Raw genomic sequence first — 115,343 nt, forward strand, 5'->3', positions numbered from 1 at the left:
CATTTTCACTCACTCCTATGTTCAATATTTTCAATTCGAATGCATACAGTTTAACGGCTGTTTTCATAATTCAATAAAAGCTCCCAGATTGCGGTAGATATTTTTAAATATTATTTTGTTTTTTTGACTTGATTATAATAAAAGATGGACTTCGCGATTCGTTTATTAAATCTGGCATTTTCTCTATCCCTGCCAAAGTTGATTGTGGTTCGATTATTTTATCCAGCGAAAACCCGTGTTCAATTAAAGTATTTATTAATGTGGCAACTGTTCGATGATAAATAACCACACTATCGTCAACAAACCAGTTGTGTACTCTGATTCCTTCTTCTTGATAATTATCTAATGCCCAGTGTGATTTATTACCATCCTCAGTTTTTATCCAATGGTTGCTCCCTTTGCGAGCTGTTGCTATTGGGTGTTCGGTTGAAAAGATAAATTCACCACTGCTTTTTAATAGTTCATTAATCTTTTGAATCATTGCCGAGTAATCTTCAATGTAATGTATAGAGAGGGAACTTATAATCAGATCAAACTTTTGATTGGTTAGTCCCATATCCTCCATAGGAAGACACATAAATTCTATGTTATCATCCTGATTTAACTTTTTAGCACGTTCAATCATATTTTTGGATATGTCTACACCTACTACGTTTTTTGCACCATTTTCTATGCAATACTTTGAAAAATGACCATCACCGCAACCCAAGTCTAATACCGATTTTTCTTTCAAACACAGAATTAATGATTTGATTGCTGGCTGTTCTATGAAGTCATTAGCGTTTATTCCACTTTCACGCAACGCTGTGTAGTTTTTGAAGAAATTCGGATTATCGTAAACATTTTGTTTCACTTACATCACTCCTCTGATAAGTTTTTCATAGATTAAGCTGACTTCTGTTTCCAAATTATCATACTAACCATAAAAATTTTGTCATCCTTTTATTATAAGTAATGTTTTTTAGGAAGATATCTCGAACTCAATACTTTCACAATCCTGCCCGTTTGCTGAATAAACTGCTGTAGATACTATACTGTATTAAGAAAATTAACCTTTATTTTAATTTTTTAAAAAATCTTACATGAAATTAAACTTATATAATGTTAGCTTGATGGGCATAGAGCACCGCCCACATTTTAATTATTTTATGGGCCAAGCAATTCTCAAAAAAGAATAGCATGATTTTAATTATGATTTTAATTATGATTTTAATTATGATTTTGATTTAAACAATGCGTTCTGAGACACTACTCTCCTTCTAAAATAGCGTAATAATATTCATCCCACCATTCATTTCCATGGGGTATACACTTCCTGAAATATCCTTCTCTTCTCATTCCAATTTTCTCCATCAATCGATATGACGGGGTATTTTGGGGCTGACATGTAGCTATAATTCTATGTAATTTCATTTCCTTAAACCCATATTTTAATGTAGCTTGTGCTGCTTCAGAAGCATATCCTTTATTGAAATATTTAGGATTGAATACCCACCCAATCTCATAAGTATGGTCACCAAAATATTTATGAAAAACAATATGACCAATCAGAATATTTTCATCTACCAGTATCACAGGAAAGTTCTCTGCATTTTCACCCATATTTCTATTTACAAAGTTTCTTGTATCTTCTTCAGTAAAAACCCCTTCAGGTATGTATTTCATAACATTGCTATCTGATGTATACTCATGGACATCTTGCCAATCTTTGAACTCAAAATTTCGTATTAATAATCTTTCTGTTCTTATAAACATTTACTTTTCTCCTCTCAAAAAATCGTTTCTTTATTTCAAATCCACATCCAACCCTTAAACTATCTTACAGATTCATCATAGAAACTACATGAATAATAATTTGATAAATATATCATATAACAAATATTAGCATTCATACATTTCGAAAATCATGTTAATTAAGGACAAAAATAGCTTTTTCTTAACTATTCTAAATTTCGTTTACTACTAACTTCATTTTACTTAAATAAAATGCTGGATCTGATTTTTTTTGCAACTTCTTGTGAATGAGTAACAACAATTACGCATTTTGTTGAGTTTAAATTAAAGTCTACTTCTCCCTGATGTTTCCCCTTTTTATTAAGTATTTCAAATCTAACATGTTGTGTATATAATGCATAAAGATTATTGGATTTTGAATCAACATATACGCCCCTTTTATTTAAAAATAAGAAAACCCCATATTCAATAAAAAATACAGGGTTTTTATAAATCAGTTTGTTTTGTTTAAAGTTATACTTAGTCGAGAGAAGTTCGTGAATGAAATATTACTTATCTAACTAAGAAGAATTTAGATTCCAGCCCAAACATCTTTTCCATATCGTCCTTCATCTTGCACACGTTCCAACCAATCCCTTGCTTCTTGTTCACTGACTTCATGAATTTCTTGATATGCTTGACAAAGGGTGTCTTCTACGTCAGGAGCCATTTTACTTCCATCACCACATATATAAAGATGAGCCCCATTATCTAATAACGAAATTAAATTGATTCTATCTTGTTTTATTAAATGCTGTACATATGTTTTAGGATATCCTTCTAGGCGAGAAAAAGCTGTGTGTAAAGAGATTAATCCATCTCTTTCATCATTTTCTAGTTCTGTACGATAGAGATAATCTTTTTCAGGATGACGACAACCAAAATATAGATGTGCTTCTCCTAAGTTCATACCTTTTTGCTTTTGAACACGACGCGCTTGCAAGAATCCACGGAATGGTGCAATTCCAGTACCTGGTCCAACCATGATAATTGGTGTTTCTGGATTTTCAGGTAATTGAAAGTTTGATTGTGGCGTTCGAATGAAACAAATAATCTCATCTTTATTATGGCGCTGAGCTAAATAATTAGAAGCGACTCCTTCATATGTCCCTACCCCACTCCATGCAGGTGCATGAACAACACCAACCGTAATGCTCAGACAATCCTGCGCAACGAGTGGAGAGCTTGAAATAGAATAGTAACGCGGTTTGAGCGCAGGAAGAAGTTCTAAAAAACGTTCAAATCGGATTTCACAAGCCTCATACTTTTCAAGAAGATCCAACATTGACATACGTTTCTTTAATATTTGTTCATGATAAACTCCCTCTTCCAATAATGATTCCAATTCCTTTTTATGAGGAGGGCATGCTGTGAATGTCACCATTTCTCGTATTTGTGCTCGAGTGGCTGCTTCTTGCACTTCTACACTATAACTAAGAAGGTCATATAAACGAACAGGACTGTCTAAAGGTATGTGATTTACACTGCGCCCACTTGCGCTCAATATGACTTGATCCTTTCCGTTTAATCCAAAGCGTTTTAAAATTCGGTTGACATTTTTCTCACTATTAATTGGCAGCACCCCAAGGTGGTCTCCTTCTTTATACGTAGCGCCTTCTGGCAAGGATATCTCAATATGTCGCGTGCTTCTTTCGCTGCTAGATGATTGAAGCTCACGATTTTCTAGTATAGATGCATAAACCGCTTCATATGTTCGCGCAAGAGGAGATCCTCCAAGACGACTAACAAATTGTAAACTTAATGTACTGCGTTCTTTCTCCATGTTTTTGTTAAGTTCCAACCCAAATGCCTTCATCGCATCAGACCACATACTTTGTTTCCATTGCTCGAGCTGTTCCTCGAAATCACCACTTGCATCCGCTTCTCCACGTGTAGAAAATCTTGTTGCTCCTTTTTGAGCCATTTGCTCATCAATGTATCTTGGAATTCGTTGATAGGTACTCGCCCAATTATGATCTCCACAACCAAAAACTGCGTATTGAACACCTTTTAGCTCATCTGGTTTTAATTGCTCCAACCACTGCACAAACCGTCCTGCATTACTTGGCGGCTTTCCATTATAAGAAGAAGTTACAATAAGAACCGCTCCTTCTTTCGGTAGACTTCCAATTCGATCGTTAAGAGCTACCACTTCCGTTTGAACACCTTCTAAACTAGCTGTATCTGCTAGTTCTCTTGCAATACCTTCTGCTACCCCTGTATCCGAGCCATACAGAACAAGCAGCGAAAGATTATCGGCTCCAATAATAGAAGAAGTCTTCTGAACTTGCTGCTTGGTTTCATGGTTTTTCAGTTTCTCCTCTATAGGCGCAAGAACAGTAGTATGGCTAATAGTCTGATTTCGGGGTAGAATCCTAATTTTAAAATCACCAGGCTTTAACGTTAATGTTTGTTTTACGTCCAGCTGATAGTCTTGATAATCAATGAATTCAAAATGTTGAAGAAGCATGCCCATTACAAGTGTGGCTTCATGAAGTGCAAACTGCATACCGATACATGCCCGTTGACCATTTCCAAATGGCTTATAAGCATGATGAGGAACCTTATCCAGATCTTCAAATCGTTCAGGTTGGAATTCTTCCACGTTTTCTCCCCACGCGTCTTTATCCCTATGTAACTGTGGAATAAGAACAGAAATACGATTTTCTCCTTTCTTAATTGGATATTTCCCACCAATCACTGTATCTTCTTTTGCATAGAGACTGAATGCTGGAGCAGTAGGCCATAGACGTAGCGATTCATTTAAAATCATCCGGATATACTTAAGTTTCATAACTTGTTGGTATGTTGGAGTAGGATCTGTCAAAACCCTATCTACTTCTTCATAGGCTTTTTTCAATTTATCTGGATTCTTTAATAAAAAATAGATTGCAAAAGATAATAATCCACTTGTTGTTTCATGCCCAGCTATTAAAAAAGTGATAATTTGGAAACGAATATTTTCATCATCTAATTTTTCACCAGTTTCCGGATCCTGCACATTTAACATACGGGAAAGTAAATCATTCTCTTCCTGATTTCCACTATTTTTACGTTCAGCAATAATATTATCTACTAAAGAAAACATAGATTGAATATCATGCTGAAATTGACGTTTCGTTCTCCACATGAGTTTGTCTTCTATATCCAGCCGCTGTAATTGGTGCATCGCCTCATCTAGAGCACGGCTCATGCTAGTAATAAAAGGATGAGGGGTCTCACGATAAAAGCTATTAAATCGATAGTTAAAACCACATAGACCAATTGTATCCAATGTAAGGCGAGTCATATCCTCCGGTACATCTACGCTTTCATTCGGATTAAGCCGTGCCCATTTTTGAACGAGTTGTACGGCAAGATCGACCATCATAGCATGATAATCTTTCATTGCCCGTTGGCTGAATGTAGGCATCAAAATATTATGAGCTTTTTTCCAGTTAGGCTCATGAGTCTCACTTGTAAATAATCCGTCTCCAGCAAAGGCGCGAACTTTTGCTAAAGCACCCTCTATACTTTTATCAAATCGTGTTTCGTCACAGACTTCTGCTACCAGTTCATGTCCAGAAACGACAATGATGGTATCACTTAAAGTTTGAATTTGAAAAATGGGACCATACTCTTCCGCTATCTTGATAAAGGATAGGGTCGGTTTATCTTTATCGATTAACGGGAGATTCCCCAGCAATCCATATGTTTTCGGTTGAGGAATGGCAGATACTTTTTTATCCATTAAGAACACCCTTTCAAAAAAACATGAAATAAAATATCCCATTCAATAAACAATGAATCGCCTGGGATAAAGATATGTAATTGATTACCTTATTTTATCTTTTCCCTAACTATTCACGATTATGATATTGCTTATAAGGTTGGTAATCTAAGTTGTTTGTTGCTATTACATGTATAACTTACAGAAAAAATACTAAATGAAAATGAAGTATATTATTATAATGTTTATAAGAAATTGAGAGCTAAAGATTGTAGTATTAGGAAAACCAGTAGCTTCTCATATCAATTCAAACAAATACGATAAATAAGTATACTGTGTTGCTAATGAAAAAGGATCTGATATGAATATCAGATCCTTTTTACTATATATAATTATTTCGCTGATTCTTTTCCAGATTTAAATACCAGCGCCTTAGCAGCAGAAATTTGCATTTCTTCATAGTCTAACTAAGCAGTAAAAACTTATATGAATCATGACCTAAAGTTTTATTTTGCTCTACCGATTTAACCTCTCGACAGCTTCCGCACTTGTATCTACACGTTTAACAAAAAAAACTAATAGTAGTGCAACAACATTCATGCCAAGCGCTACATAGAATGAATATTGAATTCCGGATAATAAAGCCTTCTGAGTTAACATTGCCTTCGTAGCTTCGGTGAAGGTTGTTGGATCTACATCCGCCATTAGACTTTCAGCTTTTGTTTTTGTTACAGAATTCATAATCGTAACAAGAATAGCAGTACCAATCGAACCGGACACTTGTTGAGCTGTATTATTAACAGCTGTACCATGCGGATTTAAACGAGTTGGTAATTGATTAAGTCCGTTTGTCATAAGTGGCATCATCACCATAGCCATCCCAAACATCCGCAGTGTGTAAATAAGAATAATATGTGTGTGACTAGAGTCGAGTTGCAGGTTGGCCAGCATATAAGTTGAAACAGCTGTAATAGAAAGTCCTACTATACCAAGAATACGCGGGCCATATTTATCAAATAGTTTACCTGTAATTGGTGACATAATCCCCATTATTACCGCACCTGGAAGCATCATCAGCCCAGAGCTCAGCGGCGAAATACCGCGGACGTTTTGTACATAAGCTGGTGTTAAAATCATACCCGAAAACATGGCCACTGCGTTAACAATCGCAATTACAGACGCAAGTGCAAACATTGGGTACTTGTAAACACGTAAATCCAATAACGGTTCATTCATTTTTAATTGGCGGACAATGAAAGCAATTAGGGCAATAGCGCCTATGGTTAAGGTTGTTAAAACAACTTTATTCGTCCAACCGTCGGAGCTTGCAGAACTGAATCCATATAACAAACCGCCAAAACCGATAGAAGATAATAGTAATGAGAGATAATCAAGTTTTGCATTTTTGTTTTGTTTCATGACATTCTCCGATTTCCAAATCCCTAACAGTAAGCTAATGATCGCTAACGGTAAAATCATTTCAAAAAGCAAACGCCAGTCATAATACTCTACAATATAACCCGATAGTGTCGGTCCAATTGCTGGAGCGGTAATCATAACTAGCCCAAAAATCCCCATTGCTGTTCCCCTTTTTTCTCTTGGAAAGCTTACTAGCATAATATTCATTAACAAAGGCCCCATGACTGAAGAACCTGCTGCTTGAACCATCCGGCCAGTAAGTAATAAACTAAAGTTCGGTGCTAAAGCTGCTAAGGCCGTACCAAAAATAAAAATCACCATAGATGTAATAAATAAGCTCCTATTGGAGAATCGGGTTATTAAAAATGCTGATGCCGGAATTAATATACCACTTACAAGCATATACCCTGTTGAAAGCCACTGGATCGTCGAATAATCTTTAATGTCTAAATCCTTCATTATTGATGGTAAGGCTACATTTAAAAGCGAGTTATTTAGAAATGAAACAAATGCCCCAATAAAAAGGATTACAAGCATTAAATATGGTGGTTTTCTTTTATGTAATGTTTCACTCATATATTCATTTGCCCCTTCATTATAAATTCCATTGATCAGTTTAAATCGTTTGTATATCTGCATAAGGATACATTGTCCTTGCAGTATTTTGCCAAACTCTTCGAATGGATATTCTCTTTTTAGTAATTCTACTTGCTCAACATAACATTTTAATTTTTTTTGTTGATTAAACCTTGATAAACACGTTTGTTATCCAAAATTAAATTATGCTGAAATAAACAAAAGGAGCAACTGAAAATCCCCTTCTAAAATAAAGTGACACTTTAATCAGTCGGACTTTTACAAGCATCCTCCCCATCTAACTTCTTTGCTTTCGCTGAATTTTGAGGTAGAAGTGTTTTGTTGTCCACAAATAGCCGGATAAATCAACAAGAACATACACCTATTCCTGTAAATACAGGCTTGTAAATCTAGTTATGTAACCATCCATAAAAAGGAATATTACATAGGCTAAGTCTAACATTACATTTTTAAAGTGAGGGGAATACGCTTATGTACCAATATTGGTATTTGAATTCAAATGGAAACGGGGAGCAATATAATAACCAAATTGCAATGTCATCATTATATTTACAGCAACAAATAGCGAAAACTGAGGGAATGAATGATTTGAAAGTTCCTGAAAATTGGAGTTGTCGAGTCTATCCATTTGGTTGGGAATCACCAGCCAATTATACGGGTTTCAATCCCGTGCCCCCTCCCTTCCCTTTAGGTCAGCCAATCCATTATGCAGGGATGATACCCCAAGGACATGCTGCTAATTGGGCTCCATTACAAGGCCATGCAGGTTTTAATTTTCAAAAACCTGCATGGCCCCAACCATTCAATCATACAGGGATGTTCGCACAAGGTCATATCGCCGCTTTATTATCACCGCCAGTCAAGCCTTTTCATTTTAATACCAATAATAACTGGGGTATTTTTGGAAACCATCCAGGCTGGGGCGGACAGGTAAGTCCCATGGGATGGGGGAATAACGGAATGCTTGGAAACTTACTGACAGCAGGAAAAGGTACCATGAATGGAATCGGAATGCTTAGTAGTCTAATCGGTATGGGAAAGTTCTTCTTTTAGTTAATTAGAACAGGAGGATAGATCCATAGCCAAGACTTAAAAACCATTTCCTTTTAATCTCCTCAAACATACTTCCTCCAAGTTCGGTTCCTCGTTTTCCAAATTATAAAAACATCAAGAAAAGACATTCCAATTATGGAACGTCTTCTTTCACTTTATAAAACGAGTCAACAATCTGAAATATTCTAACCAACATACTCACTCATTTAACTAAAAAATCGGTTAGTTGCATAAAGCTCTTCTAACTTTCCTTGCGAAGCTTAGCGGATCATCAACGTCTTCGATATTAACGTAAATTAAATTCGGCTCATCACATAACCACTCATTGTGTATAGACGAAACGATTATTCCTTGTTTAATAATTGTAGCAACAAACCCATTGACTTCTCTTTGCAATAGCGCTATCCGGCCTAAACATAATGCTCGTCCTGTTTTATTATCTCGTGATTCGAATGAAAAGGAAGTTGTTACTCTAAAACGTTTTCCTAAGATAGTTGCTTGTATTTCATCCCGATTTATTGTAGCCACGCATTTTCCACCGGCGAACCCTTCTTGGCCACCGATAATCCTTGCAAACTGTTGACAAATTAATTCATCATTACACGCCATACCTTTAATCATCCCCCCTTTTACTGTTAGGTTATGAATGAATACTTAGGTCTGAAACGGTAATGAATCTATTCTATTACAAAAAATATTATCGAAATCTAACGAAGTCTATTATATGGTAAGGCATTTTTAGAGAGCACAAAAAAAAACACCCTAAGGTGCCATCCTCCGACTTGAGAATCATATCTATGTATGGAGAAATTTAGAAATGACAAATACTAAAGATAAGGTTCTAACTATAATTTATAGAGCTCTTATGCCATTAATTACATTATTCACCATAAGAGGACTCCCATTATATTACTTTCTGATCAGTCTCGTTAAAGCCATCCCAATAAATCCAGCCCCCATCCCTACTAGCCATCCAGCATGAGTATCGCCTAATATAGATCCCACTCCTCCGCCAAGAAACATGCAACCAACGAATACTAATCCTCCAATTCCCCAATTCGGCTTTTCCATAATTCAATCACATCCTTTCAATAAAACATATGCTTTTAGCTATCTAAACTTTCTTGCATAGGATAGTTAATTATTTTGCTTATGTTTAGCACTTCAGGGAATTCAAAAGATGCAAAGATTGAGCCATTTGAATGAATTACAGAAGGAGAATTTCATTTTTTCATATTATAATAACTTAAGAGTTGTGGAACAAATTCTTCTTTAATTAACCAGTTAATAGCAGTATGGATATTTGTCACTATTGAGGACTTATCCCATCGTTATCAAGCTAAGAAATGCACCTACCCCCAAAAAAGAAAATTATATGCATCATTGACTACTGTTAATAGGACGTTATGTCATACAATGGAGTTACTATTAGAAAACTGTGAGGATGATTACGTTGATAAAATTTGGAATTAGTTATGCTGCAAGTCTGTTTGCTTTTATTTTTGGATGGTTCTTGATTTCATATATTTCTCATCCTAGCTTTATTCACCCGAACGTTGTATTAGGATTTATTAAAACGATCGTCACTTATGGTAGTATACCGGCTCTTGTAGCTTGTCTAATTGGAGAAGTGCTATACAGGAAAATCCAGCGATGTAGAGAATTTCAATTTGGAATTCCTATATTTATAGGACAAGCAGTTATCTATACACTTATACCATTTCTTTTTCTTTTTCCATTTAATGTTTCCCATTTCTTTGATTTCGTTGTACCTGTAATTATGGGGTCCTTAGCTTTTTATTTCGTACGTCGAAAAATATAATTAACTTCAAGATTGTGGTAGAAAGAAGCCGGAGCGAATAAAACCACACTGTATAACCATACAGTGCTCAAAAAACGCATCAATTCTTGCGGAATAAACAAGAAAAAGAATAAAGAGCTTGAAGAAAAAATAAGTGATTGCGTGAAAAAGAAAATGTAAAGCTTACTGATTACTTCATGAGGCTATAAAATTAGGACCGTACATAATAGACATATCTAAAATGTACGGTCCTTTTGTTTACTAGTGGTTCACTTATCTAACCTAAAGATAAGTATGTGGTCCTTTTACCATTTGAATTTCTTTTTAAACTTCTTATATTTTCTATACGAACGTCTAACAATGTTTAACATCCAATATGGTATTTTAATAGGAAAAGGAAATTTATAAATGAAAGGCAAATAAAATATAAAATATGCCTTTTCTAGGTCTCTCCACTTACTATCTTCTTTTGTTTTTAAGAAATCAGATACATCGACTACATATCCTCTTCCGTTTTCCATCATCACATTTTTCCCGTGAACATCACAAGGGGTTAATCCTTGTTCCCTTGCATACTCTAAAGCTTCATTGATATCAAGGATTACCTGCTTAGGAATTTTAATCCCCTTATGAATAGCATCGTATAAAGTAATTTCTTTTAAACGTTTCAATACTATGAAATTTTCTCCTTTATATATAAGCTTCGAATAAGAAGGATGGTCTCCGATTCTTCGGTATACTTCCGACTCTTTTTCAATTCCTTCTCCTTCTCGTGCGTAAACTTTCACTACCCAATCTTTGTACTCTTTGTGCATAAATACTGCAGCATAATTACCTATCCCTAAACACTTCCAAAGTCTAGGAATATCTTTAACTACTACAGGCTCGAATTCATCCTCACTTCTTATGCTTACCTCTTTTAATAAGTCTTCTTTTATCAATCCCACAAAACTGTTTATACTCATCATTTCCACTCCGGTTTTGCTAAAAGGGGGGCCACCCACATTTTAACGAAAATATACACTAAATGAATTTTAGCATAAAACGAGTCATCTTTTTTCACCTCCATTGATTTTTCATTTCTAAATGTCCACATAGGAAAAAGCAGTTTTCTATGTACTTTACTTTTTTAATACTAAAATTCCATCCTAGTTTAGTTCTTTTATAGATTCTATACATACTTTTAATACCCACACTAATACAAGTAATATATTTCATCCTAAATGTAAAAAAAACTTTACTTTAGGTCAAAAATATATTACCTTTCTAAATATAAGAGGTGAGCTGAGATGCCGTTAAGTAACGAAAGAAAGATTCGTAATAGGATTGTTGTATTAAGAGCTGAACGGGGATTATCACAAAGAGAGATTGCTGATAAGCTCGGTGTAAGCCGCCAAACAATTATTTCACTTGAAAAAAACAGATATAATCCATCTTTAAAATTAGCTTATGACATAGCACTCATGTTCAATGTGGATTTACATGAAGTTTTTCAATATGAAATAGAGGAGGAGAAATAAATATGGAAATTTTTCTAGCTATTCTACGTATTAGTTATGTAATTATTTTCTTTATTGCAGTCTTTATTTCACTGAAATTCGAAATGGGCGAAGAGAATAAGGATGAGCGCGGGAAGAGCATTTCAAATAAATCCTATGGTATTGTATTTCCTTTAATGCCTTTAGGATGGTTTTTGATCGAATTGTATGACCAATTCATTAGTCACCTGGATTATGCTACATATAAATTAGTTATTTGGTTTTTAATCTCAGGTTTAATGATCCTTCATACAACCATCATAACGGTACTAAGAAGAAAATATTAAGTCACTTCTATATATCGTAAGAAAGGGGTCGGCAGTATGAATATTTGGGCTTGGATTGGGATATTAGGAATTTTAATTACCGCACCTTTGCCTTTACTAAAAAAAGAGAACAGGACAAAAGAGAAAATTAGAAAAGTTATTGTGACATTAGTTATTGTGCTAACAATTATCATTGCGGTTTTATTTTTCAATGTAAATTATTTACTTGCAGTTGTGGTCGGTTTTATTGCAATGATTGTATTCGATAAAAAAACATATACAAAGAAGAGATTACTAGTTTATGGTTCGATTATTCTTATGTTAGGAATTGCAGCCTACTCTGTATTCCGAGACAATCCTGATTACGTTTTGAACCATTTGAAAGACAATCCGCAAACAACATCTTTTTACTTGGCGGAAAATGGTGTTGAATTAATTACTTATCAATCAGATGTCGTTCGACCATTAGCAAGCACCGTGAAGATGCTAATAGCTGTAGAATATGCGATGCAGGTTGATGCAGGCTTGTTAGATAAAGATAGCACTGTGTCACTTGATGAGTTAACCCGTTATTATTTAAAAGGTACGGATGGTAATGCACATGAAGAGTGGCTGAAATCGATAGCTAGTGAAAAAAGGCTTAAAAATAATGCAGTAAGCCTACATGACGTTGCAAAAGGAATGATAAGCTATAGCTCTAATGCCAATACAGATTATCTTATTGATGTGCTTGGCGTAGCAGCTATCAATGAACGGGCAAAATCTCTTGGACTTACGCAACATGAGGAAGTCTATCCGATTGTAAGTGCCCTCTTAATTTCAGAGCACTTGAAAAGTGGATCAACGGAGAACAAACAATTAGTAAAAAAGCTTGAAGCGATGCCGATTGAGAAATACCGGAACTTAGCGAAAGATTTAAGTGAGCAAATGAAAAAAGGAACGATCAAAAGTGAAGACTATTCATTTGATTTGTCCTTAGATTTACAAAAAGTATGGTCCGATCGTCTAATTGGTGCATCAGCCAATGATTATGGGAAGTTATTAGCTGTTATATCAAATGATCAACTTCCAGTGAAAGCTGCTGAAACAGCAAGGGATTTACTTGAGTGGCCAATGCAGATGAACGAAGGCAACCATGAGCGTTTTGTTCATCTTGGTGCAAAAGGTGGATCAACTGCATTTATAGCAAACGACGCATTATACTCAGAAAATCATAATAGCGATAAGATTGAAATGGTTATCTTAACAGATAAACTGAACTTATGGCAGGGAATGCTCATTCGAAACAATTTGAATTCGTTCGAATCAAAATTACTTGGTAATAAAGACTATCGTCTGAAAGTCCAGAAAGAACTCTCCGAATTGTAATTCATTAAGAAAAGCGATTATTGATTTGAATAACTACCCTTTTTCATTTTATTTCTTCTAGATCATAAAACTTTACTTTCAAATGAAAAACACCTCCATTGAGTTTACATACTTAGTATGCGAATTCAATGGAGGTGTCTTTTTATATACCACTATTCGGATTCATTTCATTATTATATATTTAGCTCTTTTTGCTTTTTGTTTTGTCTATGTCTATGCAGCAATTTTCGACTTATGAGAGAAATCAGTAATAAAATCAGTATTAGTACGAAAATCTGCATAAATGACAAATCAAAATATTTAGCACCTGTAACGATTAAAAGTGTAGAAATTGTACCTTTTACAATGAAAAAAATAATAATCCATAATCCGCCTTTTTTCCAGTTCATTTTTATATTACCCTTTCCTACTTTTAAATTCTTAAATGGGATATCTTATTAGAAATCTATTATATTAGTAAACTTTTTCATAAAAATTATATAAAATTACATGCGACGATTCCATCATAAATGAAAATGATATTCAATGTCAATTTTATTGACTTTTTGAATACCTGTTACTTCACCTCAATCCCTTTCTACTTTATTTCTTATAAGCAATGAACTCTTGTCTTCAAACAAAAAACACCTCCATTAAATTTACATACTTCGTATGCGAATTCAAGAGGTGTCTTTTCATGTACCATCAAGTAAAATGTCCTGCTTTATGTATTTCTTAATACGTAGCTATTTTCTAGTACACGATAACTGGATCATTCGTGTTCAAACTATCATATACAGTTTTTGCAACATTAGGAAGAAGGTTTACACACCCACCTGATCCCCCTGTTACATAAGCATTATTTCCCCAGTCTTTTCGCCAACCGGCATCATGGAATCCTTGACCGCTATTTGTGAATGGGACCCAGTAATCTACTTTCACTGCATAATCAGCTTTCCCTACTGCGCTGCCTCTCAGCGTGTATGGAGTTCGTTTATATAAAACGTACCACACACCTGGTGATGTATCTTCACCCGTGCTATGTTTACCCGTTACGACATTTGTTGTAACGACTAATTTTCCATTTTTATAAATCCAAATTTGTTGATCTGCAATGGAAACTTCCGCATATGTATCTCCGATGCCATTATTCGATGTTGTTTCATAGCCGATACCTTCCTTCTCCCAACCATTTCCGTGAATATTAGAAGCAGAAAGCGATTTTTCACCTTTCTCAAAGGCTTGTTGAACTTGTTTTGTTTCTTTTTCCACATCTAGTGCCCAGCCGTATCCTTGTCCTTTTACTGATATGACCGAACCAGAATGTGTTTTAAAAGCGAAGTCTTTATGTAGTGTAGATTTTTCCTTATTAATTTCAGTAATCTTATTCTTAATATCACTCGCATCGATTGTCACTTTCATATCCTTTGACATAGACGCATTTTGAATGAGATCTTTCGCTTTTAATGAGTACACTTCATTCTGCACTTTATAATCAACAGACTGCCCAAGAAGATTCTGTAATGCTTTCTCTTCTTTTTTGATAATTGGATCGTCTTCTTTAATAGGTTGTATGTATGCAGACTTTAAATGAATTTCGCTTTTATGCTTCTGCTTGTCGTAATCTTTTAGTAGATTCGTAACGTCATACTGCTTTCCATCAACGCTCTTCGAAATTACAACTTTTCCTTGTTCGAGCTTCGCCATAGCATCTTGAGGCGCTTTTAAATTTTCATTCATAGAAACAAGCTTTTCTTCTACAAGTTTTTTCATCGTTTCACTACGATACTGATCCGCTTCTTTCGGTAACAATGAATAATCTTTTTCCTTTGTAGAAGGGAAAAATGTCCACTGGCTTTTTAATAGTTTCTTAACTTGTGGCAAGTCTTTTTCCGTTAGCTCCGTTTTTGTATCTTGTTCATCTAAAATTTGTTGTTGATCAATATAGACTTTGTTTGCTAGTCCAGATGTTTTTAATTCCTGCATTGCCTGATCAGCGCTCAAACCACCGACTTTTGTATCATTAATCGTAACATTTGAATTGAAGTGAGTTGCCTGGTAATAACTCAATCCCCCAATAAGAATTGCAACTACACCGCCACCCGCTGCGATAAGTTTCCAATTTGTAAAACGCTTTTTTGTTCTTACCCGTTTTTTCTCAACTTCTTCAACAGATTCATTTACTGAATTATTGTTCATCAATCTTTCCCCCGTATACATAAACGTCAATTGATTTTAAACCAAAACCATTGAATAGTGTACCTTATTTTCCCTAAAATTTCATTGTTTTTAACCAGAATTTATCTCATTTAATCGATTAAAGTTAGATTTTTTAATAGTAAGATATATAAAAATGATAGATAAAGTGAAAAGGATCACAACAATCGAGCTATTACGTGCCCCTCGCATTCGCCAAATTTTGAAGAACGATACTACTTAACTTGATAAAATACTTTTCAGATCGTTCAAATCAGAGGGAAGCACCATAGGGTGTTTATTATTTATGAAAAATATCCACAAAAAAAGGACTACATGTAGACTCTTTTTTGTGACTATTTTAATGTCGCATATTATATACATTTAAATGCAAATCATGCTCCCTGCTTTCCGCCATGTTTCACAACATTTACTATCGGCCTAACTAATTGCACCTTATAATCTTTATCATCAACAATTTCAAGATTCTTTAAACTATTATATATGTTTGTACCACGCTTTATTGATACGTTTAATCTTTACAGGTGTTGAAGTTTTAGACTCATCCTTTGTTATAATCCTATTATTAGAACATCCTGCAATGGTGAGGCAGCATGTAGCCAATAAAACTAATAATATTAACTTCTTCAAATAGCCACTCCTATATAAGGGAAATATTATATTAAGAAAATTAAACATAACATCGAATCTTTGTAAAAACAATATATTTCCTAATTTTATTATTCATTGGCAGATTACCGCACACGTTAAGGTGCATGAATCTGCTTATAAGCGTAGAAACCTATGCTCATCAAGTCAATGTCCAATTTCCATTTTATCCGATTCTCAATATTTATTCCAATATCAAAAGATAACTATTTTTATTGAAAACTAAGTATCTCTCAAAATGCAAAATACGAACTGGATTCCTATAATTCTATATACGTTTATTCAGCTAACTTCTCCCCTGTAACGATTTGAAACAACGTGGTTGCATGTTTCCCTTCTAATTGAGCGTACTGATTATCCCCCTCTTTAATTCCCACTTTATCCTTATTCTTGCTTACCCAAATTTGATACAACACAGCTTTCGCCTCTATGTTCGGATTTTTAAATTGAAAAATAAAGTGATAATCAGCTGGACGAGACATTTCCACTTTTTTATTTTCAAAAGTAGTATCATGTAATATTTTCTTTACTTGCAACACTTCATTATTATCTGTCACTACCTTAAGATCTTCATATTCATTATCACCAATACGTTTTTGCACTTCGATTCTTTGATCTTCATTTTCTATTACATTTGAACAGCCGGTTATTATGAATATGCAGATACTAATAATAACTAAAGACCAATTTCTAAATTTCATATTAATCCCCTCTTTTCAATACAAAATATTTTAATTTGTAAAATAAAGGTAATTAATTTAAACTTAAAGATATAAATAATAAAGAGAAAGGAGTATCGTTCCATGCAGTTACAAACATACACTTGGAAAAGTTATACGTTTCTCATTGTAAGTATATTCGTTACTATGAATCTCTTTCTCTTCACACCTATTTTAGACCGAGTTGGAGTAGATTATGTCGTGCCTTTCGCCTACTTCATATTAGCTTCCGCTGTTATAGCAATCCTATTAGCAGTTGTCTCTTTTTGTAGCCGAGCTGAGAAGAAAATGTTAGCCATTATCGGTTTATGTTTTACGCTATGTAACACAGCGATCATTTTATTTTTCCTTTGGTTTGGTTACTATTTTACTTAAGTGAAATACAAATAAATCCCATAAGCCACAAATGAAATGAGTAAAATAGAAATGCCGAGTACCGTGTATATAATCCATTGTAAGTTTGAACTCATATACGCCCTCCTCTCACCTTCTAACAATTCCATTATATAACAAAAAAGCATTGGATACCCAATGCTTTTTTACACTTACGCGAATAAAGACGTATTCGCATATAAAGCTGGTGAGCCACCTGAATGTACGAATAAAATGTTGTCTTCTTTATTAAATGTACCTTTTTTAATTAAGTCGATTAGTCCCGCTACCGCTTTACCTGTATACACTGGATCCAGTAAAATACCTTCTGTTTTCGCAAGTAATTGAACTGCTTCCACCATTTCTGGCGTTGGTAACGCGTAACCTGGTCCTACATACTCATCAAAGCATGTCACAGCTTCGCGCGAGATAAAGTTCGGAATACCAACATGAGCTGAAGTTTCCTCTACAAGTTTTGCTACTTTCTCTTCTTGTTCTGCTTTTCCTCTACTTACGTTAATTCCGATTACAGGAATGTTACTTTGTGTTCCAGCAAAACCAGTAATTAAACCAGCGTGCATACCAGCGCTACCGCTTACGCAAACGACTGAACTGAAATCAATTCCTTGATCGAATGATTGCGCCATAATTTCTTGCGCACAAGCAACGTATCCCATTGCACCAGTAGGATTTGATCCACCAACTGGTATTACATATGGTGTACTACCTTTCTCACTTACTTCTTTCGCGACTTTATGCATCTCTTCCATAAGATCTGCTCCGTTTGGTACAACAATTACATTTTCAGCACCTAGTAAATGATATAAGAAATAGTTTCCGTTAAAGTCTCGCTTCTCTTCTGGCTCAAGCCCTTCTTCTAATACAAGAATACATTTCATTTTTTCTTTTACCGCAGCTGCAAGAGTTAGACGGCAATGGTTTGACTGAATACCACCAGCTGTAATTAATGTATCTGTACCTTTTGCCTGTGCATCTGCAACTAGAAACTCTAACTTTCTCGTCTTATTACCACCTGCTGTTAAACCAAGTAAATCATCTCGTTTAAAATAAATAGTCGGCCCGCCAAGTGCCTCAGAAAAATTGTTTAATTTTTCAATTGGTGTATATGATTCTGTATATTTTTTTCTCGGGAATTTAGCTAAATTCATTAATAACGCTCCTTTTGTACTTCTTTCACAATGTATGTAACGATACTATTATTGCATGTAAAAATGATGAAGTCACCTTTCTGGAGGAAAAATGTATTGGAATTTGGTTTTGGTGCATGAAATTGCATTAAGGATATAAAATTCATTACGGTACATGAAATTTATATCGGCGATTTTTCAAATATATCGACTTACCAACAAAAAGTGACAAAACAAAAAGAGCCCACTCATTCAAAAGTAGGCTCTTACCAATCACTTATTTGCCGAAAATCGAAGTAGCTGCGTTAATCCTGGTTCTAAATTCATTTCTCCTTTATGTCGTACGTATACAATCTTGTTCCCATCAAATTTTGGAGGATTTCCTTGATTATACGTCAGCCACTCGTTCGTTCCTTCTACAGAGTACTCCATATACTCCGTTGCACCGACGATTATATTTTTACTATCATCAGCGGTGACATTTGGTGCCATTTGTGCGACCTTCGCATCACTAATTAATAGCTTCTTTATATCCTTATCACGTTTATAGTCGTAAGCTGTTACAATTACGTCGTTACCATATGCTTTCACTTGTAGCCCTTGTTTAAATGAATAACCATCAGGAGCAGTCTTCTCTCCACCATTTGGTCCGGCTGACATCCAGCCCGTTTCAATTCCGCCTGTATTTACTACAGTAAATCCTTTTTTATCTCCGCCTGCAATTTTCTTTTTACCAGCCCAATCTGGTAAGTTTAAATCCCAATGCGTGTGACTCGTGAAGAAAACAACTTGCGGATAGTCTTTTAATATATCGTACAACTTATCGACGTTTAAATAATCTTGTAAGTACGGTGATTGCCTCGATCCAGATACTGTATCAGGTAAAACGTGATGAGAGAAAATGAAGATTGGCTTATTTTTATCTTTTTGACTGTAGTCTTCTAAATTTTGTTTTAACCAACCTAGTTGATCATCACTCATAAATACTTCATCCCACATTTTTGAATCGTGGTATTTCATATATTTTTCAGTTCCTAAAAATAAAAGCGGATAACCGTCTAATTCTTTTTTATGATATACCTTTTCTTGCCCGCTAAATTGTAAGTAGCGGTTGAATAACGTTTCTTCCGTTACACCATTTGGCCATGTACTTTGAGAGAGCTTCCCATCAGCTGTCCATTTACCAGCATAAAACTCATGATTCCCCACAGTTGACCATACATTCTCTGGATGCTTATTTTTGTTTAGCACACGCTTCACATCATCATATTGTGACTGTTGTCCAGTTGACGTTATATCCCCATTCATAATAAGTGCTCTAGAAAGTGGCATCACTTTGTTCATATCTTTTAATACGTGGTCAAAATCCCCTAAGTCCCCTTGAATATCACTAATAACATTAAAAGTTGTAGCTGATTTTCGAACTTGCTCTTTCCCTTCCGCATGTGCTGAAAACGTCGGCAATAATGCCGCCATAACTGCTAACGAAGCAACTGTCTTTTTCATACAAATTCTCCCCTTAATAATAGAATGTACAAACTGACATGTTCTGCTTTCTCTTAGGTGCTTGTCCAATTCACATTATAAGGAGGGATTGTAAAGATAGATGGAGTTAAAAGTTAAGTGTTTTTTAAGAGATTTTGTCGTTTTTTGCAAACCACAATTAGCGATTCACGCCAATCTAGCTTTCTACCCTTTTACATTACATACATGTAAATTTTGATGTTAAATCTTTTATTTTCATACGTTGTTTTTTATTACTTCTAATTTTCGGGAAAAATCCACTAATTAATAATGTTATAATCCATACCATTATTAGAATAAAATTTATTGTATTACCGGAATTCAAGCTGAAAACTCTCCACAAGTAGGCAGCACAAAAAACGAGGATAGCAGTAATACTAAGTAAAAATACCCTAACTACTAATCTTATGTAAGGTTTCTTCTCTTGCTTAAAAATGAAAGTTCTTCTACCTTTGTACAATCTAATTACAAATAGCAGCAAATATAAACCAAGTGTGGCTCCAATAACAATTGATGTAATAGAGTTGTTTTTTCTCTGCTCAGCTAGAGAGAAGTAACTTTCAGGTAATTTTCCCGTTTCATATTCAATCCATGCGTGGTAAATATCCTGTCGTAGGTCTATACCACCTTCACTATTCGTAAGGATTACCAATCCATCCTTTGTATTAGGAATGAAACCATAAAAAGAATGCCACCCTCGATTGTCACCAGAGTGATAAATTAATTTCCATTGATTAGATAGTTTTTTTTCAAATATACCTAAACCATTCTCCCCTAATACCGGCTTTTGCATTTCCGTAACACGTTCACTTTTGATGACACCATTCCCTTTATTATTTGCATCCATGCTTGCAAGTATCAATGTCATCATATCGGTAACATTTGTCTTAAGACCTGCAGCAGCCTGTTCGGTAAATTGGTAACTAGGGAGCTCCTCTCCAAAATATCCATAAGCTTTCGACAGGTTATAGTTTTCAGGACGTTGTAAGAATGAACTAGATTTCATTCCTAAAGGTTTCATAATTTGTTCTTCCATATAACGATCAAACGGTATTCCGGTAACCTCTTCCATTACAAGTTGTAAAATTGTATATCCACCACCAGAGTAAATTGTTTCTGAACCTGGTTTATTGGTAACCTCCACTGGTTCATTAAGCCATCCTTTTCCAGATAGAGACTCCTCAATAGAGTCAAGATGTTTCCCTGGTGCAACCCCGAGGTATCCTTTATGTGCAGACAGCCCTGCTGTATGGCTTAACAATCTTCTTATTGTGACTTCATTATTATTAAACTCTGAATTAGGTAATTTCCATTTGGTCAGATATTTTCCAACGGGATCATCTAGTGATAAACGACCTTCATCTACAAGATGTAGGATTCCCCACGCTGTAAGGTTTTTAGATATGGAACCAGCTTGAAACAATGTATCATCACTCACCGCTTTTTTTGTCTTTTTGTCTACATAACCGTAATTAAGTGTATAAGCAATACGCCCCTCATGTACAATCCCTATTGCAACCCCTGGTACCTCATAATTCTCCTGCCATTTTGGTACCTGTTCATCCAGCTTTTTTTTGAAATCCTCTATACTTCTATCAGTTAATGTGCCCGATTCTGCCCTCACCACATTTGTAAACCATGCTTCATTCGTAATGAATATACAAATCATTAAACATAAAATACTTTTGCATATTATCGATGCTTTTTGCCTATTCTTCATTTGCTCTACCCCTTTTTCAGAATATTCTACCCATCAATCAGAGTATCCCATTCTATCGATTTTTATTACTTAACCTTACAAAATTGTAATAAAAATCAAAGTTCTACTATTGTCCTTTATCCGAGGGCAATGAAATTCATTAACAAGATTGATATGAAGTTATATTTATTGTTTCAGTTAAGGCCCCTAAAATACTAGTTAGGTTAATCAAATAGATATATTCCAAACTACAAAAATTTATAATAGAAAAGGTGGATTTTAGTTTTAATTAGAATTTGAACAAAGTATTGCTGCAAATATTTATTCTATAAAAAGAAGAACCCCACACATTTTGATTAAAATGTGTGGGGTTCTTCTGGCTTCCTTAAGTTTTTATAAAAAAGATTGATTATTTTATGTAGCCTACTAAAAAAACATTTTGTTTAATCAACTAACAGAACAAGATTAAACACTTAACTCGTATTAGTAATTTTTACTGTTTCTGTTGATAAATATAAAAATACTGCCTAACACACTTAATGAAAGTGCAAAATATAACAACAAATCAGGTAGAAATTTCAAAGGAATAATATCAATTAATTGTAAAACAATAATGGCAAGGATACCTAAATATAGAATATTGTACAAAGCATTATTTGTTTTATATAGAATTTCTCTTCCTCTTTCGTCGTTTGCTTCATCACTTGATTGAAATTTTATTACATACATCTTACTTATCACTATTAAACCAAATAACAAAATTTTTAACAACAACATATGTATCACTCCTCTAGATAATCAAATACGTCGGTTAACGGCTTTTCAAATACATTTGCGATTTTAAAGGCAAGAATTAGAGAAGGGTTATATTTATTCTTTTCAAGAGTAGCGATAGTTTGACGACTAACTCCCACTCTTGTTGCCAGTTCTTCTTGGGTCCAACCTTTTTCTGCTCGACAAACTACAATTTTATTATGCAACAATAGCAACACCTCTTTAGATAATTGTAATTTATTTTTTACAAATTGTAAATTATTTCTTACAATATATTTTTAAAATTAAAAATCCTCATAAAAAAAGACATAAAGATTTCTCCCCATGCCTACTAATCTTCTACTTCTTTACTGTATATACATAATGCGCTGTTTCAAAAACTTAATAAAAAAGAGAACTACTCTTCAAGCACTTCTCTCTTTCATCCAAACGATACATATAAAATAAATTATTAAAAATATACTATATAAACTCCATTTTACTATTCTATCGAGATTGAAATATGATACATCCAACTGAGGTAGTAAATTCAAATAAAAAAACTACTACTTTTGCAGAAGAAATCTTCATTAAATTCAGATGTAATCATATTTGAATAGTAAAAAAACACTATTTTTTTACTAAGAATCGCGTTTTTTTACGCTCGATTGTAATTAATATTTTTCAATTAATAGATGTGTAGCGATATACCTATCGCTAATCTTTGTATTAACAGTTATGCGTAACTTCTAGCTCATTATTAGCATAAATTGTTCCGTAAGTAGCACAAAGTAACATTCCACCACAAACCTCACTACTCACTTGAAAGTTTATGTTATCTTCAAATGTATCTATACTATTAGGTCTAATTGTATCTACAAATTTTTTGAAATCAAGAACCGGTAAATATTTCGTTAGGATTTCATAGCTTAATAAATTATCTTCATTATTAAATGCATTATATTTCTGAATTTCTCTATAAATCGGACTTGGACTATACGGATCATGTTGCAATTGTCCATTTTCATCTTCGAATTTTTTTATTTCTTCTTTTACTATATAATCTGGATAACCTTCACTACTTTCTTCTTTATCACCGAATTCCCAAAATGGATATTCTATATCACATAAATGCGTTATAATCCACATTAGAAATTGCTCATTTATAAATCCAACATTTGTTTCTAACTCTTTGAATCTATTACCATAATATTTTGTAGCTTTTTCTACCCTTTCTTCTTGAGTCATATTATCCGTCGCCCCTGTTATATCGCATCCATCTAAATCTATAAAAATGCTATTGAATTTACCTAAAATGCCTAAATCAACAGTTTTACTCCAGTAGCCTTCACCATCTTTATCGATTAGTATCATAGTATCCTCCATTCTGCTTTGTTTGTTGCATAAGAAAAAGTGACTCTTTCTAAATAAGAATCACTTCCATTATTATATAACTTGTCCCTCATTAATCCTCAATTTCTATTCCAGCTTGTTTTAATGGTTCTAATACTTTCGGGTAACACAGTGAAATATATTCCACTGTTTTTAGATTTTTTAAATTTTGAAATCCTTCAACAGATATTACATCAAATAAACTGTCTTCACCATCCCAATCAGGTTTTAAAATATGATAAATTTCATTCCCTCCATCAAAGCAAAGGGATTCAATCTTTTCCAAATCACTTGTTTCCAAAATTAACTCTTCTAAAAAAGCTCTAATTTCAACAATCGGACCAGCTCCTGCATACCATTCAAAATGATTCGTATACTTATCTATTAAGTCTTTTAATTCTTTTAAAAATAGTGGCTCTTTATCTAATAAAGCTTCAATTACTACTAATTTAAAATTAAAATCTTGAAACATTTCACTCTTTCCCATTTTAAATTCCTCCAATGTTATAACATCCTTATCCAAATTATTATAAGTAAAACATATCCAATTGCAGCTTCTTTATTTCTTTCAATATCACATTAAAAAGGGATATGCTTAATTGCATGTCCACAATCGAGAAAAGATACATTATACATATTTTCTTACTACTTATATTCTTTATATACTTAGCCTCGCTTCTCTTGCATCCTGTTTCTTAATTAAGTCTAAGTAAAAATGCGAGACAGTTGTGTTGTAATAAGGGGAAATGAATATGAATGATAGATTAAATGTAAACATGCCTATAAATGAAGTTAATAAAAACCAACCAATAAAAGATAACCAAAGAACAAATAACTTGAACTTATGTCCTTTCATTATTCTTTTACTCTCCCTTAATGCTTCACTTGCTGTATAATCCGGATTCTCTATTAAAATGTAATATGCCATTGAATAAGAAAAATATTTAATAATACCTGGAACAATTAATAACAGACTCCATAAAAATAGAAAAATAGCCTGCAATACTCCTAATTTCATTGATCTAAACAAATTGTTCTTCCTAAACCCTACAAATACATCGTCCACCTTAGCATCTTCATTTTTACCTAAGCGTAAGGTGAAAACAGAATACCCATAATTAAAGATACCTTGTATGACACTGTAAATAAAAAAACAAATCAGTCCTATAAAAAAATAACTTAGAATAAGTAAAACTAGTGCTGTTGGATCTACTTGCGGCTGCCCACCAATTGAATAAATAAAGAAAACATCCAAACCAATTACCCCAATAAACAAGCCAAATATTAAATATATAAAACTAGCGATTGCTGATGCACTTAAAGTTGGTACAAAATAGTATAACGCCGATCCCCCTATACTTACTCCCCATTTCCCATCTAACGAATTAAGTGCTGCTTTCTTTAAATTTCTTATCAAACTTACACCCTCCCTTTTTCCATATTTTATCCAATATAAATTTTACAAATAAAAGAACTTGTAGCAAGCCCCACTACAAGTTCTTTTAGCTAAACATCTTAGCTTATCCAAACAAAATATAATTTCTACACAATCGGGGTTAATTTCTAAAATATGGTTTATTAAAATCATTATATAACATAATTGTTTATTTTTGTTGAATATTCTGTTTTTTTATATAAATACACCCCACATTCTTCCTGATATTCATTTAGATGTAGTAACTCATGTAGCAATATACCTATCATTATCTTTTTCAATAAATCCCATCCTCTTGTTTTCCACAAAAAAAGACACAGAGATTCCTCCCCATGCCTACTAATTCCTTACTTCTTCACCGCATGCACATAATGTACCGTCTCAAAAGCTTCTAAATAATCATTTCGTCCTTCAAAATATATTGTTTGGATATCCTTTGGTGATAAGTGCTCATAAATGAGTAAGCCCGCCTTCTCTAATAGTGCTTCCATTTCGGTATAAGAAAAACACGATTTCATCGGTTCTCCGCCTACTGTAGCCATTTTCACCATATTTTCAACTCGATTGGACAATCCTTTTTCCGTAAATAAGTTTTCATCCGGATAATCGAATACGATAGAACTTCCTTCTGGAACCATCTCGAATAAATATTCTATTAATCTAGAAAGCTCCTCTTTCGTTAAATAGTACGTAACACCTAATAGGCTAAAGAAAGTCTTTTTATTTTCAAATCCTTCATTTACTAATGTTTGCTTCGAGAAATCTTTAGTGAAATCCATCGAAACAAAATGAAGATTGTTTGGCATTTCATACTCTGCTTCTTTCACTCTTTGTATTTTAAACGCTTGCGTAGAAGGATGATCCACTTCAAATATTTCTATTTGATTTTCTAATTCTCGATGTCTAAAACTAAATGTATCTAAGCCTGCACCGAGTATGACGTATTATGTTGCGCCTAATATAATTTCATGTAGTAATACTCTTTCACAATATGCCGCGCGTGCCAAAGGTGTTGGTGATAATTGAACTTGTGTAATCCATTTTAATATTTCTTGTGGATTGTCTTGAAACTTCTCTGCAATGTCTGTATTAAAAAAATGTATTCCTTGAACCATGTTCATTTCAATATCGTTATGTTCCTTTTGTGGAATGAAATCTTTAGCTACATAATCATCAAAGATTTTAGGACGATCAAATTCACTATGATACGCCCTTCCGAAAGCTGATACTAGCGACGTTACACTTGCTTCACCTTTTTTCACGCACATACACTCCTTCATTTTCACAACAAAAATAGGGTTCCCCTGGCCAGGAGAACCCTATTATACACTTTATTTTTATATTGGTAAATTATAGCATAAATAAGTTTTTTTGTCAAGTTTTTCAGCCTGCTATCACTCCAACAATTTGTATATTCTCTAGCAGGAAAATTGTCGATCCACACAGAATGTTCCAAATTATAACAATACATATGGAGGCCAATATGAAACGATTAGTGATCATTACCGTAGGAAAAACACACAGCGGAAAAACTACATTTGCTCAAGAACTAGAAAAAGAGTTACCCCACTCTTTCGTTATGGATCAAGATAACCAAGCAGAATTTATTAACTCGCATTATGAAAAATTACAGCCGGCTGAAGGCGCCAACACCTTTAAACACGGTCTTTCGAAATTCATTGTTGATTATGCAAAAGAACATACAAATTTACACCTTATTATTTGCAACTCAAATAGAAGCCGAAATGGCCGGATGTATTTACTAAATGAATTGTTTCCAAAAGAAGACTATGTACGCATACTCGTTCATTTTGATATTCCAGATGATGTACTTTACGAAAGAGTAGCTCGAAGCCCGCGAAGTACGAATATTTTTAGAGGCAGTTATTCTAGTTTCAAAGAAGTACTCGATCGACAACAGTCTGAATCACTACAAGAAGATGTAGTAGATCCTATAGAAAACGAGGCTGATTATTTGTTTGTTATTCGCAATAGCAAGGATATAAACTTTACTATAGAAGAAATTGTGCATCTTGTTAAAGATTTGTCACCTACTCCAAAATAGGAGACTATGAGAATTACATAATGATAGATTATTATGCAAATACTTCCTCTAGACATCGTACATGGTATATAATGATGTAATAATCTATTATTATATGCTCAATTTTACACAATAGAGTGCATTCATAGGAAAGAGGTACAAAAATATGAAAACAAAACAAACAATCGCTGCGTCTACACTAGCTTTAGCAATGATTGCTGGCGCAAACTCTGCTCATGCGGAAGTAACTGATGCTACTCCTCAGCAAAGTACGGGAGATCGATTAGCTGAAATTAAGCAACATAGACAAGAGTTAGATGCGAAATTGCAGCAGCACAAAGAAAACGTGGATCAAACATTGAATGAACTTAACCAAGTTAAGGAAAATGTTGATACGAAGGTTAATGAACTACATGAGCGTAAACAAATTGCTGATGAAAAAATCAATGAGATTAAACAACGTAAAGAAGAGTTAGATGCAAAACTTCAGCAAGACAAGCAAATCGCCGAAGATAAGATCGCTGAAATTAAAGAGCATAAAAAACAAGTAGAAGACAAAGTTGCTGAAGTTAAAGAGCATAAGCAAAATATCGATAACAAAGTGAATGAGATTAAAGAGCATAAACAAACTGTCGATGAAAAAGTGAATGAAATTAAGCAACATAAAGAGAACATCGATCAAAAGGTTAATGAACTTAAGGAAGTTAAAAAACAGGTAGATGAAAAATTAGCTGAGTTAAAGAAAGCAAAACAAACTGCTGAGGACAAACTTGCTGAGCTAAAAGAAAATAAGCCGAATACTGGTAACACGTTAGAGGAACTTAAGAAAATTAAAGGCAATTTAGATAGTCTTTCCGCTAACTTAGAACTAGCTAAACAAGATATAAAAAACAAACTTGCTGAATTACAAAAAGCTAGAGAAGAATTACTAAATAAAATTAACGAGATAAAACAAGCGAAACAAACTGTTTCAGATGATTTAACAAAGAAAAAACAAGACTTAGATATTAAAATCAACGACTTTAAACATACTGAGAAAAAAATTGAAGACAAATTAGCTGAGGTACATACAACGAAGCAAAATGTAGATAACAAAATTAATGAAGTATCTCAATCAAAACAAACTGAAACAAAGACTGGTACTACAAACACAAACAATAATGCTAAAAAACTTCCTAACGCTGGTAGTGAGCAATCAAACAATATGGCTTTAGGTATGTTATCTGTATTAGGCGGCGTTTTATTACTTACGCGTAATAAAATTAAAGCGTTATTCTCAAAATAAAGCACTTATACAAAAGACAACCGCACACTTGTGCGATTGTCTTTTTTCTTTATATTAACTTCCCATCTCGAAGTGTCAATATACGATCACATACATCAAGCATTCTTTCATCATGTGTAATCATAATTGCTGCTTTTTGGCTCTCTTTCACTTCACGTTTCATCATTTCTACGACTTCACGTGCGCGTTTTGAGTCTAAGCTTGCCGTTGGTTCATCCGCTAATATTAAGTCTGGGTTGTTCATGAACGCACGAGCGATTGCTACCCTTTGTTTTTCCCCACCAGATAGTTGATTTGGATAATGATTTTTTCTTTCGCCTAATCCAAATGCCGCTAATAAATGATCCGCACGCTTTTCTGATTCTTGTTTATTGTCTTTTTTAAGCTTTGCAATGTAAAGTAATTGTTCTTTTACATTTAAATATGGAACAAGATTTGCGAACTGGAAAATGAAGCCGATTTTTTTCAAACGAATGTCTGTCATTTCCTTTTCTGATAACTTCGTAATATTTTTCTCACGAATGTAAATATCCCCTTTTGAAGGTGATAATAATGCACCCGCGATTGATAATAACGTACTTTTTCCTGATCCAGAAGGACCGACGATTCCGATAAACTCTCCAGCTTTCACATCAAGCGACATCGGATGAAGGGCTGTTACTTCCGTATTCCCTTCTCCGTACACTTTACTTACTTTGTCTAATTTCAATAATGAAGTCATTACATCCCGCCTCCAATTGCTTCTAATGCATCAACTTTTAATACTTGGTATAACGAAATAAGTGTTCCTAAAATACTAATGACGATAAAGATTGCTGCGTATTGTGCAATCATCGGTGTTGTTAATAAGAACGGCATACCCGCTGGTAAAATTTGTTCTAATCCTTGTACAAGAACAATACTGATTACCATTGCAACAACTGATAAGAATAACGCCTGCACGACTAAACTATTTGCTAAATAAGAGTTCTTTGTACCGATTGCTTTTAATACACCTAATTGCTGTGTTTTTTGCAGTGTAATGACGTAGAAGAATACACCGATTAGTAACGCAGCGATAACAAGTAAGAATGCAATGATCATCGTTAATGTTCCTTGCTCTTCTTTAAATCCTGGAATACTTTGCAGTACTTCTTTTTTGTCGATAACATGTGCATTTTTGATTTCTTTATCTGTATTCAGCGCAATTGCACTATAATCTTTTTGATTTGGTTGTGAAATAGAGCTCCATACATCTTCATTTACATAAACGACTGGTGTATGGCTAAACATTTGATCTTTCGTAAATCCAACGATTGTAAATTCTTTCTTTGAAACAGGATCAATAATTGTATCCCCGATATCGATTCCTTTTTCTTTAATTGATTCATCAGCAACCATTTCGTTGTTTGCTGTACCTAATTTCTCACCTTTTACAATTTTCGGTTCTAAAAATGAATCACGTTCACTTGAGAAAATAGCAACATCTACTTTTTTCGAACTATCTTTCTTTTCATACGTTGAAACTTTCACACGAAACGGAACGGCCTCTTTCTCGCCTACTTGATTTACTACGTTATCTACATCGTCTTTCTTAATTTGTGAACGAAGTAATTTATTTTCCGCATCATCTGCTAAAACGAACTTATTTGCCTCCATATTTTGAATCGATGAAGCATTATCATATGATAGTCCATTTGCTAATCCTGAAATTACAAGGACTAAAAATGATAATAACACCATAATCAATCCGATTAATCCGTATCTTAATTTTGATTGTTTCAATTCACGCAGAGCTAAAAACATTTCGCTCGCTCCTTCCTCTTTCTTTCTATGCACTTATCATAAAAAAGAAATATGAACGGAATATGAACAGAAGATTACAGAGGGGAAGATTTAATTTTCAGAAAGTATTGAAAATAATTAAAATCCTTGATACAATTCAGTCAAATAATCTTGACCGAGTAATTTCATTTAAGGAGTTGATCACTTTGAAGCCCATGTTAACACTTACTACTTATAGCCAACTAAAAGCAATAAGCGATCCACTACGTGTCGAAATGATGATGCGTCTATGCGAGCGTCCTTATACAGGACAACTACTATCTGAGAAATTCGGCATTCCAAGGGCGAAAATTCATTATCATCTAAAAGAATTAGAAAAGAATGGTTTTATAGAAATTGTTTATACAGAAGAAAAGAATGGTATCATTCAAAAGTTTTATCAATCTGTCGCTAGAAGCTTCACCCCTGCCGCAGACCTATTACCTCATTTAGAAATGTTAAGCGAATCAGGTCGCCAAATCTTTTTACAAATGACAGAAAGAACGAAAAGCCATATTCTCGCTGCACCAGAAGAAGCTTTTACATTACGAAAAGTAAGCGAAGATCCAGCTGAGTGGAATTACGTTTCATCCTGCTGGGAGTTTGATGCTACGCCAGAACAATTTCAGGTGTGGGTGAAAAAATTTCATGAATTGATGGCTGAATTAAATGATATCGCAAAAGACGCAGATAAAGATCCCAATAGTAAATCTTACTACATTTCTACTACTGCACTTCAAATCGACGAACGAGCGATGCAGCGATTTGTGAAAAAAGAAGAAAAATCGTAATACGATTTTTTTTACACTAACGGTCAAAATTATTTTACCGAATAATTTTTTTATAAAGGAGTAGATTAAATGGACTTATTAAAAAATCGGAATTTCCTCTTATTGTTTTTAGGAAGAATTTTTACAAACATAGGAGATAGTTTGTATTATGTAGCCGCGATGTGGCTCGTATATAAGCTGAGTGGTAATCCTTTTTATTCTGGATTGGCTGGTTTCCTTACATTATTACCTTCTGCATTACAATTCCTTACCGGCCCATTCGTTGATAGATGGGCAATCAAAAACACCCTCATCATTACACAAGTTCTGCAATGCATTCTCATTTTAATCATTCCTATTACACACTACTTCGATCTATTAACAGTTCAACTACTACTTATCATCATGCCCATCGTAGCCTTTATCGAACAATTCGCCTATCCCGCACAATCAAAAGCTTTACCACTTCTACTGCATAAAACACAATTATTAAAAGGAAATTCACTCTTTTCGTTTGCGTATCAAGGCATTGATTTAATTTGCACGACGCTTTCTGGCATATTAGTAGCACTATTTGGCGCAATTACTTTATATGTGATCGACTCTTTTACATTCGCCATTACTGCCCTTTTGTTCTTTTTACTAAAAATGCCAAAGCAAGCAGAAACCAATACATCACTTTCAACTAAACAATATTTCTCTGATTTAAAAGAAGGTTTTTCAATCGTCTTCCGTTCATTAATGGGCGTATTCTTAATCGGTTCAGTAGTCGCTAATTTTTCCATTGGTATGACGATGGCAATACTCCCTTCTTACGCTGACTCTTTAGGAGGCGTGAAATCATACGGCTTCTTCTTAGCTGCTATATCAGCAGGTAGTCTCATCGGTGCATTATTCAGTTCATGGGTTGGCAAACGTAATGTTGGCCGTGTCTCCATTATTAGCTTTGCGACTGGCGCTATCTTTTGGTTTCTCTCTACCATTGTACCGTTTCAATGGCTTTCTATTTTCTTATTCGGCCTAGCTTGGATTCCAATTGGTGCAACCAACATATTATTTGCGACAATTAGTCAAATTGTAATTCCAAACCAATATATTGGACGCATTAACTCAGTCATGCGAAGTATGGGCACAGTTGCTATGCCATTCGGCTCTTTAATTGGTGGATATGCTGCGAATGTATTTAGTAGCCAACTCATTTTCGCACTGGCTAGCATAGGGATTTTCTTCATTTCTCTCGTATGGCTACTTCATCCGAAATTACGAGCATTGCCGAAAGCTGATGAAATTACAGCGGATACTTTTGGGGTTCGGTTTAAAGTAGAGCGCGGGAAAGGTGCGGCTTTATAGTAGAAACAAACATAACCCCGTTCTAAATATAGGACGGGGTTATGTTTGTAGTTATTTAATTTTGAATGTACAGTACTTCACTAAAAATATAACAATAGCACCAACTATAACGTTCAATTAACGATTTGATGGCCAAGACCCCTGCATTTTCCTTAATTGAATAATTTGGCCTGTATGATAAGCATCATGAAGCATGATGTCTAATAATTTCCCCTCAAGTGAATTTTGTTCAAGCTCTTTTTCGGAAATTGCGCTTAATACCTGTCTTAAATTACGCTGAGCATTTTCAGAACGTTCAACGACTTCCTTCCATTCCGTGTCATTATTAGATTGCTTAGTAAGATAAAAAGTGTCATTACCGTCAAGATAATGTGTCCATTCATGGCCTTCCAAGTTTGCAGCAAGCCTCTCTTTGTAATAAATGAGATGATTAACGCTCTCCCAAATGGTATTCGTTGCCTCACCAGATGGTTTCCACATAGCCTGTTCGGCTGTAAGTCCTTCTATAGCATGTTTAAACGGTGCATACCAACTCTCTTTATCGAATGTTGAATCTAGTACGTTTAATAACAAGTCAGTTCGTTTCAAAGTAATTTCCCCCCTACACGGTTCAAGTTTTAATACAATCCTTCTAACTCTGTAGAGATTCTACATTTTTAAATAAACTTCCTCCTGTTCCCAATCCACAAACTCGTCCGATTATGTAATGAAAATGACTCCCATTTTTTCACTTTACACGTAGACTAACGAACAAAAAAAGAGACCATTCCAAATGATCTCTTCCCTGCATCTATTTCGGAAGCTCCACCTGAACAGTAGTCCCTTCCCCTTTCATGCTATACGCTGAAACGTTCCCCTGATGCAGTTCCACAATCTTCTGTACAATCGATAACCCTAAACCGCTGCCTTCTACGTTTCTTGCCCTAGCTGTATCTACTTTGTAAAAACGATCAAATATACGGTCCATTTCTTCTCTTTCCATACCAATTCCGTTGTCTGATATAGAGATCATCACACTTGATTCTAATTCTTCTACAACAAATTCAATCGTTCCGCCGTCGTTTGAAAACTTAATGCTATTCGTAAAAATATTACTCCATACTTGATGAAGTAAGTTTTCATCACCTTGTATTGTAATGTCCGGCACATCAAATTCAACGGCGATATCTTTTTCACGCCATTTCCATTCGAGCATAAAAATGACGTCTTTAATTTGCTTCTGCAAATTGAATTCTTTTATTTGTAGAACTTTTTCTTCTTTATCTAGTGAAGCAAGCGTAAGTAACTGTTTACATAAACTAGACATTCGCTTACTTTCGCCCTCAATAATTTGTAAGTAATGGTTTCTTTCTTCCGCACTCATCTCTTCTGACTGTAACGTTTTTGAGAACCCTTGAATGGAAGAAAGCGGCGATTGGAATTCGTGAGAAACGTTAGAAACAAATTCTTGTCTCATCTCATCTAATTCTTTAATACTTTTCGTCATCTTTTGAAAATTAGTTGCTAATGTACCTATTTCATCTTTTCGATTTTCATCTAATTCGATATCATATTCACCATTTGCAATCTTTTGCGTCGCTTTCGTAAATGTGCGAATCGGACGAACAATATAACCTGCTGCAATCGCTATAAAAATGATACTTAATACAACGATGAAACCGAGTAATACCGCTAGAAAAATTCGCATCTCGCCAAATTGGTTCTGAATGTCAGGACGAATAAATAAAGCGTACTGTTTATCACTGTGTTGCACTGGTACACCGACACTATTAATTAATTCATTATCGAAAAACCCTGTAATAAAGAGGCGCGTTGGATATGTGGAAACGCCGTTAAACGTTTCCCCTTGCAATACTTTATGAACGGTATCATCACTAATAGATGTTTTACGAAACGCATTACCGATACGCTTTCCATTCTTTTTGTCATCTACAATGTAAATTTCATATCCTAATTTCGCAATAGACTGTAAGTACGCCTCTTTATTTTCTTCACTTTGTTTTTCATATAACGCTTTAACTTCTTCCGCGTACATTAAAATCTTTTCACTGTTATACGGTTTTAACTTCACTTGATAGTACACATTTGTTAATAAAAAACCGATAATACTACTAAGTAGCATGATTCCAACCGTCATAAAAACAAATCTAGAGTATAATGATTTCATTTTATTTCAACTCCAACTTATAACCGAGTCCGCGTACTGTCGTAATTTGAAAATCATCCGTTCGTTTTGAGAAACGATCTCGTAGTCGTTTCACATGAACGTCAACTGTTCGTTCATCTCCTTCAAAATCCATTCCCCATACTAATTCAATTAATTCTTCTCTTGAAAATGTTCTTCCAGGATAACTAGCCAGTTGCGATAACAATTCAAATTCTTTTAATGGAAGCAGAATTGTTTGACCGTTACACTTCACTTCAAAGCCTTTTCGATCAATTGTCGTACCGTGCAGTGTAATAATATCAGCACTCAGCATTTGATAACGACGTAGTAATGCTTTCATACGGAAAATAACTTCAGCTGGCTCAAACGGTTTTACAATATAATCGTCCGTACCAGAAATGAACCCTTTTTCTTTATCAACTAACTGATCTTTCGCAGTTAATAAAATAACCGGTATATCATGATACTTCCGGATTTCCTCACATAACGTATAGCCATCAACAAACGGCATCATAATGTCCACTATCGCAAGGTGAATATTCTCTTTCTCTAATACGCCTTGCGCTACCTTTCCATCTTCCGCTTCAAAAACTTTAAACCCCTCTTTTTGTAAATGGTAATGTAACAACTCTCTAATATGCTTATCATCATCAGCTAATAAAATATGTATCATCTTCATTAAATCCTCTCTTGTTCATCCTTCTACATCCTTACCTTAAGAAACAATTGGATTTTTTGCAAGAAAAAGAAAAACAAACCCACATTTTAAGATAAATAAAAAGAATCTATTTTGAAAAAAGATTATTCAAAATAGATTCTTACGTTTTAGTATTAAGATTATTTTAATGAAAAATAAGTTCTAAGCTTTAGAAATATCAACGAAGCCTTCTCCAAATACGTCACGAACATCGTGTATAGCGATAAACGCAGCTGGATCTGTAGTTTGAACAATCCGTTTTAGCTTCACTACTTCTTGCTTATTAATAACAACATAAAGAATTTCCTTCGGCGTTTTCGTGTAATAGCCATGACCTGAGTACACAGTAACCCCTCTGCCCATTAAGGTAGTGACCTTCCCGGCAATTTCGTTCGGGTTATCAGAAATAATCGTAATGGCTTTCTTCGGATTTAAACCTTCAATTACAAACTCCATCACTTTCGTTGCTACATATAGCATAATAATTGTTATCATCAGTTTTTCTGCACCAATGATGAAATAAGATGAAAACGCAACGATTAAATCGAAGAACAGTAGACCGTAGCTAATGCTCCATCCTAAATATTTATGCGTCATCCTTGCTAAGATGGTAGTACCTGCTGTTGTTCCGCCAACGCGAATAATAAGACCAATCCCGCACCCAATAAATATTCCTCCGAAAATGGCATTTACGAGCATTTCATCCGAAGCAATCGTCCAGCCTTCTGTCAAATGAAGGAATAGTGAGTTCGTAACTACAGCGATAATCGTATAAATTGTTGTGATCTTATTTAAAAATTTATAACCAGCTATTAACAAAATCGCATTTAAAATTAAGTTAACTAAACCCGGTGACCATTCAAATAAATAGTACGTAATAATCGTGATACCTGTTACCCCGCCCTCACCAAACTCATTCGGGATAACAAACAAATTGACACCTAACGCAAAAAGAAATGCACCGATAATAATAAAAATAATGTCTGTCGTTCTTTTTTTCATACAGTACCTCACTTCTTATGTAAATATTTATTCTGTCATAAACTCTCACCATTATATCGTGGAATATTCAAATCGAACAGTGGTTTATTTTTATTTTAATATAGGATAATAAATTAACTTCATCCTATATCCACATGTAATTAAAAAAGGAAAACAACTGTATTTATTATGTACTACAAATAAAGTTTTGATTTCACAAGCCATTCAGCCTAAAAAATGAATATAAGCACTCTCACTCGCACAAAATTTGAATACAAAGCAAATAGGCGAAGCTATAGAATAAACTTCGCATCCAGCGTGTGATCATAGAGATTTTATATTTATACACTCCAGAAATAAATTTACTTATCTTTCTCCATATATTCTTTAATCTTTCGTTCTTCCCACTCTTTTCCGAATATCCCAACTGGAAAAGTTGTCAAACCATGTATAACGATACCGATCCCCCAACCTGCAAGTGGATATAAAAACCATAATTTACTTGAATCAGAGATTATATTTATAATAAAAAGCATTACGTTCACTAGTATATAAACCGTTAAATGAATGTAAAAAGCTTTTAAATTCTCCACCCTTTTTTTGGCGCGTAAATAAACCTCATCTCGCTCCACCCTTAAACACCTCTTTCCATATTGGATTTTTTTACCTTCTCTCCAATATTAACATCATATTCTAATCGGAAATCCGTTATTCTCAAAAAACACAAAACAAAAAGTACCCATCGAATTGTCATACATATGATCATTCGATGGGTACTGCATGATACATGTTTACAAGAATCTAATTAAGACCAAATCCAAACATCATCATTATTTTCGCCGTTGCTCTTTACCTCATACACTTTTTCAATATGATCCGTTGTGTTCCAGTTAATAGAACTTCCGCCCCAGCCTACATACTTCATATCAATTTTTACTTTCTCACCCGAATTAAACACTTGCCCCTTCGTTAAGAAAACATCAATAATTACTTTCTTCCCGTTTAGTGATGGATACTCAACTACGACATATTTAGTAGAACTTTCTCCTTCATCTTCCCTCGTTCCTACTTTTGATACTTCCCCAATTACATAATCAGGAGAGCCGTCTTCTTTCATGTGCATACCTAATTTATTTGACGTATTTTCAACTGTATTTGCAATCATATATTCCGTGAAATTACGCATCATAGATCCAGTAGCTTTAACCTCATCCCCTACTTTCACATTTGAAAATGAATCCATGTATATACTAACAGGTTCTTCATATTGCTTAGATTTTACAACAATCACACCTTTATCTACTTCTATTACTCGTCCTTCTAGCGTCGAGAAATTCGATTCAATAGAAGCCGCACTCGCTTTTGACAGTTCTAATCCTGGTAAATTCGTTCCTGATAATGCTGCGATCCCTAAAGCACCTGCTAAAATTAATTTTTTCATACCCATATGTAACCTCTCCATTCATGATGATTATATTTTTTGATTGGATACGACCAACCTGTAACTATTATAGTTACAGGTTGTAGAAAATAGCAACCATCTTTCTTATGCAATGTTGCATACTGTAACTTTTAAATATATTTAACACGAATGCTAAATTCTTGAATACCAGCAGGTAAACGAATTGATGATGAAGAAAACAATGTGATGCATCATATTTTTTCAAAGCTACATGTATAGTCGTAGTCCATTACATTATGCAGGAGAGGAGTTAAAATGTTGATTAAACCAAACAGATTACAGCCAGGTGATATCGTAGCAACAGTCAGCCCTTCATGGGGAGGCGCAGGTGATTCTGAGATACGATGGCGATATGATCAAGGAGTAAAAAGATTAGAAGAAGTTTTTGGTCTTACGGTTGTTCCAATGCCGAATAGTTTAAAAGGTAGCGAATTCATTTATAACAATCCACAGGCTCGTGCTGAAGATTTAATGACAGCTTTTAAGGATACACGCGTGAAAGCAATTATTGCGAATATTGGCGGTGAAGATAGCATCCGCTTACTTCCTTATATAGATTTTAATGTAATACGTGAAAACCCGAAAATTTTTATGGGGTACTCTGACGTTACCGTTTCACACTTGTTTTGTCATAAAGCAGGAATTTCCTCTTTTTACGGTCCAGCCATTTTAACTGATTTTGCCGAAAATATAGAGATGGATCCATATACAATTGAAATGGTAAACCGAACTCTCTTTTCAAATGAAACGATTGGCGAAATTCAACCAGCTCATGAATGGACGAGTGAGCGTTTAGAATGGATAGAGATAAATAAGGATACAAGGCGTACGATGCAACAAAACAAAGGATATGAGCTACTACAAGGCTCCACCACTGTACAAGGGCGTTTAATTGGTGGTTGTATAGAAGTATTGGAATTTGCAAAAGGAACGGAGCTTTGGCCTGAGAAAAAACATTGGGAGAATAGCATCCTTTTCTTTGAAACTTCTGAAGACCATCCAGAACCAAGTTATATAAAGTATTGCTTACGAAATTACGCAGCGCAAGGCATCCTCCCAAAAGCAAAAGGCATCATTTTTGGTAAACCAAAAGACGAAATGTATTATGAAGAATATAAACATGAAATACTGCAAGTTATGAAAGAACATAACTTAGAAGATTTGCCGATTCTTTATAATTTAAATTTTGGCCATACTGAACCGAAGTTTATTTTACCTTACGGCGCGATGGCAGAAATTGATTGTGAAAATGGGGCTTTCTCTATTTTAGAGAGTGGCGTGGAATGAATAAAAACACTCTCATGAGATATGACTGTACATGAATACTTTTTAAAAGTTTATAATTGAAGGGAGATTACGTGTATGGAAGTAACATTTACAGTATGTAAATGGGATGAAAAACCTATCGATGATACTAAAAAAGATTTCCCTATTAATATTGCACATGTCGAATATGATATTGATGGTGAATTAAAAGGAAAAGCTTTTGTTGAATACTTATTATATTATTTAGACTCCAATATAAATGATGGTCACTTAGCTACTGCTAAAATTTCTGGATTTTTACACTTTGAAGGGGTTTATAAGGGGCAACAAGGGACATTTACAGCTATAGAGCAAGGAATATTTGATAAAGGAAATTTAGATTCCCCAGGAACAATTATTAAAGCTACCGGTAACTTAGAAAAACTAAGAGGGTCCTATCATTATCAGTTTACAGGTCAAACTAGTAAACTAATTTTAGAGTTTAAATGTTAGCTAAATACCTTATAATATTTAGTGGAAAGGACATTTCTTGTAATACTAGGAATGTCCTTTTTGTTGACGAGCTTATTCAAAATAAGAAATAACAGAGTATATTATCAGTATGCAGCAGTGCATATCATTTTCGTTATAGTGGAATTAAAAACCTAATCCCAAGTGACATGGCCCCCACCTATTCATTACTTTTCCTATCAATTAAAGAATAATCCCCGAAAAACTCCCCTTCATAACTTCCTTTTCAAGTTGGTTCCTACATATAAACATCGCAATAATTTTTGTGCGATTTTTTTCATCGGGCTCAAATTGTTCAATGGTTACGTCACAACGAATTGTATCACCGCTAAAAACAGGACGTAAAAATTCAAAATCCATCTTGCGAGCTAGTACGTTATAATTACCGCCAATTTTTGTAGGCAATGTTGATGTTAACAGTCCTTGTACAACAAATCTCCCCCGCTCATCTGGTGTAACATGATGAACACCTTCATCTTTCGATACTTCCGTAAATAGCGCAACATCTTCTTTTGTAAACGTTCGTTCAAAAGTGATTTTTTCACCTACTTGCAACTTCATCCCATGCCCCTCCTCAAAAACTCTTTTAACATAAGAAAAACCGAAACTATAATCATTTCGGTTTTTCAATCTAAAGAAGTCTATTTATTTTAATGAATGTACAAACAACCCGCTGCGCAGTTTCGGTTCAAACCACGTTGATTTTGGTGGCATAACTTCTCCAGCGTCTGCGATTGCTAATAAAGCTTCCATTGATGTCGGATATAATGAGAACGCTGCTTTATATTCACCGCTATTTACAAGACGTTCTAATTCTTCTAATCCGCGGATTCCTCCGACAAAATCAACGCGTGAATCAGATCGCGGATCATGTATTTCAAGTACTTGGCTTAATAAATGATCTTGCAGAATAGATACATCTAAACCTTTAACAAGATCATTCGCATCAAACGTTTCCTCTTTCACTGTAAGCTTATACCACTTCTCATTTACATACATACCAAATGTTTTTGGCTCATTTGGTTTATACGGAGAAAGTGATGCTACTTCTACATAAAAGTATTGCGTGATTTGTTTTAAAAATTGTTCTTCTGATAAGCCGTTTAAATCTTTTACAACTCGGTTATAGTCCCAAATGGATAATTCATCGTGAGGGAATAAAACTGATAAGAAGAAATTAAACTCTTCTTCTCCTGTGTAATTCGGGTATTGTTCTCTTCGCATGAGCCCTACTTTTGCTGCTGATGCTGAGCGGTGATGCCCGTCTGCAATGTACAGATTCGGAATATCTTCAAATAAATTTACTAAACTTGCGATTACTTCTCCATCAGCTATTTTCCACGCAACATGCCTAACACCGTCTTCTGCTGTAAATGTATAGATTGGTGCATGTTCTTCTTTCCATCTAGCAATGAAACGCTTTATCTCTTCTTTTGTACGATATGTTAAAAAGATAGGACCTGTATTCGCATCACACACATCTACGTGACGAATGCGATCTAGTTCTTTTTCATGACGCGTTCTCTCGTGTTTTTTAATTGTATCATCTTCATACTCATCAATAGATGTACAAACGACAAGGCCTGACTGCGTTCTTCCTTGCATCGTCAATTCATAAATGTATAGTGCTGGCTCTTCGTCTTGCATGAACACTTCTTCTCGTATAAACCGATTTAAATTTTCACCCGCTTTTTCATATACGCGATCATCGTACGGTGAAAGTGCCGGATCTAAATCAATTTCTGCTTTATCAACGTGTAAGAAAGAATACGGATTCCCTTTTACAACCTCTCTTGCTTCTTCACTATTTAATACGTCATACGGTAAAGCTGCAACTTCCGCTGCTTTTTCTTCTACTGGACGAATGGCCCGAAACGGTCGGATTTTTGCCAAGTTTTCCTCTCTCCTTTACACAATCATTCGAACGGCTACAACACCTGTAATTTTGCTTATATTTTCCACTATATTCTCTTTTATTATATCATCAATTCCGTTATCAATATCAATCATTGTGTACGCCCAAGAATGTTTACTACGATTAATCATATCGGCAATATTAATATGATGCTCTGCTAAACATCCTGTAATTTGTCCTACCATGTTCGGAACATTTTGATGCATAATCGTAATTCGTTTCTTTCCGATATACGGTAATTCTACGTTTGGATAGTTGACTGAATTACGAATATTTCCTGTCTCTAAATATTCACGTAATTGGCGCGCTGCCATGATCGCACAATTTTCTTCCGATTCAGACGTAGATGCACCAAGGTGCGGCGTCGCTGTTACATTTTTCATCTTTATTACATTTTCATTCGGGAAATCTGTTACGTAATGCGCAATAACCTCTTCTTCTAACGCTTTTTGAAGAACTTTTTCATCTACAAGTTCTCCTCTTGAGAAATTGAATAAACGCATACCTTGCTTCATCTTTTCTACAGCGTGTTCACCAATAATCCCCTTCGTTTGATTCGTAAGTGGAATATGCAGTGTAATATAATCACACGTTGCGAAAATTTCATCTAAACTAAATGCTCTTTGCACATGTGTAGAAAGACGCCATGCAGTTTCAACTGAAATGTAAGGATCATATCCGACAACGTCCATCCCTAAAGCTAGCGCATCGTTCGCAACTAGAGCACCGATTGCGCCAAGGCCGATAACACCTAGACGTTTCCCTGCAATTTCTGATCCCACGAATTGTTTTTTTCCAGATTCAACAAGCTGCGGTACTTCTTCACCTTCTAAATTTTTCGTCCAGCTTACTCCGTTAATAATGTTACGTGAAGACATAATAAGGCTGGCGATAATAAGTTCCTTTACTGCATTAGCATTCGCTCCTGGTGTATTAAATACTACAATCCCTTTTTCCGTACATCGCTCAACAGGAATATTATTTACACCTGCACCAGCTCTTGCAATCGCCTTTAAGTCTTTTGAAAAATCTTCTTGATGTAAAGAATAACTGCGAAGCAAAATACCATCTGGGTGGTCCATTCTATCCCCTACTTCATATCGATCTCCGCTAAGTACTTGCAAACCTTTTTCTGCAATTTGATTTAACGTTTGAACACGAAACATATCCCCATCTCCCTATCTATTCTCAAGCTCAAATTCCTTCATATAATTTACTAATTGCTGTACGCCGTGTACTGGCATCGCATTGTAAATACTAGCGCGCATACCACCGACTGAGCGATGTCCTTTTAACGTAACAAGGCCGCGTTCTTTCGCTTTTTGTAAAAACTCACTGTTCAGCTCTTCTGACGGTGTTGTAAACGGAATGTTCATAAGTGATCGATACGTAGGATCAACTGGTGAAGTAAACAATTTTGATTCATCTAAGAAATTGTAAAGAAGTGAAGATTTCATTCTATTCTGTTCTTCAATCGCAGATACCCCGCCTTGCTCTTTCAGCCACTCTAGTACAAGTTTCGTTACGTAAATACTAAAGGAAGGCGGTGTATTGTATAAGGAGTTATTTTTGCTGTAAGTTTCATAGTTTAACATCGTAGGACAAGAGCGATCTGCTCCCCCAATTAAATCTCTTTTTATAATCGCAATCGTTAAGCCCGCTGGCCCTAAATTCTTTTGCGCTCCCGCATATATAAGACCAAACTTCGTCACATCGTATTGTTCTGATAAAATATTTGAGGACATATCTGCAATTAGCGGTACTTTATCTAAATGTGGAATATCCACATATTTCGTTCCCTCAATTGTATTGTTCGTTGTAATATGTACATAATCTAGTTTTTCATCATTTCGTAAACCATCCAGTTTAGGAATTGTAGTAAATTTCGCTTGTTCAGAAGAAGCAATCACTTGTACTTCTCCTACTTTTTCAGCTTCTTGCATCGCCTTTTTAGACCATGAGCCAGTCAATACGTACCCTGCTTTTTTATACGTATTCATTAAGTTTAACGGTATCATAGAGAATTGTAATGACGCACCGCCTTGTAAAAACAGTACTTCATACTCATCAGGAATGCTCATTAATTCACGAAGCAAGTTACTCGCTTCATCTATAATACTTTGAAAATAAGAAGATCGATGACTCATTTCCATAATAGACATGCCTGTCCCGTTATAATTTACAAGCTCCTTTTGCACTTTCTCTAAAACTGGCAAAGGGAGTATTGATGGTCCAGCTGAAAAATTATATACTCTCTCCATCACCCTAATAACCTCCCTATTTCTCATTTTATTATTTTTTAAACTTTCTGAATTATAACCTAAAATATAATATATGGTCAATTTGTTTTCTATTATTACGGCGCAAGACGCAATGGAATCGCTTGCATGTGCAAACTACTTTTTATAAACATACAAAAAAGTGCTAAGTACATAATCGTACTTAACACTTTAATAATAAAAGAATGATAGCTAATTGTTCGTAAAGAACCGATCAAAAATTTGATAAATAGCAGAAAGACCAAAGAGCCAATAAATAGTGTCCACAAGCGCCGGCATTGAACCAAACCATTTCTCAACTACATTGTAATCTAACGCTACAAATAACCAATTCAAACCGCCAAGAATCACCAAAATTACTGTAAGGTAAGACAAAAATTTCATTATGATTGCCCCCTAGGTGATAAGATGGTGAAAGGCCTTTCACTAGAAATATATGTGGTAAAATTCAAAACTTACCTATTTAATAAAATTTATTTTCGGTACCAACCATTAATAACCGTTTCTGCTTCTTTACTATGTATTTGATACGCATGCGTACTATTATGAGAACCAATAAACCAAATAGAAAAACCTTTAAAATACGGTTTCGTTTCTAATACTTCTCGGTAAGCACGCCATCCATTTCGTTGTACATCTTTTGAAAACACATTTGAAACATCTGGATTCCACGGATTTTGTAATCCAAGTTCACGCGCCGGAACGTTAAATCCACCAAAATAAACGGGCTTTCCTGTTGCTTTATGTAATTGTTCCAACTGCTGCACAACATTTTGCCCACGATTATACACTGTCGTCGCAAATAAACTTTTCTTTACTTCTTCGTATGTTGGATTTCTTTTCCCTGAAACCTCAAACCAACTATCGATACTTACAATATCCACCTTTTTTAAATACGGACGATTGATTTTCTCTTTAAACTTCGCTTCATACGAAAGATCCCAACTTGCTGTTAACCACCAATTCATTTGATACAAAACATTTCCTTTATACTGCTTACGAACAAAATCAATCGTATCGCTCCAGTATCCCTCTGCATATTCCATATTCACGAAATTAGAGGCAATCTTGAGTCCATACACATTGTATTTACTTGTAATGGAATGAAAGATGTCTTGTAGAATAACTGTTTTCCAATTCCAGAAGAAATCATTAATATTACTCGGATTCCATTCCGTTTCCCCAACATTTCCTTGCTGAATATACGGGAACGGTTCCACTATAACTTGAATATTACGCTTTAATAATTCTTGAATTAAAATAATAGCCTTTTTCTTTTGCGCCTGGTTAATTACCATATTAGTAGAAGTAACATTCGGAATATCCACTTGAATCGGTACATTTACTGTATTTAAATTTAAGCGATTCACATCTGCTAACACTTTCGATACATTTCCAACTTCCCATACCGTTACGTTTCCTGACTTTATTTTTCCAGATTGAACAGTATTCATATCTGCCTGTACATTTCCTTGGAAACAAAAAGAAAACAACATCATACACACTCCTAAAAAACTTACTAAACTCTTATTTCTCTTCACAACTTCCCTCCTATTATTTTTGACATACTTGCTTATTCTATACAACGTTTCACATATATTCCATATAAAAAAGAGTGGAATTTTCATCCATAAAAATTCTATTCATCCTTTATTCACACCTTATTCATACTAACCTCCTAAAAATAGTAAGGTAAATAAAAAAGGAGCTTATTTCCGCTCCTTTTTTGTCCTTATACAATTGAAATTATCGCCTTCCTTCTAACGGTCTAACTAAATTATATTTTTCGTATAAATAAATTTTTATACTCATAAATGTATCAAAAAATTTTATCTATATTCGCTTTTTGTTTGTATTACTTTTACATTTACTTCATTCGTAGTTCTTTCATTTCTTTGGATATTCATAATTGCACCTCAATCGTATTCACATATAACATCTGCCTAATTATGAATGCATGAGTTAACTATATTTTTCTAATATTTTTAGGAGCATCTTATTTTGCCTCGTCATATTTCACTAATTGAATTTACAACACATCCATATGCTATTTCGTGGAATTTACTATTCGAGACGTAATTATTGCAGTGATTAAGATAATAATAGCGGTTATCAAGCCAGATTCTCCAACCCAAATCTCAGTTTGATATCCTGTACTTGCACGTGTGAAAGGTCCTTGAATAATGGCATTCCAAGTAGCATGGATGATAACCGAAGGCCAAATGCTACCTGTGATAAGTCGTAAATAAGCTATAATATAACCGAATGGTACAATACAAAGATAGATACCAAGTACTGAAAGAACGACAGATGGTCCCGCTACATATAGACCAGCAATAACTATTGGAACATGCCACGTTGCCCAAATCAATCCACTAATAAGGATGGGCCGTGAAAACTCTGCATCGACTAGCCTTGTGAGCATATAACCTCGCCAACCCATTTCTTCTCCCAAAACTGGGATTAAGTTAAGCAAACTTCCGAAAATGCCGCTCAATACTACTAGATAAATGAAGCTGAATGGTGCCTTTACATACTGAAGCCCAAGCATATTGTAGATCGGTTCTAACATCATACCACCTTCGGGATACTGAAACCCTGCAATTCCACTCAACCAGGCGATAGAATAAGTAATTCCACAAATAATCATAGGGATTAGCAGAGCAAAACCGATTCCCTTCCATATCTTTAAGTTACCGAGACTAAAAGATACATCTTTAAACCCTTCTTTCAGTATTATGCGAGTCAAAATAGAAGATAATGCTGGGGTAAACATATATACCACAATAAGCGCCCTACTTTCCGTAATTATTACTCCTACATTTAAAATAATAGAAGTAATGATTAAGATACTCAGAAAGAGTTGAAGTCCTATTTTAGCACGTTGGATTTTATCTTTATTATGGAACGATTTTGCGTGTAATATCATTGTAATCCGCCCTTCCCCTTTCATTTACTTCTTGTCATTTCTACAGACACAACTTAGAATAAAAATATTTTTGTATACAGATTCATTCATCTTTAAAATCCCTCCCAAATTTATAGTCTAGTCTTACTTACGACTCATCCATGTAATTATTATTTATAAGTTGTCATAGCCGATAGTACAAAAGTGTAATGATTAGCATATGACCTGTGTCAATTAACCTTATGACAATATGTAACTAGAAAATATGATATGGGATAGATAACAATTGAATTAAGGCAATTGATTTGTGCAAGTACATGAATCAATCTTGCTTTTACAAATAATTCAATTGAGGTGGAAAAAATGAATAAGAAAAGCATAATTGCAATGGTTAGTACAGCTTTATTAGTCACAGGATGTGTAGAAGTAGGAAAGGCTCAAACAGTAGCAGTCGAAAATTCAGGTCAATCAATCCAAAAAAATATAGTTAAATCCATACAATCACAGGCTTACCCATTAAAAACGATAGAGCCGTCAAAATCATTTGAGGATTTAAAACCACTTAAGAAAATGATTGGGAGCGCACAATATGTAGGATTAGGAGAGAATACTCATGGAAGCTCTGAAATTTTTACTATGAAGTTTCGCCTTGTGAAATATTTGGTTACTGAGATGGGTTTTACAAATTTCACAATGGAAGAAGATTGGGGAAACGGCTTAAAACTAAATGAATATATCCAAACAGGAAAAGGAAACCCTAGGGAATTTTTAAATTATTTATATCCTACTGATGAAATTATAGCCATGATTGAGTGGATGAAAGATTATAATGCTGATCCATCCAATAAAAAAAAGATCCAATTTATTGGGCTCGACTTAAAGGAGTTGGACCAAGGCTGCTTTAATAAAGTAATTGATTATGTAAGGCTGCATCGACCAGATTTGCTGGCAGAAGTAGAAGAAAATTATAAAGAATTGTCGGCTTTTAATGGAGGTTTACAGGAATATATGGACCTTGCTCCTGAAATAAAGGAAAAGTTCAAAGCAAACGCTGAGAGAGTAGCTCAATTACTAAAAGATGAGAACGGGCAAGCCAACACAGAAATAGCTTCACCCGAGTACATCTGGGCGAAAGCAACGGCAAGTGCAATAGAGAAATTTACAACAATGCTAATTCCTAACGACTATCCAAGTATGTTAAAGCTACATGAGCAATACTTGGCAGATCATGTAATGTGGGCACAAGAGACATTGGGTGGTAAAACGATGGTATGGGGACACAATATTCATATAGCTAAAGGAATTATCGATGAGAAATTATACCCTTATGTTGCGGGGCAGAATTTGAAGGAACGTTTAGACAATAATTATGTCACAATTGGCAGTACAACTACGGAGGGGCATTTTACCTTATACAGCGACACCCAAGATAAGATTAAAACGGATCCGATTCCACAAGATGTAAATAGTTTCAATTATACCCTTGGAAAAGTACCATATAAAATGTTTTTATTGGATAACCGTCACCTTAAAGGACCAGCAGAGAAATGGGTTAAAGCAAAAAGACCATTACTAAGTATAGGGGCACGACTTTTACCGAACGAATCGGCATACTTTGATACGTCATTGCTTGAGCAATTTGATATTATGTTTCATATTCGAAAAACAAGTCCATCTCATATTAAATAAAAGTACAAAACAATCCCGTTCTTGCATCTGCAAGAACGGGATTGTTTTATGTTGATTCATATAAGCATCTTTTTTAACCAGAAGTAGGTTACTCTCCCCTTTTTAGCATCATTTAAAAATGTCATATGACACTTTTACACTAGTGAGAATGACAAAAAAAGCAGTACAATTCGGTTATTACATAGATAGGAGCGAGAACTTTATGAAATCAAGATTCATCCAGAATGGTTATTTTTTATTGCTAACTTTCGTTACAGGATTGTTTTATTTTTGTTTTTATCTAATAGCTCTGCTATTCAGCTTCACCCTTTCATTTACGGTAATTGGGATTCCACTAGTTATACGCGTACTACAGACTACGACACCTTTTATCCAATTCGAGCGCATACAGACGAAAATTTATACAGATATTTCAACAGACTCTTATGATAGAAGTATAACAATAGATACATCGAACTGGGCTCAGGTAAAATTAGTGCTTACTGATCGTCGCAATTGGTCTGCTGTCTTTTGGCTAATGCAGAAATTAGTAATTGGTATGTTCAGTCTCATTAGCGCAATCATTTTTTATGTAATGCCACTTATGTTGCTGTTGGCACCACTACTGTATCAATACATCGAAATGAACATTATATTCATACAGATAGATACCTTTACTAAGTCACTCATTGTAATGTTTATGGGTATAGCATTTACCTCCATAAGTATTAAAATAGTAGATCGTTTGACAAAGAAAATCGGGGGCTATACACGTAGCATGATCCGGCAACTAAATCAATAGAAGTTTGCCTTCTGTGAGAGAATTGCAGTGTGAAATTAAAAAGTATAACAATGTATGAAGGATTAATTTATAATATAGGAAGTAAAAAGGTAGGCTACTTAGGGGGTAAATGACTTGTTAGATATGGTTAAGTATTGGTTTTGGTACGATTGGATTATGTTAGGAGTCCGTATACTTGTTAGTGTCTCTATCGCCATAACCACATTAGATTTTCAGGATAGTTTAACATTGCCAATTTGGATTATTATTCTTTGGGAAATTATTGCCTTCTCTATTCCATGGGTAGCCTTACTATTCAATTATAAATATTATTTGTTCACAGAAATACTGCTATATGGTGGACTGTGTATATATTTAACTTCTTTATTTCCAGGAGCTAACGTTACATTTCTTATATCGGTTTTTCTGATTGCTGCGAATAGTCAGCATTTGTCCTATTATTGGACAGCTCCAACAACAGTTTTTATAACAACTGGAATTTTCTATGCGGTTGCGCCAAGTAATAGCTATTGGATTATGGTTACCAACTATGGACTTGCTTATGTAATGGGCTTCGCTTTCCATTTATTAATCGTCAATCATAAGCAAAATGAAGCGATTCGTAAACAAAACGCGGTACTTGAGCAATATATGTCTCAGATTGAACGTATTACACTGGCAGAAGAACGGAACAGACTGTCAAGTGAGCTTCATGATACAGTTGGTCACGCTTATACTTCTATTATTATGGGGATGGAAACGTTGCGTACCGAACTTGCTACTGAGATGGGTATACAGAGGCTAGATTCTCTGCTTGAAATGGGACGTAAAAGTATTGAGGACGTGAGAGGTTACCTACATCAAATGGATTCTCCGTGTCAATCGCCTTCCTTAATTCAATCTCTACAAAATCTTGGAGCCGAATTTCAGGAGCACGCTCAGGTAAATGTAAGTTTTAGGACATTCGGAGAGGAATATCAACTATCTCGGCAAGCGAAGATTGCATTCATTCGTTGCTTACAGGAGTCTCTTACGAATGCAGTACGTCATGGTCAAGGGACTGAAATTATAGTTTCATTGCAGTTTGACGAACAATATACGAGGTTAGAAGTTCAAGATAATGGAAAAGGAAATGTAGAATGGCAAGAAGGCTTCGGTATGAATGCGATGAAAGAACGGGCAATGAATTTGCAAGGTCATTTATCTGTATATACAAAACCAGAGGAAGGAATGCTTGTTACATGCACCATACCGCGACAAACTGAAATAAAAGATGGACTTATTCGTTTGTTAATTGTAGACGATCAGCCATTTGTTCGGGAAAGTTTGAGGACACTACTCGATAGATATGAAGATTTAAATGTAGTCGGCTTGGCTGAGGATGGCAATCAAGCCATCGATTTGTGTGGGCGCCTTCAACCCCATGTTATACTTATGGATTTAGATATGCAGCACATGGATGGAATCGAAGCAACCAAAAAGATTAAGCAACAATGGCCACATATCCGCGTATTGATTTTTACAACGTTTCAAGATACCAAACAGGCATTGGAATCACTTCGCAACGGTGCGGATGGTTTTTTACTTAAATCTATTGAAACGTTGGAGCTAGCTAATACGATCCGACTTATTCACAAAGGTGGGACACTAATTGATCAGGAAATGTCTCACAAAATATTTGAGAAGTTTGATGAGCAAAAAGAGACACCACAATCAAAAGCAACCGCTTATGAACTAACAGCTAGGGAGATAGAAATATTGCAGCTAGTAGCAAAAGGACTTCGTTACACTACCATAGCATCAAGATTATATTTATCGAGTGGCACAGTCAGAAATTATGCTTCCACAGCTTATACAAAGTTAGGAGTCCGTAACAAAGAAGAAGCTGTTCAAAAGGCTCTAGAAATTGGAATTATTAAATAACAACATGTTTTGCGGTATATAAAAATGAGTAACAAAGAAACAGAACGCTTTGTGTGGTTTCTTTTGTAACAGAGTAAATAAGGCCCGTTATCGTATAAGTAAATGTTAAAACATTTACTGTTTTGTCATAATAAAATCATTGAATCTTATCCTCTAAAATACAAAAGCCTACTATCAATTTAACTGATAGTAGGCTTTTAAAATTACTTAAGAACTTGGTTATGTTCTAATTTAACAATTTCCATCAGTGGAGATATTATCACTTCGGCTCTAAAGTTAACACTTTCCCCTCTATCCCATCCGTATTCAACGTAGTCGTATGATACGTTCCATTTACCCAATCATCGATTTGATCATGGTACCAATCACTTCTAAAATGTCCCGATTGTCCTGGCCCTACGATATGATAACCATTTGACATATCTTTCGTATCAATCACAAATCGCCAAGAAGCTCCGTGATTGACAATACCGTTTTCTCCGTAACTCGCTGCTTGAACGGTAACTTGGCTACCGCCAATTGGAACTGGTGCTTCACGATTAAATGCAAGTAATGCTAACATACTAGATGATTTTGAAATTGGATGTGTAAAAGCTAGTTGATGGTAATCGCCCCACTTCCACTCCGCAACATTCGGTCCATATTCCTTCTGCAATTTCTTCATTACATTTTCGTACGATGTATGCACAACTTTCGTGAATCCGCCGTACTTCGTAAACCAAGCGCCGTTTTCTCCTGCTACTTCTTTTCGAATCAATTCATCAACAACTTGTGACTTCCCTTCAAATAACTCCATTACATCTTTCGGTATTTCTTTTGAAAATAACGTATTCGAAATCTCTTTCATTAATAAATGAAAGAGTAATGGTGCCGCTTCATCTTTACTATCATAAAAATTCCACTTTGTTAATTGTTTTACGCCTTCTTTCTCTACTTCATTTAAAGATACTTTATTTAACTCTTTTAACAATATAGGAGTAAACTCTTTCCCATATAAATTTTTTTGATCCATCTGTAACTCTTCTAAATCTTTCACCGTATATTTTTCCTTCTCTTGTAAAAACTCTTGAATACGCATTTGTCTATATGGCTGCGCCCACGTATTACTAATATGGTACGGGTAATTATCATCCACAATTTTATTATTCGCAGTTGAAATAAACCCTTGTTTTGGATTGATTACTTTTGGCAGTTGATCATATGGGATATACCCTTCCCACTCATATTCATCTGTCCACCCTGGTACTGGTAAACTCCCATCTCCTTTTTTACGCACTGGTATATTTCCGTTCGCTTTATAAGCAATTGTGCCATCATTTGATGCAAATACAAAGTTTTGAGTTGGTGTATGAAAGTCTTGAAGCGCCGTTTCAAACTCATTCCAATCTTTCGCTTTATTCATATTTAAAACAGCCTTTAATTCAGCGGAAGGCTCCAAAGCAGTCCATTTCAAAGCGAATACTGTTTTCGTTTTCTCTTTCCCTTTATCCGCAAACTCTGAAATGATTGGACCGTGCCTCGTAACAGTAACATTATAAGGAATTGTTTTCCCGCCTTTTACTTTAATCGATTCATCAACAACTGTAGCTTTTTCCCACTTATCGTTATACAAAAATTCATTATCATTATTAGGATTTCGCTTCTCAATATATAAATCTTGCACATCAGGACCTGTATTCGTAACGCCCCATGCTATTTTGTCATTGTGTCCTAATATAACACCCGGTACTCCAGCGAAAATAACGCCACTCACATGTAAATCTTTCATTTCAAGTTGTGATTGATACCAAATAGAAGGCGTCGCAAGAGATAAATGAGGATCATCCGCTAAAATTGGCTTACCAGACGCACTCTTCTCACCGCTTATGACCCAGTTATTACTACCGTTAAACTCTGGCGGAATGATCGTTTTTGCAAAACTTTGTGCTACGTCCACATTTGTATTTTTCAGTTCAGCTAGCAATCTAGGCGCATCTTTCGGATATGTAGGAAATAGCTCATTTGCTTGCTCTTTCGGTAAATTTTTCAGCGCCCAATATCGAAACGCCTGTCCGTGCCAATGTCCGCCTAAATCAAACGCCATATACTTTCCAATCGTTAACGTATCAACAATAGACCATTCAGCAGGTTCATAACCTAATATAGTAAACTCAACCGGCAATCTCTTTTCCTCTTTTGCTTCGCGTATAAAAGCGTTCACCCCATCAGCAAATGACTGCAGAGCATATTTCGCTTCTCCGTCATATTGACTAACAGACGCTTCGGCTGCTCGCCGTAAACCGAGCGTTCGAAACAATTTATCTCTATCAAGAGCTGCTTCCCCTATCACTTCACTTAACATCCCAGAAGCTTGCCTTCTACTTAAATCCATTTGAAACAAACGATCTTGCGCTTGTACATACCCTTGCGAAAAATATAAATCATGTGCATTTTCCGCTTTAATATGCGGTACCCCTTTACTATCTCGCTTTACAGTAACAGCATGTTGTATGTCCTCTAGCTTTATCGTTCCATCTATCTTTGGCACAGAACTAAGTGTATATATGTTCAAAAAAATCACTGTACAAATAACGAACAAAAGAACGATACTACTAGACCAAATGAAAATTCTCTTCCCTCTAGTTCGTTTCTTCTTTATGACGACTTCCATATAACCCCTCCTTTCTCAAACTATTCGCTCCTATTTAAGGAAGAACCTTTTAGAAAAATTGAAAAACCCCCTTCATTTTCTACAAATGAAGGGGGTTTTCTTAACGTTTGTTACGCCAGCTTTCATTATGACCAAGATTTGAATCGGTCGCTAATTGCACATCATATAATATTTCACTAAAGAAGCGCTTATCTATTTGTTTTGGTACAATGCGTCTTTCATCATCAATTTCATCGTATTCATATGAACCTCGTTTTACTGTACCTGACCTATAAAATTCAATGTCATACACACATATATCCTCTTCATCTTCATAGCCAATCGGTGCTCCGCTAAATGACAGTTGCGCTCCTAACCCAGTGCGAGTATCTTCTTTATAAAACGTATAATACACACCGCCATCTTGAACCGAACCGCGAATCCACCCAAGTTTCGTCATCTTACCGAATAACGAGCGACCATTTAATAAAATACCGCCAAACCTCTCAACAGTAACCTTATCGTTTTCCTCTCCTACAAACACTGGACGTTCAATTTGTAGGAATGGCTGAACAATTTTCGAGTTTCCCAGTTGCTCTTTCCACATTTCCTTTTCCGCTCCAGATAATTCTAGCGGATGAATTAAACCGATTACAGTCCCAGATGAAACTTCATGTTTCTCTCCTATTATTGAATAAAAGGTACCATCCTCTGCATAACGGAACATTTTCAGTAACTCGCCTTCCGCATACTCACCCCAAATAAGTGAAGTGGCAAATTGCTTCATAATTGGATTTTCCAAAAATATCGAATTCCACGTATCATATGACCAATAGCGTTTTAATGACAGAGCAGCTTCCAAACGTTGTTTCTGCATGGAAAGAGCATTTCGAAGCTCTTTCTTTAAAGCGGCTAACTCTTTCTTAGCTAATTCAGCTTTTTCTATATCATCTTTTGTATTCGGCTTTGGAAGTGACTTCATACGTTTTCCTTCTTCTGTCTCCAATTCTATTTTTGACTCAGAAGTTAAAATAGCAGTAAAACATCTATTCCCAAAATCAATCTTCTTCTCGCCACATATATTAAAACCAAGATCTGGTACCAGTTGATCTTCCAACTCTTCTTCCGTTATACCACGTGCTTTCGCAGCAAGACTTAGTGCTTCTTTTGCCGCATTACGCACTTGTTTATGTTTATATTTAAATGCCATTGCATGAATAAACATAAGTGCAAGCTTAGATGAGGACAAACCTAGAGCACGAACAGCATCAGCTGCAATTTTCCCTCTCATATCGAGCACCCATTCATCGATTTGCTTTTTAAGTATACCGACCATTTTGTCATCACTATATATTCCATATAAAGAGAGAATACCGCGTTTCTTCACATCTGCATCTTGAGAAATCCACATTTGATATATTGCTTGTACATATTCTTTTAAGTCTTGTTCGTTTAAACTACTACCAATTACTTCAGCCGCCTCTTTCTTTTCGATGACAGAATCTGAAATGTACTGTTGTATATAAGCTAATGGAATTGTAGCATCCGCAATTTCATTTGAATGACGAAGACGGATTTGTGGTTCATCCCCAATCAATTGCAGAAGTGAGTTTCTTTTTTGTTCCGTTACTATATGACCACAAATTTCTTCTATATTTTCTGAGTTCCTCCCCACTTCCAGTAACGGTGCAAATTTCTCAACAAAAGAGGCATTTTTCTTTTCTTTCAATGCTTCTTGTACAAGCTGCATATATGTTTCAATCTTATACTCTAGCAATATTTTCATCACATTTTCACGAACAATTTTCTTTTTATTATGAAGTTCAGCTGCTACATATTCTGCCGCTTCTATGTCTTTTGAAAGTAGTTCAACTATAGACTTACGTAATTTTTTAGATGAATCACCTAAGTTTTTAATTAAAACCGGACGTATTTCAGCCTTGTTATCTCTTGCTAATTCATTCAGAACATACGCTTTTGCCTCAGCAGAATACGTATCAAATCGTTCCATTATGTATGCCTGTTCTTTTACAATGATCGTAACGAGCGCTTCCTTCGCTTTATTTCTCTCTTCTACATAATGTGAGACTTGCTCAACTGAATAATCAATCAGCTTTTCTTTACTTAGCCCGTAAGAAAGTAGATCTTCTATTATTTTTTCTGGTTCTATCCCTCTAGCTGAACACTCATACAGAAGTTCATATAAATAAACACTATAAACATCTCCAAATTGCAAGGTGAGTGCCGCTTCTCTTTTTACCACATCATCTATATCCCAAAGAAGTACAACTTCTAAAACTGGCATATCCCAATACATATTTCTATATTTCGGATTTTTAAGTATTTGCTTCATTTCATCAAATGACAATTTCCCTAGTAAATAATCACGATACGTATCCCGCACCGTAGACAACTTAAGTTGCAAAGCAGCGACAAAAAATTCTTCTCGCATTCTCCCTCTATTTAACCCATGTCCTTTTTCAGCTAACATTCGTGCGATAATAAGATAATTAATTTTACTTACATATTGCAAAGTACGTTGAACAAATTCAGGATTGTCTTCCGACACAGAGCATAACATTTCATATTCATACGTCTTACAAAATTCTTCACTATTTAAATTATGTTGCCTCAGGCGGTGTGCAAAGAATCTTTCCTCAGAAATCCAAAACTGTTTACAAAAACTTTGAATTTCATCATACGTTTTCTTATTTACACTACCAGTTCTTTTATAGTTTTCAGGCTGATCAAGAGCTTGACACACGTAACGCGTAGCATGATTCATAAAACCCCAAACGTTTTTCTTCGCAAATATTTCAACATACCGCCTCGCAATATTTGATGCCTGATGAATATTAAATAATAGTCGCCAAATATATTCTGGTAAATTTGCACCTAAAAATAATTCCCTATCGCTTTCACCTTTTATATATCTTTCAACTGCTTCAATCTTTTCCTTTTCTCCATGCAAATTTAATATAAATTCAGCATGTTCTTCTAATCTCTCGTCCAATAAAGAGCTATATGTATGGAACCTCTCATAATCTACTTCAAACATTACGAGAAGTAGTGATAGTTGCTGTTGGTTTGATAATTTTAATAGCAGCTCTTCTATATAATTTGGATTCTCACCTATTAATTCTCGAAGAAAAATATACGCTTCTTCCACATAACTTGAAATATTAGTTAAATATTTACATGCACTTCCTACAAGTTTATCTAAAGAAAGCTCGCTTTTTTCTAAATAAATTTTCATATTAGCAAAATCCACATATTTAAACCTTATTATAAGAACATTTAACAATTGCTCCCCTAACAAATAATAAAATAACCGAAAGAAAGCCGGATCTTGTTTATATACTTTCCTAAAATCATTTATAAACTTCTTTGCAAAATCGCTTCTATTCTGATCTCTAATTGTCGTTAGTTGTATATAATTTAAAATCTCATCATCTCTCGTTTTTAAATAACGTAATGATAATTGTTCCTGCTCTTCTGTCATATGAATATATTGAAACAACTGAACTGTATTTGTAGTCAAACTTTGTTCCCCCGCATCTATAAAAATACCCTTATTTACTTGTTAGTATATCATAAAACTCACGAAAAACGAACATACATTCTATATTAAGTTAATGTAAATTAAAACACACTACTCAAAACACTTCTCCTTCTCTCTAAACTTCCCATTACACTCTTCTCTCCACCATATTTGCTACACCAATTCCTCAAAATCCCCTTCACATAAGCAAGTGTTCGCTTATTCTGTTCAAACGCAATCTTCAGAGCCTCTAATACTCTCTCTCCTGAAACTTTTTGTATCCACTCTTTCAATTCCTTCACGATATAGGGAGATAGACTACTTATATGTCGTTCGTAAAACTTATAAACCTCACTATGCGAAGTATCCTCTTCTATAACTTCCTCCTCAGCAACTACTTCTAAACTACTATTATCCTCTTCTGCCGGCATACCAAAATACTCTAATAACAATGGAATCTTCCATTCTTCTTCTAGACATGTACGTAAAAACATATGTACGAACTCTTTATTTTTCACAGTCTTTAATTCACGTAACACACACTTTTCTACATTCGTATTTACAATAGGGTTATAGTGTAGCCAATTTAGTATGTATACCTCTTTCGTTTCCGCATCATATAAAATCTTCCCGTATTCCACAAATCTACTTAACAACTTCTCAACAGTTTCCATACTGTAGCCTGTTTCCAGTTCAGCAACACGCTTCGGTAATACGTAAATTCCACATTGCTTCGTTTTTGTACCAGTTAACAAATATATATAAAAATAACGCTCCTCTGGCGTTAAATCTAATATGAATTCATCTTGCCAAAAGTTCACTTGCACATTACGGTACACCGCCATATGTTTACCTCCTCCTTTTATTCATCAAAAGGCAGATTTCAATCCTTCCATATACATATAGGACGGAGGGCTTGGTTTTTGCGTTTGAATTCCAAATTTTTTTAACTACTACAACGACGGTTTTATTTTTTCGTGCTTTTTTGTTCTTGTAGTTGTTTTTGTTTTTGTTTTTGTTTTTGTTTTGTTTTTTCTTAGTGATTTATTACTTGGTAGGTGCTTATAAGGGGCTTGGAAGGGGCTTCATAGGGGCTAAAAAAAAGGAGCTGTTCCAAATTTTCATTTTGGATAGCTCCTTTACCATTCTTTCTATTTTTGACTTACATCTAACATCTTCACTAAAAAGGCAGCTGCCTCACCACGAGTTGTTGTACCTTTAGGATTAAACTTGTTATCTCCAACACCAGTAACTACCTGTAAGCTGTATAATCGCTGAACAGGCTGTTTGTATGCGATCGAATGTTGATCACTAAATGGTAATGCGACTACATTACCTGTAACACCTTTATACTGTAATGCCTTGTCAATCATAACTGATGCTTCTTCACGAGTGATTGGTGCATTCGGGTCAAAAATGCCTCCACCACGACCGCTAATAATTCCTGCACTTGCACTACGCTTTATACCATTATGAAGTGACGGATGCGCTTTGTTAATATCTACAAATGTTTTATTTCCTTCTGGTAATTGAAGAGCATTTGAGATTAATGTCGCAAACTCAGCTCTCGTTACATTACGATAAGGCGCAAATACACCATTTCCTTCCCCGCTCATAATACCTAGACTGTATAGTTTACGAATATGTCCTTCAAACCATCCACCTGTAATATCATCTTTTGGTTTTTGTACTTCTTCTTTTGGTACATTATAGTTTATCTTAATCCAACTTGGATTATAGAAGATCCACTCATTATTACCTACTTTATACCAGCCGTTTTTAACTGCTAACACTTTGTAACGGTCACCTTTTGAAGCCTTACGAACGGTTTGATGTTCAAGTCCTGCACCGCTACGTACATTTATACCGTCACCATTAACGACTAGCTCCATACTAGGCTCCGCTGGATTAAATTCATTTGAATCAAATCGCTCGTTTCTTTCTTGTAAAGGCGCGTCAATTTGTGCATTAATATTTGCATACCATTGAATACCTTGTACGAACCCATTCCAATTTCCACGAGAAATTAAAATATCAGGACAGTTTTTTCCGCTCCATTGTTGATGCCTATAAATGTGGTCCGCACTAATTCCCTCTTTGTTCATTAAATATCCCGCAAGTCGCTTCGCATTCTCTAACGCTTTATTATAATCTCCATCTTGGTTAACTGAAATTTCAATACCGATAGACTCTCTGTTTCCTGATCCATCACCATCTCCTGCATGCCAACCATTTTCATTTGTTGGTAAGTGCTGATAGATTTGTTTATCGTCTACTGTAAAATGCCATGAAGCTGTTCGGAACGTACCTTCCGTTGCTTGTTTATACAAATACTTCGCATGATTTTCAGCATTCGCACCACGAGCTGTATTTGCAGTCTCATGAATTGTAATATAACGTGCTTTCATCGGATTAGCCGGGCGAATATCAGGATTTCCGGCTGGAACAATCCACTCTACAAACGGGACACCTGCAAGTGTTCCATATTTCTTCGTAGTCATCGATGCACTATATTGAATAGCTCTTGGCTTTTCAACTGGCTTCATTTCGCGAGTGGAACCATCATTTCGACCATCTACATGTTCAAAAGCCTTTTCAATATTTGAAATCGCTTCATCTTCCGCTACTTGACCTATTTTCGCTTCTTTCATTTTATGTAACTCTTCTGTTTCATCATGCTTATGTTTATATTCTTCTAAAAGAATTTTCTCATTCTCTGATACTTCCGCTTCGTTAATTTGCATGTGATCTGGAGTTTCTAGATTAAAATTCGAATAACTTAATCCGCTCGTTCCAACTTCCCCTTGTGCAATACGAAGTTGATCCGTTTGAAGATTTTTATTCTCTTCTGCTGATATTGCTAAAGGGGCGCTCCCTAACATTACTAAACTTGTTGATAGTGTGATTACTCTTTTTTTAATATTCATTGCTGTATGAAATACCTACACAGTTCGTATAAGTATCCTAACCTCCCTTTATTTTCTCATTAGCGAAAGACTATAAATCTACTATGTATGTATAAAACTATGTTTATTCCCCCCTTTTATAAATACTTGCATTTTGTCCCCAGCAGGTGAATGATAGTTTCTATAAAATTCCTTAACAGACATTATTTTATAACCAATTGCAATTGCCGTCAAAAGCACTTATCCTCATACACACTACTACTTCTCAAAAATAGATTAGGATACCGTTTACTGATTTTCTTCAACAAGAAGGATCTTTATAATTTTTCATAACGATCAAGTATCTATAAAATAAATCCTGTTTCTTTGTACTTTCTCTCTTTGAAAATATTAACATTTTTACATTCTTACGATCTACCATGTGCAAGATACTTGGGAAAACTATTTCAAATTAAAAGACGTTATTGATAATAGCTATAATTTTTGGAAAGACAACTTACAAAATAAAGTGAAACTTTAATCAGTGGGAGTTTTCTTCATCCCCCACTGATTATCAGCCCTCACCAATCGGACTTTTATGGGCAGTTGATCCCCCGCCTAACTTCTTTGCTTTCGCTGAATTTTGAGGCGGGGGTCTTACTGCCCATTAAAGCGGGATAAATAATTATAACAAGTCGATTGCTTATGTTAATAAGCAATCGACTTTCTTATTATCTAATTTGCTGATTAACACCTCAGTCAAAGATCATTTTACTAACGATACTATTATCGATACCGAATTTTCTATAACAGAACGTTCTGGACGTGATTTCATTAACACTGTTAATCCAATTAAGGACGTGACTAATGTTTGCGCTACTGCTTTAGCGTTCAAATCATTTTGTAGTTCTCCTGATTGAATTCCCTTCGTAATTAATTCTTGAAAAATAACTGTAAGATACATTTGATGTTCTCTAGTCAGTACTTCAAATTTTTCATTATGAGGAGCAAGTTCAACCATTGTGTTAATACAAAAACAACCTTTACTAAACTCTTTTTTATATTCCTCTTCCACCATATTTTCAAAGAACGTCCGAATAGCTTCTTTTACAGATTGTTCGTTTTGAAGTTTTGTTCGTATAGTAGCCGCATGTAAATTTGTGTATCTCCTTAATGCCGCTTCAAATAAACCCTCTTTATCACCAAAGGCTGAATATAAACTCGGCTTTTGTATTTCCATTTTAGCAGTTAAATCGCTTAATGAAGTAGCTGCGTATCCCTTCTCCCAAAAAAGTTGCATAGCAGCATCTAAAGCTTTTTCTTCATCAAATTCACGTAGTCGTGCCATTTAAAACCATCTCCTTTCTACAACTGATTATTAAAATTACACATCACCATTTATGTACCAATCGGTATATTATATATCGTATTAGATTATAAACGACATGTCAAAAAATCATAATTAACTCAAAATAAACTTGACATATATATTTCTTCGAGATTATATTTTACTTACAAATAACATACCGTTCGGTACGTTATTTTCGATAATACAAAAAGGAGCTGATTTTATGAATAGTAAAGAAAAAATGGTGACCATTCGAAAACATACTCACACTCAGATACATTCACCTGTTCATGCAACAATGTCTCGTTATATGACTCTATTATTCGCAATTGCTTGCGGGATGGCTGTTGCAAATATATACTTCGCTCATCCACTACTTGATTCTTTATCAAATGAATTTAAGATTAGCCATTCAACTATCGGTATTGTAATTACTATTACTCAAGTTTGTTATGCACTTGGATTACTTTTATTCGTTCCACTTGGTGACTTATTAAACGAAAAGAAACTTATTATTGCGCACATGCTTTTATCCGTTATCGCTTTAATTATAATTGGAGTCGCTCCCTCAACCATCGTACTTTTTATAGGTATGGCCTTAGTAGGAATTCTTGCAACTGTTACGCAAACACTCGTCGCATATGCATCAATTTTAGCTAATCCAGCTGAACGTGGACGCATAGTAGGTTCCGTTACAAGTGGCGTTGTAATAGGTATTCTCCTTGCTCGTACATTTGCAGGCATATTAACGGATTTAGCTGGATGGCGGTCCGTTTATCTCACCTCTGCTATTCTTTTACTCTGCGTAACTTTTTTGTTACACCGAAATTTGCCTACTCTTGAACATAAAAAAGTGACAACTCTATCTTACCGAAAATTAATATACTCTGTTTTCTTATTATTTATAGAAGAACGACTTTTACGCATTCGCGGAATATTAGCATTGCTTATTTTCACTTCATTCAGTATTTTATGGACTTCTTTAGTATTGCCTCTAAGTGCTACACCACACAATCTTTCACATACAGCTATTGGTGCATTTGGTCTTGCTGGAGTGGCGGGTGCATTAGCTGCTACTAAAGCTGGACAATTAGCTGATAAAGGATTAGGACAAAGAACAACTGGCATAGCGTTATCATTATTAACACTCTCATGGCTCCTAATTAAATCTATTAACCACTCTCTATTGTTACTTGTTTTCGGCATTATCCTTTTAGATTTAGCTGTTCAAGCTGTACATGTCACCAATCAAAGCATGCTGTTCACAGTGCGTCCCGAAGCAAGAAGCCGACTTACTGCCAGTTACATGATTTTTTATTCTATCGGTAGTGCAACAGGTGCAATTCTTTCAACAAATACGTATGCAAAATATGGTTGGGATGGAGTATGTATATTAGGTGTATCTGTTAGTGCTTGCGCTCTTTTATTTTGGATAATAACCTTACGGCGATCATCAAAGCTGAAAGAAGAATAATTTATTTATATTTAATACGTGTTTTTCTACAAGACTATAGAATAGCATGTACTTTTTAACACAAATCAACGGCATTTTCATATTAAAATGCCGTTGATTCACAATTTCATGATAAGAGATCCTATACACTATCGAAATACATCTATTACAAATTCCTTTTAACATTTTCAACAATCTCATTTATCGTATTCCGATCAAACTTATCACTAATTTCATATGGATCACGATCTCCTACTAATTGTACGCCTACGATATCATTGCGGTCCTTACCAAATTGCACTTCAATAATAGCTCCCCGCTCTACTTGCTTCCAAACGAGACTTGCTTCATCTTTATTATCTAAAATAATACAGTCCTCAATATTTTCATCAATACCTATTAACTTGTTGCCATCTATAAATCCAACCTCGTATTGTTGACGTTCTTTCGCTTTGCTGCTTACTAATATACCTTTGCTACCATATGAATAATCCATATAATCCTTATTCTCAGATTGTACCGCCTTCGTCTCTTGTGCTTTAGTTTTTTCAGCGTTCCCACAACCCATGATAAGACTAATTGGCATCACCGTAGTTAGTACTACTGTAGTAAATTTCTTTATCATTTATAAGCAACTCCTCATACTTACATTTAAATTCCATTTATCAATTTATTAAATAATAACATGATATAAAATAGGCAAAGCCAACGATAAAATATTAGTTGCATTCCCATAATTTAATTAAGGACCAGGCCATTTAAACCTAGTCCTACATAACTTTACCTTTGCTTCACATATTTAATTGTATTGAATGAAGCCTCATTAAATAATCGTAAGTTTTCCCCATCATAATCTTGAACTTTATATGCTATTTTCTTTTTTTGAATTGTATCTTCTACACCGTCTACTAAACGTTTATTGAGATGTAAATAGATTGTAAAAGCTTCCTTATCATATTCCCAAGTGCCTTCAATATAATTCTTTTTATTTGGATACTCACCTTTACCATACGTTTCAAATGTCTTATCACCTTTTAGAATGAGTGACATAATGAAACCGTCTGTTCCTTTGAATCCCCAATTACCGATTAATTCCGTACCATCTTTCACATTCTTCATAACGTTATCCGTATTAATTCCAGCTTTCTTATCTAACTCTTTCAAATCTTTCACAGATACTGTACCGTCACCGATTTTAATATCTCCTTCAAGATCTTTGAATGCCTTAAGCCAGTAAATATCTCCTTCTTTCACTAACTTTTCGGATTTCTCCATTAACTCTTTATCAGTTTTATCACCTTTTTCTCTTTTTTCTTTTCGGGTGAATACTTCATTTATTAAAGAAAAAGACTCTCTAAAATAACCAATTGCTTTTCCAAAATCCTTTTGTTGATTTACATACTCTGCAGGCGGATCTATCGACTCAAATTTATCTAACACTTTATTTAATTCTTTCACACTATCTACTATATCTGATTTCTTTTTCTTACCGTCAAAAACCTCTCTCATAATGTTGTTATGCTCCGCAAACAACTTATCAAACTCTACCCCTAATTTATACACTTTATTAGGATAGTCTTCCTTTGAAACTTTTTCTTTCTTACTATTAGACTTCGATTCTTTTACTTTAGACTCTTCTGTTTTCTCCTGTTTAGAAGTGTTCGTTTTCTCAGACACTCCACAACCAAATAACAACATGACCGGAACTGCTACCCCTAGTAGTTTCTTTGCATTCATGACTGATTTCTCCTTTTACTTGGATAAATTACTCTTACTATACCCATCCTCTTTTTTTATCTTGTAATTAAAGTTACAATCGCAATAACCCCTAGAATCGGTCCCCAATATTCCATTTTTATAAAAAATAGTGAGTGCTTTTTGGTGAACATAACTTTTTCACCAGTTTCGGCATCTATATAAACTTTCCCATTTGGCTTATTAATATATTTTCCTAAATACCAAGACATAACCCCTGATATAATAAGCATTATTGCCATTGGCCAACTATGGTCTTGAAAATATGTAGCGTCCCCCGTTATAGATCCAAAGATAACCTTACCCAAAAGAGTATTAATAATTACAATAATTGCGACTAAAAAACCCCAACCAGACCAAATAATCATCTATTTCTCCTCCTAAAGCGCACAATTTTGTACCTTATGTTAATTTGAACTCCAAATGAAAACATCGAATAAACCGAATATTCAGACGTGAATAATTACATTTATCCTACATTCGATTCTAACTTTAGTGTTCTAAATGCAAATGAACCAGACATAATTTGTAATATTGTTGGAATAAGTAAAAAGAATAATGACATAAATAACGTAACTATAGGAATCACAATCATACAAACTCCATAAACTTTATTATTAACCTTGTTTACTAAACATGATAAAATAAGCAACCCTATTTGAACCGTTAAAATAATAGAGTAATAAGCTAAAAGTTCATAATCAAAACCTTCCATAATATTAAACGCTACAACTATTAATAGTATGGAAATAATAATTCCTATGATGCCACCAATTAAACCTAGTACGAATTCAAGCGTTCTTTTCAATACAATCCCCATTTTATGAGCCACTAACAACTTGTATATTTTTCCCATTCACCATCATACCAAATATTTATTGGAAAAACTATACATACTTTTCATTCTTCCTTACCTTACAGTGATCTTCTTACCATTATAGATAGCTTGTAGTAGTTACAAAATTAAAGTCTTCAAAATCACTAACTGGTTTCGATACCTTTAGAAAGTAGACATACCTCTTGAATACAATTAGTATTAACATAAGAAATATGAAAGACTTAAAAAGGCTCTTACATGAAGGAAGGAAGTGCACAGCTATGGACTTTAAAACAGTTATGCAAGAACTTGAAACTCTAGGTAAGGAACGAACGAAAAAAATATACATATCTAACGGTGCGCATGAGCCAGTTTTTGGCGTAGCTACAGGTGCCATGAAACCAATCGCTAAAAAAATAAAATTAAATCAAGAATTAGCTGAAGAACTTTATGCCACAGGCAACTACGATGCTATGTATTTTGCAGGCATTATTGCCGACCCAAAAGCTATGAGTGAATCGGATTTTAATCGTTGGATAGATGGGGCTTATTTTTATATGCTATCTGATTATGTTGTAGCAGTAACTTTATCGGAGTCAAATATTGCACAAGACGTTGCTGATCAATGGATCGCAAGTGGGGACGAGCTTAAAATGTCTGCCGGCTGGAGTTGCTACTGTTGGCTTTTAGGAAATCGCAAAGATAATGAATTTTCCGAAAGTAAAATTTCCGCTATGCTTGAAATGGTGAAAGATACAATTCATCATTCTCCAGAACGAACAAAATCCGCTATGAATAATTTCCTAAACACAGTAGCAATTTCATATGTACCACTACACGAAAAAGCAGTCGAGATTGCAAAAGAAGTTGGTATAGTTGAAATCAAACGTGATAATAAAAAAAGCAGTTTGCTACATGCTACAGAGAGTATTCAGAAAGAACTTGATAGAGGAAGACTTGGTTTCAAACGTAAGTATGTAAGATGTTAAATTATCGAAAAAGGTGCCAATCTAAGTAAGATTGACACCTTTTTCATGAGAAAAATGAATGAACTCCCCTTTGTACACCTTATTCGTTAAAAACTTCGTCTTTCAATTTATATACTCTATCTCTTTTCTCATCACTTTTGACAAAAATAAGCTTTTCTTCTTTAACAAACCCTTCTAATAGTAAGCATACTTGCCCATATGCTTTAGGCTTATTCGTTGTGAATCTTTCATCTGATATTTTACCAGCTCGTATTAATTGTTCGCATAACTCAAGTGCACTTATTTCTTCACAATTAATTAATTCTAAAATATCCTTTTGTAGGGGCGATAAAGGTACGGGAATCTCAGCTACCTCCACCTTTTCTCGTTTGTTTTCTTCTTCAAATAAATCTTCGAATGAAATTTGATTCATACTTCTTTTCCTTTCTAACGATTGATTTGTATAACATGAACTGAATCCTATAGCGTATGTATTATTATGTTACCTTTTTTCATAAATCCCAAACTCATGTACATCGTTTCATATAGTATATTTTGATTATACCAAATATACGTTCTGTTTTCTATTGTAGAATTCGTTATAATAGGAATGAAAGTAATTATGAACATTTTTCTCGTTGTTAGTTGTATCCCCCTGTAAAAAAATAGAAATAAAATCTATAAATTTGTATAGTAAAATAATAAGAGTAAAATTTTATTATAGAAAGATTCTGGTAATATGTTAGGTATTCATGTTGAAAAAATAAAAGATGAACTAATTATTTCATGGCAATTCTCTAAAATTCATATTCCATTATGTGAAATCACTGAGGTAACGGAAGATAATACATATGCTGGTGTTGAAGAAAAAAGCACAATCCGAATTGGAACAGCATATGGTACAACTGATCGTATTTTAATTAAGACAGTAAAACAAAATTATTTATTATTCACTACTAATAGAGTATCCATTTTAAATAAAATAAAAGCTTAATTGTTTTTCTTCCTATATTTAAATGTTAAACACCTACATTCTATTATAGGAAACGCTACAAAAGGTTCGTTGATTACTCCTGCTCCTAATTCGGAAGCATATGGTGAAACTATATAACACAAACACCCTAGCTCTTCGCTAGGGTGTTCTTAGTTTTATCTATATACAGTAGTTCTACAATATTCATTTAATTTTATGAACTCCTTGTAATTGACTAAGAACCTCATTGGCAGTGCGCTCAAATTTTTTAGGGTTATCAGCAATAATTTCATTAAGTAAATTAATTACCGTTAGTTGTATATCATGATTCATTCCTACAAGTACTTTAGCATACTCACTTCTACATAAATCACTATTTAAAATTCTTTTGTTTAGTAGCATTGCCCACTCTTTTGCACCCTCAACCATTTTTGGTAAAGCTTTAGGCATCTCTGTTAAATATTTTTCCATTTCAAAACTTTCAATACAATGAACTAGACCAAACATAACCTCTTCCGCTTGTGTTTCATCCTCAAATACTATACACAATTCTTTAATAAGCTTCTCATCAGTACAATCTGCTAAGTTTTCTAATACACTGTCAAACTCTTCACATTCCGATTGATTTTTTAAAAATCTACAACTATATAATCTCTTAACCTCAGATTGAGAGTCCATATAAATTTCTCCTTTTAAATGAATTGGGTAATTAAATTAATATGACCATTAGTTTTCAACTTTTCTATTACATCAATATATGCCTGCCATCTCAAGTGTACATTTTTAAATATTCAGCAATTTCTACTTGCCCTCTTTCAATAGCAAATTCGTAAGCTCCCATCTCTTTCATAGTATCCCCTGTATACTTTACAGTACTATCAATACCATTCTGAACAAGATACTTTACAATATTAAGATGCCCACCATAAATCGCTGAGAATAGAGGATTTCTATTTGGATCACTAACATCTAATATTGCACCATTATCAAATAAGTACTCTACAATACCAATTTCACCTTCACTAGCTGCATGTGCAATAGGTGCTGACTTTGGTACACCTTCATTACGGTTAATATCCATACCAGATTCAACAAGAAATTTTATCATATCCAGTTTACCAGCTCTAGCCGAAACATGTAGCCAAGTTCCAAACGTCGTTACAAAATCAAGTAAACTTTTATCAGTAATAATGATCTCTTTCGCTTGTTCTATATCACCATTGTCAATTAAATCATAGATTTTTATCGCTTTTTCCTTACTTTCCATAGAATCCCCCTGCATTATTTTCATCTAGCTTAAACAGTTAGACATTGATTACGGATACATTTAGCTAAGTGCTACTGAGAGAGCGGATTTAAGCATAGTATCAAAATCGCAAAAGGTTTCCATATGCTCGCCTGAAGGCTTGTCTAGCTCAACAAATTTCTTTTTTGACACATTATAGCAATACCAAGCTATATCTGAATCTCCGAAAAAAATCAGCTCATCTTCGTCTTGAATTGATTCCCATACTTCATTAGCATCAAAAAAACTATCTACCTGATTTATTGGCTTAAAATCTAAAAAACTTTGGTCAATCCCATATATTATTAATCCATTAAATTCAATTCCATTAACTGTTTGTAAAAATTCATAGTACTGCTGTGGCAGGACATCTTCACCAAATTTTTCTACTACAGATTTACGAAATTTTGATAACTCCTTTTCGTTGATAGGTAAATTGAGTTTTCGATTTCGTTTCTCTCTTATTTTGGATATATGACTAATCTTCTCTCTCCACATAACTTCACCTTCTAATAAATATTCAATCCTTTTCTAGGCTAGAATTACACAAAGTAATCCTCAATAGTACACCCCATTACGAGAATTGGTTTCAAATTGCCCATTGCTTTTGGCGTGCTATTCAAATATTTTTCGAAACCACTCTAGATAGTATTAACCATATGATTTATCTAGATTGATATTTTAATGAAACATATTAAAGCTATTTTCATGATCCTACACGCAAACTTTAGAGTTATTTTATAATTAAAGTATTAAATAACCCCTTTACAAATCAAATCAACTTTTTCAAAATATTGTTGTGGTTGTTTCTCACTTATTTCTTTCAAAATTTTAATAACGTCTTCTTTATTTGTAGTTTTAGCCTTCTTCAATACATTAATAAATGGAATAATAAAATCATCTGAGGCTAGAAGACTTCTATAGAATCTTTTAGCACAATATTTAGCTTGTGGCAAAACAATGCTTATTCCTTCAATAATTTTATTTAAACCATCTTCAACTCCATTTTTTTCGATTATATAAAAAATCGATTCAATTAAATCACCAACAATCGAAGGTTCATCTATTTCATCATGAAATACACTGCACAAATCAATAATTACTTTATTATCTGCCCTTTGCAATATTTCATTTAAGATTTCCTCAAATAGCTCAATACTATCATCTTCATGGTCCAGAAAACGTATTCTTTTTAAAATAAATATCTTTTTTTCTAATGACATTTATTACCCTCCATACTTTGAGTAGGGTTTATTGAAGAGTTTCAAAAAATTTATAGTTTAATAAGTTGCCATAACTTCATAATAGCTCTCCTTATTCTCAAGCATTGTACAAGAATTATTTTTTGCTTTTTGTAAAAAACTTCTCCCTTATTTTATCACTTCTTTTTTTTCCTCTATCACTATCTGTTAGTTAATTCTTTGGCGATTGTTTCAGCTTTATGTAATTCTTCTAATAATGTATGTGGATAATCATTGTGACTGTCCATATATGCACGTACGCCACCCACAATGGTTATTCCCTTAATATCCCCGTTATTCTCTAATATTTCTAACGCTTTCTTATATCTTTTATATATTAATTGTAAAATACCACTATTAATATCTTTCACATAGTCTTTCTCCAACTTATGTATCACGACTTTTACTTGTTGAATTAACTGCCTGTTCTTGTTCACTATGTCCTCCTATTTAATTATCATAAATTTTATTTCTATTTTTCACCACTCCAACAATGGCCTTTCCTCAACTATTACTTGTATCTAGTTCTATACATATATTCCTTAGTAACATTTCGTTTACCAACCAGCATGTTACTAAGAAAAGACCCTCTTTTGAAAAAACGAATCAAAAGAGAGCCTTTCTTTATGACTTTATTTCCTATCCATATCTTCTGTCTAAAAGACTATTTAATAATTATGCATTTCTACGTTTCATAAATAATATTGCTCCAAGAGTTAATAACAAAAGACCGGCTCCGACTGAGAACCACGTAAAGTACATATTTCCACCTGTAGCTGGTAATGTTCCTGCTTTTGATGTTAAAGCACTTGTTGCCTCAAATAGACAATCAAGTGCTTTAAGTTTCATCTGTTTTTAAGCAGCATAAATTTGTAAGTTTTGTAGTAACAGTATGACACCTTTTATATGTGGTAACAACTACTACGTTAAAACTTACGTGTTTGTACGAATTCGTTAGTTTAATATGCATTCCATGGTTTATATTCATCGCCCAGTAAAATGTCATCTCGCCTAAGCTCGTAATTCTTTTTCTATTCTATCATTGCACATAATACTCCATGACGGTACAACCATCATGGAGTATTTACTTTTTAACAGCTTATTCTTTTTCTTTCCACTGCAAATATAATTTATTTTTTATCTGGTGAATATACAATTACTCTCCCTTCTGAATATTCACCTTCCCATCCACAAGGCCATCCCCCAAGCTTATAAACCTCAAAGATTCTTTCATAAAAATTATCAACTTTTCCATTTACTAAACGATTTAGTGCACACATATGTAAATCTCCAATTATTTCTTCAAAAATATCAATATATTGTAATACAAAATCACCTGGATAGTTCTCGGATGATTGAATAATCTCCCTTATAGGACGCTCCATAGAGTTTAAATCATGCTCATATAATTGTCCTATTATCTCCCCACCTTCTGAGGATTTAATATCTTCCCAAACGTTTTCAACCTCATCCAAATCTTGAGACCATGCTAATTCTTGTGCTCTTTCATACTCATTAACCATAACAACATCACGATTTAGAAGGTTTTCATTATGAAAAAGTTGCAAATTTGTAATGAAATTAATAACCTCTTCGACTAATTGAGTGTTTTTTCCGTACTTCATTTATTTATCCACCTTTCCCAAAGTTCTTCAGTAGCACCGCCACCTCTTTGCCAAATCTTTATTTCTTCATTTAATTTTGTCTTGTAAAACTTCTCAATACCAATTTCTAATACCTTTGATTTGTATAATGGCAAGCCACTTTCTGTACCTTTTTTTAATTTTTGTTGCAATTCAAATACTTGTTGTTCCAACTCCTTAATACTTTGATTGATATTTAATTTATCTAACTGATCTTTAACCACATTATTATATACACTATGAAATCCTCTATGCCTAGACAAAGCACTAGGATCTTTTCCTGGTATCGGTAAAAATATCCCGTTATCAGCATGATCCATACCCATTCCAATTTTCTTTAATACCGGATGATTTCTTAAGTTTTTAGGTATTATATGTTGCGCCTGATATCCTTTCCGTGATGCAGAACGCGGAAGCCCCATGGATTCCAATAAATTTTGCCCTAATTTTGTATAACTACCTCCTGTAACCTTTCCAGGGGTACCTGGAATAAGCCTAGTAGCTTCACCCGTACCCTTATCAGATGGATTTACAAATTCAATATCTTTAGGAAAAGACCTCAATGGTATGTACGATAGGAATAACCTTCAAGATTAATTTTTCCATTTGCATAAAAAAACAGCAGAGATTTCTAGTACCTATCTCTACTGTTTTTTCATTAACTTCCAAAACAAACTAATTTTTCATACTCTGTTATGTGTATTTATAACAAATAGTAATGCTTAAATTGCAACATCTTGGTATCCTACCCTAGCTACTTCTTCATTTATTAGACGAATACCTACCCCATTTTCCATGTCCCATGTACAGTCAAATGTTAGTCCAATATATCTGCCTTCAAAGCGTCTAGCAGATGGGACATAAATCCCCACTAGCCTGATCCTTTCAAGAAGCTGATCAATTGTTTCAATTAAAGGATAATTTTCATTATATGAAACATCATACCCAAGCTCATGTCGTTTTTGCTTGTAATAATCTAAAATTGGTTGCAAAATACTTTGTTGAAGATGCCCCCAATTTTGTATTAAAGAATTATACGAAGCATACTGTTTTTCACTAAATTCACCATCTTCTTCACCATCTATCATCAAAGCAATATCGGCTTCTTTGCCGCAAAACTCAATGGTAGTATCTCTACTCCAGACATAATCATATTCAAGCTCACCAAAAACTTCATCATTTATTTTCATTTTAAATTTTCCCCTTTCTATTTATTGGCAAATTCCCCTGGCTTAAACGCTCCTGCATTTATCTCTCCTACGCCGCCAAGATGCCCAAATTTGCCATTTATTTCTGATGGTACAAGTTGGATAGTCTTCACATCATTTAATTCGTGCCACGTTAACTTGTATTCTTCTCGATAATCTGCAATGTCTCCCGCTTTAATTTTCCCAGGAGTCATTCCAAATTTGCTTGCCAACTCTGGTGAATTGTTAAGCTGTTCAGCCAACTTTTGATCTGCTTGTTTAAAATTAATAGTTCTAGCTTTTGTTCCGTGCTTGCCGGTCCCGCCTAACATGTATTCAATTTCAAATTGCGCTTTTGCTACTGGTGAAAAATCAGGAACTCCATTTTTATACTCAATTCCATTAATACCAGCTTCATTTAAGATTTTCTGTAACGTAGGATCTGGTGGTGGTTTTAGGGTACATAAAGACTCACCTCTAACCCCTTCAAAAACGACATTTGAATTCGTTTCTGCGGGTGTTTGCTTGAATCTTGATTCATATGTACTGGCAAATTCCTCTTGCTTGAAGGCTGGTGGAACTTCAGCCTCTCTATTACCCGTACCCTTAACCCCACCACTCTCCAAATCCGAAATCCTACTCTGAATACTCGCCTTTGAGGCATCATGGGCTTCTTGGAATTTCCCGCTATAGTTATAGTTCGTTCCAGATCTAACGACACTTCCATCTGGCATGATTTCTACACCTTTAGCGAATGGGGTTACGGAGTCCACACCTTTTACTAATGTATTTTCAATTATATAATATTCACGACTTAATCTATCTAACAATCCTTAAAAATAATCTATATTGATTTTTACTTATTTATCAATCTCTAATATCTCTAAGAAAAAAGCACTCGCTACCAATCATAGGTTTTCGAGTGCTTAAATGTATATACTTCCCATCATATTTAAATCATTTTTAAGACTTGTTCCTTAACATCTTCGTCAAACTTGGCTCCTTCTACCTTTGCTCCCTTCCAAACTACATTGTCAAGTTTAGCACCGGTAAAATTCGCATCCGTGAAATTCCCATTTAAAAGGATTGCTCCTGTTAAATCTGCGTTTGTAAAATCAGCATTTCTAGCATTTACTTCTGATAAATTTGAATTTCCTAAATATGATTTTTCAAAATGGCCTTCTGTAAGATTCGCGCTGCTGAAATCCGTTCCCGTACAGTCGGCCTGTTTTGCATCTATTTTATATAAATTTGCTCGTCGAAAAGTAGCATGATTTAATATCGTTCCAACTAATTCTCCATATGAAAAATCAACTTCATCAAAACATGTTTCAAAACAACTACTTATATTTACCTTTGCATATTTCATATTGGCTTTAGAGAAATTAGCTTCACCAAATCTACAATCTGCAATATGTATTTCCTCTAAATTACAGCTTCTGAAATCAGCAAACTCAAAATCACAATCAAAAAACGATGCTCTCATTAGTGAAGAAGCTCTTAAATGGACTTGTTTTGCCATGATACCCTCTGCCATCACCTCTGACAAATCAGAAAAAGTAAGGTCTAAATTGCTCATATCTAGCCCATCTATAATTTCATCATTGTATTGAGATTGATTTAATATTTCCATGACTCTTATTCTATCATTATTTTTCTCATCCATGATTAAAAATTCCTTTCATTTAACTTTCCAGATACTCCTTCCAAGCAACATTTGGAGAATAAGTTACAACCATTCGACTTTCATGAAAACTTGGCATGGCCATTACTTGAGCTGGTTCTAAGTATTTCATTACATGTAACCAACTATCAAGTAACATATCTATATCGGCTTCTAATGGATTTTGTAAAAGATCTATACAAATCCCACCCCAATCCAGCTCTGATACGACAGCTGGGCTATTTAGTAATAATTCCTTATCAAACATGTCTAAAATATGACCACTCAAATATGTTCTAGCGCCTATCCCCAAAGGACCGTTAGGAAGAAACCTTACCGGTATAGGTAAGGCAGACATATTCATCCACATATGTAACCGTTCACGTTCAGTATTCCATGGATAAGACGCTTTCCAAAAAATTTGCGACACCCCAAAACGTGGTTTTACAATTTCTGCGATTTGATCGGATAGCTCAAAAAAAGCAGACCATAAACTTTTAGGTATTGATTTATGAAACTCAAACTCAAGATATGACCTATGACTCCAGTTAACTTTAAAGCTTCCTCTATAGTGCACTGCTTTATCACGATACAAGTGTACTTCTGATACTTTACGTTCCAAAATCACCTTTTCAAGAATTTCCCCACGATTATATTCTACACGTACGGTTTCACTGTTACCCCAATGAGTAGGAGCAAATTTTTCATTCGAATCAAACACGTCCAAAAGACGACCTAGTATCTCTTCCTGATTAATCGATACTGTAGGATACATTGCAATTGTAAAATAATTAGGTTTCATTTAAATCCCCCTTAATACTAAAAAGTAAAGTTACATACTTATCTATATTTTTATCCATATACCTCCACCTGGGATATCTGGGTGTGTTTCCCACTTATGTGTCACTTTACCACTATTCGGATCAGTATAGAAAATGTCACTCTCCTTCGCTAAAGGTCCACTTGGTCTTGGATGAGGAGGAATTCCATTCAAATCGGGTTTATCACTTGATATTGTCACAATATGACTTCCACTTTTATCTTCGAGCATCTCTCTTTCAGCACGCATTTGACTGTCATTATGAATAACGTGTTCTTTGTCACTTATTTTGTGTTTGTGATCATGAACTAAATCGATTTCATCCTTAGCATTACGACCTATACTATCTGGACGCGTAAGATGCCCTTCACTGGATGTATACGTAACAACCTTGCCAGAGTTATTGTCCTCTAATGTACGATTTAGGTGTTCTCCCAAAGCTTTTCTCCCTTTTATTTCTTCTTCTCTTCCACGCTCTTGGCTCTTTCTTAAATTTTCAGTCCTAGCATCCCAATCTTTACGCTCTAAAGGTTGTTTCGTTTCTTCACAATGACGATCATATCTAATATCATCTGCTGCTTTATAATCTCCTCGCGCTTTAGCTTCATCTATTTTCTTTCGATAATATTTTTCTCTTTCCTGAGTTAGCGTAATTTTGTTTGGGTTTACGTTACTACCCGTACCCTTAACCCCACCACTCTCCAAATTCGAGATCCTACTCTGAATACTCGCCTTTAAGGCATCATGGGCTTCTTAGAATTTCCCGCCATAGTTCGTTCCAGTTCTAGCGACACTTCCATCTGGCAGTATTTCTCCAGCTTTAAAGATTGGGGATACGGAGTCCGCACCTTTTGCTAATGTATTTCCAATTATATAATACCAGTAATTTGGGTTAGCCTTAATTCACAAAAATAATTTTTAAAATTTTATAGCATGCCTATCTATAAAAAAGCACTTGTTGCCTTTCGTAGACAATCAAGTGCTTTAAATTTATATGTTTTTAAGTAGTGTTTAATTTGTAAGTTTTTTAGTAACAGTTCGACAGCCTTTACATGTTGTGACAAATACTAGGTAAAACTTACAAGTTTATATAAATGCATTCTACTTGTATTTATTGCTTAATAAATATAGAATACACTATTTTATCCTTCCATTAACTTCTTCCTCATTTTATGTGTTTCTAAATCTGCTAATCTAACAGGAATAGGTAAACGACTTTCATTATTAATACAGTTCATAACAATTTCAGTACTTGTATCTAAATCAATCCAGTTCCCACAAGAAACAAAAATAGGTTTAACATTTTTGGTCGTTCTTAAAGTTCGACCATAGACTTCATTATTTATTACAATATCAGTGTAAGATCCTTTTAGATTCTCTGGCATAATAAAATCTACATCTCGAATTTTAAGATAACTTTTTGCTACACCAATGGTTGGTTTATTTAGAAGAAAGGAAGCATGAGTAGCAATACCCATGTGACGATAATGTAAATATCCATTACCATCAAAAAAATATATATCTGGTTGCTTTGTTAGCTTTTTAACTGCCTCTATTATTAAAGGTAACTCTCTAAATGCAAGGAAACCTGGAATATAAGGGATTGGTATTTCTCCATAACTGTATACTTTTTCGACAACTTCCTTTGTACCATAATCAATGATTACAATACAACATGTACCATACTTAGTTTTATTCACATCCCAATAAGCCAAATCTACCCCTGCGATAAATTGTATCTCTTCTATTTGAAAATTATTTTCTAATTTAATTCTAGGTGATAATTCACTTTGGATTTTTGAAAACTCTTGTATTAATTTCTTTTCATCAAAATTATTCATTATCATCACAATCAGATAATCGGGTAATTAGTCCTAATTCCTCTTTTGTTGGAGCAACTTTTTGCCTAATTATATTCCCTTGTTTATCCCATTCAGTATATTTTAAACAAACGCCAAACTTAAACGTTCCTTCATATTTGAGTTCTTCGCTTTCATACCAAATTTTTCTTATACCTCTTGTTTGTCCTTTTATCATGTAATCTATAGATTTAAGTTTCCCATTATGGTGAAATTTAACATAATTACCTTCTTTAAAACCATTCTTATAATAACAGTAATACGCTAGATTCCCATTTTCATATAACTCATAAGCTAATCCAGTAAAAGGTTTTCCATCTTCATCTTCTGGGTTATCCAGCACTTCATCGCTGTAAGAGGTAAACCATAGTTCCTCATCAAAATCTATACCCTGTTCTAATACATATTCTTTACTTAATACATCCATCTTATTTTCCAATTTTTCTCACCTCTGAACTAAATTCAAATCCTTCAGTAATAAAATTACAATGTGGACAGGTTGGCATCATCATACCAGCCGGTTTCAATTTCTTACCAGATCTTACGACGTGGGTAATAAAATCTGTTGGCTGTGCGTTGGGATTCGCAAGTAATGCCTGATTCAAGGAGTATACCTCTGCGTGGGAACCTGCTCCATACGTAAATTTATAACCATCTCTAACACTACTAGGCATGTTCTCTATCCGATCCCTAATAATTGGGTGCAATGTAACTGGAATATCACCGTCAGTATTGTTAATTCCAAAATAATATTTTCCAGTATTTTTATCAAATGTTCCTGCAACCGCTGGACCCATTTCGTTTTTGGTTAGCCCTAATGTATTTAATCTTTCAACCTCTTTTTCTACAGCACCACGCAAATTAATTCTATGATTTAATTCTTGTGGAGTAAATCGACCATATTTATTACGCAAGTATTCTATTCTACTTAATTTTTCACTACTATTAGAAACTTCACCCGTACCCTTAGTTAAAACAAAAAGCGGTAACTGGGTTACCAATTACCGCTTACTCTTACTTACTTACTTACTTACTTACTTACTTACTTACAAGTATTCTCTCAATTAAAGTCAAATACTTCTTCAACATCATTTTTCATTAACTTTTATAATTATACATCAAGCCCATCTGTTACTTTCCCTTCACTTACTCAAAGCTAGGTAAAATAGTTTATTAAATTTACAATTCTACAAAACTTTTCCTTGTTTCAAAGATCTAACAAAATAAATTAGAACGTAAACAAGTCATAAAAAATTATTCTCCTGGTAAGTGAATATTGATGAATATGTCAGTATCATTTAATTGACTGGAAACTACGTTCAGAAATTTCATTCCATTTTCCGAAACACTATGTTGAAAATTTATATCAATTATTTTTTTCTCAAAGTTGTCTCCATAATCTTTAAAATACTGCTTATCTTCAATATACACTAAGTAATTATTAATTTTTTCTTGTAGTACGTCTAGATGCATGTCTTCATATTCCCAATCTAGATAGTCTATTATTAACAACTTTAGATTTTTACCTTCTACTCCAATTGCATCTATCTGATCCACATCTATAACTGCCATATTTTCTCCTATCCTATATATGTCTATTGCAATAATCTACAATGTACTCATATATATTTTTTTCTTCATTAATAAATCTTCCATATTGGTGTTTTTCTATTAGATTTTTTGCAATACTTTTAGCTTCTTTATACTTTCCTGTATTTATTAATAATAACATATCAACAAGGTTATAATCATAAAGTTGATTTTTATCCGAAGATTTCGAGAAAAAAAGAAAATCTTCAAAACCTTCAAAAGACTCTACAGTCTGCTCCAAATATTCATAGCATTTACCTATTAATTCATTAGCAACATCTCCTAGACTTTCTACATCACCATATTTTACATCATTGTAAAAAGCCTCAAATCCGTCAACTTTGTATGCACCGTTTGCTCGTAATCCAATAGGTTCATTACTATTAGATTCCATATTAAAAACTTTCCAAAAAATATCATCTGTTATATATGGCTTCACATACCCTCTAATTCTAACAATATCATTTTCCAAACCAGTCGCACCAATATGCATATATATAAAATATTGTCCTATTTTCTTATAATAAATTCCACCTCTTGATTTTAGTTTATATTTTTTCAATTCTTTTTTTATCGAGGCACTAATCCTCTTATCTAAATCTTTTCTTTTAAGTTTCATATTATATCACTCCCTTATGTTGGGTCTAACGATTTTAACAGCAGTCCCAGGCGGAATCTCGACTCCATTAATAAATATCCCCTTCCCTTCTCCTACAATAACTCCTCCACTTTCAAGTAATTCCACAAATCCATCTCTTTGATTTGAAGTTAGTGGAGCTGTAGCAGAAGATTTATATTCTTCTATCAACAATGCTCCTGTTTTTTTATCATATCCAATTGCATCTACTCTAATTTTTGTTCCGTCCTTAGTTACAATTGTTATCTGTTCTTGAACATCAGTAGCCACTTTCTTAAATTCATTAATTGCTTCTATTTCAAAATCTCTTCCTTGATTCCGTAGTTTCGCCCACTTATCAGAAGCTTCTTTCCAATCTAATCGGTCACGAACATTTTTACCAGATTTAGTATTTCTTTTTACATAATCTTGATACTTAGATTCTAATACATCATCAAAAAATTTCCCACTTGAATCAAGTCCAGCGACCTTATTACCAGTATTCTCTACTCTTTTACTAGCAAGAGAAGCCTCTACACCCTTAATCTTATCATCTATAATCTTATTACTTTCTGTATGATGCTTATTCACCCAGCTTTGAAAATCTGTACCACCTTGTTTAGATATTAGTAAGCCATTTCCGTCAACTTCAAAACTTGCCGATTTGGCTGTCCTATCATCTATGCTTTTGGCTATTTTTTCGCCAAGTTGATACATCTTTTTATTTCCGGATTTCTCCATTTTAAGGCTCGCTAGTTTCAAACTGTCAAGCATAATAGCTTTATTATCACGCAATGATTGTACCACATTTCCACCCAAATTTGGATTAAAACCAGGCATTCCTTCTTTGTATTTTAATAATTTCGCTAAATCAGCTAATTCACTCGTGCCTTTGAATGCTTTTACTCCTTTTCCTACTGCTCCAACAACTGGGATTGCATCTAATCCGCCAAAAATGATGTTTCCTACCCGCTCTTCTTGGCTCAATTTCCGGTGTGTTCCCCAGTCTTCTCCGTCGATACCGCTTTTGATTTGTACAGCGCCGTATACAACTGCCGCAGCGGTTCCGAGTGGTGGGCAAAGGATTGTTGTGATGATGATTCCTAGGCCTATTCCTATGTCTCGCACCATTTCTAGTTTTTTCTGTTCATCTTCTATCGATTTGTATTCAAATCCTCGTGTGGATGGGACTACTTTCTTGTATTCTTCATAATTTAATTTTGCATCTGGATTTTGTTTTTTTAGTTCTTTGTATTCCTCTCTCAGTACGTTATCAAATGCAGGTGAATCTCTAAAAATATCTTCTACTGTTATTTTATCTTTTTTTGTTTTTATTGTTTGTGGTACACTTCCGTACCCTGCGTGCGCATCTGGTAATACTGTCGTTGTTGTGGAGCCAATTCGGTTATTTGTTTCGAAACTGAGAATAGATGTATCTCTCATTTTTTGAGCGAATTTATCCATTTCTACTAAAAAAGGTTTATCTATATGTTCAGAGACCAATCGCCCTGCTTCTCCGCAATATCTTTGTAATGTCGAATAGCTATCAAGTAATTCCCCGATTTTTTGCGATTGATCTTTTGGGTTAAAATGTATACTGCCATCTGAGTCTAAATCTCGTATTCTTCCATCAATTTTTTTCAATAATTCATTTGCGCGCTGTAATTTTATGAGTGCATCTTTTGTAATTCGATTCATACCATCCCCCATGTTTTGCCATGGTTCAGGTCTATATTTCACATCCATTTCGTTTTCATCCCCCCAGCCGTATGGTGATTTCTACAACTTACTTAATATTTCACGTAATTGTTCGTCCTTTTCAAGCATTTCTACACATGCGACCCTTACAAGTCTCGCCGACCTAGAATAGTGTTCAGCAAATTCAAGCGTTTTGTGTAATATATCAGGATATTTTTCAATTACTCTCATCGCTTCACCTTTTTGATAAAAATCACTGCTTAATAAACTCTCAATATTCGTTCCAATGACGTCTACATGGATTTTATATATATCTTCTAATTTCATTACTATATCAAGTAGTTCTTGAAAATTAACTAATACTTCTTCTCCACCACCAGAACCACCGTCTCCCATTGATACTTGCATTATTCAATACCTCCTAACGAAAATTGTCTCGGGTCAATTAATTTTTTATACGGCATTTTTAACACGTCATACAATTTCTTATTTACCGCATAGAGACTCACCCAGTCATATCGATTACGTTCTACGTCTATTTGAACGTAATCTTCTCCTTCAGTGAAATATAAGAAACATTCCCATTTTCCTCCTCTATTACTACGAGGCCTCGTATACGTTTCTATCGCTATAACATCTTTATTTGATAAATCTTTTTCCTCAAATGTTTGTTGTTCTGTTTCTGTCATTCTCTTTGAGAAAAATGTATCTTCTATGTCCCTCGGTTCTCTCAATAAGAAAGGGATGCGTGTTAATAAGGAAAAATATACGTCTGGCTTTGGTATGTAGTCGATCTCGTATTTTTTATTTGGTTCTATTTCTGTTAATACAGCCACTCGGTCTTTATCCTCTTTCAAAAAGCCAATTAATACATTATTCATTCTCGTGTATTCATGACAATTTTCATATTCCTTTAATAGCTCAATTATTTGAAAAGCTGCAGGGGTAATTCCATTTTCACTTGTAAGTAAGCCTTTTTCTTTTAAACTCGTAGTTGCTTTCGTGACACATTCTTCATCAAGTAAAATAATTACGTCACGGTTTGGCAATCCAAATATATCCGTAACCCCAGCTGCACCTGCGAGAACATATAATTCAGCAGGTGCAAAATTCATTTCTTTTCCCATTCTTTTATCCCTCATTTCTCCATCACAACTGTTTTATCGCCCTTACTTCCGATATATCGCCATACGCTTGAATACTTTTCTCTAACTCTTTCAAAGCTTTCGTATGTCCTTCAAATGCCTCTACCATTTCTGAGTTATATTGAATGATTAAATCTAGATAACTTAAAAAGGCATCTCTCGTTTTTCCATTCCATTTCGCACATGTAACGTACGCTTTTAAGTTTTTCGCTTGATTTAAAGAATCTTTCATGCCGTTCTCTATGTTTTGTGCGTAAGAAATGGCACTTGCAGTATTACTTCCTATAATTTCAACCTCTTTACCACTCATATTGATTCCCCCATTCTTTGTATGCTTAATGGATAAGTTTTTCAATTTCCTTTTTCTTTTCTTCAAAAGCCTTGGTCGCTGCAGCGTATGCTGACGCTTTTTCCGCTTCTGCTTTCGCTTTATATTCCAAATACTTTGCATAAGCTGTACCTATCGCAGACCCAACATCGCTTAATGCACTTTTAAAGTAGGATAATACTGTATGTAAGTCTTCATCCTTTTCATGACGTTTTTGTTCAAATTCAACTGCCGGAATTTTATTAGCTTCTAAGCCATTACTTTTACTCTCATAATCTCTCTTCGCTGATTCAGCATCTTGAATAAAGCGTTTTAACTCTCTTTCTTGATCTTTTAAATAATCATGTAATTTATCATACTGATCTCGTTTCCTCGCGCTTTCTGTAAAACCCGATGCATTTAAAAAAGCATTATACAATTCATCTAACATCTTTCTCCCCCTTTATTACAATAACTATGTAGTTAAATTCGTATATTTAAACATGAATATTCATTACATTAAGAATTAATAAACAATTATTTTTGCATATTGCTATTTTATCAAAGGGGTTTTAACATTTCCATATTTTATAAAAAGCTTTCGCGTTTTTCTTCAGTTAAATAGCAATGAATATTTATCATCTAAAAATTATAGTTTCATATAGATTATTGAAATTTTATCCACATTAAGGGAATGAATGACAAATAACCATCATTTACATGTTATAATTACGATGTGTACATTTAGCTGCATTAGATGTATATGTGTAATACGTATATTTAATAAAGTTAAATTAAACTGGGGAGGCTTTCGCAAATGAGCAAGAAAACAAGCAAAGCTAAAAAAATTTTGGGATTCGTAATCACTACAGCACTAGCAACTACAATGATGGTAGGCACAGCAAACGCACAAACAACTACGAATAACTATAAAGTAGCTGGCAATGCGAACACTGCATTTACAGATGTACCAAAGGACCACTGGTCAAAAGATGCTATTGATTACTTAGCGTCAGCAGGACTTTTTAACGGATATGGAAATGGAAAATTTGGTTTTGGGGATAATATTACTAGAGGCCAGGTAACTTCTTTAATCGCTCGTCATTTAGGTTTAACAGCAAACAATGAACAGAGCAATATGTTTAACGATATTAAAAATCATATGTTTGAAAAAGATATTAAAGCGATTGTACAGGCTGGAATTATGACAGGTGATGGAACAGGTGCTTTTCGTCCAGATGATGCATTAACTCGGTATGAAATGGCAGTAGTATTACAAAAATCATTTCAATTACAATCAAAAGGACAAAGTAGCTTTAAAGATGTACCTCAAGATCATTGGGCCTATGAATTTGTAAATACGCTACGTAGTAACCGAATATCCTACGGTGATGAGGCAGGTAATTACAATGGCAACATGCTTGTGAAACGTGAGGAATATGCACAATTTTTATATAATGCAATAGCAAAAAACAGAGATTATAATTTCAACATCAATTCAAAAGAAGAAATGAAACAAATGTTAACAACAGCTTTACAGAATGGAACGTTTGGTCCATTTAAATTAAATTCATTGGGTAAAGATATATCTGACGTAAAAAAAGAATATGGAGTGCCTGATGTTTTGAAAAAAGCACCATGTACAGAATGTGATGCACCTAATACAGCGGTATACGGAGATTATAATATTGATATGTACCCTTCGGACGCTAGATATATATGGGTGAAAATGGATATCTCTATTAACGAATTAAAAGAGTGGTTTGGTGAACCAGATGAAATTGGAGGGGATATGACTAGCGAAGGCTTTATATATAATCGAGGAAGCTATTCTCTTTATTTCAGCTTCTCTGATGGTTATATTCAACGCGCTGAGATCGCTAAAATTGAAAATCATTAATAGGTTACAAGCAATATAAAATATATAAAGTATAAAAAAATCCTTCAAGAACGTGGCTTTTTTTGAAGGATTTTATTTTGTTCCTATCTATTTAACATAATACAAAGCTGTAAAACTACTACTGATTAAAGTTTCACTTTATTTTTCTTAGTGCTCCGCATTCCATTCACTTAAATACGTTGCACATTCTAGTTCATCTGGATCATCATCTAGCATAGAAATAAACTCTAATTTATTTCCATCACAATCTAGAAAATATACGCTTGCAGCTGGCATCCACCTTTGGACAATTGGTTCTCGATTTCCTTTTCCCTGACTCCCTACTACCTCTATTCCACGCTTCTCTAACCACAATTTGGAAGTCTTTAAAAACGCTAAATCTACACGAAAAGCGAAGTGTTTCGTCTCAAATTCTTCATTACTATGTACTTCCCATAATCTGAGCATTTGCTTTTTCTTTTCTCCTACCCAAAAGAACGCAACTCGTCTTTTCGATAGTTTTCTTGCTACTGTTAAGCCTAACTTATTTTGATAGAAATCTATCGCCTTTTCTAAATTTCTTACATGTAAATGGGTTTCGTATATGCTTTTTATCATTATATATTTCCCCTCTACCTTCTGATTTTTAAAAAATTTTGTTGTTTTTATCATACAAATTAATATATTTTTAAGCATCCTACTTTTGTATAATTTTTCTTTCCTACAAAGGTATAGGTATCAGCTTTAACTAATGTCCCAACGCCGGAATTCAATACAATGAAACTAGTGAGCTTTTATGAAAAATTGGCTCTCTACTTTTCTCCCATTAGAAGCTTTACTGCCCATTAAAGCGGGATAAAAATTCTATTTACATTCATAAATTTTTATAATGTAATAAAATTAACATTTTAATAATAGAGGAGGAACCTTTCTGGATAAAACCAAAGTTATGGCTTATTTTAGTGCAACGGGTGATATATTCCCCCTTGAAGCAATTACTGACGCCCTAAGTATCGAGCCTACAAGAACTTATAGAAAAGGAGATGTTGTTGCAAGACGTGATAATCCGAATCTTGTATTCACCAAAAACCTATATAGAAAAGAGACGGATTGGACTTTAAGCACTGGATACCAAGAGTCCTACGATATAAATAATCAGTTGCATATTATTCTAAAATCTCTTGAAGGAAAAACAGAACAATTAAAATATCTCAAGAAGAAGTATGATTTACAGTTTCTTTTTATGGTAGTCATTCAAGTGGAGAATAACGAATCACCCGCGATGTATTTACAAAAAGAGATTATTAATTTTGCTAGTTCCATTCAAGCAGAAATTCATTTTGATCTATATATTTGTTAAAAATAAAAACGCTATTGATATTGGAATCAATAGCGTTTTCTTATGGGACTATATGTTTTACCTTGCTTGTACCCAAAAGCAATTTCTTTTTATATAACTTCTTACTTCAATTTTCCCTCAAATACAATCTTTCTACCACACGGTTCAACTTCTGTTTTGCCGTTTTTCTTCACTTCATGAAAGATTGGCTCTTCCATGCGACGAGACGGTGCATAGCCTTCTTGTTCCATACGTGCTAAGCAGTCTGTAATTGTTTCGTTTTCGAGTACTTCAAATTTCTTTTTATTAGGTTGTTTTGTCATGCCCTAACCTACTTTCTATTTTTCTTGATGCGAATTGATTCTTCATGTAGACCATATATACCATTGCGAGAATTCCCATTATAATCATAACCGCAATAAAAAAGCTTGTATACTGTATTTTTTCTATAAATACGCCGCCTAATACAGGTCCCATAATACTTCCTAGACTAAAAGCGATTCCAGATAATATATTACCCGCTGGTAGTAAATGTCTCGGTAATAAATCTGTCATAAATCCAAGACCTAATGAAAAGCACGATCCAATGACCATACCAGCTAATAGCATACAGGCAAAGACGATCCAGTAATATTGATCAAATACTGCTGCGAGCAGGAAAATACCCGTACTTACGCTGAACGTCCACGTTAAAATACGATCTCTTCCGTATTTATCACTTAATATACCGAGCGGAATTTGTGTAATAATGCCCCCAACTGCAAACGCTGGTAATAAGAAGGATACTTCTGAAACAGACCATCCCTTTCGAAGCGCGTATACTGGTAAGTTACTGTTTAACATTGCTTCCAGTACGCCATATGCAAGTGGTCCAAGTAATGCAATCCATCCTAATCCAACAACTTGTTTATAACGAGAAAATGATGATTCGCTCTTCACTTCTCTTTCATCTTGCGCTGGGAATGCATTTTTCGTTGGCAGTAGTAAAAGCCAACCTATTAAGCAAAGTATAGTAGATATAATAAATGGTGTTGCAAGACCGTACTGCACAGTGCTTGCTAAATACGGACCAACGGCAAAACCAATTCCGAAGAATACACCGTATATCGATACTTGTCTACCAATTTTACTCGGGTCTGATGTTGTCGTAATCCATGTTTGTGTTCCGACATGAAGCATATGATCTCCGACTCCAACTAAAAATCTAAGAATAAACCATACCCAAAATGAAAAGGTTTGTGTAAAGAAGAATAATGAAATAATAACGAGAAACCCACCAATAACGATAATTGGCTTCATCCCAAACTTTTGCATCGGTTTTTCAAGAAACGGTGAAATAACTAATATCCCAATGTATAATGCCGTCGCATGAATACCGTTAATACTTGAACTAACCCCTTCTTGTTCAAAAATCATTGCAATGGCAGGTAATAGCATCCCTTGTGATAAACCCGAGATTGCTACAATTCCAACCATAATCCAAAAAGTAAAACGCATCGACATCCTCTTCCCTCTCCTTCTCGCACTTTCCACTTTTCATTATAAACTGTTTCTTCAAATGCGTGTACGAATATTCACAATAAAAAAGAAGCTAAAAGAATGAACCTTTTAGCTTCTTATCCTTCCCAAACTTGTGCTTTCACGTTGTTATGAAATTGCTTAAAATACGGATTTTTATAAAATGCAGTTCCGTATGCGTATTGCTGTGCGTTAGTAATTGGTGGCTGCGTATGTTGCATTTCTAAAGGAACTACAGCTGGTGAAACTTGCATATACAGCGGATCTATCACCATTTTTGTATATACATGATAATTATATGGCGAATACGCGACTAAAAATGGGTGGTGCATTGACATTCTCCCCTTTTGCATACAAATGTTATAGTATATGCAATACTTTTACTTTCGGGGATTATTCCTATTCTAACCAATCCTCAACATGTTTTATAAATACATCTAAACAATCTATAAACGGTGAGTGTCCGCAATCTTCTAATATCTTCAACTCTGCATTTGGCAAATGTTTTGCTAATTCCTCACCGACTACTTGCGGTACGACGTAATCTCTGTCACCTTGTATGACGAGTGTTGGAGCTTTAATATGATGAATTTTCTTATTTCCCTCTACAACCCCGTTATGTTCATCCGAAATATTAAATGTAATGAGCGCATAATTCACATCTACGAAATTACGCTGCGTCAACATATCGTCTAAATACTTTTCATAACGATCCGGTTCAGGTTGATTATGTGTATATATTAATAGATTCCATACTGTACGATAATATAATTTATTCATATTTTTTATCGCATCTAGCACTGGAGCAATTTGTACGGGATCTTGTGCAACCTCTTCTTTCGTCTTTACTAAACTTGATACGATTGGCTGCCCGTTTATATCTTTTTTAAAAATTGGATATCCCTTCATGCCCACTGATTCTACTAAAATTAACTTTTCGACAAACGTTGGATGATTTGCTGTAAATTGCATCGCAACACCTCCGCCCATTGACCAGCCCATTAATGAAAATTTCTCTAGTTTTAATTGATCGATAAATAGTTTTACGTCTTCTGCAAAGTCTTGTAATGAATCTATCGATTGATTATATGTTGATTGGCCAAATCCTCTTAAATCAAGAGCGTAAATATGGTATTGATCTTGCAACTTTTCAATAACTAAATCCCAGTGTTGTGACGATGTCATGTTCCCGTGAATGAGTACAAGAATTTCTGTATTTTGCCTTCCAACTTCCTGATACGCAATCGTTTCTCCGTTCGATAGTGAAACAAACTCCATTGTTGCAGGCTTAATCATCACAAGTTCCCCCATTCTTTTTAATAGAAAGAAAATTCTTTACTTACTTAAAGAATAACATGCAGAATGTATGTTCTCAACATAAAACCTATACGAAATTTTTACATAAATCAACATGTCTATTACTAGACAATTATAATAAAAAAGTATATAGTTAGCTAGGTAACTAATTTGAAAGGATCTAACTATATGGACGAAAAACAACATTTTTTTCACATTGTCAGCCAGACTTCTCGAAAATTCACAAAGAAATTTAATGAACGCGTATCTCCAACTGGGCTATTTAGTGCACAATGGGCCGTTATTTTCCGCATTAATCAAACCGGTTCTTGCACGCAAACAGAATTATGTCAGTATTTAAATGTTGAATCACCAACGATGACTCGTACGTTAACACGTATGGAGACGATGGGTTGGATTATTCGTACTGAAGGAAAAGATCGCCGTGAAAAGCTCATTTCTTTATCAGAAACAGCGATAAAAATGATTCCGATATGGCAAGAAGAAGTTGATACTTTTGAAGAAAAGACACTAGAAGGTATTAACCAAGATGAGTTACACCAAGCATTTCAAGTGTTACAACAAATCATTAAAAACTTAGATTAAATTGGAGGGATGACGATGCAAAGTGAGAAACTTTGGACGAAGGATTTCCTCGGAACTTGTTTTAGTAGTCTATTTCTCTTCTTAACATTTTATATGCTTATGACTACTTTACCTATCTATGTAATAGACGGCCTAAAAGGAAAACCTGAGGAAATTGGTTTAGTTGCAACTGTTTTTCTTATTTCATCTGTTTTATGTAGACCATTTACAGGAAAATGGCTTGATGAATTAGGAAGGAAGAAGATTTTATTTATTTCACTTTCATTATTTTTAGCTGCTACCGTTATGTATTTCGGTGCGCAAAGTTTATTTTTATTACTTGCCCTTCGCTTCTTACATGGTATCGGGTTCGGTATGGCAACAACAGCCACAGGAACAATTGTAACTGATGTTGCACCAGCTCATAGACGAGGCGAAGCACTTGCATATTTCGGCGTATTTATGAGTTTGCCGATGGTAATTGGTCCTTTTTTAGGTTTAACAATTATTTCTCATTTTTCATTTACTGTACTATTTATCGTTTGTTCCGTATTTTCATTGCTTGCATTTTTATTAGGACTACTTGTAAATATTCCGCATGAAGTACCAGTGAGCAAACAAAAACGAGAAAAAATGAAATGGAAGGACTTAATTGAACCAGCCTCTATTCCGATCGCTCTGACAGGATTTGTTTTAGCCTTTTCTTATAGTGGTATTTTATCCTTTATTCCTATTTATGCGAAAGAGCTCGGTTTAGGAGAAGTTGCTAGTTACTTCTTTATTTTATACGCACTCGTTGTTGTAATTTCTCGTCCATTTACAGGAAAGATTTTCGATCGCTTCGGTGAAAATGTACTTGTTTACCCAGCTATCATTATTTTCACAATTGGGATGTTCATTTTAAGCCAAGCGCAAACTCCGTTTTGGTTCCTTGGTGCAGGTATGCTAATCGGTTTAGGGTACGGAACATTAATTCCAAGTTTCCAAACGATTGCGATCTCTGCCGCTGCAAACCATCGACGTGGTTCTGCGACAGCTACTTACTTCTCATTCTTTGATAGTGGTCTCGGTTTTGGTTCTTTCATTTTAGGTATCGTCGCAGCGAAATCAAGTTACCATAATATGTATTTTATCGCAGCTATTATCGTTGCATTCACTTTACTTCTCTATTATGGATTACACGGACGAAAACAAAAATTCAAGAAACAACATACAGACGGAAAAGTTTCCGCTTAACATGAATAAGGAAAGTAAACTTCCCCGTTTACTTTCCTTATTTTGTATTTCTTTCACTAGAAGCGTATACTTATAATAGAAATAAAAAGGAGGGACCCCTATGAAACTTAAAAAATCTCCCCTACTCTTACTCATAATCACATTTATATTTGTAATTACAGGGCTCGGTTTTACATACTTCAAACATAATAAAACAATCCCATCGAAAAATAACGTGACGAAGAAAAATTGGTTAGATGATCCTTACTTACGTTGGTCGTATACACATATGAAAGAATTCACTTTAATTAACGAGGTGAAAAATAACCCGGATCAAGTATCCCACTTCTCTACCGCATTGCAAAACTTAGACGATTTTGCTGTAGAGCGTAGATTTGGAACGACTCCTCTAAAAAAACTTTTAGACGATAATAAAACGGATGCTTTTGTCGTTGTACACAATGGACAACTTGTATATGAACGATATTTCAATGGGTATAAAGAGAGTGAACCTCATGGCATGGCGTCATTAGGGAAGGTCTTTACCGGTGCAATTATACAATCGCTCGCTGAAGAAAACCGTATTGACTTAGAAAAAACAGCTGACACATATATAAAAGAATTAAAAAATACACCGTTCGGTAATGCCACACTTCAGCAATTAATGGACATGCAAGTTTCTGTAGAATATCCTACTCACGGATATGAACATCCAGCGTTAGAAAATCAAGATGCACAACTATATTTAGCGAGCAATATTTTGCCTCGAGGTAAAAACTACGACGGCCCGATGAAAATTTATGATATGTTACGAGAAGTAGAAGAAACTGAACTGCCTGGTTCCGATTTTTCTTACGATAACGGGTCAGCTGAAACACTCGCTTGGGTGATTCGAACGATCACTGGTAAATCATTAGCGGAAAATGTTAGCGAACGAATATGGTCTCAAATTGGTATGGAAGAAAACGCGTATTACGTTACAGATGAAACAAAAGTAGAACAAGCAAGTGCAGGCTTAAATGCAACTGCTAGAGATATGGCGAGATTCGGGCAATTACTATTAAACAACGGGGAATATAACGGAAAACAAATTCTCCCTTCTTCTATTTCTGAAGATATAAAAAATGTCCAAGAAGGTGAACTTGCAGTTGGTCCTGGAGCTTCCATTTCTTATCATAATCAATGGTGGATTCCGCACAATGAACAAGATGCTTTTGAAGTGTTAGGTAGTTACGGACAAACCCTTTACATCGATCCGACAGCAAATATGATCATCGTCCACTTCTCTTCTAACGCTACACCAAGTAATGAAATCCATTCAGTTTACTCAAATATGTATATTGATATTGCACATCATTTAGAGAAGCTTCCACAGTAGTGGAAGCTTTTTCTTGTCGGGGTGTTTTACTTAAAACCATTATCCTCATAACGGTTATTCATCATTAAACTTTTTATTAGCAATCCAATAATACGTTATGAAGATTGTCAATAAAATCCAAACTATAGTTAGTAATCCAGTAATTATTGCGTTTGAATTTACTCCCCCCGTAACTAACGTTTCCATTGCATACTTACTCATGCTGGCTGGATTAAGCTGATCCATTATTGGATTCAAACCGGCGATTACTCTACAGGCTAAAAGGAAAACAATTGAAATTAACGCAATCATACCTTGACTGTGAAAAATAGCACTTATCATTGTTGTGAAAGATACGATAAAAAGAACCCAAATTAGATAAAATAGTAATCCAGTAATTAGTTGTGCAAATGAAACAGCAGTAAAAAGATAATTTACATATAGATAAGAAGTAACGTATCCAATTGTTACACTACAAGCTACCATTAAATAGTTCGACACTATTTTCCCACCTACATATGAAGTAACAGTAACGGGTCTTGTTAAAATAAAAGCCAACATACCATTTGCTTTATCTGTTTGAATAGTACCCATCATAGAAATCACTAGAATCATAAGTCCAAGCTGATCAAACTGGGATCCCAAAGTACTCGCTAATACTTCGCCTCCTTTTTGTGCTGCCATACTTGGATCAATGGTAATTCCCTGTCCTCCACCTAACGCTTCTAAAATTGATGGTAAATAATGAGTTACTATCGGTTGTGTCGCGCCTAAAAATATAAAAACAATTGGTAGCCAAATGATCTTAAAATCACGTAACATTTGAACACTTTCTTTTTTTATCAATACAATTGAGTTATTCATTTTTTCACCACCAATTTCAAGAAAATTTCTTCTAAAGTATCGTTGTTCATTTCAAATTTAACGATGTCCACTTTTTGTTCGAGTGCATTTTGCAATAACATATTTTTATTTATTTCAATACTTTCAACCTTCACTTTGATTTTAAGCCCAACCACTTCAACGTCCTTCACATACGGTAATTTTTTTACAACTTCAATCCATTTTTGATCTTTAGCTGTTATTTCAATCATTAATTTATTTTCACTATTCCGGTGTAAAAGTTCCGTAATCGTTGTATCTTCTATTTTTGCTCCATCTTTTATAATGACAAATCGTTCACAGATTTCTTCTGCATCGCCTAATATATGGGTTGATAATAAAATGGTTGTATCTTTTTTTATTTCTTCAATTAAATTCAATACTTCCCGTCGGCCGATTGGATCTAATGCGGATACCGGTTCATCCATGACAATAAGTGACGGTTTATGCAATAATGCTTGTGCAATACCAAGTCGTTGTTTCATTCCACCAGAAAATGTACTAACCTTTGCGTTTTCTTCGCCCCTTAGTCCAACTTTCTCCAAAATCTTTGGAATCGACTTTGACAATTCTTCTTTTTTCAAACCCGAAAGTTGGCCCATAAAAGTAAGCGTTTCTCTCGCTGTCATCCAATGAAAAAAATTAGGATATTGCGGTAAATAACCAATTTCACTTTTCATTTTTGATATTTTTATCCCATTCAATAAAACTTCACCAGCAGTTGGATGAATAATATCCGAAATTACTTTTATTAATGTAGATTTTCCTGCTCCGTTTGGTCCAATTAATCCGACACATTCCCCCGCTTGCAGTTCCATCGAGAAATTATTGACAGCAATTTTTCTTTTAAATACTTTTGTTACATTTTTAATCTCTAATTTCATAATTTCTCACTGTCCTTTCTCCCTATAACGAAGTAGAAAATAGGTCCCAATATATTAACGAAAAGAATAATGAACGTCCATACAATTACATTTTTTCTTGTTTTTCTATGTCGGTATAAATCAATGAACGCAATGAAGACTAAAAGTGCCCCCACTGCAATAACTGGCAATATAATGGGTAGAAAAGTCATAATATCAATGTCTTTAAGATCATTCAATCCATAGTGTAGTTGCATTATTGTCATTCCTCCCTAAATTCATTCTCATTATTGATAATGATAAAACATAAACGAATGAATTGCAAACATTATTCTCATTATTTATAATGAGAATAAAAATACATAATAAATAAGGTGAGCGAATGAGTAATAAAGTTGAAATTTTAATGCATCCGGTAAGAATGAAAATTTGCCAAGTGTTAATGAGAAATAAGGAAGATGGGCTAACACCATTAGAAATGGTAAAAATCATTAAAAATGTACCACAAGCAACATTATATAGACAGCTACAAACTATGGTTGATTCTGGTATCGTCCATGTAATTAAAGAAAAAAAGGTGAAATCTGTTTCTGAAAAATATTACGCAATTAATGAAGAAGATGCAAAAATTGAAGGAAGTGAATGGAAAGGCTTATCTGATAATGAAAAGTTAAACTACATTTCCTACTACCAGTTATCACTTATGACACAATATCAAAGCTATCTTAAGAAATTAGAAGAACAAAACAGTCAAGAAGATAGTGCTACTTTTTCTGTAGTAGAATTAAAGCTAAATGAGGAACACTTTGGAAAATTTCAAAACGAGCTTAACGAATTAATGATTAAATACTACAATAGCCAAAGTACAGACGAAGAAATTAAGGCTCCAGTTCGGACCATCGCTATTACAATTATTCCAGAAACGTGAACTCACTCAACATATATAATACAAGCCGATGCTTCCTTGCCATAGGAAACATCGGCTATCTTCATTTCGAAATTTTTTTGACTTCTGCTGTATGGCTGGCGAAAAAACTGATCTAGAAGCTGAAATGTTTTAAAATCTAGAATTCGAATGTGCTTAAAGTTATTATCTATATTACATGAATTCTTTTCTCGCATTAATCTCATACGATCCACACTCTCTCCAAACACTTTTAAAAAAGAAGCATGAATAAACTAATAAATATAAATTAGGAATCCACCAAGACATATCAAAATCTAAACGGATTGTCCAAAATGCTAGAGCTTGTAACCCTGAACAAAAAGTTAAAATTAATGATAAGAACGCAAAATGGCTCCAAATATGTTTTTGTTTAGAATGTAAATATAAACTTAGAAATCCCGTTAACGAGATTAACAAATCTAAGGGTAAAAAAGACCAGTTCCATGCTACTAAAATAGGGTCTTCATAATCTTTAAACAAATATTCTTGCGGAATCATATGAGAAATTGTTATGAGCCAATATACAACAAACCCAAAATCAGTAATAAAGAAAAAATACTTTAATTGATTCAATGTATACGTTCCTCCACCATTTCTTTTTTCTTCGCTTCATGTGCCGTACTATTAAAATTTAATATTACGACTCCAATTAAAATAAAAAGAATTGCTAGTATCTTAATTATATTGATACTTTCTCCAAAATAAATAAAACCAATTGTCGTGATCGTTACAATTCCCATACCTGACCAAACCGCATATGCAACGGACATCTCCATCCCCTTTAATGCGAATGACAGAAATACAAAACTTACTACATAAAATACAAAAATAAGTATGCTTGGTACAAGTTTCGTTAATCCATCAGAGAGTTTCATCGCAGTTGTACCTGCTACTTCAAATAAAATTGCTAAGCATAAATAAATCCACTGCACTATTCTCCCACCTTCTACTCCAGATTAGAAATTCCATACAGCAATATGTCCATAATAGATTCAAGTATACTCCCTAATGTATAATCACTCTTTTCAATAAACATCGGATCATATATGCGATTCAGTGCTCCCAAATATATTTCAATAAAAAACGGAATTTGCATTTTTCTTATGCTTCCTTCTCTCATTCCCTTCTCTAATAAACCGATTACAGTAGACCAGCCTTCACGTAAAAACTGATCTAATTTTAACCATTGATTATAATGATGTTTTTTTAATTCTACTAATAAACGTGCATCCATGAATTTAAATTGTTGTGGAATGCAAATTAAGATGAGTCTTATTTTTTCAACCGTTTGTAACGTATCATCTTCAGCGATATTTTTTTCCTTTTCTTGAATACTTTCTATTACATGACGAATAACTTCATCTACTATCTCATCTTTTGAAGAGAAGTGCTCATAAATTGTCCTCTTACTCACAGCTAATTGTTTCGCTAAGTCACTTATTGTAAATGTAAACCCCTTCGTTTGAATTTGTTGACTTGTTTCTGTTACTATTCTTTGTTTCATAATCCGCCCCCTAAACCATTGGTACCAACTTAGTTTTTATGGTACCAACTCATTTTACAATATTTAACACATTTCACACAACTCTTATTTTAAATTTTCTGTTTTTTAAATCGAAACAGGTAAAACATAAGAGCGATGAGATTCATACCTTCATATTCAACAATCAAATGAATGTATAGAAAGTATCAGTCACTAAGCACTACTAAAAAGCGCCCTATAAACAGGGCGCTTCACTCCAACCTAATGACTAATATTAGCAGTTGGGTATAATGTTGTTCCTCCAATTGAAACCTTTATTTCATTTGTTAACGGAACATTTTGTTCATTAATAATTGTTCTCCACCATTCCCATGCAAGACCTGTACATTCTCTTGCTACAATTTTTATATTTTTTGAATTTGGTGGAAGAGGAATAACTGTAGAGTAATGAGCTGTTTTGTCTTTGCCACTACCTTCCCATGTTTTATGTGTTAGTACTTCTTTCCCATTTTGATCAAATGTGAATTCATCCCAAGATACATCAAATTGAGCAACGTAAGCACCGTAATGATCAAGTGTCATTTTAGCACTTGAATATTCTGTAGTTGTCGTCTCGATATAATCTGTATTGTTATGAACAGCAGCAGTTGCATTATCTTTTAAGAAAGTGCTTGTATATGAAATTGGGTATGCTGGATTTTTAAAACTTAATTCAGCATTATCTTTAATGATATTTCGGATTTCATTGAAATCTTTTGTAACAACCTTGTTATGCTCTTTTGCATCTCCGCCTAATACGACAGCAGTAAAGGTACTTTCTTCAAAAATATCTTTGTACTGTCCACTCGTTTCGACGCTGTTATTCTTAAGTAAAGCTTTAAAAGCAGCTTGTACATCTTTACTCTTAGATGTTGTTTCTAATTTTACATAAACCGTTCTACCATAAGCTATATTTGAGACCATAACAGGTGGAGCTGAATTACTTACTCCTTTACGAGTTAGCTCATCAAAAGTAACACTATTATCAAATAGATCGGATGGATTGTTAGGTAGTTCAGCACTTACGGTATAGAATATTTGCTTATATGCCGCTACCATCACTTTTTTCTCTCCATTTGCAACCGCATTAAAATCAATGTTTAGACTGTTATCAAGATATTTAGCATTAACATTAAGAGCACTTGCGATTTGTGATTTACTATAAACCATAGATTCTGTATACTGCATTCTTGCAGGTAACGTATGTGTTGTCGAATACTTTTCATTCCAAGTAGATACTAAATCGTCTACTGCTCCAGCTACATTACCATATGTCGGATTTTGTACAGTGATTGTATTTTCTTTTCTCATGCCAGGTAAGTCTATACTAATATTCAAAGGCTTTCTCTTAGCCACTAATAAACTCGGTTGATTGTCTGCAAAAGCTTTATTAGCAAGTTGTACAGCTCCTGGATACGTGCGATTCGCTACAGAATCAATAATCGAAATATCGACTGGTGATGTTGTAAGTGATTTTTTCTCGCGTTCCACTACTACAAATTTACCATTTGAATTGATACTTTCTTTCGGAACAAAACTCTCTACTTTATCACCATTTACAGCTAAAACCTCTTGATTATTATATGTAAGGCTTGCTATACCAGTATCAATGCCATTAGCATTTTTAGTTATGTCAGTTGCATTACCGGCTTGTGTTTCTGCGAAAGAAATAGATGAATAATTAAGAGTGCACAGACTAACTAATAAACATGCAAGGAACTTTCTTCTCTTGGTATTTTTCTTATTATTCAGAAAAATCACCCCATTCTTTTTTAGTAAGATATAATAATAATTGATACATGATAGCTAACTAATAAACTTACATAAACGCTTTTAAAAGTTCTTGAACTAAAGGAATTACTCCACCTAAAAATTTTAAAACTGCCATTGCGATCTCCATATTACTTCCTCCTCTTTGCTGTATTAAGATGTGTTGTATATTTATGCTTTCATTATAATAAGCTTTTGCATTTGCATCAATTCATTTTTATATGCAATATTTCATATTGAGGAAAAGCAACTTTTTCTGTCAGGGTGATGATGGTACTACTCTTCTTGACAATATTTCAATCCCTCTAAAAAATATCAGAATTTTCTAATTCTAAAAGGTTATAAACGAAACAACCTCGAATAATTGTAATACATATACATAAGGAGGTTGATCTATTTTGTTTCGTTCTTTTACAAATGGTTGCGTCGCCTTAGTGCAACGTTTCTTGCCAGAGCCGTTTATTTTATCATGTTTATTAACTGTTTTTGTTATTTTCTTCGGCATGTTTGCGACTCACCAAACACCTGTGGAAATGATTAATCATTGGGGTAATGGAATTTGGGGACTTCTCGCCTTTTCTATGCAAATGGCACTTGTACTCGTGACAGGATCTGCTTTAGCAAATGCTCCCCTCATTAAAAAAGGATTAACGAAAGCGGCCAAACTACCGAAAACGAATGGACAAGGTATTATTGCCATTTCAATCGTAAGTTTACTAGGGGCATACATAAACTGGGGATTTGGTATTGTTGTATCTGTTTTATATGCAAAAGAAGTGGCAAGGCAACTTGAAGGATTAGATTATAGACTAGCCATTGCTTCTTCTTACTCTGGATTTCTCATTTGGCATGCGGGACTTTCTGCTTCTATCCCTCTTACGTTAGCAACTGGTGGTGAAACGTTAATTAAAACGACCGCTGGAAGTATTAAAGAAGCGATTCCCATAACAGAAACGCTATTCTCACCATACGCTCTCGTTCCAGTTATTATTTTTCTCGTTACGATGCCTCTCATTAATAAAGCGATGCATCCAGATGAAAAACATACGATAACTGTAGATCCTAGCGTATTCCATGAAGAAGCTGCCGCTCAAGAAGTAGGTAACAATACATTCGCTGAAAAAATGGAAAATAGTATCATTATTACACTTTGCGTTGGATTGTTAGGTCTCATTTATATTTTCAATTACTTTTATACGAAAGGCTTTAACCTTACGCTAGACATCGTTATTTTTATGTTATTAATTGCTGGACTTATTTTCCATCATACTCCGATTCAATATATTCGTGCCTTTTCAGACTCTACGAAAAGTGCTTCTGGTATTTTACTTCAATTTCCGTTTTATGCTGGAATTATGGGAATGATGATTGGAGCAAATAGTGAAGGACTTTCACTTGGAGGAGCTATTTCGAATTTCTTTATTAGCATTTCAAACGAAACGACTTTCCCGCTCTTCACTTTTTTAAGTGCTGGCATCGTTAATATTTTCGTTCCATCTGGTGGTGGTCAATGGGCTGTGCAAGCACCCATTATGATTCCAGCTGGCGCTGAACTTGGTGTACCTGCTGCAAAAACAGCAATGGCAATTGCGTGGGGCGATGCTTGGACGAATTTGATTCAACCATTCTGGGCATTACCGGCATTAGCGATAGCTGGTTTAGGTGCTCGTGATATTATGGGATTTTGCGTTGTTAACTTACTATATGCAGGATTTATCATTAGTCTATGCTTCTTATTTATTTAAACGAAAAGCTAGTTTTATACTAGCTTTTTTACATAATAAATCACTTATTTCCCACGCAATTTATTACGTCCTCCCACTCTATCTCCGTAAGATATAACGCCTCAAATGCAAAAAAGTCTTCACATACTTTTTCAATTACATGTGGATTGTTTTTAAGGAAATTCCACTGTAACGCTTTAGGAAGAAAATACGTTTCATATTCTTTACTTCCTCTTACTACCTCATCCACTTCTCTTTCACAGATTCCTCTTATTAAATAATCATTTCTTAATTGAATCTGTATTTGTTGAAACATTTCACTACATTTCTTCAATTGGATTAAACAATTAATATATGTACGGAAAAGTTCATTATCATACTGACAACAATTTATTATACGTTCCATTTCACTCATAATGTACGAGCCTTTTCTTCTATTTGTAATAACCACTTCTCCCGCTTCTCTACTTTACTCGTTTTCACAGATTGAAAAACTGACCGTTTTATATCGCGAATGCCGCAAAAACGTAACACACCTCGCTTCATCATAATCCAATCTGCTGATCGATATAATAGTGCGACGTACCATAACGGTGAATCTAACGTATTAATTACCCATGCCTTCTTACCTTTCAATAAGCCTTTCGGCAAGGCTCCTTCATATTTATAAGCAAATCCAGCAACGAAAATGCGATCAATAAATCCTTTTAAAATAGCAGGCATCCCCCACCACCATACTGGATATATAAAGAGAAGCGTATCTGCTTCTTCCACTAACGTTCTGTACCGAGCTGTTTCTTCTTCATTTACTAAATCACGTCTTTTTTTCTCCTCATTAAATACAAGAATTGGATCAAATTGTTCCTTATATAAATCAAGTACCGTAACCGAATGATTTGTTTTTTGTAATCCTTTTTGCACATGCTTTAAAATCGCCGCGTTAAAACTGGAAGGACTAGGATGAGCGTATACAATTAGTACATTCACTACAAAACAACTCCCTCTATAAGTTAAGGTTTCCCCTTCTTTAACATCTTCTCTACAATTTGCACGTTTTTTGAACTTTGTAATAAACGGTTTAATACGGTAAGTAACTCTTCCTTGTCTAAAGCTTTCAATTTCTCTTTCACCGTACTCTCACCAGCACTTTGAATATCATAAACAACTGCGGCCATATGCTTGCAAAGATTCTCATAAGGACACTCGCAGCTACTTTCTGTAAAATCTTCAAGGTCAATAATTACTTCATAATTCCCTGCATTTCCAGTAACGAAAGCAAATATTTTCTTGTCTTGTATTTCAACATCTTCTACATGTCCCTCTTCATAATATTCATACCCTTTATCCAAAATGTACTTAGGAATCCATTTCGTTATATCCTGTAATAAGTAAGCGTACATAACAACACCTCTTCCTTTAATTCCCTTTTGACTTCCATAACCCCTGCATGTTATTCTAATAACTGTCAAATAGCAAGTCTATATGACAAAACGACTGACACCTATTCGGCGGAGGTGTCTCTTTTCATTTGCAGCCGATATGAAGTGCCTCTTTCAGGCACATTCAATCTTTGACACTACACACTCAACACCATTCCCTTGTATCAGGCTGCTTAAGCAGTCTTTTACTCTACATACTTCAAAAAAAAGAGAGCTTAGCTCCCTTTTCTCGCCTTATAAAATACCCCTTTTTCAGTATAGAGATATTCATCAGCTAATGTAATTTTCCCATCCAGTTTTAGTTCATCTAATAGTCTTGATAAATAAAATTGATGTAACATCTTTTTCGTGAATTTTCCTTCATGATGCGAAACGATATGTTCTTGAATATCTAACAATGATATTGGCTTATTTTGCTCTATCATATATTCATAAACTGTACTACGCAGTTTTACGTATTTTTCGAGTGTCACAGTAATGCGCAACCCCTTTCTTCTTAATATAAATTTTCGTAATCGGTTTTTTTGCAACAAAAAAACCTCTCCGATAAGAAGAAGTTACGTATATATCTTCGTCTTATCTCCCAGAACAAATATGTTCTGCTGGAATTAGCACCTGCATCGCGGTTGCTGGGTTTCATCGGGCCAGTCCCTCCACCTCTCTGGATAAGAAAATATTCACTTAATTCTTACTATACGTAATTTCATTTTAATTGTCAAACAAATATAACAAATAATATTTTCTTCTTTACTGCTCATACTATACATATATGAATATGCAAGGAGGATTATGAAATGCACGAAAATGCTCGCGGATATGTACAAGATTCATTTCAATCATTACAAGAAGCAAAACATTGTTTAGAAGCAGCACTACAGACTGTGGAAAAAGATTTTAATCGCGCACGTATTGAACAATCCCTTTATGCGATCGAACAAGCTATTCAACGTTGTGATTACACGGTTCACATTTTAGAACAAGATTGAAAAAGCTTCCCATCATAAGGTGGGAAGCTTTTTCAAATGGCATACTTCATAATTATTACCGTTATAATTAAAAAATATACAGAATTAGCAATTTCTAAAATACCTACTTTTATAATAGAAATCTTTTTACCGTACAACATAATTGCCCGAATGACACTCGGTATAAAAATAAGAGAGCACCACGGATTGATAGCAAATACGATGATTGTTAATAGAATATGATACCCCCATGATATAAAACGATACTTCGGGTTATTTTTCTCACGTATCATCGTTTTCACATAAAACGTACTTCCTAAAAAATATAAAAATGATATAAGCGCAATAAATAGTGCTGTTTTATCTATAAGTTTCATTGAAAAATAATAACTAACTAAACCGCCAATACAGAAAACAATAATGGCACTAATGTCATTAAGTAACGCTCTTTCATTCTTTTGACGAGCGTAATACATATTTACAATAAATAATGGAATCATTACTACTACGAATAAAAGAATGCGCCATTCATATAATAGAGAAATCATTCCAAATACGAACGCGATGATAAAATATACAATTGCAGCATGTAACAACTCTTTTTTTCGTCTTTGCTTTATGTATGTAAGAAATGGATACGTAGCTAAATAGATAAAGAACCAAGCTAAAAACAATGGAATATGATACATAGTAGGTTTTCCAAGTATGACACTTAATAGAAATGGTATAACGAGCATGGCCCATGCACCATGTTGCTTCGGAATAACTAACTTCATTAACTATACACCTCCCTTTTGAAAATAGTTCTCACCTACTATTATACAAATAATTTCATATAATAACGGACATATATTGAATCGATTTTTTGACAATAAAAAATGCTCCTTACAATATGTAAGAAGCATGAAAGAGGCAAACGAATATGTAAGTCGCGACCCTACCTTATATGAATATGCTTTTCTATGCCATGTTATGCTTATCTAATATGCCATATTTCTTTTTGAATCTTGTAAGAATCGTAATCCAAGACGTACTAAATAATAGTAAGAAAATAACATTCGAAATCGCATGGCTCAAATCGAAATAAAAACTTGCAATATAATATGAAACGACTGCTTCCCACGTTGCCTCACGTATAAACCCGAGAAGCCCCCATAAGTTCATAATCCAGCCAAATAAAAATCCAACAAACAGTCCGTAGAGTAATCTTCCCCATAGCTTTTTCATTAAAAATGTATTCCGTAATAATCCAGCTATAAAACCAATCATTCCCCACGAAAACATTTGCCACGGCGTCCACGGACCTTGTCCTAAAAAGATGTTAGATACAATCGCAGCTGTTGCACCGATCATAAAACCAGTTTCGCTTCCAAACACGATTGCAGAAACGATAATGACAAAAGAAGTCGGTTGTACACTTGGTAAAAGAGAAAATGGTACGCGGCTAACTGCTGCAATTGCTGCTAACACAGCAACGAGAACAATTTCACGTGAAACAAACGCCTTCCTTTCAAAGCGGATATAAAACGGTAACATAATAACAACTAATAAAAACAAACTACTTAACATGTAATAACCATCCATGATAAGTGTAGTAAAGAGTAATGTGCCTATAATAACTGCAAAAATACATATTATGAATGCAATATATCGTTTGGACACGCTTCGTACACATCCTCCCACGTTAATGCATATGGCAACTCTTTTCGAATGAATCGATTAATAGATGTTGTATAAAAGAAGTTTCCACTAAAAAATTCTTTCGGTGCATCGTTCATAATAACCGCTCCGTCAAATAACATCATACATTGATCAACGTATTTTGCTGCAAACTCAATATCATGCGTTGCCATTACAATAGTTGTACCTTCTTGTTGTAACTTCCTAAATAGCTCTCCTACTCTTTCTTTCTTCCATGGATCTAATCCTTTTGTCGGTTCATCGAGTAATAATAAAGTCGGCTTTGATAATAACGTTGTACATAACGCAAGTAGTTGTTGCTCTCCCCCGCTACAATCATGCGGATGGCGTTCTTTAAGCGAGTACAACCAAAACTGTTTTAGCATATCTTCTGCTATTTCTTTCCCTTGTTCTCCGTATAATTCACATGCACGTTCATACACTTCTTCCCACACTGTATCAAATGTAAAATGATAATATGGATGTTGTGATACATACCCGATTCTTTTAAATCGTTCTTTCGAATCAATTTTATGTATAACTTTCCCATTCCACTTTACTTTCCCTCTTCTCGCTTTTTGCAATCCAGCTAAAATCGTTAACAGTGTAGACTTACCTGTACCATTTTTTCCAACGAGAGCTGCCCATTTTCCTTTTTCAATCGATACGGTTAAATCTCGTAAAATATGCGGACTATTTTTTTCATATTGGAACGAAATATGTTCTGCACTTAAAATGACCTCTCGCTTTTCACTTTGTGCTATTGGCTCATTCACATATGATATCTCAGAAGAATGATTCAGTTGCATTTGCGCTTCTCGCACTGTAAACGGAATATCTCTTGCATTCCACTCTAAAAACAATCTTGGAATTTGCGGAATAAATGGACGGAACTTTTCAACTTCCCACATGTTCGCTACAACCGTTTTAGGATTACCATCATATACGATTTGGCCATTATTCATACAAATAACGCGCGTAGCAAGTGGTATCACTTCATCTAAACGATGTTCACTTAAAACGATCGTAATTCCAAGTTCTTCGTTAATACGTTTTAACAATCCTAAAAACTCTTTCGCAGCAATTGGATCTAACTGCGCCGTCGGTTCATCTAATAATAATAATTTTGGCTGCATAACTAATACCGCAGCTAAATTGACAAGCTGCTTTTGCCCGCCAGATAACGTATGAACAGATTGATGCAATAAATCTTGAAATCCTAAGAAGCTAATAAGCTCTGCTATTCGTTTTTGAATAATATGTGATGGTAATCCAACATTCTCTAAAGAAAATGCTAATTCTTGAATGACCGTATCCATTACGAGCTGATTTTCTGGATTTTGAAATACCATACCAATTTCTTGCGCAGATAATAAATCAGGTACTTCTTCTAATAAAACATCATCATAAAAAATTTCTCCTGAACGTGTACCGATTGGAAGTAACTCCTTTTTAAAATGCTTTAATAAAGTCGTCTTCCCAGAACCTGATCCTCCAGCAAGTGCAATAAACTCTCCTTTTTGAATAGAAAGAGAAATATGCTGTAACGCATATTCGTTTTCATCAGCATATACAAATGATAAATTGTTTATTTCTGCATGCGCCACCATATCCATTCCTTTCCTTCCATTATAATTGGTAGACTAATAAACATCATAAATACTCCGAACATCACTCCATCGTATTGCTGAAATAGAATAGATTCGACTTTCGGATAAATGATTAACTTTCCTCCGCCATACGTACTACATATAATAGCAATGATAAGTAGAATACTTAAATAACTGAGCGTGTACCAGTCGCGTCTTTCCATTCTATACCGAATATATGTCGTACGCTTCGTCACACCAAATCCACGAGCTTGCATAGAATCTGCTGTTTGCAGCGCATCTTCTAACGAACAAATTAATAATACTTGCAGCAATTGCATACCATTTTTCACTCGTTCCACAATTGAGCCTGCATCTACTTGTACACCTTTCGTTTTTTGGACGAGTGTTATTTTCTGTAATCGCCTCATAAACAAAGGAACAAACCTCACTGTAATCATCGTTAACAATGCTACTTTCGGTGAAATTCTAGAAAACAAATATAAAAATTTATGACTCGAAATAATATCATTATACGAAGCAAACGTAAACATAATCGCAACTAGTAATAATCCCATTACTACTCCAAACATAATCGCCTCAAGCTTAATACGACTATCACCTAACCAAAATAACGTAGTTCGACCTCTATGCGTTAATAACGAATTAAATAAAATGACCATAAAAAAGAAAACGATTGTGCTCGGTAACATCTTTCTTATCTTTTCGCTATTCCCTTGCATCACATTGATTATAACGATTAATAGAATTGCCCCAATTAAAAAAAGAGGATGAAGACACATCATACATAGTATCATCACCCCGATATAATAGAAAAAATTCACAAAAGGATGTAAAGAAGAAAAATTTATTTTCATAGTCCTTTACCGAATGCCTTTCTTATTTTAATACATACACCCACTCAATTGTATCTCCTGGTTTAACTGTTACTACACCTGCACTATGGTTTGGAAACGAACCGTTCACACGATATTTCCATCCACTAGTAGCTGTAACATCTTTTTCATATAAATCATTAATCCCTTTTACGTAAATATCACCTTTAGAGCCACTCGCATCCACATCTAATCCGGTACGTTGCAATACTTTATAAACTGTATCGCCTTCTTGTACATCAACCTTTTTCGCACCTAATAAGTATCCTTCATTACCTTTTACTGAGATAGTAACTTGTTTTGCTTGTGGTTTAGGTGGTTCTGGTACTGTATCTGGTTTAGGTGGTACTGGCTTTGGAACGGTCGGAGTCGGTATCGTTTTCTCCTCTTTATTCGGATCAACTTTTTGCTCCTGCTTCGGTGTTTCTTTCGGCTGATTCACAACCTTTGCTTCTTCTTTTACTTCTGGCGTTTTTAGTTGCTCTTGTTGTTTCTCTTCTTGTGCTTTTTGTTGTTCTGGTTGTTTATTAACAGCAGGCTGTTCCTGCGGTTTCTCTTCTTTCTTTACTTCCGGTTGTGCCTGTGGCTTTTCTTCTTTTGGCTTCTCTTCTACTTTTTGTTCTTGCTTCTCTTTCTGCTCTTCTTGCTGCTTTTGCTCTTGTTCAGCCGGTTTTTCTTCCGGCTTTTCTTCCGGTTTCGCTTCTTCTTTTTTCTCTTCTTGTTTTGCTACCTCTTCTTGCTTTGGTTCTACTTTCTTCTCAGGCTTTACAGCTGCCTCTTCACATCCGGCAAGTAGCCCAAGTGAAAGCATGAAAGAAATAAACCACTTCATCTTACTCATGTTGTCTCTCACCTTTCATATTAAAAATTAGGAGCAAATGATTGCTCCTAATTTTTGTTAAGCTGCTTTACGTCTCCATAATACATATGCAGAAGCAATACATAATACACCCATACCTACTTCTGTAGCTGCACTATGAGAAGATGCTCCTGTTTGTGGTAACGTGCTACCGTTTCCGGATTTTTTATTTTTAACTGGTTCGTTATCGACAACAACTTTTAGCGTGTCATCTTTCGTTTCTTCTTGTACTTGTTTTTGTTCTTGTGGTTGTTCAGTAACTTCTTTTTCTACTACAACATTTTCTGAATCCACATTTGGTTTCTTATCGATTTCAGGAACAGATACATTTGACCAGTCATAAATCGATTTCCCAAGGTCTTTAAACTGAAGTAAAGCTAAGAATGCTTGCTCTGTAGCCATTCCGCTACCGTTTTGATCACTTGGTAACCATTTGAATTCACCATTTGGAAGTTGGTATGATAGTAGATTTTGCATTGCCTTATGTAGACGATGTTGATCTGCATCTTTAACAAGTGATAATCCAATAATCGCTTGCGCAGCACTATTAGAATTCTCTTGTCCATCAGCAGAAAAACCACCATTTTCTAGTTGTTCGTTATATAAATAGGCAACAGCTTTTTCTACAGCTGGCTTCACATCCGGTCGATCTTGATAAGGAGCTAATGCTGATAAAACCATACCTGTTACATCAACGCTACTAGCACTGTCTTTACTGCTTGCGCTATCGTAAGTCCAGCCGCCATCTGTATGTTGCGCGTTTAAAAGCGCATCAACTAAAGCAACTCGATTCCATTTTGAATTCACTGGAACTTCATATTTCTTCGTATCAAATGCAAGTAAAGCAAATGTATAACCTGTAACAGAATTTACTTTATCTGATTCGTACAATTTTTGAATTAAATTATGTTCGCCTACCTTTGTAGGGTCTGCATGCATTGCATTCATCATAATAATTGTTCTAGCTAAATCTGTCGCTGAAAAGCGGTTAATGCGTTTTTCTACTTTTTCAGTTACCGACTTAACATAATTTAATTTCGCATCAATTGGAACATTCTTTCCAGAACGTGAAAGACCTAAAGCTACCCAATCACTTTCAATTCCATCTTGTAACATCTTTTCAGACGTCTTAGAGATAGCATCATTTACTTGTTTTGCTGAAATTTGAATGTTCTCTTGCTTTGGTTGTTCTTGTTTTGGATCATCTGTTTTTGGCTCTTCTGGTTTTTCTTGTTTTGGATCATCTGTTTTTGGTTCTTCTGGTTTTTCTTGTTTTGGATCATCCGTTTTTGGTTCTTCTGGTTTTTCTTGTTTTGGATCATCTGTCTTTGGTTCTTCTGGTTTTTCTTGTTTTGGATCATCTGTCTTTGGTTCTTCTACAGTTTTACAAGTACCAAATTTATCTAATGTTTGCTGTAATGTTTCCTGGCTCATATTGCTCCAGTCTGCAACAAAACGAAAGACAACAACATCTCCAGCATTTAATTTATAACTATCTGCTCCAACTTCTGCAGATTTATCATTTACATCATACAACCAGCCACTTGTGTCCCCAGCCATTAAGCCGTCAATGCCTTTAACATACGTTCCAAAAGACATCGTCTCTGCTGTTACTTTGTCCCCCATGACTTTTTGCAGCAAACTTAAAGCTGTTTCCCCATCTGTAATCTGCTCTTCTTTCGGACATAACATAATGCCCTTTTGTGATTCACCAATAATTGCAAGTTTTGCTGTATTTCCTTCAGCAAACGTAATATGTACTGTATTCACAAAAGAAACAAATACAAGTGTAACTGCCATTAACGACGTAAGCAGCCATTTTTTCAACATTGCCATCCCAAAATTTCCTCCCTTACTACTATTTACACAAAAAAAGGCCCTTCAAGGGCGTGCATTTGACACTCTTTTTTTGTAAGTGTCGAACAAACTGTGCAACACCTCCGACCCGCATCATTCGCGGCTATATTTGTATAGGAAAAATAATTTTGTTTATGAACGTATCATTGTGATAACATTCACTTTTCTAGGCACAACTTACTTCCATTTCAGTTATCGTAAAACGATAAACCTATACATTCTGTTAATTTTAAATTTCTGTATTATTTTACTATTGACAAAGAATTTTGTCCATGCTTTATCGGATTTATTTTCTAAGAATAATAACTTACTAACCTTTAACGATGCAAACTCTTTTTACTAATAATGACGCCATCTTCATCCGCATACACATATTCATTCGGTTTCCATTCTACTCGTCCAAATTGCAACGAAATATTCCGCTCTCCTTTTCCCTCTTTTACACTTCTATTTGGCATCGTCCCTAACGCTAAAATACCAATATTAATATTCTTTAGTTCACTAGAATCACGAACATATCCATTTACAATAATCCCTGCCAGCTTTCTTTCCTCCGCAATAGCTGCCAAATTATCGCCCAGTAACGCACAATTCGTGGACGCTCCACCATCAACAACTAATACCGTTCCTTCTGGTAGTGTTTGCAATCCTTCCTTCACTAGTACATTATCATCCTTCACCTTTACCGTTGCAATTTTCCCGTAAAACTGTTCCTTCTTCCCAAACGACCGAAAAGACTGGCGACATATTTGTAATTCCTTTTCAAACTCATCACATAGATCGGTAGTTTTCCACATCTTTTTCCCTCTTTTCCTTATTCTTTCTATATAACATATTCTTTGATTATTTTCGTTTCCCTGTCTAATGTTGCAAGAATTTGTATATGTAAGAAAAGGACAGAAAAACTATTGCCTTAAGAAGCCACCTTTATTATAATCTATTTCACAGATAAATTTCAGAATATTAAAAATTAACCAAGTGAAAAAGGAGGGATTTTATGCAATTACAGACCGAGGTAAAAAAGCAGCCGAGCAAACGAAAATTTAAAATGCCTGACGCGTACGTACTACTATTTTTTATTGCCTTACTTTGTGCAATAGCTACATATTTCGTTCCTGCTGGAGAGTTTAAAAGAGTTACAAATGGTACTGTTACAACGACAATACCAGGAAGTTATCATTCTGTTCCACAATCGCCAGTAGGATTTGTTTCTTTTTTTACCGCTATTGAAAAAGGAATGACGCTTGCTGCTCCTATCATCTTCTTAATTTTATTTACAGGTGGAGCTATTGCCATTCTTGAAAAAACAGGTGCTCTTGACGGTTTAATCTATCATGTGATTAACAAATTTCGTAATCAGCAATTACTTTTCATTTGTATTGTCGCTGCACTCTTTTCTATTCTCGGAACGACTGGCATTATCGTTAACTCAGTTATCGGCTTTATCCCCATCGGCATCATCGTTGCACGCACATTAAAATGGGACGCTATCGTCGGCGTAGCAATTATTTATTTAGGCACTTATGCTGGTTTTAATGCTACTATTTTATCTCCCTCACCTTTAGGCATTTCACAAAAAATCGCAGAACTTCCTATGTTTTCAGGAATTGGTTTACGCACAGCAATCTATATCTCTTTTTTAATTGCCACCATTTTATATATTAATTGGTATGTAAAACGATTAAAAAAATCGAATAAAGGAAGCATACTCGGAGACAACTGGTTTCCAAGTAATGCTCTTTCAAGTGAGAAAGAAACGGAGAAAACTGAAGTTCCTTGGACAATACGTCATAAATTAATTTTACTCGTTTCAGCTTTATCATTAATTGCATTTTTAATAGGTGCTTTCCGTCTACATTGGACAGACGCAGAAATGACCGCTACTTTTATTTTCATAGCAATTACAGCGGGAATAATAGGCGGCATGAAAGCAAACGATATCGCTTCTACTTTTCTAGCAGGCTGCCAAAATCTCATATACGGTGCTTTAATCGTCGGAATGGCTCGTTGTATTTCAGTCATTCTAGAACAAGGCAAATTACTTGATACAATTGTGAATCAGCTCGCACAATCTCTCGAAGGACAAAGCCCTGTATTTGGTGTTATCGGTATGTATGTAAGTAGTGCCGCATTACATTTCCTCATTTCATCCGGGACAGGAGAATCTGTTATTTTCATTCCGATATTAGCTCCACTTGCCGATTTCATGCACATTACACGCCAAGTTACAGTACAAGCTGTGATGCTTGGCGAAGGAGTAGTGAACTGCCTTAATCCAACTTCCGGTGTTTTAATGGGCGTACTCGCAGCGAGCGGCATTTCTTACGGAAAATGGATTCGATTCATGGCTCCACTTGCATTCATTTGGTTTATCATCGGACTTATTTTTCTTATTATTGGCGTGAATATTGAGTGGGGACCGTATTAAAAGACTCATATTATACTTAACTTGATAAAATATATATTCTATTCTCCAATCCAACCCTATAAACATTATTTATTCTAGTATAGATATAAATAGGGATTGATCATAGTGATCAATCCCTTCTCTCAAAGTAAAATACCTTTAGGTATTTTACTTCCAAATTTTATTTACCCATTCCGGATGATCAATAAAAGGATTACGATTATGTTGATATTTCGTAAAAATCACTTCATTACGCTTTCGCTCTAAATCATCTACCGGGTCTTGTTCATTCCATTTTAGTAAAACGGATAGTTTGCCCATGTATGGATCTTTATTGTTATTCACCTTTTCATTTAATTCTAAGTCTATTTCGCCGTTGTCTCCTTCATAACGAACAGCCATGTAAAATAGCATTCTAGCGATATCTCCTTTTACACTATCACGAGGTTCCCAAGAATCACTATCGTATTTACATTCTGTCGCTTCCGAATGATTCACACCACCATTATCAAAATCCAGATTTCCACGTGAACTATTTACAGATACATCCGTCGCTCTTAAATGATGCAAATCTGTTCCAGCTCCTGCAGTCGTTCCAAAATCACCGTGAGATTTTGCCCAAACATGCTCTCGGTTCCAATTATCAACTCCTGAACCATTCGTAAGTTTCCCTTGCGAACGCCCAGTATATAAGAGTATCACATTGTTTTTATTATTTGGATCTTCATCCGTATCTCTTAGCGCTTCCCAAACCGCACTGTATGATAACTTTGTATGATCATCAATAATATTATGAAGTTCCTTCTTTAATTCTAAACCCGTTTTTCCTATTGCATTATTATAATATGTATCGTCATAGCTTTTTACAGTGATCTCTTGTGGTGATGCAGAAGCTACTTCACCGTGTATGATATCTGTGAATGATAGAGATGCCGTACCTAAAATAAAAAATGAAGATAGTGTAACCATAGCAAGCTTTGTATTTCGAAACTTCATATACCCATTTCCCCTTTAAAATATAATTTGAAGCTGTTAACTAAAAAGTGCTTTCTAACCCCCAAAAAACTTTTAGAAAGCCATAGCCATCCTTTTCCTTTTATTTAATACAAAACTCTATTGAGTCTGTATTATTTCCATACTTTTGGTTTATCTACTTCTCAAGGAATATCCTTCTCTAGTAAAGATTATTAAAATATTCTTTACAATTAAAAAGTAGTTTAATGTTAACTCATAAATCCCAATTTTTTTATGCAATTATGCATATTTGATAAATCGACTTTTCCTTTTTCTATAACTGTCTTTATTTTTTATGTAAAACCCTTCTTCCTCTGAAGAATAAGCACAAAAATAGATTGGATACCATGTAAGGCACCAATCTATTTTAATGAAAGGAACTTTGGTAATTCTGAGTTCACAACACATTGTGCAGTAATGATAACATTTTTATGTTGAGACAGAATTACTACTATTTATTTGGCAACGTATCAATATACTTTTTAACTACTTCATATACATATTCTTGATTCGCCGCCGCTGTATTTGGATTGTATTTGCCCCCGTTTGTTTTATTGTTAGATAATACTCGAATCCCTAAAAATGATACGTCATAAGCTTTTGCAATTTGCGCTGCTGCAGCACCTTCCATTTCTTCTACAGATGTACCGTATTTTGTATGGAACCACTTAATTCTATCCACTTCATTATTCCAAAGATCTGCTGAACCTATAGTCCCTTCCACCACTTTACCTTTTGTATATTTATCTTTTACCGCATTAGCTGCTGCAAGTAAATCCTTATCTCCCTCGTAATATCGGATTTTCTCAGCATTTGGATCTTCTCCTGCACTTCCTTCAGAAGCCATTAAGTCCATTGAAATCCATTTTGTCGGTTCAATCCCTTGATTCTCATCCATATTTGTTGTTTTTAATGAACCTATGTTTGCTACTTGTTTTCCTAAAACAATATCAAATACGTTTAAATTTGGATCATGTCCACCTGATGTTCCTTGGTTAATAATCGCCTTAGGCTTATATTTTTCAATAGCCACTGCTGTAGCGGCTGCTGTATTTTCCATTCCTTTACCTGTTTTCGCTACGATTACAGGATAATTGTCGACAGTGCCTTTATAAAATACGAAAGTTCCAGACTTTTCTTCTTTCACATTTTTTAATCTTTTTGCAAACTTCTCAGCCTCTATCGGCATTGGCCCTTGAATTAAGATAGGTTGTTGATTACTTTTTGCCTCTACTACTTGTTTTGGACTTCCATTACACCCCGCAAGTATTGAGAATGACAATACCGTAGTAGTTACTAGCGCCGCACATTTTTTCAGCATATTGTTCTTCATAAATAATCTCCTCTTTCTCTTGTTGTTTTCTATACTCGATGCTTTTGGTCCAAACAAAAAAGTTCTAGAAATTGTAGAAGAATCTCTACTTTCTAGAACTACGGTAGTCAAAGTTAATTGAGCAAAAGATAAAACAAATGCCAAATTATAGATCGGTAGCGCTCATGAAATAGCACGGCCGAATACTTTAACCCGTAGTCCAGTTCTTTCATTGGGAACTAGGTAGAAACGCTCGGACCATATTACCGAGTATATACGAGTGATGATATTCAAAATTATTATATTGGTAATATATCAAACTTTTAGTGTGCACGCAATCTAAATATGAACATTTTAACTAAAAATAATTAAAATGTTCGTTTTTACATGTAAAAAGGATGATATTATTCATTCCCCAGCGGATGATACCACAAAAAAACTTGCAATCAAAAATACTAAACTAATGTGACGATCCCCATGTCCCTCAAAGGTACCCCACATTGGATTTTAACCCTGACTTTTTAGAGAAATGAATAGTCAAGATATGTATTTACTTTTGGTTTCAGATAATTTTTTTGTATTATTTATTATGAAATGAACAAATAAGGCGATTAAAGGAAAAGCTGCTCCAATGAGTAAAGTTACTTCACTATTAAATTTATAGTACGTATAACTTCCAATCCATGAACCAAAGGCTCCTCCCAAAAAGAAAATAGTCATATATAATCCATTCAGTCTATTTCTTATCTTGGGATTCAAACTAAAGATAACTTTTTGACCTAATAATAAATTTCCTGCTACACCAATATCGATGCAAATGCCTGAGATAAGTATTAATATCATACTAAATAGTGAATGATCTTGAACAAAAAATAATAGTGTGATTGATAATAATACAAGCGCCATTGATACATTAGTCATTGTAAAAATATAACCTTTATCTGCTATTTTACCAATAGTAGGAGTTAATAAAGCTCCAGCTATTGCAACAAATCCAAACAAGGCAATTTCATTATTTGAGAAATGTAATGGCTCTGACCTTAATAAAATGGGAATAACTGTCCAATAAAGGCTAAATGTTGCGAATAAGCATGCGTGATAAAAAGCTCTTTGTTGTAACGAAGAAGTATGTAGTAGTAGTTTTACCATAGAAGCTATCAAGTTTGGATATCGCATGTTACTATTCGATATCACTTCATAGTTGGGTAAAAATTTTATAATTAACAGTAAGACAACAACTAAGACTATTAATGAAACAAGGAATACCATTCTCCAGCCGAACCAATCAGCTATTCCGATAGATAATGGGCGAGCAATCATAATCCCAATCAATAAACCACTCATTACTTTCCCCACATATTTACCCGTCTCTTCAATAGGCACAATCCTCATTGTTAGCGGAACTAACATTTGAGCCGCACAGGCTCCAATGCCAATTATAGTTGTTAATAGTAAAAAAATAATTCCATTTGTCGAAATTAGCGTACCAATTAAAGAAAAAATAGTTAGCCCGATAAGAATCCCTATTACTTTCTTACTTTTAAATAAATCTGCCATTGGTACGATAAAAAACAATCCCAATCCATACCCAATTTGCGTTAAAGTAGTAAGCAATCCAGATAAATCAGAAGAGATATCCAAATCCTTTGCAATGAATTGTACAATTGGCTGTGCATAATAAATATTTGCAGCAAGTGAGCCACAACTAATCGCTAAAATAAAGATTAGAAAATTTGTCTTGTTATTCAACTTTATCATTCCTTTCTTTTTTGGAACGTTCATTCCGA

At 34.5% G+C, this 115,343-nt stretch carries 118 protein-coding genes, 3 pseudogenes and 2 riboswitches (1 of these 123 only partly in view); of the genes and pseudogenes, 27 read left to right on the forward strand and 94 right to left on the reverse strand.

From position 1 onward, the window contains the following. The 5 genes from MHB74_RS15440 to MHB74_RS15460 form a co-directional block, all read right to left on the reverse strand. A protein-coding gene (locus MHB74_RS15440) for a monooxygenase (RefSeq protein WP_061677738.1) crosses the window boundary here: on the reverse strand, positions 1-3 show its beginning. The gene continues 303 nt to the left of window position 1, outside the view; the window shows 3 of its 306 coding nt (coding positions 1-3); its start codon is at positions 1-3; its stop codon lies off the left edge, out of view. 100 nt (positions 4-103) lie between these two features. Then, on the reverse strand, positions 104-853 hold the full coding sequence (locus MHB74_RS15445) for a class I SAM-dependent methyltransferase (protein WP_061677740.1): 750 nt from the start codon (positions 851-853) through the stop codon (positions 104-106). 395 nt (positions 854-1,248) lie between these two features. Beyond that, positions 1,249-1,755, reverse strand: coding sequence for a GNAT family N-acetyltransferase (locus tag MHB74_RS15450; protein ID WP_061677742.1), 507 nt, complete (start codon positions 1,753-1,755; stop codon positions 1,249-1,251). 550 nt (positions 1,756-2,305) lie between these two features. Beyond that, positions 2,306-5,503 (reverse strand): bifunctional P-450/NADPH--P450 reductase, encoded by a 3,198-nt coding sequence (gene cypD, locus MHB74_RS15455; RefSeq protein WP_061677744.1) that lies wholly within the window; start codon positions 5,501-5,503, stop codon positions 2,306-2,308. Between the two features lie 495 nt (positions 5,504-5,998). Then, positions 5,999-7,477: an MDR family MFS transporter gene (locus MHB74_RS15460; RefSeq protein ID WP_061677746.1), complete on the reverse strand. Its 1,479-nt coding sequence runs from the start codon at positions 7,475-7,477 to the stop codon at positions 5,999-6,001. 492 nt (positions 7,478-7,969) lie between these two features. On the opposite strand from MHB74_RS15460, the gene MHB74_RS15465 reads away from it, so the two are divergent. Then, entirely contained in the window at positions 7,970-8,551 is a 582-nt protein-coding gene (locus tag MHB74_RS15465; RefSeq protein ID WP_061677747.1) for a hypothetical protein, read from the forward strand. A 222-nt stretch (positions 8,552-8,773) separates the two neighbouring features. Here MHB74_RS15465 and MHB74_RS15470 read toward each other — a convergent pair whose 3' ends face one another. Next, entirely contained in the window at positions 8,774-9,160 is a 387-nt protein-coding gene (locus MHB74_RS15470; protein ID WP_061677788.1) for a DUF1259 domain-containing protein, read from the reverse strand. Positions 9,161-9,460: 300 nt separating this feature from the next. After that, entirely contained in the window at positions 9,461-9,622 is a 162-nt protein-coding gene (locus MHB74_RS15475; protein ID WP_242251200.1) for a hypothetical protein, read from the reverse strand. 373 nt (positions 9,623-9,995) lie between these two features. On the opposite strand from MHB74_RS15475, the gene MHB74_RS15480 reads away from it, so the two are divergent. Further along, complete coding sequence (locus MHB74_RS15480) at positions 9,996-10,373, forward strand: hypothetical protein (RefSeq protein WP_061677748.1); 378 nt, start codon at positions 9,996-9,998, stop codon at positions 10,371-10,373. Between the two features lie 284 nt (positions 10,374-10,657). Here MHB74_RS15480 and MHB74_RS15485 read toward each other — a convergent pair whose 3' ends face one another. Beyond that, positions 10,658-11,317 carry a serine/threonine protein kinase gene (locus MHB74_RS15485; RefSeq protein WP_061677750.1) on the reverse strand — a complete coding sequence of 220 codons (660 nt, stop codon included), beginning with the start codon at positions 11,315-11,317 and terminating at the stop codon, positions 10,658-10,660. A gap of 324 nt (positions 11,318-11,641) precedes the next feature. Here MHB74_RS15485 and MHB74_RS15490 point away from each other — a divergent pair, with 324 nt between their 5' ends. The 3 genes from MHB74_RS15490 (at position 11,642) to MHB74_RS15500 (ending at position 13,524) form a co-directional block, all read left to right on the forward strand. Beyond that, positions 11,642-11,872, forward strand: a complete 231-nt coding sequence (locus tag MHB74_RS15490) for a helix-turn-helix transcriptional regulator (RefSeq protein WP_061677751.1) — start codon at positions 11,642-11,644, stop codon at positions 11,870-11,872. A 2-nt stretch (positions 11,873-11,874) separates the two neighbouring features. Then, a complete protein-coding gene (locus MHB74_RS15495; protein ID WP_061677752.1) occupies positions 11,875-12,177 on the forward strand; it encodes a hypothetical protein in 303 nt (100 codons plus the stop codon). Between the two features lie 141 nt (positions 12,178-12,318). Further along, positions 12,319-13,524, forward strand: a complete 1,206-nt coding sequence (locus MHB74_RS15500) for a serine hydrolase (RefSeq protein ID WP_270400996.1) — start codon at positions 12,319-12,321, stop codon at positions 13,522-13,524. A 173-nt stretch (positions 13,525-13,697) separates the two neighbouring features. Here MHB74_RS15500 and MHB74_RS15505 read toward each other — a convergent pair whose 3' ends face one another. The 3 genes from MHB74_RS15505 to MHB74_RS15515 form a co-directional block, all read right to left on the reverse strand. Next, positions 13,698-13,913: a hypothetical protein gene (locus tag MHB74_RS15505; RefSeq protein WP_061677754.1), complete on the reverse strand. Its 216-nt coding sequence runs from the start codon at positions 13,911-13,913 to the stop codon at positions 13,698-13,700. Positions 13,914-14,256: 343 nt separating this feature from the next. Continuing rightward, positions 14,257-15,702, reverse strand: a complete 1,446-nt coding sequence (locus MHB74_RS15510; RefSeq protein WP_061677755.1) for a L,D-transpeptidase family protein — start codon at positions 15,700-15,702, stop codon at positions 14,257-14,259. Between the two features lie 944 nt (positions 15,703-16,646). Continuing rightward, positions 16,647-17,069 (reverse strand): hypothetical protein, encoded by a 423-nt coding sequence (locus tag MHB74_RS15515; protein ID WP_061677756.1) that lies wholly within the window; start codon positions 17,067-17,069, stop codon positions 16,647-16,649. 102 nt (positions 17,070-17,171) lie between these two features. On the opposite strand from MHB74_RS15515, the gene MHB74_RS15520 reads away from it, so the two are divergent. Next, a complete protein-coding gene (locus MHB74_RS15520; RefSeq protein WP_061677757.1) occupies positions 17,172-17,462 on the forward strand; it encodes a hypothetical protein in 291 nt (96 codons plus the stop codon). Positions 17,463-17,632: 170 nt separating this feature from the next. Here the strand turns inward: MHB74_RS15520 and MHB74_RS15525 are convergent, their stop codons facing one another. The 9 genes and pseudogenes from MHB74_RS15525 to MHB74_RS15565 form a co-directional block, all read right to left on the reverse strand. Beyond that, positions 17,633-18,628 (reverse strand): D-cysteine desulfhydrase, encoded by a 996-nt coding sequence (locus MHB74_RS15525; RefSeq protein WP_061677758.1) that lies wholly within the window; start codon positions 18,626-18,628, stop codon positions 17,633-17,635. Between the two features lie 252 nt (positions 18,629-18,880). Then, positions 18,881-20,113 (reverse strand): DUF4073 domain-containing protein, encoded by a 1,233-nt coding sequence (locus tag MHB74_RS15530; RefSeq protein ID WP_061677759.1) that lies wholly within the window; start codon positions 20,111-20,113, stop codon positions 18,881-18,883. 196 nt (positions 20,114-20,309) lie between these two features. Beyond that, complete coding sequence (locus tag MHB74_RS15535) at positions 20,310-21,851, reverse strand: serine hydrolase domain-containing protein (protein WP_061677760.1); 1,542 nt, start codon at positions 21,849-21,851, stop codon at positions 20,310-20,312. Between the two features lie 462 nt (positions 21,852-22,313). Further along, the gene (locus MHB74_RS15540; RefSeq protein ID WP_033691900.1) at positions 22,314-22,607 is read right to left on the reverse strand and encodes a hypothetical protein; all 294 of its coding nucleotides are present in this window, start codon (positions 22,605-22,607) and stop codon (positions 22,314-22,316) included. Between the two features lie 5 nt (positions 22,608-22,612). Then, positions 22,613-22,813, reverse strand: a complete 201-nt coding sequence (locus MHB74_RS15545) for a helix-turn-helix transcriptional regulator (protein ID WP_000903049.1) — start codon at positions 22,811-22,813, stop codon at positions 22,613-22,615. 499 nt (positions 22,814-23,312) lie between these two features. Continuing rightward, a complete protein-coding gene (locus tag MHB74_RS15550) occupies positions 23,313-23,957 on the reverse strand; it encodes a hypothetical protein (RefSeq protein ID WP_033691898.1) in 645 nt (214 codons plus the stop codon). A 91-nt stretch (positions 23,958-24,048) separates the two neighbouring features. Further along, on the reverse strand, positions 24,049-24,462 hold the full coding sequence (locus MHB74_RS15555; protein ID WP_061677761.1) for a DUF6892 domain-containing protein: 414 nt from the start codon (positions 24,460-24,462) through the stop codon (positions 24,049-24,051). Between the two features lie 171 nt (positions 24,463-24,633). Continuing rightward, a complete protein-coding gene (locus tag MHB74_RS15560; protein ID WP_061677762.1) occupies positions 24,634-25,392 on the reverse strand; it encodes a DUF975 family protein in 759 nt (252 codons plus the stop codon). 365 nt (positions 25,393-25,757) lie between these two features. Further along, positions 25,758-26,678, reverse strand: a pseudogene (locus tag MHB74_RS15565) (class I SAM-dependent methyltransferase). Positions 26,679-26,881: 203 nt separating this feature from the next. Between MHB74_RS15565 and MHB74_RS15570 the strand changes: the two are divergent. Both MHB74_RS15570 and MHB74_RS15575 read left to right on the forward strand, forming a co-directional pair. Beyond that, positions 26,882-27,475, forward strand: a complete 594-nt coding sequence (locus tag MHB74_RS15570; protein WP_141658055.1) for an ATP-binding protein — start codon at positions 26,882-26,884, stop codon at positions 27,473-27,475. Positions 27,476-27,620: 145 nt separating this feature from the next. Continuing rightward, positions 27,621-28,739: an LPXTG cell wall anchor domain-containing protein gene (locus tag MHB74_RS15575; RefSeq protein ID WP_061677764.1), complete on the forward strand. Its 1,119-nt coding sequence runs from the start codon at positions 27,621-27,623 to the stop codon at positions 28,737-28,739. 49 nt (positions 28,740-28,788) lie between these two features. On the opposite strand, the gene MHB74_RS15580 is transcribed toward MHB74_RS15575, so the two are convergent. Together MHB74_RS15580 and MHB74_RS15585 are read right to left on the reverse strand one after the other, a co-directional pair. Then, positions 28,789-29,460: an ABC transporter ATP-binding protein gene (locus MHB74_RS15580; RefSeq protein ID WP_061677765.1), complete on the reverse strand. Its 672-nt coding sequence runs from the start codon at positions 29,458-29,460 to the stop codon at positions 28,789-28,791. Beyond that, entirely contained in the window at positions 29,460-30,524 is a 1,065-nt protein-coding gene (locus MHB74_RS15585) for an ABC transporter permease (protein WP_061677766.1), read from the reverse strand. The genes MHB74_RS15580 and MHB74_RS15585 overlap by 1 nt, the downstream gene beginning before the upstream one ends. Positions 30,525-30,709: 185 nt before the next feature. Here MHB74_RS15585 and MHB74_RS15590 point away from each other — a divergent pair, with 185 nt between their 5' ends. Continuing rightward, positions 30,710-31,333 carry an ArsR/SmtB family transcription factor gene (locus tag MHB74_RS15590; protein ID WP_061677767.1) on the forward strand — a complete coding sequence of 208 codons (624 nt, stop codon included), beginning with the start codon at positions 30,710-30,712 and terminating at the stop codon, positions 31,331-31,333. A 69-nt stretch (positions 31,334-31,402) separates the two neighbouring features. Beyond that, complete coding sequence (locus MHB74_RS15595; RefSeq protein WP_061677768.1) at positions 31,403-32,662, forward strand: MFS transporter; 1,260 nt, start codon at positions 31,403-31,405, stop codon at positions 32,660-32,662. 117 nt (positions 32,663-32,779) lie between these two features. Here the strand turns inward: MHB74_RS15595 and MHB74_RS15600 are convergent, their stop codons facing one another. The 6 genes from MHB74_RS15600 to MHB74_RS15625 all read right to left on the reverse strand — a co-directional run bounded on the left by MHB74_RS15600 (position 32,780) and on the right by MHB74_RS15625 (position 37,954). Next, positions 32,780-33,250 carry a DinB family protein gene (locus tag MHB74_RS15600; protein WP_061677769.1) on the reverse strand — a complete coding sequence of 157 codons (471 nt, stop codon included), beginning with the start codon at positions 33,248-33,250 and terminating at the stop codon, positions 32,780-32,782. Between the two features lie 202 nt (positions 33,251-33,452). After that, positions 33,453-34,829: a sensor histidine kinase gene (locus MHB74_RS15605; protein ID WP_061677770.1), complete on the reverse strand. Its 1,377-nt coding sequence runs from the start codon at positions 34,827-34,829 to the stop codon at positions 33,453-33,455. Position 34,830: 1 nt separating this feature from the next. After that, positions 34,831-35,508 carry a response regulator transcription factor gene (locus MHB74_RS15610; RefSeq protein WP_000781971.1) on the reverse strand — a complete coding sequence of 226 codons (678 nt, stop codon included), beginning with the start codon at positions 35,506-35,508 and terminating at the stop codon, positions 34,831-34,833. A gap of 180 nt (positions 35,509-35,688) precedes the next feature. Then, complete coding sequence (locus MHB74_RS15615) at positions 35,689-36,528, reverse strand: YitT family protein (RefSeq protein ID WP_000747488.1); 840 nt, start codon at positions 36,526-36,528, stop codon at positions 35,689-35,691. 341 nt (positions 36,529-36,869) lie between these two features. Further along, on the reverse strand, positions 36,870-37,139 hold the full coding sequence (locus tag MHB74_RS15620) for a 2TM domain-containing protein (protein ID WP_061677771.1): 270 nt from the start codon (positions 37,137-37,139) through the stop codon (positions 36,870-36,872). Positions 37,140-37,312: 173 nt separating this feature from the next. Continuing rightward, complete coding sequence (locus MHB74_RS15625; protein ID WP_061677772.1) at positions 37,313-37,954, reverse strand: ATP F0F1 synthase subunit alpha; 642 nt, start codon at positions 37,952-37,954, stop codon at positions 37,313-37,315. A gap of 270 nt (positions 37,955-38,224) precedes the next feature. On the opposite strand from MHB74_RS15625, the gene MHB74_RS15630 reads away from it, so the two are divergent. Both MHB74_RS15630 and MHB74_RS15635 read left to right on the forward strand, forming a co-directional pair. Beyond that, on the forward strand, positions 38,225-39,256 hold the full coding sequence (locus MHB74_RS15630; protein WP_061677773.1) for a S66 family peptidase: 1,032 nt from the start codon (positions 38,225-38,227) through the stop codon (positions 39,254-39,256). Between the two features lie 75 nt (positions 39,257-39,331). After that, complete coding sequence (locus MHB74_RS15635) at positions 39,332-39,727, forward strand: DUF3224 domain-containing protein (RefSeq protein ID WP_061677774.1); 396 nt, start codon at positions 39,332-39,334, stop codon at positions 39,725-39,727. A gap of 201 nt (positions 39,728-39,928) precedes the next feature. Here MHB74_RS15635 and MHB74_RS15640 read toward each other — a convergent pair whose 3' ends face one another. The 7 genes from MHB74_RS15640 to MHB74_RS15670 all read right to left on the reverse strand — a co-directional run bounded on the left by MHB74_RS15640 (position 39,929) and on the right by MHB74_RS15670 (position 46,868). Beyond that, positions 39,929-40,306: a MaoC family dehydratase gene (locus MHB74_RS15640; RefSeq protein WP_061677775.1), complete on the reverse strand. Its 378-nt coding sequence runs from the start codon at positions 40,304-40,306 to the stop codon at positions 39,929-39,931. A gap of 84 nt (positions 40,307-40,390) precedes the next feature. Continuing rightward, positions 40,391-41,638: a DUF1015 domain-containing protein gene (locus MHB74_RS15645; RefSeq protein ID WP_061677776.1), complete on the reverse strand. Its 1,248-nt coding sequence runs from the start codon at positions 41,636-41,638 to the stop codon at positions 40,391-40,393. A 15-nt stretch (positions 41,639-41,653) separates the two neighbouring features. Further along, a complete protein-coding gene (locus MHB74_RS15650) occupies positions 41,654-42,826 on the reverse strand; it encodes a 3-phosphoglycerate dehydrogenase family protein (protein ID WP_061677777.1) in 1,173 nt (390 codons plus the stop codon). 12 nt (positions 42,827-42,838) lie between these two features. Next, positions 42,839-43,921 carry a 3-phosphoserine/phosphohydroxythreonine transaminase gene (gene serC, locus MHB74_RS15655; protein WP_061677778.1) on the reverse strand — a complete coding sequence of 361 codons (1,083 nt, stop codon included), beginning with the start codon at positions 43,919-43,921 and terminating at the stop codon, positions 42,839-42,841. 210 nt (positions 43,922-44,131) lie between these two features. Then, entirely contained in the window at positions 44,132-44,323 is a 192-nt protein-coding gene (locus tag MHB74_RS15660; protein WP_000670802.1) for a DUF378 domain-containing protein, read from the reverse strand. Between the two features lie 89 nt (positions 44,324-44,412). Further along, entirely contained in the window at positions 44,413-45,480 is a 1,068-nt protein-coding gene (locus MHB74_RS15665) for a glycoside hydrolase family 113 (protein ID WP_061677779.1), read from the reverse strand. A 506-nt stretch (positions 45,481-45,986) separates the two neighbouring features. After that, positions 45,987-46,868 carry a CPBP family intramembrane glutamic endopeptidase gene (locus tag MHB74_RS15670; RefSeq protein WP_061677780.1) on the reverse strand — a complete coding sequence of 294 codons (882 nt, stop codon included), beginning with the start codon at positions 46,866-46,868 and terminating at the stop codon, positions 45,987-45,989. 342 nt (positions 46,869-47,210) lie between these two features. On the opposite strand from MHB74_RS15670, the gene MHB74_RS15675 reads away from it, so the two are divergent. The 3 genes from MHB74_RS15675 (at position 47,211) to MHB74_RS15685 (ending at position 51,219) form a co-directional block, all read left to right on the forward strand. After that, a complete protein-coding gene (locus tag MHB74_RS15675) occupies positions 47,211-48,536 on the forward strand; it encodes an erythromycin esterase family protein (protein WP_061677781.1) in 1,326 nt (441 codons plus the stop codon). A gap of 202 nt (positions 48,537-48,738) precedes the next feature. After that, positions 48,739-49,317, forward strand: coding sequence for a sensor domain-containing protein (locus MHB74_RS15680; protein WP_061677782.1), 579 nt, complete (start codon positions 48,739-48,741; stop codon positions 49,315-49,317). A gap of 114 nt (positions 49,318-49,431) precedes the next feature. Next, the gene (locus MHB74_RS15685; RefSeq protein WP_061677783.1) at positions 49,432-51,219 is read left to right on the forward strand and encodes a helix-turn-helix transcriptional regulator; all 1,788 of its coding nucleotides are present in this window, start codon (positions 49,432-49,434) and stop codon (positions 51,217-51,219) included. A 259-nt stretch (positions 51,220-51,478) separates the two neighbouring features. Here MHB74_RS15685 and MHB74_RS15690 read toward each other — a convergent pair whose 3' ends face one another. The 5 genes from MHB74_RS15690 to MHB74_RS15710 all read right to left on the reverse strand — a co-directional run bounded on the left by MHB74_RS15690 (position 51,479) and on the right by MHB74_RS15710 (position 61,622). Further along, a complete protein-coding gene (locus MHB74_RS15690) occupies positions 51,479-53,869 on the reverse strand; it encodes a penicillin acylase family protein (protein ID WP_061677784.1) in 2,391 nt (796 codons plus the stop codon). Positions 53,870-53,969: 100 nt separating this feature from the next. Further along, positions 53,970-57,389, reverse strand: a complete 3,420-nt coding sequence (locus MHB74_RS15695) for a DUF4132 domain-containing protein (protein ID WP_061677785.1) — start codon at positions 57,387-57,389, stop codon at positions 53,970-53,972. A gap of 101 nt (positions 57,390-57,490) precedes the next feature. Continuing rightward, positions 57,491-58,234 (reverse strand): DnaD domain-containing protein, encoded by a 744-nt coding sequence (locus MHB74_RS15700; protein WP_061677786.1) that lies wholly within the window; start codon positions 58,232-58,234, stop codon positions 57,491-57,493. A gap of 306 nt (positions 58,235-58,540) precedes the next feature. Beyond that, positions 58,541-60,316 (reverse strand): S-layer homology domain-containing protein, encoded by a 1,776-nt coding sequence (locus tag MHB74_RS15705; RefSeq protein ID WP_061677787.1) that lies wholly within the window; start codon positions 60,314-60,316, stop codon positions 58,541-58,543. Positions 60,317-61,040: 724 nt separating this feature from the next. Continuing rightward, positions 61,041-61,622: a TetR/AcrR family transcriptional regulator gene (locus tag MHB74_RS15710; protein WP_061679942.1), complete on the reverse strand. Its 582-nt coding sequence runs from the start codon at positions 61,620-61,622 to the stop codon at positions 61,041-61,043. Positions 61,623-61,845: 223 nt separating this feature from the next. Between MHB74_RS15710 and MHB74_RS15715 the strand changes: the two genes are divergently transcribed. After that, positions 61,846-63,096: an MFS transporter gene (locus tag MHB74_RS15715; protein ID WP_061679941.1), complete on the forward strand. Its 1,251-nt coding sequence runs from the start codon at positions 61,846-61,848 to the stop codon at positions 63,094-63,096. Between the two features lie 145 nt (positions 63,097-63,241). Here the strand turns inward: MHB74_RS15715 and MHB74_RS15720 are convergent, their stop codons facing one another. From MHB74_RS15720 to MHB74_RS15735, 4 genes are all read right to left on the reverse strand, one after another. Continuing rightward, positions 63,242-63,700, reverse strand: a complete 459-nt coding sequence (locus MHB74_RS15720; protein ID WP_061679940.1) for a hypothetical protein — start codon at positions 63,698-63,700, stop codon at positions 63,242-63,244. Between the two features lie 155 nt (positions 63,701-63,855). Beyond that, positions 63,856-64,812 carry a DUF3994 domain-containing protein gene (locus MHB74_RS15725; protein ID WP_061679939.1) on the reverse strand — a complete coding sequence of 319 codons (957 nt, stop codon included), beginning with the start codon at positions 64,810-64,812 and terminating at the stop codon, positions 63,856-63,858. Positions 64,813-64,868: 56 nt separating this feature from the next. Continuing rightward, the gene (locus MHB74_RS15730; RefSeq protein WP_061679938.1) at positions 64,869-65,198 is read right to left on the reverse strand and encodes a hypothetical protein; all 330 of its coding nucleotides are present in this window, start codon (positions 65,196-65,198) and stop codon (positions 64,869-64,871) included. Positions 65,199-65,299: 101 nt separating this feature from the next. Then, positions 65,300-65,638 (reverse strand): DUF4064 domain-containing protein, encoded by a 339-nt coding sequence (locus MHB74_RS15735; protein ID WP_000831563.1) that lies wholly within the window; start codon positions 65,636-65,638, stop codon positions 65,300-65,302. Positions 65,639-65,928: 290 nt separating this feature from the next. On the opposite strand from MHB74_RS15735, the gene MHB74_RS15740 reads away from it, so the two are divergent. Beyond that, positions 65,929-66,636: a DNA alkylation repair protein gene (locus MHB74_RS15740; RefSeq protein WP_061679937.1), complete on the forward strand. Its 708-nt coding sequence runs from the start codon at positions 65,929-65,931 to the stop codon at positions 66,634-66,636. A gap of 79 nt (positions 66,637-66,715) precedes the next feature. Here MHB74_RS15740 and MHB74_RS15745 read toward each other — a convergent pair whose 3' ends face one another. Continuing rightward, positions 66,716-67,048, reverse strand: coding sequence for a DUF3895 domain-containing protein (locus MHB74_RS15745; protein WP_061679936.1), 333 nt, complete (start codon positions 67,046-67,048; stop codon positions 66,716-66,718). Between the two features lie 306 nt (positions 67,049-67,354). Here MHB74_RS15745 and MHB74_RS15750 point away from each other — a divergent pair, with 306 nt between their 5' ends. Continuing rightward, positions 67,355-67,609, forward strand: a complete 255-nt coding sequence (locus MHB74_RS15750) for a SunI/YnzG family protein (RefSeq protein ID WP_061679935.1) — start codon at positions 67,355-67,357, stop codon at positions 67,607-67,609. Between the two features lie 183 nt (positions 67,610-67,792). Here MHB74_RS15750 and MHB74_RS15755 read toward each other — a convergent pair whose 3' ends face one another. The 23 genes and pseudogenes from MHB74_RS15755 to MHB74_RS15865 all read right to left on the reverse strand — a co-directional run bounded on the left by MHB74_RS15755 (position 67,793) and on the right by MHB74_RS15865 (position 83,093). After that, positions 67,793-68,266 carry an Imm30 family immunity protein gene (locus tag MHB74_RS15755; RefSeq protein WP_061679934.1) on the reverse strand — a complete coding sequence of 158 codons (474 nt, stop codon included), beginning with the start codon at positions 68,264-68,266 and terminating at the stop codon, positions 67,793-67,795. 91 nt (positions 68,267-68,357) lie between these two features. Next, positions 68,358-68,855 (reverse strand): ankyrin repeat domain-containing protein, encoded by a 498-nt coding sequence (locus MHB74_RS15760; RefSeq protein WP_061679933.1) that lies wholly within the window; start codon positions 68,853-68,855, stop codon positions 68,358-68,360. Positions 68,856-68,915: 60 nt separating this feature from the next. Next, positions 68,916-69,371: a YrhA family protein gene (locus MHB74_RS15765; RefSeq protein ID WP_061679932.1), complete on the reverse strand. Its 456-nt coding sequence runs from the start codon at positions 69,369-69,371 to the stop codon at positions 68,916-68,918. 254 nt (positions 69,372-69,625) lie between these two features. After that, positions 69,626-70,096 (reverse strand): Imm30 family immunity protein, encoded by a 471-nt coding sequence (locus MHB74_RS15770; RefSeq protein ID WP_061679931.1) that lies wholly within the window; start codon positions 70,094-70,096, stop codon positions 69,626-69,628. A 179-nt stretch (positions 70,097-70,275) separates the two neighbouring features. Next, complete coding sequence (locus tag MHB74_RS15775; protein WP_061679930.1) at positions 70,276-70,551, reverse strand: hypothetical protein; 276 nt, start codon at positions 70,549-70,551, stop codon at positions 70,276-70,278. Positions 70,552-70,789: 238 nt separating this feature from the next. Further along, positions 70,790-70,915: pseudogene (locus MHB74_RS15780) on the reverse strand (LPXTG cell wall anchor domain-containing protein); the annotation flags it as partial. A 329-nt stretch (positions 70,916-71,244) separates the two neighbouring features. Next, positions 71,245-71,739, reverse strand: a complete 495-nt coding sequence (locus MHB74_RS15785; RefSeq protein ID WP_061679929.1) for a hypothetical protein — start codon at positions 71,737-71,739, stop codon at positions 71,245-71,247. Then, positions 71,736-72,320 (reverse strand): AHH domain-containing protein, encoded by a 585-nt coding sequence (locus tag MHB74_RS15790; RefSeq protein ID WP_061679928.1) that lies wholly within the window; start codon positions 72,318-72,320, stop codon positions 71,736-71,738. Before MHB74_RS15790 ends, MHB74_RS15785 begins: the two co-directional genes overlap by 4 nt. A 159-nt stretch (positions 72,321-72,479) precedes the next feature. Beyond that, positions 72,480-72,947: a DUF6985 domain-containing protein gene (locus MHB74_RS15795; RefSeq protein WP_017673907.1), complete on the reverse strand. Its 468-nt coding sequence runs from the start codon at positions 72,945-72,947 to the stop codon at positions 72,480-72,482. 17 nt (positions 72,948-72,964) lie between these two features. Next, positions 72,965-73,774, reverse strand: coding sequence for an HNH endonuclease (locus MHB74_RS15800; protein ID WP_061679927.1), 810 nt, complete (start codon positions 73,772-73,774; stop codon positions 72,965-72,967). Positions 73,775-73,896: 122 nt separating this feature from the next. Then, entirely contained in the window at positions 73,897-74,610 is a 714-nt protein-coding gene (locus tag MHB74_RS15805; protein WP_048544639.1) for a pentapeptide repeat-containing protein, read from the reverse strand. A 19-nt stretch (positions 74,611-74,629) separates the two neighbouring features. After that, a complete protein-coding gene (locus tag MHB74_RS15810; RefSeq protein ID WP_048544637.1) occupies positions 74,630-75,409 on the reverse strand; it encodes a hypothetical protein in 780 nt (259 codons plus the stop codon). Between the two features lie 42 nt (positions 75,410-75,451). Continuing rightward, positions 75,452-76,300 (reverse strand): annotated as a pseudogene (locus MHB74_RS15815) (ADP-ribosyltransferase). Positions 76,301-76,569: 269 nt separating this feature from the next. Beyond that, positions 76,570-77,268 (reverse strand): endonuclease V, encoded by a 699-nt coding sequence (locus tag MHB74_RS15820; protein WP_061679943.1) that lies wholly within the window; start codon positions 77,266-77,268, stop codon positions 76,570-76,572. Next, positions 77,261-77,713: a toxin-antitoxin system YwqK family antitoxin gene (locus tag MHB74_RS15825; protein ID WP_050552468.1), complete on the reverse strand. Its 453-nt coding sequence runs from the start codon at positions 77,711-77,713 to the stop codon at positions 77,261-77,263. Before MHB74_RS15825 ends, MHB74_RS15820 begins: the two co-directional genes overlap by 8 nt. 1 nt (position 77,714) lies before the next feature. Then, a complete protein-coding gene (locus MHB74_RS15830; protein WP_061679925.1) occupies positions 77,715-78,287 on the reverse strand; it encodes a YwqJ-related putative deaminase in 573 nt (190 codons plus the stop codon). A 253-nt stretch (positions 78,288-78,540) separates the two neighbouring features. Further along, a complete protein-coding gene (locus MHB74_RS15835) occupies positions 78,541-78,858 on the reverse strand; it encodes a DUF6572 domain-containing protein (RefSeq protein WP_000268336.1) in 318 nt (105 codons plus the stop codon). Between the two features lie 13 nt (positions 78,859-78,871). Then, on the reverse strand, positions 78,872-79,495 hold the full coding sequence (locus MHB74_RS15840; protein WP_061679924.1) for a hypothetical protein: 624 nt from the start codon (positions 79,493-79,495) through the stop codon (positions 78,872-78,874). Positions 79,496-79,501: 6 nt separating this feature from the next. After that, complete coding sequence (locus MHB74_RS15845) at positions 79,502-81,238, reverse strand: hypothetical protein (protein WP_061679923.1); 1,737 nt, start codon at positions 81,236-81,238, stop codon at positions 79,502-79,504. A 33-nt stretch (positions 81,239-81,271) separates the two neighbouring features. After that, the gene (locus MHB74_RS15850) at positions 81,272-81,598 is read right to left on the reverse strand and encodes a hypothetical protein (RefSeq protein WP_001198193.1); all 327 of its coding nucleotides are present in this window, start codon (positions 81,596-81,598) and stop codon (positions 81,272-81,274) included. Then, a complete protein-coding gene (locus tag MHB74_RS15855) occupies positions 81,598-82,317 on the reverse strand; it encodes a DUF5081 family protein (protein ID WP_061679922.1) in 720 nt (239 codons plus the stop codon). Before MHB74_RS15855 ends, MHB74_RS15850 begins: the two co-directional genes overlap by 1 nt. Positions 82,318-82,339: 22 nt before the next feature. Continuing rightward, positions 82,340-82,645, reverse strand: coding sequence for a WXG100 family type VII secretion target (locus tag MHB74_RS15860; RefSeq protein ID WP_061679921.1), 306 nt, complete (start codon positions 82,643-82,645; stop codon positions 82,340-82,342). Positions 82,646-82,670: 25 nt separating this feature from the next. Continuing rightward, positions 82,671-83,093 carry a hypothetical protein gene (locus tag MHB74_RS15865; protein WP_061679920.1) on the reverse strand — a complete coding sequence of 141 codons (423 nt, stop codon included), beginning with the start codon at positions 83,091-83,093 and terminating at the stop codon, positions 82,671-82,673. A gap of 366 nt (positions 83,094-83,459) precedes the next feature. Here MHB74_RS15865 and MHB74_RS15870 point away from each other — a divergent pair, with 366 nt between their 5' ends. Further along, positions 83,460-84,542, forward strand: coding sequence for an S-layer homology domain-containing protein (locus tag MHB74_RS15870; RefSeq protein ID WP_061679227.1), 1,083 nt, complete (start codon positions 83,460-83,462; stop codon positions 84,540-84,542). Positions 84,543-84,689: 147 nt separating this feature from the next. Here the strand turns inward: MHB74_RS15870 and MHB74_RS15875 are convergent, their stop codons facing one another. Further along, positions 84,690-85,139 carry a VOC family protein gene (locus MHB74_RS15875; RefSeq protein WP_061679226.1) on the reverse strand — a complete coding sequence of 150 codons (450 nt, stop codon included), beginning with the start codon at positions 85,137-85,139 and terminating at the stop codon, positions 84,690-84,692. Positions 85,140-85,470: 331 nt separating this feature from the next. Between MHB74_RS15875 and MHB74_RS15880 the strand changes: the two genes are divergently transcribed. Then, positions 85,471-85,881 carry a DUF4279 domain-containing protein gene (locus tag MHB74_RS15880; RefSeq protein WP_061679225.1) on the forward strand — a complete coding sequence of 137 codons (411 nt, stop codon included), beginning with the start codon at positions 85,471-85,473 and terminating at the stop codon, positions 85,879-85,881. A 101-nt stretch (positions 85,882-85,982) separates the two neighbouring features. On the opposite strand, the gene MHB74_RS15885 is transcribed toward MHB74_RS15880, so the two are convergent. The 4 genes from MHB74_RS15885 to phaZ form a co-directional block, all read right to left on the reverse strand. Beyond that, entirely contained in the window at positions 85,983-86,183 is a 201-nt protein-coding gene (locus MHB74_RS15885) for an NETI motif-containing protein (RefSeq protein ID WP_000166305.1), read from the reverse strand. After that, entirely contained in the window at positions 86,167-87,363 is a 1,197-nt protein-coding gene (locus MHB74_RS15890; RefSeq protein WP_061679224.1) for an MFS transporter, read from the reverse strand. Before MHB74_RS15890 ends, MHB74_RS15885 begins: the two co-directional genes overlap by 17 nt. 113 nt (positions 87,364-87,476) lie before the next feature. Further along, complete coding sequence (locus tag MHB74_RS15895) at positions 87,477-87,710, reverse strand: hypothetical protein (RefSeq protein WP_061679223.1); 234 nt, start codon at positions 87,708-87,710, stop codon at positions 87,477-87,479. Between the two features lie 67 nt (positions 87,711-87,777). After that, a complete protein-coding gene (gene phaZ, locus MHB74_RS15900) occupies positions 87,778-88,689 on the reverse strand; it encodes an intracellular short-chain-length polyhydroxyalkanoate depolymerase (protein ID WP_132133006.1) in 912 nt (303 codons plus the stop codon). Positions 88,690-88,863: 174 nt separating this feature from the next. Between phaZ and MHB74_RS15905 the strand changes: the two genes are divergently transcribed. The 3 genes from MHB74_RS15905 to MHB74_RS15915 all read left to right on the forward strand — a co-directional run bounded on the left by MHB74_RS15905 (position 88,864) and on the right by MHB74_RS15915 (position 91,852). Continuing rightward, the gene (locus MHB74_RS15905; RefSeq protein WP_061679221.1) at positions 88,864-89,280 is read left to right on the forward strand and encodes a MarR family winged helix-turn-helix transcriptional regulator; all 417 of its coding nucleotides are present in this window, start codon (positions 88,864-88,866) and stop codon (positions 89,278-89,280) included. Between the two features lie 15 nt (positions 89,281-89,295). Further along, positions 89,296-90,495: an MFS transporter gene (locus MHB74_RS15910; protein ID WP_061679220.1), complete on the forward strand. Its 1,200-nt coding sequence runs from the start codon at positions 89,296-89,298 to the stop codon at positions 90,493-90,495. Positions 90,496-90,595: 100 nt separating this feature from the next. Further along, positions 90,596-91,852: a serine hydrolase domain-containing protein gene (locus MHB74_RS15915; protein WP_061679219.1), complete on the forward strand. Its 1,257-nt coding sequence runs from the start codon at positions 90,596-90,598 to the stop codon at positions 91,850-91,852. Positions 91,853-91,906: 54 nt separating this feature from the next. On the opposite strand, the gene MHB74_RS15920 is transcribed toward MHB74_RS15915, so the two are convergent. Genes MHB74_RS15920 through MHB74_RS15930 form a run of 3 tightly spaced genes read right to left on the reverse strand, consistent with a single transcriptional unit; the run spans position 91,907 to position 93,833 of the window. Then, a complete protein-coding gene (locus MHB74_RS15920) occupies positions 91,907-92,695 on the reverse strand; it encodes an ABC transporter permease subunit (RefSeq protein WP_061679218.1) in 789 nt (262 codons plus the stop codon). After that, positions 92,692-93,597: an ABC transporter ATP-binding protein gene (locus MHB74_RS15925; RefSeq protein ID WP_061679217.1), complete on the reverse strand. Its 906-nt coding sequence runs from the start codon at positions 93,595-93,597 to the stop codon at positions 92,692-92,694. The genes MHB74_RS15920 and MHB74_RS15925 overlap by 4 nt, the downstream gene beginning before the upstream one ends. Then, entirely contained in the window at positions 93,594-93,833 is a 240-nt protein-coding gene (locus MHB74_RS15930) for a PLD nuclease N-terminal domain-containing protein (protein WP_061679216.1), read from the reverse strand. The genes MHB74_RS15925 and MHB74_RS15930 overlap by 4 nt, the downstream gene beginning before the upstream one ends. Before the next feature lie 125 nt (positions 93,834-93,958). Here MHB74_RS15930 and MHB74_RS15935 point away from each other — a divergent pair, with 125 nt between their 5' ends. Beyond that, complete coding sequence (locus MHB74_RS15935; RefSeq protein ID WP_061679215.1) at positions 93,959-94,504, forward strand: transcriptional regulator; 546 nt, start codon at positions 93,959-93,961, stop codon at positions 94,502-94,504. Positions 94,505-94,675: 171 nt separating this feature from the next. Here the strand turns inward: MHB74_RS15935 and MHB74_RS15940 are convergent, their stop codons facing one another. The 4 genes from MHB74_RS15940 to alo form a co-directional block, all read right to left on the reverse strand. Continuing rightward, positions 94,676-95,095, reverse strand: a complete 420-nt coding sequence (locus MHB74_RS15940) for a DUF5360 family protein (protein WP_061679213.1) — start codon at positions 95,093-95,095, stop codon at positions 94,676-94,678. After that, entirely contained in the window at positions 95,092-95,454 is a 363-nt protein-coding gene (locus MHB74_RS15945; protein ID WP_061679212.1) for a DMT family transporter, read from the reverse strand. Before MHB74_RS15945 ends, MHB74_RS15940 begins: the two co-directional genes overlap by 4 nt. A 14-nt stretch (positions 95,455-95,468) precedes the next feature. Continuing rightward, entirely contained in the window at positions 95,469-96,026 is a 558-nt protein-coding gene (locus MHB74_RS15950; RefSeq protein ID WP_061679211.1) for a TetR/AcrR family transcriptional regulator, read from the reverse strand. Between the two features lie 240 nt (positions 96,027-96,266). Then, positions 96,267-97,805: an anthrolysin O/cereolysin O family cholesterol-dependent cytolysin Alo gene (alo, locus tag MHB74_RS15955; RefSeq protein WP_061679210.1), complete on the reverse strand. Its 1,539-nt coding sequence runs from the start codon at positions 97,803-97,805 to the stop codon at positions 96,267-96,269. Between the two features lie 407 nt (positions 97,806-98,212). Here alo and MHB74_RS15960 point away from each other — a divergent pair, with 407 nt between their 5' ends. Further along, entirely contained in the window at positions 98,213-99,559 is a 1,347-nt protein-coding gene (locus tag MHB74_RS15960; protein ID WP_061679209.1) for a short-chain fatty acid transporter, read from the forward strand. Between the two features lie 40 nt (positions 99,560-99,599). Here MHB74_RS15960 and MHB74_RS15965 read toward each other — a convergent pair whose 3' ends face one another. From MHB74_RS15965 to MHB74_RS15980, 4 genes are all read right to left on the reverse strand, one after another. Further along, the gene (locus tag MHB74_RS15965; protein WP_061679208.1) at positions 99,600-99,953 is read right to left on the reverse strand and encodes a group-specific protein; all 354 of its coding nucleotides are present in this window, start codon (positions 99,951-99,953) and stop codon (positions 99,600-99,602) included. Then, the gene (locus tag MHB74_RS15970; protein WP_061679207.1) at positions 99,950-100,525 is read right to left on the reverse strand and encodes an NAD(P)H-dependent oxidoreductase; all 576 of its coding nucleotides are present in this window, start codon (positions 100,523-100,525) and stop codon (positions 99,950-99,952) included. Before MHB74_RS15970 ends, MHB74_RS15965 begins: the two co-directional genes overlap by 4 nt. A gap of 23 nt (positions 100,526-100,548) precedes the next feature. After that, a complete protein-coding gene (locus MHB74_RS15975; RefSeq protein WP_061679206.1) occupies positions 100,549-100,938 on the reverse strand; it encodes an SWIM zinc finger family protein in 390 nt (129 codons plus the stop codon). Positions 100,939-101,192: 254 nt separating this feature from the next. Continuing rightward, positions 101,193-101,510: a hypothetical protein gene (locus tag MHB74_RS15980; RefSeq protein ID WP_141435055.1), complete on the reverse strand. Its 318-nt coding sequence runs from the start codon at positions 101,508-101,510 to the stop codon at positions 101,193-101,195. A 40-nt stretch (positions 101,511-101,550) separates the two neighbouring features. Then, positions 101,551-101,649, reverse strand: a riboswitch (SAM riboswitch). 122 nt (positions 101,650-101,771) lie between these two features. Between MHB74_RS15980 and MHB74_RS15985 the strand changes: the two genes are divergently transcribed. Continuing rightward, a complete protein-coding gene (locus tag MHB74_RS15985; protein WP_000544998.1) occupies positions 101,772-101,963 on the forward strand; it encodes a hypothetical protein in 192 nt (63 codons plus the stop codon). A gap of 32 nt (positions 101,964-101,995) precedes the next feature. Here the strand turns inward: MHB74_RS15985 and MHB74_RS15990 are convergent, their stop codons facing one another. From MHB74_RS15990 to rraA, 7 genes are all read right to left on the reverse strand, one after another. Further along, positions 101,996-102,718 carry a YwiC-like family protein gene (locus tag MHB74_RS15990; RefSeq protein WP_061679204.1) on the reverse strand — a complete coding sequence of 241 codons (723 nt, stop codon included), beginning with the start codon at positions 102,716-102,718 and terminating at the stop codon, positions 101,996-101,998. A gap of 184 nt (positions 102,719-102,902) precedes the next feature. Continuing rightward, a complete protein-coding gene (locus MHB74_RS15995) occupies positions 102,903-103,604 on the reverse strand; it encodes an ECF transporter S component (protein WP_061679203.1) in 702 nt (233 codons plus the stop codon). Next, on the reverse strand, positions 103,577-105,238 hold the full coding sequence (locus MHB74_RS16000) for an ABC transporter ATP-binding protein (RefSeq protein ID WP_061679202.1): 1,662 nt from the start codon (positions 105,236-105,238) through the stop codon (positions 103,577-103,579). The genes MHB74_RS15995 and MHB74_RS16000 overlap by 28 nt, the downstream gene beginning before the upstream one ends. After that, positions 105,211-106,089: an energy-coupling factor transporter transmembrane component T gene (locus MHB74_RS16005; protein ID WP_061679201.1), complete on the reverse strand. Its 879-nt coding sequence runs from the start codon at positions 106,087-106,089 to the stop codon at positions 105,211-105,213. The genes MHB74_RS16000 and MHB74_RS16005 overlap by 28 nt, the downstream gene beginning before the upstream one ends. A 22-nt stretch (positions 106,090-106,111) precedes the next feature. Then, complete coding sequence (locus MHB74_RS16010; protein ID WP_061679200.1) at positions 106,112-106,948, reverse strand: DUF4430 domain-containing protein; 837 nt, start codon at positions 106,946-106,948, stop codon at positions 106,112-106,114. Positions 106,949-107,005: 57 nt separating this feature from the next. Continuing rightward, a complete protein-coding gene (locus tag MHB74_RS16015; RefSeq protein ID WP_061679199.1) occupies positions 107,006-108,802 on the reverse strand; it encodes a DUF4430 domain-containing protein in 1,797 nt (598 codons plus the stop codon). A gap of 338 nt (positions 108,803-109,140) precedes the next feature. Beyond that, positions 109,141-109,620, reverse strand: a complete 480-nt coding sequence (gene rraA, locus MHB74_RS16020) for a ribonuclease E activity regulator RraA (RefSeq protein WP_061679198.1) — start codon at positions 109,618-109,620, stop codon at positions 109,141-109,143. A 200-nt stretch (positions 109,621-109,820) separates the two neighbouring features. Here rraA and MHB74_RS16025 point away from each other — a divergent pair, with 200 nt between their 5' ends. Then, positions 109,821-111,251, forward strand: coding sequence for a YfcC family protein (locus MHB74_RS16025; RefSeq protein ID WP_061679197.1), 1,431 nt, complete (start codon positions 109,821-109,823; stop codon positions 111,249-111,251). Positions 111,252-111,398: 147 nt separating this feature from the next. Here the strand turns inward: MHB74_RS16025 and MHB74_RS16030 are convergent, their stop codons facing one another. From MHB74_RS16030 to MHB74_RS16040, 3 genes are all read right to left on the reverse strand, one after another. Further along, on the reverse strand, positions 111,399-112,226 hold the full coding sequence (locus tag MHB74_RS16030; RefSeq protein ID WP_061679196.1) for an endonuclease I family protein: 828 nt from the start codon (positions 112,224-112,226) through the stop codon (positions 111,399-111,401). 469 nt (positions 112,227-112,695) lie between these two features. Further along, the gene (locus tag MHB74_RS16035) at positions 112,696-113,577 is read right to left on the reverse strand and encodes a 5'-methylthioadenosine/S-adenosylhomocysteine nucleosidase (RefSeq protein WP_061679195.1); all 882 of its coding nucleotides are present in this window, start codon (positions 113,575-113,577) and stop codon (positions 112,696-112,698) included. A 175-nt stretch (positions 113,578-113,752) separates the two neighbouring features. Next, a riboswitch (purine riboswitch) is annotated at positions 113,753-113,856 on the reverse strand. Between the two features lie 237 nt (positions 113,857-114,093). After that, complete coding sequence (locus tag MHB74_RS16040; protein ID WP_061679194.1) at positions 114,094-115,314, reverse strand: MFS transporter; 1,221 nt, start codon at positions 115,312-115,314, stop codon at positions 114,094-114,096. Positions 115,315-115,343: the final 29 nt, after the last annotated feature.

Origin of the sequence: Bacillus sp. FSL K6-0069 (assembly GCF_038007785.1) — a bacterium.
Classification (GTDB): Bacteria; Bacillota; Bacilli; order Bacillales; family Bacillaceae_G; genus Bacillus_A; species Bacillus_A mobilis.

What these genes read in the sequence shown, in the direction of transcription:
- MHB74_RS15450 (WP_061677742.1), bottom strand. Translation starts at nt 1,755, where the DNA reads ATGTTTATAAGAACAGAAAGATTATTAATACGAAATTTTGAGTTCAAA.
- cypD (WP_061677744.1), bottom strand. Translation starts at nt 5,503, where the DNA reads ATGGATAAAAAAGTATCTGCCATTCCTCAACCGAAAACATATGGATTG.
- MHB74_RS15460 (WP_061677746.1), bottom strand. Translation starts at nt 7,477, where the DNA reads ATGAGTGAAACATTACATAAAAGAAAACCACCATATTTAATGCTTGTA.
- MHB74_RS15465 (WP_061677747.1), top strand. Translation starts at nt 7,970, where the DNA reads ATGTACCAATATTGGTATTTGAATTCAAATGGAAACGGGGAGCAATAT.
- MHB74_RS15470 (WP_061677788.1), bottom strand. Translation starts at nt 9,160, where the DNA reads ATGGCGTGTAATGATGAATTAATTTGTCAACAGTTTGCAAGGATTATC.
- MHB74_RS15475 (WP_242251200.1), bottom strand. Translation starts at nt 9,622, where the DNA reads ATGGAAAAGCCGAATTGGGGAATTGGAGGATTAGTATTCGTTGGTTGC.
- MHB74_RS15480 (WP_061677748.1), top strand. Translation starts at nt 9,996, where the DNA reads ATGATTACGTTGATAAAATTTGGAATTAGTTATGCTGCAAGTCTGTTT.
- MHB74_RS15485 (WP_061677750.1), bottom strand. Translation starts at nt 11,317, where the DNA reads ATGAGTATAAACAGTTTTGTGGGATTGATAAAAGAAGACTTATTAAAA.
- MHB74_RS15490 (WP_061677751.1), top strand. Translation starts at nt 11,642, where the DNA reads ATGCCGTTAAGTAACGAAAGAAAGATTCGTAATAGGATTGTTGTATTA.
- MHB74_RS15495 (WP_061677752.1), top strand. Translation starts at nt 11,875, where the DNA reads ATGGAAATTTTTCTAGCTATTCTACGTATTAGTTATGTAATTATTTTC.
- MHB74_RS15505 (WP_061677754.1), bottom strand. Translation starts at nt 13,913, where the DNA reads ATGAACTGGAAAAAAGGCGGATTATGGATTATTATTTTTTTCATTGTA.
- MHB74_RS15510 (WP_061677755.1), bottom strand. Translation starts at nt 15,702, where the DNA reads ATGAACAATAATTCAGTAAATGAATCTGTTGAAGAAGTTGAGAAAAAA.
- MHB74_RS15515 (WP_061677756.1), bottom strand. Translation starts at nt 17,069, where the DNA reads ATGAAATTTAGAAATTGGTCTTTAGTTATTATTAGTATCTGCATATTC.
- MHB74_RS15520 (WP_061677757.1), top strand. Translation starts at nt 17,172, where the DNA reads ATGCAGTTACAAACATACACTTGGAAAAGTTATACGTTTCTCATTGTA.
- MHB74_RS15525 (WP_061677758.1), bottom strand. Translation starts at nt 18,628, where the DNA reads ATGAATTTAGCTAAATTCCCGAGAAAAAAATATACAGAATCATATACA.
- MHB74_RS15530 (WP_061677759.1), bottom strand. Translation starts at nt 20,113, where the DNA reads ATGAAAAAGACAGTTGCTTCGTTAGCAGTTATGGCGGCATTATTGCCG.
- MHB74_RS15535 (WP_061677760.1), bottom strand. Translation starts at nt 21,851, where the DNA reads ATGAAGAATAGGCAAAAAGCATCGATAATATGCAAAAGTATTTTATGT.
- MHB74_RS15540 (WP_033691900.1), bottom strand. Translation starts at nt 22,607, where the DNA reads ATGTTGTTGTTAAAAATTTTGTTATTTGGTTTAATAGTGATAAGTAAG.
- MHB74_RS15550 (WP_033691898.1), bottom strand. Translation starts at nt 23,957, where the DNA reads ATGATACTAATCGATAAAGATGGTGAAGGCTACTGGAGTAAAACTGTT.
- MHB74_RS15555 (WP_061677761.1), bottom strand. Translation starts at nt 24,462, where the DNA reads ATGGGAAAGAGTGAAATGTTTCAAGATTTTAATTTTAAATTAGTAGTA.
- MHB74_RS15570 (WP_141658055.1), top strand. Translation starts at nt 26,882, where the DNA reads ATGGAGGCCAATATGAAACGATTAGTGATCATTACCGTAGGAAAAACA.
- MHB74_RS15575 (WP_061677764.1), top strand. Translation starts at nt 27,621, where the DNA reads ATGAAAACAAAACAAACAATCGCTGCGTCTACACTAGCTTTAGCAATG.
- MHB74_RS15580 (WP_061677765.1), bottom strand. Translation starts at nt 29,460, where the DNA reads ATGACTTCATTATTGAAATTAGACAAAGTAAGTAAAGTGTACGGAGAA.
- MHB74_RS15585 (WP_061677766.1), bottom strand. Translation starts at nt 30,524, where the DNA reads ATGTTTTTAGCTCTGCGTGAATTGAAACAATCAAAATTAAGATACGGA.
- MHB74_RS15595 (WP_061677768.1), top strand. Translation starts at nt 31,403, where the DNA reads ATGGACTTATTAAAAAATCGGAATTTCCTCTTATTGTTTTTAGGAAGA.
- MHB74_RS15605 (WP_061677770.1), bottom strand. Translation starts at nt 34,829, where the DNA reads ATGAAATCATTATACTCTAGATTTGTTTTTATGACGGTTGGAATCATG.
- MHB74_RS15610 (WP_000781971.1), bottom strand. Translation starts at nt 35,508, where the DNA reads ATGAAGATGATACATATTTTATTAGCTGATGATGATAAGCATATTAGA.
- MHB74_RS15615 (WP_000747488.1), bottom strand. Translation starts at nt 36,528, where the DNA reads ATGAAAAAAAGAACGACAGACATTATTTTTATTATTATCGGTGCATTT.
- MHB74_RS15625 (WP_061677772.1), bottom strand. Translation starts at nt 37,954, where the DNA reads ATGGGTATGAAAAAATTAATTTTAGCAGGTGCTTTAGGGATCGCAGCA.
- MHB74_RS15630 (WP_061677773.1), top strand. Translation starts at nt 38,225, where the DNA reads ATGTTGATTAAACCAAACAGATTACAGCCAGGTGATATCGTAGCAACA.
- MHB74_RS15635 (WP_061677774.1), top strand. Translation starts at nt 39,332, where the DNA reads ATGGAAGTAACATTTACAGTATGTAAATGGGATGAAAAACCTATCGAT.
- MHB74_RS15640 (WP_061677775.1), bottom strand. Translation starts at nt 40,306, where the DNA reads ATGAAGTTGCAAGTAGGTGAAAAAATCACTTTTGAACGAACGTTTACA.
- MHB74_RS15650 (WP_061677777.1), bottom strand. Translation starts at nt 42,826, where the DNA reads ATGTTTCGTGTTCAAACGTTAAATCAAATTGCAGAAAAAGGTTTGCAA.
- serC (WP_061677778.1), bottom strand. Translation starts at nt 43,921, where the DNA reads ATGGAGAGAGTATATAATTTTTCAGCTGGACCATCAATACTCCCTTTG.
- MHB74_RS15660 (WP_000670802.1), bottom strand. Translation starts at nt 44,323, where the DNA reads ATGAAATTTTTGTCTTACCTTACAGTAATTTTGGTGATTCTTGGCGGT.
- MHB74_RS15670 (WP_061677780.1), bottom strand. Translation starts at nt 46,868, where the DNA reads ATGATATTACACGCAAAATCGTTCCATAATAAAGATAAAATCCAACGT.
- MHB74_RS15675 (WP_061677781.1), top strand. Translation starts at nt 47,211, where the DNA reads ATGAATAAGAAAAGCATAATTGCAATGGTTAGTACAGCTTTATTAGTC.
- MHB74_RS15680 (WP_061677782.1), top strand. Translation starts at nt 48,739, where the DNA reads ATGAAATCAAGATTCATCCAGAATGGTTATTTTTTATTGCTAACTTTC.
- MHB74_RS15690 (WP_061677784.1), bottom strand. Translation starts at nt 53,869, where the DNA reads ATGGAAGTCGTCATAAAGAAGAAACGAACTAGAGGGAAGAGAATTTTC.
- MHB74_RS15700 (WP_061677786.1), bottom strand. Translation starts at nt 58,234, where the DNA reads ATGGCGGTGTACCGTAATGTGCAAGTGAACTTTTGGCAAGATGAATTC.
- MHB74_RS15705 (WP_061677787.1), bottom strand. Translation starts at nt 60,316, where the DNA reads ATGAATATTAAAAAAAGAGTAATCACACTATCAACAAGTTTAGTAATG.
- MHB74_RS15710 (WP_061679942.1), bottom strand. Translation starts at nt 61,622, where the DNA reads ATGGCACGACTACGTGAATTTGATGAAGAAAAAGCTTTAGATGCTGCT.
- MHB74_RS15715 (WP_061679941.1), top strand. Translation starts at nt 61,846, where the DNA reads ATGAATAGTAAAGAAAAAATGGTGACCATTCGAAAACATACTCACACT.
- MHB74_RS15720 (WP_061679940.1), bottom strand. Translation starts at nt 63,700, where the DNA reads ATGATAAAGAAATTTACTACAGTAGTACTAACTACGGTGATGCCAATT.
- MHB74_RS15725 (WP_061679939.1), bottom strand. Translation starts at nt 64,812, where the DNA reads ATGAATGCAAAGAAACTACTAGGGGTAGCAGTTCCGGTCATGTTGTTA.
- MHB74_RS15730 (WP_061679938.1), bottom strand. Translation starts at nt 65,198, where the DNA reads ATGATTATTTGGTCTGGTTGGGGTTTTTTAGTCGCAATTATTGTAATT.
- MHB74_RS15740 (WP_061679937.1), top strand. Translation starts at nt 65,929, where the DNA reads ATGGACTTTAAAACAGTTATGCAAGAACTTGAAACTCTAGGTAAGGAA.
- MHB74_RS15745 (WP_061679936.1), bottom strand. Translation starts at nt 67,048, where the DNA reads ATGAATCAAATTTCATTCGAAGATTTATTTGAAGAAGAAAACAAACGA.
- MHB74_RS15750 (WP_061679935.1), top strand. Translation starts at nt 67,355, where the DNA reads ATGTTAGGTATTCATGTTGAAAAAATAAAAGATGAACTAATTATTTCA.
- MHB74_RS15755 (WP_061679934.1), bottom strand. Translation starts at nt 68,266, where the DNA reads ATGGACTCTCAATCTGAGGTTAAGAGATTATATAGTTGTAGATTTTTA.
- MHB74_RS15760 (WP_061679933.1), bottom strand. Translation starts at nt 68,855, where the DNA reads ATGGAAAGTAAGGAAAAAGCGATAAAAATCTATGATTTAATTGACAAT.
- MHB74_RS15765 (WP_061679932.1), bottom strand. Translation starts at nt 69,371, where the DNA reads ATGTGGAGAGAGAAGATTAGTCATATATCCAAAATAAGAGAGAAACGA.
- MHB74_RS15770 (WP_061679931.1), bottom strand. Translation starts at nt 70,096, where the DNA reads ATGTCATTAGAAAAAAAGATATTTATTTTAAAAAGAATACGTTTTCTG.
- MHB74_RS15785 (WP_061679929.1), bottom strand. Translation starts at nt 71,739, where the DNA reads ATGAAGTACGGAAAAAACACTCAATTAGTCGAAGAGGTTATTAATTTC.
- MHB74_RS15795 (WP_017673907.1), bottom strand. Translation starts at nt 72,947, where the DNA reads ATGAAAATAAATGATGAAGTTTTTGGTGAGCTTGAATATGATTATGTC.
- MHB74_RS15805 (WP_048544639.1), bottom strand. Translation starts at nt 74,610, where the DNA reads ATGGATGAGAAAAATAATGATAGAATAAGAGTCATGGAAATATTAAAT.
- MHB74_RS15810 (WP_048544637.1), bottom strand. Translation starts at nt 75,409, where the DNA reads ATGAAACCTAATTATTTTACAATTGCAATGTATCCTACAGTATCGATT.
- MHB74_RS15820 (WP_061679943.1), bottom strand. Translation starts at nt 77,268, where the DNA reads ATGAATAATTTTGATGAAAAGAAATTAATACAAGAGTTTTCAAAAATC.
- MHB74_RS15825 (WP_050552468.1), bottom strand. Translation starts at nt 77,713, where the DNA reads ATGGATGTATTAAGTAAAGAATATGTATTAGAACAGGGTATAGATTTT.
- MHB74_RS15835 (WP_000268336.1), bottom strand. Translation starts at nt 78,858, where the DNA reads ATGGCAGTTATAGATGTGGATCAGATAGATGCAATTGGAGTAGAAGGT.
- MHB74_RS15840 (WP_061679924.1), bottom strand. Translation starts at nt 79,495, where the DNA reads ATGAAACTTAAAAGAAAAGATTTAGATAAGAGGATTAGTGCCTCGATA.
- MHB74_RS15845 (WP_061679923.1), bottom strand. Translation starts at nt 81,238, where the DNA reads ATGGATGTGAAATATAGACCTGAACCATGGCAAAACATGGGGGATGGT.
- MHB74_RS15850 (WP_001198193.1), bottom strand. Translation starts at nt 81,598, where the DNA reads ATGCAAGTATCAATGGGAGACGGTGGTTCTGGTGGTGGAGAAGAAGTA.
- MHB74_RS15855 (WP_061679922.1), bottom strand. Translation starts at nt 82,317, where the DNA reads ATGGGAAAAGAAATGAATTTTGCACCTGCTGAATTATATGTTCTCGCA.
- MHB74_RS15860 (WP_061679921.1), bottom strand. Translation starts at nt 82,645, where the DNA reads ATGAGTGGTAAAGAGGTTGAAATTATAGGAAGTAATACTGCAAGTGCC.
- MHB74_RS15865 (WP_061679920.1), bottom strand. Translation starts at nt 83,093, where the DNA reads ATGTTAGATGAATTGTATAATGCTTTTTTAAATGCATCGGGTTTTACA.
- MHB74_RS15870 (WP_061679227.1), top strand. Translation starts at nt 83,460, where the DNA reads ATGAGCAAGAAAACAAGCAAAGCTAAAAAAATTTTGGGATTCGTAATC.
- MHB74_RS15875 (WP_061679226.1), bottom strand. Translation starts at nt 85,139, where the DNA reads ATGATAAAAAGCATATACGAAACCCATTTACATGTAAGAAATTTAGAA.
- MHB74_RS15880 (WP_061679225.1), top strand. Translation starts at nt 85,471, where the DNA reads ATGGCTTATTTTAGTGCAACGGGTGATATATTCCCCCTTGAAGCAATT.
- MHB74_RS15885 (WP_000166305.1), bottom strand. Translation starts at nt 86,183, where the DNA reads ATGACAAAACAACCTAATAAAAAGAAATTTGAAGTACTCGAAAACGAA.
- MHB74_RS15890 (WP_061679224.1), bottom strand. Translation starts at nt 87,363, where the DNA reads ATGTCGATGCGTTTTACTTTTTGGATTATGGTTGGAATTGTAGCAATC.
- MHB74_RS15895 (WP_061679223.1), bottom strand. Translation starts at nt 87,710, where the DNA reads ATGCACCACCCATTTTTAGTCGCGTATTCGCCATATAATTATCATGTA.
- phaZ (WP_132133006.1), bottom strand. Translation starts at nt 88,689, where the DNA reads ATGGGGGAACTTGTGATGATTAAGCCTGCAACAATGGAGTTTGTTTCA.
- MHB74_RS15905 (WP_061679221.1), top strand. Translation starts at nt 88,864, where the DNA reads ATGGACGAAAAACAACATTTTTTTCACATTGTCAGCCAGACTTCTCGA.
- MHB74_RS15910 (WP_061679220.1), top strand. Translation starts at nt 89,296, where the DNA reads ATGCAAAGTGAGAAACTTTGGACGAAGGATTTCCTCGGAACTTGTTTT.
- MHB74_RS15915 (WP_061679219.1), top strand. Translation starts at nt 90,596, where the DNA reads ATGAAACTTAAAAAATCTCCCCTACTCTTACTCATAATCACATTTATA.
- MHB74_RS15920 (WP_061679218.1), bottom strand. Translation starts at nt 92,695, where the DNA reads ATGAATAACTCAATTGTATTGATAAAAAAAGAAAGTGTTCAAATGTTA.
- MHB74_RS15925 (WP_061679217.1), bottom strand. Translation starts at nt 93,597, where the DNA reads ATGAAATTAGAGATTAAAAATGTAACAAAAGTATTTAAAAGAAAAATT.
- MHB74_RS15930 (WP_061679216.1), bottom strand. Translation starts at nt 93,833, where the DNA reads ATGCAACTACACTATGGATTGAATGATCTTAAAGACATTGATATTATG.
- MHB74_RS15935 (WP_061679215.1), top strand. Translation starts at nt 93,959, where the DNA reads ATGAGTAATAAAGTTGAAATTTTAATGCATCCGGTAAGAATGAAAATT.
- MHB74_RS15950 (WP_061679211.1), bottom strand. Translation starts at nt 96,026, where the DNA reads ATGAAACAAAGAATAGTAACAGAAACAAGTCAACAAATTCAAACGAAG.
- MHB74_RS15965 (WP_061679208.1), bottom strand. Translation starts at nt 99,953, where the DNA reads ATGAGTGAAATGGAACGTATAATAAATTGTTGTCAGTATGATAATGAA.
- MHB74_RS15975 (WP_061679206.1), bottom strand. Translation starts at nt 100,938, where the DNA reads ATGTACGCTTACTTATTACAGGATATAACGAAATGGATTCCTAAGTAC.
- MHB74_RS15985 (WP_000544998.1), top strand. Translation starts at nt 101,772, where the DNA reads ATGCACGAAAATGCTCGCGGATATGTACAAGATTCATTTCAATCATTA.
- MHB74_RS15990 (WP_061679204.1), bottom strand. Translation starts at nt 102,718, where the DNA reads ATGAAGTTAGTTATTCCGAAGCAACATGGTGCATGGGCCATGCTCGTT.
- MHB74_RS16000 (WP_061679202.1), bottom strand. Translation starts at nt 105,238, where the DNA reads ATGGATATGGTGGCGCATGCAGAAATAAACAATTTATCATTTGTATAT.
- MHB74_RS16005 (WP_061679201.1), bottom strand. Translation starts at nt 106,089, where the DNA reads ATGAAAATAAATTTTTCTTCTTTACATCCTTTTGTGAATTTTTTCTAT.
- MHB74_RS16010 (WP_061679200.1), bottom strand. Translation starts at nt 106,948, where the DNA reads ATGAGTAAGATGAAGTGGTTTATTTCTTTCATGCTTTCACTTGGGCTA.
- MHB74_RS16015 (WP_061679199.1), bottom strand. Translation starts at nt 108,802, where the DNA reads ATGGCAATGTTGAAAAAATGGCTGCTTACGTCGTTAATGGCAGTTACA.
- rraA (WP_061679198.1), bottom strand. Translation starts at nt 109,620, where the DNA reads ATGTGGAAAACTACCGATCTATGTGATGAGTTTGAAAAGGAATTACAA.
- MHB74_RS16025 (WP_061679197.1), top strand. Translation starts at nt 109,821, where the DNA reads ATGCAATTACAGACCGAGGTAAAAAAGCAGCCGAGCAAACGAAAATTT.
- MHB74_RS16030 (WP_061679196.1), bottom strand. Translation starts at nt 112,226, where the DNA reads ATGAAGTTTCGAAATACAAAGCTTGCTATGGTTACACTATCTTCATTT.
- MHB74_RS16035 (WP_061679195.1), bottom strand. Translation starts at nt 113,577, where the DNA reads ATGAAGAACAATATGCTGAAAAAATGTGCGGCGCTAGTAACTACTACG.
- MHB74_RS16040 (WP_061679194.1), bottom strand. Translation starts at nt 115,314, where the DNA reads ATGATAAAGTTGAATAACAAGACAAATTTTCTAATCTTTATTTTAGCG.